This window comes from Vibrio sp. 10N.222.49.A3 (assembly GCF_041475145.1).
GTDB classification, from domain to species: domain Bacteria; phylum Pseudomonadota; class Gammaproteobacteria; order Enterobacterales; family Vibrionaceae; genus Vibrio; species Vibrio tasmaniensis_A.
Map to the genome: position 1 here is coordinate 1 of NZ_JBFRVM010000055.1, position 94085 is coordinate 94085.

At 44.2% G+C, this 94085-nt stretch carries 88 protein-coding genes and 3 pseudogenes; 43 read left to right on the forward strand and 48 right to left on the reverse strand.

Translation table 11 applies throughout. From position 1 onward, the window contains the following. From AB4589_RS11180 to AB4589_RS11195, 4 genes are all read right to left on the reverse strand, one after another. On the reverse strand, positions 1 to 344 hold a 344-nt coding region (locus AB4589_RS11180; protein ID WP_372100461.1), incomplete at its 3' end, for a BlaI/MecI/CopY family transcriptional regulator. Between the two features lie 2 nt (positions 345 to 346). Continuing rightward, on the reverse strand, positions 347 to 1279 hold the full coding sequence (locus AB4589_RS11185) for an AAA family ATPase (protein ID WP_132784989.1): 933 nt from the start codon (positions 1277 to 1279) through the stop codon (positions 347 to 349). Continuing rightward, positions 1276 to 3321 (reverse strand): transposase domain-containing protein, encoded by a 2046-nt coding sequence (locus AB4589_RS11190; protein WP_048615411.1) that lies wholly within the window; start codon positions 3319 to 3321, stop codon positions 1276 to 1278. The genes AB4589_RS11185 and AB4589_RS11190 overlap by 4 nt, the downstream gene beginning before the upstream one ends. 1 nt (position 3322) lies before the next feature. Then, on the reverse strand, positions 3323 to 3550 hold the full coding sequence (locus AB4589_RS11195) for a helix-turn-helix transcriptional regulator (protein ID WP_048615410.1): 228 nt from the start codon (positions 3548 to 3550) through the stop codon (positions 3323 to 3325). Between the two features lie 212 nt (positions 3551 to 3762). Between AB4589_RS11195 and AB4589_RS11200 the strand changes: the two genes are divergently transcribed. Further along, the gene (locus AB4589_RS11200; RefSeq protein ID WP_132715481.1) at positions 3763 to 4467 is read left to right on the forward strand and encodes a S24 family peptidase; all 705 of its coding nucleotides are present in this window, start codon (positions 3763 to 3765) and stop codon (positions 4465 to 4467) included. Between the two features lie 336 nt (positions 4468 to 4803). Here AB4589_RS11200 and ycfP read toward each other — a convergent pair whose 3' ends face one another. The 6 genes from ycfP to hinT all read right to left on the reverse strand — a co-directional run bounded on the left by ycfP (position 4804) and on the right by hinT (position 9647). Then, the gene (gene ycfP / locus AB4589_RS11205) at positions 4804 to 5343 is read right to left on the reverse strand and encodes an alpha/beta hydrolase YcfP (RefSeq protein ID WP_012604408.1); all 540 of its coding nucleotides are present in this window, start codon (positions 5341 to 5343) and stop codon (positions 4804 to 4806) included. A 96-nt stretch (positions 5344 to 5439) separates the two neighbouring features. Then, a complete protein-coding gene (locus AB4589_RS11210) occupies positions 5440 to 6306 on the reverse strand; it encodes a phosphotransferase (protein ID WP_017096884.1) in 867 nt (288 codons plus the stop codon). A 226-nt stretch (positions 6307 to 6532) separates the two neighbouring features. Then, on the reverse strand, positions 6533 to 7123 hold the full coding sequence (lpoB, locus tag AB4589_RS11215; RefSeq protein ID WP_009847157.1) for a penicillin-binding protein activator LpoB: 591 nt from the start codon (positions 7121 to 7123) through the stop codon (positions 6533 to 6535). Positions 7124 to 7262: 139 nt separating this feature from the next. Further along, positions 7263 to 7646, reverse strand: a complete 384-nt coding sequence (locus tag AB4589_RS11220) for a YcfL family protein (protein WP_009847158.1) — start codon at positions 7644 to 7646, stop codon at positions 7263 to 7265. After that, complete coding sequence (locus AB4589_RS11225) at positions 7646 to 9037, reverse strand: COG3014 family protein (protein WP_371709121.1); 1392 nt, start codon at positions 9035 to 9037, stop codon at positions 7646 to 7648. The genes AB4589_RS11220 and AB4589_RS11225 overlap by 1 nt, the downstream gene beginning before the upstream one ends. A gap of 259 nt (positions 9038 to 9296) precedes the next feature. Next, complete coding sequence (gene hinT, locus AB4589_RS11230) at positions 9297 to 9647, reverse strand: purine nucleoside phosphoramidase (protein ID WP_012604413.1); 351 nt, start codon at positions 9645 to 9647, stop codon at positions 9297 to 9299. A 275-nt stretch (positions 9648 to 9922) separates the two neighbouring features. On the opposite strand from hinT, the gene AB4589_RS11235 reads away from it, so the two are divergent. Both AB4589_RS11235 and AB4589_RS11240 read left to right on the forward strand, forming a co-directional pair. Beyond that, positions 9923 to 11914: a methyl-accepting chemotaxis protein gene (locus AB4589_RS11235; protein ID WP_017096887.1), complete on the forward strand. Its 1992-nt coding sequence runs from the start codon at positions 9923 to 9925 to the stop codon at positions 11912 to 11914. A 196-nt stretch (positions 11915 to 12110) separates the two neighbouring features. Beyond that, positions 12111 to 13277, forward strand: a complete 1167-nt coding sequence (locus tag AB4589_RS11240; RefSeq protein WP_009847162.1) for a DUF1887 family protein — start codon at positions 12111 to 12113, stop codon at positions 13275 to 13277. Between the two features lie 346 nt (positions 13278 to 13623). On the opposite strand, the gene udp is transcribed toward AB4589_RS11240, so the two are convergent. The 4 genes from udp to AB4589_RS11260 form a co-directional block, all read right to left on the reverse strand. Next, positions 13624 to 14382 carry a uridine phosphorylase gene (gene udp / locus AB4589_RS11245; protein WP_009847163.1) on the reverse strand — a complete coding sequence of 253 codons (759 nt, stop codon included), beginning with the start codon at positions 14380 to 14382 and terminating at the stop codon, positions 13624 to 13626. 313 nt (positions 14383 to 14695) lie between these two features. Then, on the reverse strand, positions 14696 to 17053 hold the full coding sequence (locus AB4589_RS11250) for a zinc/cadmium/mercury/lead-transporting ATPase (protein WP_371709120.1): 2358 nt from the start codon (positions 17051 to 17053) through the stop codon (positions 14696 to 14698). Between the two features lie 171 nt (positions 17054 to 17224). Continuing rightward, positions 17225 to 18688, reverse strand: coding sequence for an MATE family efflux transporter (locus tag AB4589_RS11255; protein ID WP_009847165.1), 1464 nt, complete (start codon positions 18686 to 18688; stop codon positions 17225 to 17227). A gap of 189 nt (positions 18689 to 18877) precedes the next feature. Next, complete coding sequence (locus AB4589_RS11260) at positions 18878 to 19294, reverse strand: CBS domain-containing protein (RefSeq protein WP_009847166.1); 417 nt, start codon at positions 19292 to 19294, stop codon at positions 18878 to 18880. 286 nt (positions 19295 to 19580) lie between these two features. Here AB4589_RS11260 and AB4589_RS11265 point away from each other — a divergent pair, with 286 nt between their 5' ends. Continuing rightward, positions 19581 to 19814 carry a hypothetical protein gene (locus AB4589_RS11265; RefSeq protein WP_012604416.1) on the forward strand — a complete coding sequence of 78 codons (234 nt, stop codon included), beginning with the start codon at positions 19581 to 19583 and terminating at the stop codon, positions 19812 to 19814. Positions 19815 to 20052: 238 nt separating this feature from the next. On the opposite strand, the gene AB4589_RS11270 is transcribed toward AB4589_RS11265, so the two are convergent. Continuing rightward, on the reverse strand, positions 20053 to 21039 hold the full coding sequence (locus tag AB4589_RS11270; RefSeq protein ID WP_371709119.1) for a glycosyl transferase family protein: 987 nt from the start codon (positions 21037 to 21039) through the stop codon (positions 20053 to 20055). Positions 21040 to 21206: 167 nt separating this feature from the next. Here AB4589_RS11270 and AB4589_RS11275 point away from each other — a divergent pair, with 167 nt between their 5' ends. From AB4589_RS11275 to AB4589_RS11300, 6 genes and pseudogenes are all read left to right on the forward strand, one after another. Next, on the forward strand, positions 21207 to 21815 hold the full coding sequence (locus tag AB4589_RS11275; protein ID WP_372100466.1) for a TetR/AcrR family transcriptional regulator: 609 nt from the start codon (positions 21207 to 21209) through the stop codon (positions 21813 to 21815). A gap of 149 nt (positions 21816 to 21964) precedes the next feature. Continuing rightward, on the forward strand, positions 21965 to 22324 hold the full coding sequence (locus AB4589_RS11280) for a hypothetical protein (protein WP_372100468.1): 360 nt from the start codon (positions 21965 to 21967) through the stop codon (positions 22322 to 22324). A 91-nt stretch (positions 22325 to 22415) separates the two neighbouring features. Continuing rightward, positions 22416 to 23015, forward strand: a complete 600-nt coding sequence (locus AB4589_RS11285; protein ID WP_009847171.1) for a thiol:disulfide interchange protein DsbA/DsbL — start codon at positions 22416 to 22418, stop codon at positions 23013 to 23015. A 238-nt stretch (positions 23016 to 23253) separates the two neighbouring features. Next, the gene (locus AB4589_RS11290) at positions 23254 to 23748 is read left to right on the forward strand and encodes a peptidylprolyl isomerase (protein WP_012604419.1); all 495 of its coding nucleotides are present in this window, start codon (positions 23254 to 23256) and stop codon (positions 23746 to 23748) included. Further along, positions 23749 to 23853, forward strand: a pseudogene (locus AB4589_RS11295) (hydrogenase); the annotation flags it as partial. A 17-nt stretch (positions 23854 to 23870) separates the two neighbouring features. After that, positions 23871 to 24299, forward strand: a complete 429-nt coding sequence (locus AB4589_RS11300; protein WP_017101603.1) for a MarR family winged helix-turn-helix transcriptional regulator — start codon at positions 23871 to 23873, stop codon at positions 24297 to 24299. Positions 24300 to 24393: 94 nt separating this feature from the next. On the opposite strand, the gene AB4589_RS11305 is transcribed toward AB4589_RS11300, so the two are convergent. The 4 genes from AB4589_RS11305 to AB4589_RS11320 form a co-directional block, all read right to left on the reverse strand. Then, the gene (locus tag AB4589_RS11305) at positions 24394 to 25254 is read right to left on the reverse strand and encodes a DMT family transporter (RefSeq protein ID WP_372100470.1); all 861 of its coding nucleotides are present in this window, start codon (positions 25252 to 25254) and stop codon (positions 24394 to 24396) included. A gap of 110 nt (positions 25255 to 25364) precedes the next feature. Continuing rightward, positions 25365 to 26462 carry an alkene reductase gene (locus AB4589_RS11310; protein WP_269336044.1) on the reverse strand — a complete coding sequence of 366 codons (1098 nt, stop codon included), beginning with the start codon at positions 26460 to 26462 and terminating at the stop codon, positions 25365 to 25367. Between the two features lie 14 nt (positions 26463 to 26476). Next, a complete protein-coding gene (gene gloA / locus AB4589_RS11315) occupies positions 26477 to 26854 on the reverse strand; it encodes a lactoylglutathione lyase (RefSeq protein ID WP_012604423.1) in 378 nt (125 codons plus the stop codon). A 217-nt stretch (positions 26855 to 27071) separates the two neighbouring features. Next, positions 27072 to 28007 carry a LysR family transcriptional regulator gene (locus AB4589_RS11320; RefSeq protein WP_012604424.1) on the reverse strand — a complete coding sequence of 312 codons (936 nt, stop codon included), beginning with the start codon at positions 28005 to 28007 and terminating at the stop codon, positions 27072 to 27074. A gap of 330 nt (positions 28008 to 28337) precedes the next feature. Here AB4589_RS11320 and AB4589_RS11325 point away from each other — a divergent pair, with 330 nt between their 5' ends. From AB4589_RS11325 to AB4589_RS11345, 5 genes are all read left to right on the forward strand, one after another. Further along, entirely contained in the window at positions 28338 to 29267 is a 930-nt protein-coding gene (locus AB4589_RS11325) for a hypothetical protein (RefSeq protein ID WP_065679598.1), read from the forward strand. Positions 29268 to 29900: 633 nt separating this feature from the next. Continuing rightward, a complete protein-coding gene (locus AB4589_RS11330) occupies positions 29901 to 30542 on the forward strand; it encodes a magnesium transporter (RefSeq protein WP_102249542.1) in 642 nt (213 codons plus the stop codon). After that, positions 30542 to 31531 carry an HlyD family secretion protein gene (locus tag AB4589_RS11335; protein ID WP_102249541.1) on the forward strand — a complete coding sequence of 330 codons (990 nt, stop codon included), beginning with the start codon at positions 30542 to 30544 and terminating at the stop codon, positions 31529 to 31531. Before AB4589_RS11330 ends, AB4589_RS11335 begins: the two co-directional genes overlap by 1 nt. Before the next feature lie 266 nt (positions 31532 to 31797). Further along, entirely contained in the window at positions 31798 to 33774 is a 1977-nt protein-coding gene (locus tag AB4589_RS11340; protein WP_372100473.1) for an alkyl sulfatase dimerization domain-containing protein, read from the forward strand. A 168-nt stretch (positions 33775 to 33942) separates the two neighbouring features. Beyond that, positions 33943 to 34431: a hypothetical protein gene (locus AB4589_RS11345; RefSeq protein WP_372100475.1), complete on the forward strand. Its 489-nt coding sequence runs from the start codon at positions 33943 to 33945 to the stop codon at positions 34429 to 34431. Positions 34432 to 34522: 91 nt separating this feature from the next. Here the strand turns inward: AB4589_RS11345 and AB4589_RS11350 are convergent, their stop codons facing one another. Both AB4589_RS11350 and AB4589_RS11355 read right to left on the reverse strand, forming a co-directional pair. Further along, positions 34523 to 37621, reverse strand: coding sequence for an efflux RND transporter permease subunit (locus AB4589_RS11350; protein WP_372100477.1), 3099 nt, complete (start codon positions 37619 to 37621; stop codon positions 34523 to 34525). 8 nt (positions 37622 to 37629) lie between these two features. Next, positions 37630 to 38745, reverse strand: coding sequence for an efflux RND transporter periplasmic adaptor subunit (locus tag AB4589_RS11355; RefSeq protein WP_371727332.1), 1116 nt, complete (start codon positions 38743 to 38745; stop codon positions 37630 to 37632). Between the two features lie 236 nt (positions 38746 to 38981). Between AB4589_RS11355 and AB4589_RS11360 the strand changes: the two genes are divergently transcribed. Further along, positions 38982 to 39596: a TetR/AcrR family transcriptional regulator gene (locus AB4589_RS11360; RefSeq protein ID WP_004736309.1), complete on the forward strand. Its 615-nt coding sequence runs from the start codon at positions 38982 to 38984 to the stop codon at positions 39594 to 39596. Between the two features lie 18 nt (positions 39597 to 39614). On the opposite strand, the gene AB4589_RS11365 is transcribed toward AB4589_RS11360, so the two are convergent. Further along, complete coding sequence (locus AB4589_RS11365) at positions 39615 to 40526, reverse strand: LysR family transcriptional regulator (protein WP_372100479.1); 912 nt, start codon at positions 40524 to 40526, stop codon at positions 39615 to 39617. A 156-nt stretch (positions 40527 to 40682) separates the two neighbouring features. Between AB4589_RS11365 and AB4589_RS11370 the strand changes: the two genes are divergently transcribed. Beyond that, positions 40683 to 40988 (forward strand): monooxygenase, encoded by a 306-nt coding sequence (locus AB4589_RS11370; protein WP_012604433.1) that lies wholly within the window; start codon positions 40683 to 40685, stop codon positions 40986 to 40988. 70 nt (positions 40989 to 41058) lie between these two features. Next, a complete protein-coding gene (locus AB4589_RS11375) occupies positions 41059 to 41433 on the forward strand; it encodes a hypothetical protein (RefSeq protein WP_372100481.1) in 375 nt (124 codons plus the stop codon). A 98-nt stretch (positions 41434 to 41531) separates the two neighbouring features. Here AB4589_RS11375 and AB4589_RS11380 read toward each other — a convergent pair whose 3' ends face one another. Further along, the gene (locus tag AB4589_RS11380) at positions 41532 to 42050 is read right to left on the reverse strand and encodes a lipocalin family protein (protein ID WP_017101593.1); all 519 of its coding nucleotides are present in this window, start codon (positions 42048 to 42050) and stop codon (positions 41532 to 41534) included. 322 nt (positions 42051 to 42372) lie between these two features. On the opposite strand from AB4589_RS11380, the gene AB4589_RS11385 reads away from it, so the two are divergent. Next, positions 42373 to 44088 (forward strand): amidohydrolase, encoded by a 1716-nt coding sequence (locus tag AB4589_RS11385; protein ID WP_372100483.1) that lies wholly within the window; start codon positions 42373 to 42375, stop codon positions 44086 to 44088. A 101-nt stretch (positions 44089 to 44189) separates the two neighbouring features. Here AB4589_RS11385 and AB4589_RS11390 read toward each other — a convergent pair whose 3' ends face one another. Further along, on the reverse strand, positions 44190 to 45395 hold the full coding sequence (locus tag AB4589_RS11390; RefSeq protein WP_372100485.1) for an MFS transporter: 1206 nt from the start codon (positions 45393 to 45395) through the stop codon (positions 44190 to 44192). Between the two features lie 152 nt (positions 45396 to 45547). Between AB4589_RS11390 and AB4589_RS11395 the strand changes: the two genes are divergently transcribed. The 5 genes from AB4589_RS11395 (at position 45548) to AB4589_RS11415 (ending at position 53237) form a co-directional block, all read left to right on the forward strand. Further along, positions 45548 to 46315 carry an ABC transporter ATP-binding protein gene (locus AB4589_RS11395; RefSeq protein ID WP_372100487.1) on the forward strand — a complete coding sequence of 256 codons (768 nt, stop codon included), beginning with the start codon at positions 45548 to 45550 and terminating at the stop codon, positions 46313 to 46315. A gap of 17 nt (positions 46316 to 46332) precedes the next feature. Continuing rightward, positions 46333 to 47244, forward strand: coding sequence for an iron-siderophore ABC transporter substrate-binding protein (locus AB4589_RS11400; protein WP_372100489.1), 912 nt, complete (start codon positions 46333 to 46335; stop codon positions 47242 to 47244). Next, entirely contained in the window at positions 47244 to 49241 is a 1998-nt protein-coding gene (gene fhuB / locus AB4589_RS11405) for a Fe(3+)-hydroxamate ABC transporter permease FhuB (RefSeq protein WP_372100491.1), read from the forward strand. The genes AB4589_RS11400 and fhuB overlap by 1 nt, the downstream gene beginning before the upstream one ends. A 281-nt stretch (positions 49242 to 49522) precedes the next feature. Continuing rightward, positions 49523 to 50479, forward strand: coding sequence for a GntR family transcriptional regulator (locus tag AB4589_RS11410; protein WP_372100493.1), 957 nt, complete (start codon positions 49523 to 49525; stop codon positions 50477 to 50479). A gap of 604 nt (positions 50480 to 51083) precedes the next feature. Then, positions 51084 to 53237, forward strand: coding sequence for a TonB-dependent receptor (locus tag AB4589_RS11415; RefSeq protein ID WP_372087839.1), 2154 nt, complete (start codon positions 51084 to 51086; stop codon positions 53235 to 53237). Between the two features lie 140 nt (positions 53238 to 53377). Here the strand turns inward: AB4589_RS11415 and AB4589_RS11420 are convergent, their stop codons facing one another. Beyond that, positions 53378 to 53857, reverse strand: coding sequence for a hypothetical protein (locus AB4589_RS11420; protein ID WP_372100495.1), 480 nt, complete (start codon positions 53855 to 53857; stop codon positions 53378 to 53380). Between the two features lie 261 nt (positions 53858 to 54118). On the opposite strand from AB4589_RS11420, the gene AB4589_RS11425 reads away from it, so the two are divergent. After that, complete coding sequence (locus tag AB4589_RS11425) at positions 54119 to 54250, forward strand: hypothetical protein (protein ID WP_372100535.1); 132 nt, start codon at positions 54119 to 54121, stop codon at positions 54248 to 54250. Positions 54251 to 54755: 505 nt separating this feature from the next. On the opposite strand, the gene AB4589_RS11430 is transcribed toward AB4589_RS11425, so the two are convergent. From AB4589_RS11430 to AB4589_RS11440, 3 genes are read right to left on the reverse strand one after another with little or no spacing between them, the layout of a single operon-like run. Beyond that, on the reverse strand, positions 54756 to 55481 hold the full coding sequence (locus AB4589_RS11430) for a DsbA family protein (RefSeq protein ID WP_372100497.1): 726 nt from the start codon (positions 55479 to 55481) through the stop codon (positions 54756 to 54758). 10 nt (positions 55482 to 55491) lie between these two features. Then, positions 55492 to 56019 (reverse strand): protein disulfide oxidoreductase, encoded by a 528-nt coding sequence (locus tag AB4589_RS11435; RefSeq protein ID WP_009847199.1) that lies wholly within the window; start codon positions 56017 to 56019, stop codon positions 55492 to 55494. Further along, entirely contained in the window at positions 56016 to 58112 is a 2097-nt protein-coding gene (locus tag AB4589_RS11440) for a protein-disulfide reductase DsbD family protein (RefSeq protein WP_372100499.1), read from the reverse strand. Before AB4589_RS11440 ends, AB4589_RS11435 begins: the two co-directional genes overlap by 4 nt. A gap of 840 nt (positions 58113 to 58952) precedes the next feature. On the opposite strand from AB4589_RS11440, the pseudogene AB4589_RS11445 reads away from it, so the two are divergent. Then, positions 58953 to 60200, forward strand: a pseudogene (locus tag AB4589_RS11445) (lipase family alpha/beta hydrolase). 203 nt (positions 60201 to 60403) lie between these two features. On the opposite strand, the gene AB4589_RS11450 reads toward AB4589_RS11445, so the two are convergent. Together AB4589_RS11450 and AB4589_RS11455 are read right to left on the reverse strand one after the other, a co-directional pair. Further along, on the reverse strand, positions 60404 to 60856 hold the full coding sequence (locus tag AB4589_RS11450; protein ID WP_371709096.1) for a septal ring lytic transglycosylase RlpA family protein: 453 nt from the start codon (positions 60854 to 60856) through the stop codon (positions 60404 to 60406). A gap of 367 nt (positions 60857 to 61223) precedes the next feature. Beyond that, positions 61224 to 61715, reverse strand: coding sequence for a VOC family protein (locus AB4589_RS11455; RefSeq protein WP_029223140.1), 492 nt, complete (start codon positions 61713 to 61715; stop codon positions 61224 to 61226). A 491-nt stretch (positions 61716 to 62206) separates the two neighbouring features. Here AB4589_RS11455 and ahpC point away from each other — a divergent pair, with 491 nt between their 5' ends. Then, positions 62207 to 62764 carry an alkyl hydroperoxide reductase subunit C gene (gene ahpC / locus AB4589_RS11460; protein WP_372100501.1) on the forward strand — a complete coding sequence of 186 codons (558 nt, stop codon included), beginning with the start codon at positions 62207 to 62209 and terminating at the stop codon, positions 62762 to 62764. 197 nt (positions 62765 to 62961) lie between these two features. After that, a complete protein-coding gene (gene ahpF / locus AB4589_RS11465) occupies positions 62962 to 64554 on the forward strand; it encodes an alkyl hydroperoxide reductase subunit F (protein ID WP_372048029.1) in 1593 nt (530 codons plus the stop codon). A 167-nt stretch (positions 64555 to 64721) separates the two neighbouring features. Here ahpF and AB4589_RS11470 read toward each other — a convergent pair whose 3' ends face one another. Further along, a complete protein-coding gene (locus tag AB4589_RS11470) occupies positions 64722 to 65321 on the reverse strand; it encodes a LysE family translocator (protein WP_012604451.1) in 600 nt (199 codons plus the stop codon). A gap of 122 nt (positions 65322 to 65443) precedes the next feature. Between AB4589_RS11470 and AB4589_RS11475 the strand changes: the two genes are divergently transcribed. Then, entirely contained in the window at positions 65444 to 65929 is a 486-nt protein-coding gene (locus AB4589_RS11475; protein WP_017110015.1) for an Lrp/AsnC family transcriptional regulator, read from the forward strand. Positions 65930 to 66056: 127 nt separating this feature from the next. Here AB4589_RS11475 and AB4589_RS11480 read toward each other — a convergent pair whose 3' ends face one another. Both AB4589_RS11480 and AB4589_RS11485 read right to left on the reverse strand, forming a co-directional pair. After that, entirely contained in the window at positions 66057 to 67427 is a 1371-nt protein-coding gene (locus AB4589_RS11480; protein WP_372100503.1) for an L-serine ammonia-lyase, read from the reverse strand. A 26-nt stretch (positions 67428 to 67453) separates the two neighbouring features. After that, a complete protein-coding gene (locus AB4589_RS11485; RefSeq protein WP_372100505.1) occupies positions 67454 to 68995 on the reverse strand; it encodes a sodium:solute symporter family transporter in 1542 nt (513 codons plus the stop codon). A 348-nt stretch (positions 68996 to 69343) separates the two neighbouring features. Here AB4589_RS11485 and AB4589_RS11490 point away from each other — a divergent pair, with 348 nt between their 5' ends. The 4 genes from AB4589_RS11490 (at position 69344) to AB4589_RS11505 (ending at position 74467) form a co-directional block, all read left to right on the forward strand. After that, positions 69344 to 70639, forward strand: a complete 1296-nt coding sequence (locus tag AB4589_RS11490) for an MFS transporter (protein WP_371707930.1) — start codon at positions 69344 to 69346, stop codon at positions 70637 to 70639. A gap of 126 nt (positions 70640 to 70765) precedes the next feature. Next, entirely contained in the window at positions 70766 to 71782 is a 1017-nt protein-coding gene (locus AB4589_RS11495) for a nuclear transport factor 2 family protein (RefSeq protein ID WP_371707931.1), read from the forward strand. 295 nt (positions 71783 to 72077) lie between these two features. Then, positions 72078 to 73172 (forward strand): porin, encoded by a 1095-nt coding sequence (locus AB4589_RS11500; protein WP_372100508.1) that lies wholly within the window; start codon positions 72078 to 72080, stop codon positions 73170 to 73172. A 263-nt stretch (positions 73173 to 73435) separates the two neighbouring features. Further along, a complete protein-coding gene (locus AB4589_RS11505; protein WP_102446096.1) occupies positions 73436 to 74467 on the forward strand; it encodes a LacI family DNA-binding transcriptional regulator in 1032 nt (343 codons plus the stop codon). Between the two features lie 149 nt (positions 74468 to 74616). Here the strand turns inward: AB4589_RS11505 and AB4589_RS11510 are convergent, their stop codons facing one another. Together AB4589_RS11510 and AB4589_RS11515 are read right to left on the reverse strand one after the other, a co-directional pair. Beyond that, entirely contained in the window at positions 74617 to 76119 is a 1503-nt protein-coding gene (locus AB4589_RS11510; protein ID WP_108093737.1) for an arylsulfatase, read from the reverse strand. A 9-nt stretch (positions 76120 to 76128) separates the two neighbouring features. Beyond that, positions 76129 to 76518: a DUF4345 domain-containing protein gene (locus tag AB4589_RS11515; protein ID WP_372100511.1), complete on the reverse strand. Its 390-nt coding sequence runs from the start codon at positions 76516 to 76518 to the stop codon at positions 76129 to 76131. Positions 76519 to 76657: 139 nt separating this feature from the next. Here AB4589_RS11515 and AB4589_RS11520 point away from each other — a divergent pair, with 139 nt between their 5' ends. After that, complete coding sequence (locus AB4589_RS11520) at positions 76658 to 77425, forward strand: hypothetical protein (RefSeq protein ID WP_372100512.1); 768 nt, start codon at positions 76658 to 76660, stop codon at positions 77423 to 77425. Between the two features lie 377 nt (positions 77426 to 77802). Continuing rightward, positions 77803 to 78387 (forward strand): outer membrane protein, encoded by a 585-nt coding sequence (locus AB4589_RS11525; RefSeq protein ID WP_135384755.1) that lies wholly within the window; start codon positions 77803 to 77805, stop codon positions 78385 to 78387. A gap of 66 nt (positions 78388 to 78453) precedes the next feature. Here the strand turns inward: AB4589_RS11525 and AB4589_RS11530 are convergent, their stop codons facing one another. The 4 genes and pseudogenes from AB4589_RS11530 to AB4589_RS11545 form a co-directional block, all read right to left on the reverse strand. Next, on the reverse strand, positions 78454 to 78855 hold the full coding sequence (locus tag AB4589_RS11530; RefSeq protein WP_102249544.1) for a globin: 402 nt from the start codon (positions 78853 to 78855) through the stop codon (positions 78454 to 78456). Positions 78856 to 78991: 136 nt separating this feature from the next. Continuing rightward, positions 78992 to 79432: a redox-sensitive transcriptional activator SoxR gene (gene soxR, locus AB4589_RS11535; protein ID WP_009847217.1), complete on the reverse strand. Its 441-nt coding sequence runs from the start codon at positions 79430 to 79432 to the stop codon at positions 78992 to 78994. A 164-nt stretch (positions 79433 to 79596) separates the two neighbouring features. After that, positions 79597 to 79761 (reverse strand): annotated as a pseudogene (locus AB4589_RS11540) (NADPH-dependent FMN reductase); the annotation flags it as partial. A 129-nt stretch (positions 79762 to 79890) separates the two neighbouring features. Next, positions 79891 to 80448: a DUF1439 domain-containing protein gene (locus AB4589_RS11545; RefSeq protein ID WP_135384747.1), complete on the reverse strand. Its 558-nt coding sequence runs from the start codon at positions 80446 to 80448 to the stop codon at positions 79891 to 79893. Positions 80449 to 80608: 160 nt separating this feature from the next. Here AB4589_RS11545 and AB4589_RS11550 point away from each other — a divergent pair, with 160 nt between their 5' ends. From AB4589_RS11550 to AB4589_RS11565, 4 genes are all read left to right on the forward strand, one after another. Next, complete coding sequence (locus AB4589_RS11550; RefSeq protein ID WP_029235293.1) at positions 80609 to 80995, forward strand: thiol-disulfide oxidoreductase DCC family protein; 387 nt, start codon at positions 80609 to 80611, stop codon at positions 80993 to 80995. Between the two features lie 385 nt (positions 80996 to 81380). After that, positions 81381 to 82700 (forward strand): ABC1 kinase family protein, encoded by a 1320-nt coding sequence (locus AB4589_RS11555; RefSeq protein ID WP_372100515.1) that lies wholly within the window; start codon positions 81381 to 81383, stop codon positions 82698 to 82700. A gap of 104 nt (positions 82701 to 82804) precedes the next feature. After that, positions 82805 to 83350, forward strand: a complete 546-nt coding sequence (locus AB4589_RS11560) for a glutathione peroxidase (RefSeq protein ID WP_372100517.1) — start codon at positions 82805 to 82807, stop codon at positions 83348 to 83350. Further along, a complete protein-coding gene (locus tag AB4589_RS11565) occupies positions 83347 to 83814 on the forward strand; it encodes a DUF3429 domain-containing protein (RefSeq protein ID WP_372100519.1) in 468 nt (155 codons plus the stop codon). The genes AB4589_RS11560 and AB4589_RS11565 overlap by 4 nt, the downstream gene beginning before the upstream one ends. 113 nt (positions 83815 to 83927) lie before the next feature. On the opposite strand, the gene AB4589_RS11570 is transcribed toward AB4589_RS11565, so the two are convergent. From AB4589_RS11570 to AB4589_RS11585, 4 genes are all read right to left on the reverse strand, one after another. Then, positions 83928 to 84542 carry a LysE family translocator gene (locus AB4589_RS11570; RefSeq protein ID WP_012604468.1) on the reverse strand — a complete coding sequence of 205 codons (615 nt, stop codon included), beginning with the start codon at positions 84540 to 84542 and terminating at the stop codon, positions 83928 to 83930. Positions 84543 to 84639: 97 nt separating this feature from the next. Continuing rightward, complete coding sequence (locus AB4589_RS11575; RefSeq protein WP_102257805.1) at positions 84640 to 84993, reverse strand: hypothetical protein; 354 nt, start codon at positions 84991 to 84993, stop codon at positions 84640 to 84642. A gap of 115 nt (positions 84994 to 85108) precedes the next feature. Next, entirely contained in the window at positions 85109 to 86545 is a 1437-nt protein-coding gene (locus AB4589_RS11580; RefSeq protein ID WP_372100521.1) for a lipopolysaccharide biosynthesis protein, read from the reverse strand. Positions 86546 to 86562: 17 nt separating this feature from the next. Next, positions 86563 to 87489 carry a glycosyltransferase family 2 protein gene (locus tag AB4589_RS11585; RefSeq protein WP_372100522.1) on the reverse strand — a complete coding sequence of 309 codons (927 nt, stop codon included), beginning with the start codon at positions 87487 to 87489 and terminating at the stop codon, positions 86563 to 86565. A 315-nt stretch (positions 87490 to 87804) separates the two neighbouring features. On the opposite strand from AB4589_RS11585, the gene AB4589_RS11590 reads away from it, so the two are divergent. Then, a complete protein-coding gene (locus tag AB4589_RS11590) occupies positions 87805 to 88953 on the forward strand; it encodes a glycosyltransferase family 4 protein (protein ID WP_372100524.1) in 1149 nt (382 codons plus the stop codon). A 159-nt stretch (positions 88954 to 89112) separates the two neighbouring features. Here AB4589_RS11590 and AB4589_RS11595 read toward each other — a convergent pair whose 3' ends face one another. From AB4589_RS11595 to AB4589_RS11615, 5 genes are all read right to left on the reverse strand, one after another. Next, positions 89113 to 89886, reverse strand: coding sequence for a viroplasmin family protein (locus tag AB4589_RS11595; RefSeq protein WP_372100526.1), 774 nt, complete (start codon positions 89884 to 89886; stop codon positions 89113 to 89115). 81 nt (positions 89887 to 89967) lie between these two features. Continuing rightward, the gene (locus AB4589_RS11600; RefSeq protein WP_102249511.1) at positions 89968 to 90273 is read right to left on the reverse strand and encodes an NIPSNAP family protein; all 306 of its coding nucleotides are present in this window, start codon (positions 90271 to 90273) and stop codon (positions 89968 to 89970) included. A gap of 56 nt (positions 90274 to 90329) precedes the next feature. Continuing rightward, a complete protein-coding gene (locus tag AB4589_RS11605; protein WP_372100528.1) occupies positions 90330 to 90659 on the reverse strand; it encodes an AzlD domain-containing protein in 330 nt (109 codons plus the stop codon). A gap of 2 nt (positions 90660 to 90661) precedes the next feature. Beyond that, positions 90662 to 91390, reverse strand: coding sequence for an AzlC family ABC transporter permease (locus tag AB4589_RS11610; protein ID WP_372100529.1), 729 nt, complete (start codon positions 91388 to 91390; stop codon positions 90662 to 90664). A 147-nt stretch (positions 91391 to 91537) separates the two neighbouring features. Further along, positions 91538 to 92371, reverse strand: coding sequence for an AraC family transcriptional regulator (locus AB4589_RS11615; RefSeq protein ID WP_029222252.1), 834 nt, complete (start codon positions 92369 to 92371; stop codon positions 91538 to 91540). A gap of 237 nt (positions 92372 to 92608) precedes the next feature. Here AB4589_RS11615 and AB4589_RS11620 point away from each other — a divergent pair, with 237 nt between their 5' ends. The 3 genes from AB4589_RS11620 to AB4589_RS11630 all read left to right on the forward strand — a co-directional run bounded on the left by AB4589_RS11620 (position 92609) and on the right by AB4589_RS11630 (position 93905). Continuing rightward, positions 92609 to 92947, forward strand: a complete 339-nt coding sequence (locus AB4589_RS11620; protein WP_372066942.1) for a hypothetical protein — start codon at positions 92609 to 92611, stop codon at positions 92945 to 92947. Positions 92948 to 93186: 239 nt separating this feature from the next. Beyond that, entirely contained in the window at positions 93187 to 93441 is a 255-nt protein-coding gene (locus AB4589_RS11625; RefSeq protein ID WP_372100531.1) for a hypothetical protein, read from the forward strand. Then, complete coding sequence (locus AB4589_RS11630; protein WP_372100533.1) at positions 93405 to 93905, forward strand: hypothetical protein; 501 nt, start codon at positions 93405 to 93407, stop codon at positions 93903 to 93905. Before AB4589_RS11625 ends, AB4589_RS11630 begins: the two co-directional genes overlap by 37 nt. Positions 93906 to 94085 lie beyond the last annotated feature (180 nt).

Here is a 94085-nt window from a genome sequence, read left to right on the forward strand (position 1 = left end):
AATTGAAACTCTGCATCCAGCTGGGGGTTGTTGCCTTTACCTCTTTTGGGCCTGCAATGCTTACAATGACCATTGTGTAAGTGCCATTTCAGAGTCTTCCCTCGGCAAGTAAGACATGGGGAGTAAGGTGAGGTCCCTGTCAGTTGATAGAGGTATGCATTCCCTTCTTGCCCACCAACCGTAACTGCGCCATGTGCTTTTAAACGCATCAACAGGTTCTTAATGGTGGTGAGCGCAAGGCGGTCACGTCCAACTTGTTGTTGCCAAAGAACCTTACACGTGCAGGGCTGGTGCTTAGTCAACAAGGCCATTACGGTCTCGGTGGTGTTGGGGAACAGTGTCATGGTTACACTCCTATGCTTTCTTTTAAGTAGTGGTGAGCAGCGGCCAAGTGCTTCGGTGTCAGCGGCTCATGGTTTCGGGATGCTGACGAACTGGCTAACATAATCATGTCTGCGAGTGTTCTGAGTTGCCCTGTGGTTTTCGGCACAATGGCGTAGGCCGCTTTAAACAACTCTTGGTCTTGAATACCCCAAGCCTGCATGTAGCTTTTGATGTCACCGTTTGACGTCACTTTGATGCAGGTTGGACGTATCATTCGGCTCCAAATTGGGTTCATGTTGACTTGAGAGCGGGCTGCGCTCATACGAGTACGCACGACATCATTACCAAGAAGAAACACGCCACACTTACGTTCAGCTAAGATACGCAAGCCATTCAATACATCATCTGAAAGGTATTGCGCTTCATCGATGATGATGAGTCCGTTTGAGCCATCTAACTCTTGCGCTATTGCTTTTTGCATGCGGTAGACTGTCATGTTGGACGCTTTGATATTCATGCGCTCACAAAGCTCTGAGAGAATGGCTCGCGCTGATTTACACAGGTTCGAAGCGGTCACAATCCAGACATTATTATGTTTGCGTTGATACTCTTCTGCTGTGACTGTTTTGCCAATACCTGAGCCTTCATACACCATCGACCAGCGGCGCATCGTGCGAGCCAAGTCCATCAACTTCCAAATGGTTTCCGACGTTGGCAACATCAAAAACTCAGGCTCTTGAAGTGACGTATCGGCGAACTCTTCAACTTGGGTACACCGTGTATTCAACCAGGTTTCAAGTTTATGAAGTTGGGTTTCGGTGTCGCCTGTATAAGGTTTGTTATTAAGTAACTTACTTAAAATGCCTTCGCCAATATCAGACTCTTTGGCAATCTTACGATTACTGAGATTTTCACTGACTTTCACGGCAAGGACTTGTTGAATAATGTGGTTCATTTTGCTTTCCCGTACTGCTGCATTAATGCGTCTAAATCCATAGTGGGTTCAAAATCCGCACCCACCGCTTTCTTCTCAAGTAAGCCTTCAAACTCACTCGGGTTCATTTGATGCTGCTCTGGCGCTCTTGCTAACTCGGGTGTCATTTCAGTAAGGCTCGGCACCATACCGCCCAATGGCTCGGGCTTCTCATTGCTGCGCGTTAACTGGGCAAGGTCGTCGTTAGTTAATCCGACCATTTGCTCCTTTAACCACGCGGCTCGATTAATATCTTCACTTTGGTGTAGACTCTGACGGCGTGCCGCGCCTAAATCGTCATAAGCCGCATCAGCAAACAATGGAACCTCACCGATGAACTCCCCACGCTCACTGTAGGCATACACACAGCCTGTTAAGTCATAAGGGTTGAAGCGAAGATGAACACTTTGACCGATGTATTCGAACAACAGTGGGCTGCGGTAACGATTCGATAAATGCTTGCTGTAACGCCCTGCGTTTAATTCAACGAGGCCGCCACCATGAACCTTCACACTTTTTCGTGTCCGGTGCAGACACAGGCGCAACTGTGTTGCGGTGGGTTTACGTACTTGTATTTGGGTGTAACTTTGCTCAAACACTTGCTTATAGCTGTGAATGCCGCGTGCCATTTCACTACGACGGCCTTCCAGGCTATTCCAATCGGTCACCCACTCGGCAAATAGCTCAACCACTAACTCAACAGGTACTGTGGCTTCACCGTAGTTCGCGGGTTTGCTGGTGGCTGATTCACCTGCGTAGGCTCCTGCAAAAGCTGGATGGCGCTCAAACTGACCGATACCACCTTTAGAATGGAACAAACGCTCAACAGGTTTAGCTCGCGCGTTACCTTTACGGCCTACGTTGTCATCTTCAACGCGAGTCCAGTTTACTTTTGAGCCTAGAGCCGTAATCGCGCCTTCAATCTCAGCGTTATCAAACTTCTTATGCTCTAACTTGCCTTTGCCCGTTGCTTTAGGGCGTGAGGTTCGCCCTGTCATTGCTTCACTTAACGCCACGGAGCCTCGGTCAAGGTCGAACATTTCAGGGATACCAAACTTTGAAACCATGTTGAAAAGAGCAATGCCTAACATCTCAGTGTTCTCTGTAATATCGATGGCGTAGCCCACAATCATGGAGCTATAGACATCTTGGAACACCCAAACGGTAGGACGAAGCACCGTGCCATCTTCCAGGTGACAGCGAAGACGAAACTCATGACCATCACCCGATACGCGCTGCATAGCATGCATACCGACCCGTGTGCGACGCTGCGCAGGGACTAATGTTTGCTTGGCTGCAAATAAACCACCTCGGCAATACACTTGAAGCTCATAAGGAATATCGGTATTCACGCGCTCTCGGATTGTGGAGAGGCAGGGCACACTCCAATCTTTACGCTTAGCGGCTATACCCATGCGGTTATAACATTCGGTTATGGTGGGCTGTTCAGGTCGCAAATAATCGGCCTGAAACATGGACCAAGCTTCCTGTGATAAGGGGGCGGTACGTTTACCGTGAGAGCCAATTCTATCAAGAAGTGCCGGCAACCAATCTTCCACAGGGATCTTGTTGGTTTGCAATCCTGGGATGTTGTAAAACCAGCTCACAATTTTGGAATAGGTTCTTCCAGACTCTTCCGCCACGCGCTTCATTGATTTACGCATGCTAATACCTGATTCAACATACGCTTTAACTCGCATACACAATTCATAGCGCTGCTTGGTTGAAGCTTTCTTGCTTTCGGTAGCTTCTTCGTACTCAAGCCATAGTTCATCGGAATCAGGAGTTACAACTTGACGAACATGGCGGCTGTCTTCAGCTTGTAGAGTTTGCTGCTTAGCTACGTCACGCAAGAGGTGCAAACGAGTTTCTTCTGGTAAGCAATCGAGATGGTACTCAAAGGCTTTAGAGCCTTGGCGTTTACGCTTTCGAACAACACCTAGTTGGTTTAGCTTGTATCTCACACCTTGAGGTGTGCCTGCCATGCCTGGTCTATTCAATAATTGCGATACATCAACCCACATCTCACACCGCCTTGTTTTGTCTGTATCGACTAGGCCAAATCTCTTTAGGGTGTTTGTTTAAGGCGTCAGCAATAATTCGTTCACCTTTAGGCCATGGACGAGATAAGGTGTTAGACAACGTTGTAGCAGCAAGACCTGCCTTTATAGACAAGCCTTTTAGCGTTAGTCCTTTCTTATGTAATGCTGCAACTATATCGATTCTGTGCATGTCTTTTCTTTCAATAGACATAATGATCCCCTAACTAAAAACTGATATGCTAATTAGTCGCTAAACTAACTATCGCTAATTAGTTTGCAAACTTAATCAAGTTAGTTAAGTTTTGATCACATTATTGAACAAATCAAGCGCAAAGTTGAACTTTCTTTTCGTATTTTGTTCGCACTTTGGTTTGGCTAGTTATTATTCCATATAAATCAATAAGTTGAGTTAAAAGAAAGACTATGCGTAATAATGAAAAATTACTTTCTTTAGATGACAGTACATTAGAAAGTGTACATAACCGTATTGAAAGCCTGATGAATGGTAGGGTTGGTCGAGAATGCGCACAGGATTGGGATGTGCCGCATAGCACTTTAGTGACGCTATTACATCGAAGAAGCGATCCGAAACTATCTATGCTATTAAAAATAGCTAACGCAGAAGACGTGACCATTGATTGGCTTGCTACTGGTAAAGACTCATCAGCACAATTTGTAGAAGTTCCCGTTAGAAAAGACAACGTTGTTGAGGTAGTTCAATATAACTTTCAAGCTAGTGCTGGGGCTGGCTGTCTAGTTGTTTCAGAAAACCCTGTAGCCAGATTTGAGTTTTCAAAGGAATGGCTTATCCGCCAAGGACTGAACGGGAAGGAATTAACTATTGTTCCTGTACGTGGGGACTCCATGGAGCCAACATTGATGGATGAAGATCTAATGCTGGTAGAAGTGGTAAAAGATCCTAAACAGGCCCGTGATGGCGTGTGTGTGTTTAGAATCGATGATGAAGTGTTGGTAAAGCGTGTTCAGTATGATTTTGCTAGCGGTGGCTACCATGTAACAAGTGACAATACTGCATATAAGCCATTTTTTATTGGAGAAGAGTTTGAAGGCCGGTTCCAATTACTTGGTCGTATGGTAAGAGTGTTACAGAGAGCAAAGAAAGCATAACGAAAAGATCATTTTACGCACAATATCATCTGTTTTAACTCTTAACCATGAGCTCTTCATTAAAGTCCTAAAATCTTCAATAATTCACTTTAGAGCTAAAACTCATCTTTTCTTTCTTATTTTCAATGCGTTACCAGCGTATAACTCACTTTCTCTTTTGTATTAACTTTTAATTCTCTCTCTCAGTAGCCTAGTCATTCTAAGCAAATCTCCCTCAACAAAAAGTAAAACGCTTTTTACGGGAGCGCTCAGCTCGAACCCTTCGGGCATCGCTTGCTAATTTGGATAAAAAAGCAGCACTCAATTGAGTGCTGTTTTATAAAATGACGGTAATCCTTAAGCGTTTTTAAACGCCTTCATTGCCTGTAAGTGTTGAGAGATCTTTTTGAACTTATGACTCTCTTTTTCGTCCCAGACAACTTCGTAGTAATCTTCTAGAGCAGAAGCTGTTTTCGTATTGTCGTGAATTTCATCTTCACGAGAAAGCACCACTAAACAGCGTCCTTTGTTCTTCATACGATACTGAGCGACACACTTAGTCGCGATGTCTTCGTACTCTTCTGGGCGATCAATTCGACCTACCATGTTGTTCTCAGGGTGCAGATTAGGGTTGAACACCACCTGCTTAATCCCACATAAGAAACCAATACGCTCAGACCAAAAACCACCCAAACCTACACCACAAATGATTGGATGTGGATCATCGGATTGCTCTATCACTTTATGCACTTCTTTTAGCAAATGCTGCATATCGTGTTTTGGATGCAAAGTACTGTAGTTGATGAAACGAACGTCATCATCAATGAATTGCAACTGCAGTATTTTTTCGTGATTGCCCGGGCTTGTTGAGTCGAAGCCGTGTAGATAGATAATCATTGTACCTCCCCCATTGAATATTGGTACGTTTTGATCAATCTAACACGAAAAACAAGGTTTTAAAGGGAAGACCTCTGAAATTATATTTTTCACTTCCTAAACGTGATCATAGCTACATAAAGTGTGACTAAGAGCCTCTGCTTCACGCAGATAACTGTCATCGCCCCATAGCTGATGAGCAAGTAAATACCACAGCATTGCCATCATTTGGCTTCTTGGTAACCAGGCTTCTACTCCGTCAAGCCAAGATTGGGGATCATGGATACCTCTTAGCTGACAGTACTTATTAACAGCTTCTGTAACTGGTAATCGGGCAACAGCAATAGTCAGCGTAAGATCAAGCCTTGGGTCTGCTAGCGCTGCGTATTCCCAGTCAATGATCTTAATCCCATCTTGATTCTTCACAAGGTTATAGCCACCGAGATCAAAATGACACAAAGACAGGCCTACACTTGGGATACTTGGAGCCACGCGCCACTCTTGATAAATCTTGGTGCAGGTTTCAGTCTTATGAACCGCATCAAGCTGAAGCCAGTAGTGGTCAACTCGAGCCGTATAGCTGAACGGTTGGAGCGGCAGTCGCGCAGTATTAACCAAATGCACTGAGATCAGCGTCTTCAGTAAATCATCCTGCTCGAGTCCTTCGTACAACGTCTCACCCGCGATCCATTCAACCAGTAAGCCTTGCTCATTGACCACTATCGGACTTGGTCCGATATCTAGACGCTCAATAGCAGACAGTACTTGATACTCTTCATGGCGAGAGATGAAGAACGCTTTGGTGATGGGGGTAATTGGACGCCAAACATACGCGGTGCCATCGGCTAAAACCAATTTCCAACATCGATTAGTCAACCCACCTGTCAGTGTCTGTGCTCTGATTGGAGGCTCAGAAAAGTAGCCATCAAGAGAACTCAAACTGGTATCAAGAAGCTTTGCTTCAGACCAAGAAAAAATCGCCATATTTACTCCCTATAAACGTCTTAACTGCCCTATAAACGTCTTAATTTCCCTACAAAAAAGGCACTGACCAAAAGCCAGTGCCTCTTCATTAATACCAATCACAGCAAATAACATGTACTGCGTTGAGGCATGACTAAGCCAAGTTAATAGCACACTAAACCATTTAAGAAGCTCAATAAGCTAAATTAAAAACTCAGTAAGCTAATTAGAAGCCAAGTAAACTTAATTAAAAGCCCAGCAAGCTCTTAGATTGTTGCTTACGGATTTCAGTCTCGTCAGCCCATTCAATCAAGCCAGACTCAAGATCCATTAGGCGCATGGTCATTTTGTAGTATACGTCTTCGTCACTGCCCGCTTTCTTAACGATGCTTGATAGGTTGCCGTACAACATGTACTGAGCACCAACCATTTTACCAAATTGGATTGCTGAGCTTTGATTTACAAGCTCATCGTTATTTTGGAAATTCAACTGTTCACGAACAGACTCTACACGGTCCATATCAACGAAACGGAACTTACCAGAGTTCAGCATTTTAGTACTGATGGTATCAGTGATTGACTCAGTATCGATGTGCTCACTTGTTTTGTTCTTGATTCGCTCTACGAACACGATTGGACGTTGCTCACGAGTAATATAAGACACAGAACCAGACGCCATCATGCTATCGACCATTTCGCCCGCAATCGTTTGAAGGTCAGTTGAACCGAAATCGATTGTCGTGGTTTCTACTGATTGTGCATCACCGTAGCTTACCTTGTTTGAACAACCGCCTAAAATAACCGCTAAACCTAGTAGCGCAATGACACTCTTTTTCATTTTGTTTCCTTAACTAATCACTAAGCGGGGTTACCCACTCTCTTAAATTTTTGTATTTTCGAATCCTTAGACCCGTTCTATCTCGTCTTTGCTATAAAGCTTGGAACCACTCTAAATATGAGCGGTTCCAAACGAAAGTTTACTGCTCTCTGAACTGAACTCTGAACTGAGTCGCTTTCGGATTTACCGACACTTCCGACAACGAAATACTTTCAAAGCCACGAACAATTGCTTGCTTCCAAGGGCCTTGCTTTAGGTTGACCTCAAGACCAGCATCGTCGTACCAGTAAAAGCGATAAAGGATATGTTGATCGCCTTTATAGTTACTGTTTAAACGCACGATTCCTCGCGTATGACCGTCGACGAGGTCAGTTCGGATATCTTCAACCTGTAAGCGGCTACCCAATACCTTATCACCAAAGAAAACGTTCTGAGTTTGACTATCTACCCTTACGCCAGCTGTATTATCAGCACAACCAGCCAGAGCCATAACCGCTGCTAAGCTCACTAACCACTTTTTCATTACAGCCTCCCTAGCTGTTTATGCCACATTGTTGCATTGTTTCCTTGTCGAGAAATCCACACCAAAGTGGTCTGCCCTTCTCGAATATCAAAGTCATACGTTTTAGCGCCCGCTTCTAACGTATATTGACCACTGTTTGCTACAAACGTGCTGGTCTTTATTTCCGCAGGCAAAGATTGCCAGCTTCGAGTGTCTGGTTGTTCCGTGAATGCATTCCAGACATTGAACAAAATGTTACCGACATCGTTACCTTGAGTTGCTTCTTTACGGATGCGATCTTTCGCGACCACACGTAACGCTTGGCGAATAACAATGCTCGTCATACGTTCAGATAAATCATTCTGCGCCATCGCATTCACATCCGTAATCAAATGCTCAGACAACGGTTGCCCACTGATTCGTAGCGCAGAAAAACGTTCTACGTTTTGGCGCGGGTAATATGGCAGCGCCAGAGAATATATTGCGCCCTGATCGCGACTGTCATAAATAGGCAAATCTAATCGCCAACTGTCCATCGCTTGAACTGCACTTTGTTCTTGAAGCACAATTAATCGCCCTTCGCTTGCCCCTAACTTAGATGACTGTTTGTAGCGCTTTTTCAGTGTTGCTAAATCTTGTCGCATGCCTAAGCGAGCAGCTGTTGCCATGGTTCTATCGATGATTTCTTGGTTCTCAGGCATGATGGCCAAAGCACGTCGATAGTCCACATAAGCGCTGTTCAGATCGTTAGATGCTTCGTAAAGCAGGCCAGACAAAAACATCAGATACGCATTTTGCACAGATTGCAGCTTTTTACCCGCATCAGGATAATTCGCAAGAATACTACCCACGTTGGCAGACAACCCTTGAGATTTTGCGTCGCTAGCAGCACTTTCTAATTCAGCTTCACGTTGTTTCTTGGCTTGTTCCTGAACTTGGTTAGCGCGACGCATTTCGATCACCGCACCTTCTAAGTCATTTTTCTTTAAATAATTCAAACCAAGATATAAATGCAGAAAGCCCAACTCATAATCGGCTGGCACATACTCGGTAATATTGTCATTCACAGCCAACGCGCCGACACTGGTTGCACTGTCTGATACAGAGATCACCGCTTTACTTTGCTGATCTTTTACTGCCTGATCGGCCAGTTCGAGCGACGACTTACTCTCAGGATATTTTTGATCAAGTAGATTAATTCTACCTTTTTCAAAGTTATCAAGAATGTCACCTGCTACGTAATCTGGTAACTCTTGTTGAGCCGTTGAATAATCCCCAGACTTGACTGCTTGGTAAATTTCTTTGTTTTGCGCGCTGTAATGACTGAACAGGCTCCCTGCCGACATATTCGCACAACCCGCTGTCAACGCCGATAACAGGGCAATGGAAGCGAATCTAAACTGGTGCTTCACTTATCGTCTCCGTGCATGTTTAAAATGCCAACTTTGTTAGGTCTCATTATCAAAACGAAACACGTTGTAAAAAGGATCTTAAGCAAGGTAATCCCTTGCTTAATTAGCTCTGCCTGAGCGAAGCCGATATTCAGACAACAGATAAAACTAAAAGTTGGCATACAAACAACAAATTTTCCAACTCGCTGTTTATGTTAATTAACCATTAACTTGTATTAACGAGACCATTAACTGTTTCGTTAGCTTATTAGCCTTTTAATTAACTCATTAAAAGCGGGCCAAGCGGGCGGCCACCAACCAAATGCATGTGAATATGGTAAACCTCTTGGCCACCGTGAGAATTGCAGTTCACAATAAGACGATAGCCATCTTCTGCAATGCCTTCTTCTTTTGCTAACTTACGAGCAACAGTAAACATACGTCCCATCATTGCTTCATCTTCCGTTTCAACATCATTCGTTGTTGGAATCAGCTTGTTAGGAATAATTAGAATATGACTAGGAGCACGAGGGTTAATATCGCGAAATGCGGTTACTAAATCGTCTTGGTATAGTAGATCTGCTGGGATTTCTTTATTGATGATCTTACTAAAAATGGTTTCTTCAGCCATGTGTCTCTCCGATAAAACATTTATTTTTTAATGCTTTGAGTATGCGCTATGCCGCATCAAACCACAATAAACCTGCTTTAAAGCATAATAAAAAACACCGTTCAAATCAAAAAAAACACGCCTTACCTCTCAAGAACAGCATATTGGCTAGGACAAAGGGCTATTTTTGACGTGTGCGTCATAAAATGCGTAAGCCGAGCTCAATAGAATCCTGATAATTTTGTTAGTTTTGTTTTGACCTGGTATTAGGTCCACATTTATTTAGGGAGAAAGTCATGAAGGGATCTGTGATCAAGCGTATGTACGCTGGTTTCGCACTGATCATCATCATGTTCGCAGTCACGATAACCATCATGATGAGCAGCATGAATCAGATACATAGCAATTTTGAGAGCGTCTCAAAAGTCTCATTGCCGCTGGTTGCGCTTTCAAACCAAACAAGTGTCCAATTACTTTCCGCTGACAAGTCATTTAAAGACTTCTTAACCACACAAAATTCTGAGCGTATGTCTGCAATGCGTACAGAGTTTGCTGCATCACAAAACGCTTTTTCTGAAGTTCTAGGTAGCCTAGAAACAGCAAGCCAAGACAATACCTCGCTCACTGAGCGCATCACGCAATTAAGAGCGATGGAAGAACGTTACTTCACCGAAGCAGATGAAGCGATGAACAATTATATCGCTATGTTTGAGGCGCAAGAGCAAGTACAAAAAGCATCACGTGATTTCCAACGCTTACATTCAGAATTGACCGTTGGCATGAAAGAGTACGTTGCCGACCAAAAAAGCATCTCTGTAAAAGTGATGGCAAAGAGCTACTTTATTAAACTACAAGACGCCGAGGTGATTACCTCTGATGCACTAGCAAGTTCTGATGTTGCCTTCGTACAAAAAGCCGTCAACCAAAACAAAAAGGCCGTTACCCACCTAAACTACGCGTACCGTGGTTTAGCGACACAATTGCCTGCGATAAAAAATGTTTTCGATGAATCGGTTAAAAACTTCACCAAAGACGTGGGACAAAAAGGCGGTGTTTTAGATAAACATAATAACTATCTGAAAGCGAAAGAAGCCTTGTACATCAACATTGCTAATCTAGCCGTTGAAGTCGACCAAGCAATGGCGGTACTGGATTCTTTCAACGTCACAGCGGAAGAGCAACTCAACTCATCATTAGCAGATGCGAGCAGCATCTACGACAACGGTCTATTCAAAGCGATTGCAATTGGCATTGTTGTCACCGTATTCGCTGCAGCAATTGGTTACCACATTGCACATAGTGTAAGAGAGCCACTAACGCGTATCCTAGGTACATTAGAAGGCCTGACTGAAGGAGATATGACTCAGCGTATCGATATTCGATACGACAACGAATTCAGCCGAGTAAGCCGTCACATCAATACCTTAGCCGACAACCTGCACAATATTCTGGTGAAACTGAATGACGCTTCAGATGACCTAACCAATACTGCAAGCGTAAACCAAAAAACCTCTTCTGAGACACAGGCTCAATTGAACAGCCAGCGTGAACAAACAGCAACCGTCGCAACGGCAATGACACAAATGTCTCACTCTGTACAAGAAGTAGCAAACAGCGCGCAAAGCTCGTTAACTATGGTTCAACAAGTAGAATCGGCTTCTGAATCAGGTCGTCAGGTCATGAACACCAACATCAGTACCATTAATCAACTTGAGGTGCGCCTGACTGAATCCGTGGGTGCTGTAGGCGAGCTACAACAAATGAGTAGCCAGATTGGCTCTATCCTCGATGTTATTCGTGGTATTGCAGATCAAACCAACCTACTTGCACTCAACGCAGCAATCGAAGCCGCGCGCGCAGGTGAACAAGGCCGTGGATTTGCTGTAGTTGCAGATGAAGTCCGAGTACTGGCACAAAAGACAACTCAATCGACGTCTGAAATTGAGACCATGATCAGTAACCTACAATCAAGTTCTAAAACAGCAAGCAATGTGATTGAAAGCTGCATGAGCGATATGGATATGTCGGTTGAACAAGCTTCAAGTGCTAATAGTGCTATGGAAGAAATTCAGGCATTGATTCTAGAAATCAGTCGAATGAGTACGCACATTTCTCAAGCCGCGGCTGAGCAGAGTGAAACTTCGGGTGATATCGCGCGTAACATTGAAGACATCAACCAGATTGCTGATAAGAGTTATCAAGCGATGTCATCAATTGCAGAGGCAAGCCAAAACCTAACAATTCTGGCAAACCAGCAAGGTGATTTAGTTCATCAATTCAAGCTATAAATAAACGAAGAACCAATAGATATTCACCTGAAATGTTGGGATATCTCACCCAATAGTGATAACTAATTGAACAAGGGCAACTTTTATCAAGGGTTGCCCTTGTTTTTTATGAGCTTTGTCATTATATGATTATAAAGGCTTGCTGCTTCCCGTTTTTCTTTCACCTTTATGAGCGAGCCGCTATTAAGGAATTTATATGGCTGTTCATGTTGGCATTATCGATCAAGACCCCATTCGGTTGATCACCCCACTACTCGACAACCGAACGATCAGCACTCACATCGTGTTCATCGGTGACAAAAATCAAATCAGTATCTATCAACGCTTAGACAGCGTTTTGCAGAAGCGTGATATTACGAGTGAATTTTTCGAGATTCCAACTATCGTAAACACCTCTGCAATTAAAGAATCGATCCAAAACCTTGCTGAAGACTTAAAAGCTCGGGGACAAGAAGTGAAGCTCAACGCAAGTTGTGGCCTTCGTCACCGCCTACTGTCTGTCTACGAAGTATTTCGTACTTACCACTGGCCAATCTTTGTTGTTGAACCAAACAGTGACAAGCTGTGCTGGCTTTACCCGAATGGGAAAGAAGACGCACAAGTTCAAGACCGCATCACTATCGATGACTACTTAACGGTATTCGGTGCTCGTGGTGAATTCAGCGATGTACAACTGTCTCCGCAACTTGACCAAAAACTGTATGAACTGGGTGAGCGTTGGGCAAGTAACGCATTAGAATTAGGCCCAGGTCTTGCTACATTGAACTACCTTGCAACAACCTGCCGTAAAGAACAGAGGCTTGATGTGGGCTTGTCTGAGAAGCAACAAGGTTATCGCGAGCTGAACATGCTGTTGAGCGATTTGGTTGAAGCTAAGATTGCCACTTATGACAATGGTATTTTGACGTTTGCCAATGAAGACGCGCGACGCTTCTCAAACGGCGAATGGCTTGAAACATTGGTTCATAGCACCGTTAAGCAGATCCAAGATGACATGCCGACCATTCAAGATCGCTCTTTGAATGTTCAGGTTTATCGTCAACTCGGTGAGCGCGAAGTTCGTAATGAGCTTGATGTTGCTTCTGTAGTGAACAATAAGCTGCACATCATCGAGTGTAAGACCAAAGGTATGCGAGATGATGGCGATGATACCTTGTACAAGCTGGAATCGCTCAGAGACCTGCTAGGTGGCCTACAGGCCCGTGCAATGTTGGTGAGCTTCCGCCCTCTTCGTCATAATGACATCACACGAGCAGAAGATCTTGGCCTAGCATTGATTGGCCCTGACGAATTAAAAGATCTTAAAACACATCTCGCGGCATGGTTTACCGCTGCCGGTGGTGATGAAGATTTAGAGTGCTAATTTAAGAAACTCGAACATATCGAATTCTCAAAAAACAAAAAGGCGAATGACCACTTAAGTCACTCGCCTTTTTTGTACCCGTAACTATTATGCCAATCGTAGTAAATGACTTATATCCACTACCCCGCCCGTATTGACAAGGTCTAAACTTTACAGCATCTAGATGTTCACAAGGTTTAGAGCTCACAAGGTCTACGTTTACAAAGTCTAAAGCTCGCAAGGTAAAAAGCTCAAAGGACTTGTAAACACCCAAAAAAATGGCCACATCATTCGATGTGGCCATTTTCAAAATTTGAAGTCATTTTAAGACTTAAAGCACTTGAAAACTAAAAGTACTGTTACCGACTTAAAGCATTTTACGAGCAGCTTCTACAACCACTTTGATTGAGCGCGCTTCCGTTACTTTTAGTGTCTCGTGATCAGGTATCTCTTTTTGAGTACGGTTGATGATCACACCAGCAACACAACCTGCTTTCAAACCAGAACTTGCACACATTGTTAGTAGCGTTGCAGATTCCATTTCGAAGTTAAGAACACCCATGTCTTGCCATTCTTGCATAGAACCTTGGAAACGCTTAACCACGCGACCAGAGAACGTGTCGTAACGCTCTTGACCTGGGTAGAAAGTATCACTTGAAGCGGTTACGCCCATGTGAACTGCTGCGCCTGATTCTTCAACTGCTGCTTTCATTGCTGTAGCAACTTCGAAGTCAGCAACTGCTGGAAACTCCATAGGAGCGAAGTGTAGGCTAGCGCCGTCTAGACGAACAGAACCCGTAGAAACAATCATGTCACCCACGTTTACGTGAGGTTGGATCGCACCAGTCGTCCCAACACGTAGGAAAGTACGAACGCCAAGCTGAGCAAGCTCTTCAACTGCGATAGAAGTAGATGGGCCGCCGATACCTGTTGAACATACAACAACTGGCTTACCGTCTAGCTCTGCGCGGTAAAGCGTGTATTCACGGTGACTCGCAAGAAATACGGGATTCTCCATCTCTTCTGCAATTTTTTGCACACGAGCAGGATCACCAGGAATGATCGCAAGAGTAGCACCGTTAAGATCTGCTTCAGTAACACCTAAGTGGAAAACAGCTTGAGACATAGTTCGCTCCTTTTGGCTTATTGGGCTTTTTACCCTTATTTAAGCTCATAGTAAATTCGTGGGGTACGAACACACTCTAACCAAGCTCATAATGAAATGAAGTGACGAACATCACACCAATGATCGCAACAACATTTCAGGTTTCACGAAAAACCGATTGGCATCACAAAAATAAGCAATCAGAACGGCTGCGTTGCATACTAATGAGACAAAAAGCGCCTTTAACGTATGACCGCTAAAGGCGCTTTTATGCGAGATGCTTCTTATATAAGACGCTTTTAAAATTAAGAGCGTCTATGTCTGAGAGCTGAACTTAATCCGCTTTAGACTTGAATCGAAGCAGGCGCAGTGCGTTGAGTGTCACCAGAGCTGTCGCGCCACTATCTGCAAGAACGGCAACCCAAAGCCCGGTAATACCAAGCAAACTGGTCACCAAGAACACACCTTTCAAACCGAGCGCTAGTGCTACGTTTTGACGAATGTTATTCATGGTCGCTTGCGACAATTCAATCATCGCGGGCAGCTCAGTTAAACGGTTGTGAGTCAGTGCTGAATCTGCCGTTTCAAGCGCAACATCAGTACCACCACCCATAGCAATACCTACATTCGCCGTTTTCATTGCTGGCGCATCGTTGATGCCATCACCGACCATAGCAACGTGTGACTGTTGAGATAACTCTTCAACATAAGACACTTTGTCACTTGGAAGCAGGCTCGCTTTATATTGCATACCAATTTTGCTGCTGATCGCTGCTGCACTTCGTGGGTTGTCCCCTGTGAGCATGATAGATTGAATACCCAAGTCATTAAGTCGTTCAATCGCAAGCTTAGCGTCACTACGTAACGTATCTTGCCACGCAATCAAACCAATCACAGTCGTAGCTTGTTCTGTTGACTCTTCTAGATCTTTAAGCTCAAGAGCAACCACAACCGTCTTGCCCTCGCCTTCTAATGCTTCTACCTGAGAAACCACATCGGGTCCAAGAGCGAACGTGACTTTAGACGGTGATAAAACCTGATACTTAACACCATCGACATCGCCTTCAACACCGCTACCAATGAGCGCTTTCTTGTTGTGTGACTCAGGGATCTCAACATTCAGCTCTTTAACTTTAGCGACAAGCGATTGCGCCAAAGGATGAGTCGAACCAACTTCAATCGCCCCAACTACACGAAGCATAGCGTCTTGTTTCCAACCTGATAGAGGTTGAATATCCGTAACCTGAGGCTTGCCTTCAGTCAGCGTACCTGTCTTATCAAAGGCAATCGTTTGAATTTTTCCTAGCTGCTCTAGTGCCGCGCCGCCTTTAATTAATGCGCCACGTTTCGCCGCTGCTGCTAAACCAGAAGTAATTGCAGCAGGTGTCGAGATTACCAACGCACACGGACAAGCAATCAACAATAGAGCTAGACCTCGGTAAACCCAAGTTTCCCAAGGCTGCGCGAACAGCAATGGTGGGGTGATGATGACCAACAGAGCCACCAACATCATTAGTGGTGTGTACCAGCGGCTAAACTTATCGAGGAAACGTTCAAGCGGTGCTTTACGAGATTCTGCTTCTTCAATCAAGTGAAGAATACGGTCGATCGCATTCTCACCCTGTTTTGACGTGATGGTGATACGAACGACTTTATCGACCACCACAGCACCAGCCATGATGCTGTTGCCTGCTATATGTTCGACAGGAACAGACTCACCCGTTAGCGCACTTTCATCAAAGCTCGCAGCGTCGGTAATAAGTTGACCATCAGCAGGTAAACGAGAACCCGCTGCCACTTCAATCACGTCACCAGGAGCAAGTTCACTTACTGCAACGTCAACACGGTCGCCGTTGATAATCTTGGTGGCATTTTCTGGCACCAATGCCATTAAGGCTTGAACACCACTTCTTGCTCTTGATGAAGCAAATGCCTCTAGACGCTCACCAATCAAAAACAGTAACAGAACCATCGCAGCTTCAGCGGTTTCGCCAAGGTATAAAGCACCGAGCGCGGCAACACTCATTAAGGTTTCGATTGCAAACGGCGTACCTGAACGTGCCAACTGAACTGCTTTCTTGGCCACTGGATACAAACCAAGCAAACAGGTTACGGTAAACAAACCTTCACTCAGTTGAGGAGAAATACTTTTCAACAGTGCTGCGAAGAGCATTGCGGCTGCAATCGCTATAATTTGTAAATTAGGTTGGATATGAGCTTGCCAAAAAGTCTCGGGGTGCTGTTTTTCTTTTTTAGAACCAACTTCCGAAAGAGGGAAGCCCGTTTTGATAGAGACCTGTTCAATGGTGTCGGCAAGACTTTCATTGTCGAATTTCACAACTAGCTTTTCGGTGGCAAAGAGAACTTTGGCTTGAATAACACCTTCAATGTTACTAACGGCTTTCTCTATTTTTTTAGCACAAGCTGGGCAGTCCATTCCTGAGACCAACCAACTTTTAGAAAATTGGGCATTTAAAGTTTGAGTAGAGGACTGACTGTCTTCTTCTCCACTGTCTGAACCACAACAATCATCTCCTGACGATGAAGACGCAGTAGCAGAAGAGCTGCAGCATGAAGATGAAGTACCGGCTGCGGTAATGCTTGAAATTTTAGGGCTAGAGCAACTTGCTCCAGTCGCTTGTGGTTGAACGTCCACTTTTGTTGAGCGGCACGCTGCGTGTTTTGCGCACATAATGTATCTCCTTAATACTCAAAAGCCTTGAGGTTGTTGCTCACTCATGAGCAACAGAACCTTAAGTACAACAAAAGTATAAACCTTGGAGACTACTCCAAGGTCAAGAACAAATTGTCCAAGACCAAGAAGAAATTTACAAACCAACTAATCTATATTGGAGTGTCGCTGTTATTGCGACTTGAGCTCTTTACACTCTTCTCTGTTCGCCGATACATCATCAATAAGAACGGCATCATGTGAACAGAATGGTTGTGTATTCAAGCTGACTATCGACACATCGTCTTCTACAGGATCAACTTGGGAACCTTGCATAAGCTCGGCAATATGATAGCGAAGCACTAGGGTGCCGAGTATTCCGAACAAAACATTGCCCAAGGCTTGCCCATACAGCACACCCAATGCGCCATACCATTGCGAGCCTAAGTAAACGAACGGCAATGTACCGAGAGTGGCTTTACCCAGATTCAGTGCTGTCGAGTAAAGCGGTTTACCTAGATTATTAAAAGACGTGTTGGCAACAAACAGTGCGCCGTTGAAGGTGAAGGTCAACGCTACATAGGTACAGAATGCGGCAACAATAATTGCTGCATCACCTTGTAGGCTAAAGCCTTGGATCACATAGTCTTGGACAAAGTATAAGAGAATACAAACGGCGATGGTGTACGCCGTAGTAACCAACAATGAGTTGTTGAGTGTTTCTTTTACTCTGTCCATTCGTTCTGCACCAAAGTTTTGCCCAATGATAGGGCCCACAGCGCCAGACAAAGCAAAGATAACCGCAAAACAAACCGGCGTCAGACGACCTATCACAGCAAAGCCCGCGACAAAATCCTCTCCGTATTGTGCAATCCCCGTCGTTACAATCGCATTACCGATAGGCGTTGCGGTATTGGTGATAATAGCAGGCAGCGCAATAGCCAATATTGGTCGAATATTAATGCGCCATTGTACAAGAGAAGGGGGAGCCACCAGCTGGTGACTGCGAATCAAAGGGTAAAGCGAGAAAAAGAGCACCGAAAAACGAGCAAAGACAGAAGCGATAGCCGCCCCTTCGATGTTCCAACCAAAACCAAAAATAAACAAAGGGTCGAGAATCGCGTTAACAATGCCGCCCGACAAGGTCGCCCACATCGAACGTTTGGCATCCCCCGCGGCTCTCAAGCCTGCACCCGCAGCCATCGCTAGCGCTAGAAATGGCCCGCTTGGCAATAAGATCTGCAGGTAAGCTTGCGCCCGCTCTGCGGCCACCCCCTTTGCACCAATCGCAGCAAGCAGCTCTGGGATATAGGCGAACATCACCGCAGTAATCGTCAAACTGATGACAAAAGCGGTCAGCATAATACTCGTGGCGAGGTTTCGAGCGTGTTCTTGATTCTTTGAACCAATAGCTTTGGAAACCAACGCACCCATAGCAATAGAAGTACCGATCGAAACGGAGGTAGAGAAAAATGTCAGTGTGCCTGCAAAACCAACAGCCGCGGCCAATTCGACTTGTCCCAACATACTGATGAACAACATATCGAGTAAATCGACCACGAATAACGCCATCAAACCAACAGAGCCAGCCCCCGACATCACCAATATGTGGCGCATCGTTGAACCTTCTACAAACTTCGCAGTTTGATTTGACATGAAACCTCCAAAAGTTGGAACACCACAAAATAAAGCTCTATAAGCTAGTCAGCCACAAACTAGGGGATCGACAAAAAAGATCCACCAAGAAAAGCTCTACAAAGAAAAAAGGCGCTAGTGCGCCTTTTCAATTGAGGGTATTGAGAAAAATAATCGTTCTTAACACACCACTATACATGATGTTTAAAACTATACCTGATGTTTAAAGCATTCATCTAAGTTCTTGCCGATTGCTCTCAAAACATCGGTTCGAGTAATCATACCCACTAGCTTTTTGTTATCGAGTACCGGATAAGCTTTGGGTTTTCCAACTTGCATCATATCTGCCAATTCAATAATGGATAACTCAGGTGATACCGAGAGAACTTCTTGGTACATACAATCACCTACAATATGCGTGTCTTGGCAGAAATAGCTCACCTTCACTAACTTCTCGAGTAAATCTTGTTCAGAAAGGAAACCAATCACTTGTTCATTATCATCAATGACTGGACCACCCATATGATGGCTGCGCATTACTCTGTCTAACGCGAGACTTAACGGCATGTCAGGAGTGAATGTCACAACCTGCGGCGTCATGTAATCTTTCACTTTAATAGAATGCATTGCGTTCTCCCTAAAATACGTTTTGTTATCGATTTTTCTATCGTGTTACCTTAATTGTTGTCTAAAATCTTGATTTTACTAAATGGATTTCAACAATTTTATTGATAGGCAAAACCTACCAAAGCAAAAAACGAGGTAACAAAAGGCTTGCACGCATGCCTATGAAGCAAAAATTTAAACACCGCTTACAAACTCTTACCTTTGATTCCTCCCATAAGCTAGCCTGAATACATAAATACTGTAACCTTCATCACACTAATAATAAAAAGCTCAGCTTAGGTAATTTATGCAACACGACAACAACATGTACGCGTATGTTTATGCAGACAACGAAGGTACAGAGAACACACTTATCGCTACTGTCGACAACCAAGAAAAGCCCCTAATCTCAAGCTGTTTTAATGAGATAAAGCGCATGTCTAACTTAGCTATTGATCTTGCAGCAGAACACAACTTGAAAGTGAAACTGGTTAAATACGGAAGAGAACAAGAGATCGACTTCGGCCTATTCCTAAAATAGCGCAGTCATAACGCATGTCTTGTTCGGCAAGCTTAAGCAGCATGGTCAACAGCACAGAACACCGTTGAATAACATGTTATGAGTAGGCAATCACCTTGACAATGATTGCCTACTTAATTCAACAGCGAATACCTACCACGGTAAATATACGAAAAAGGCCAGCATTCGCTGACCTTCTCATTCACGATTTCAATCGCTATACGTTATTTGCTAGCTCTTAACGACTGGCTAGTAGCTACTAACGAGTGCAATAGGCTTCCCACAAACGCGCTGCCTTTGAGTAAGCTTCAGCCTTATCATGCGTTTCTGCAAATAAAATCGCCGTCATACTATCCACAACACTATTCGCCATCAGCTCCATCTCATCTTCCGGTGTACCCAGTACACATTCAGAAGGTAGAGGCAGTTGGGTGTTCATGGTGCCTTCCCAGTAGAAAGATTCTACCTTTTCAGGAGAACTCATCCAGACCGTTTGACTTACCTTGGGGTTGTATTCTGATTCGCCATTCATGCCTTTAAATGAAATCACCGAGTGGGATTTATTGCCAATCACATGCTCAACTTCTGCATGAAGCTGTGGGAATCCAGGGTGAAAGCTGCCACGCAAGCCTAAACGTCCACCACCAGGGTTCAATGCACGAACAACGGTATTAATCGGAGTTCTCAGTCCATAACGATGTTTCCAACCAATCATGGTTTGAGCTTGTGGGGCGAAGTTCGCCAAAGGCAAGTAAGCAATACCATCGGCTTCTAGAATCTGCTTTGCGTCTTGCGGATCTTGCGCGCTGCGAACGCCGACACATTCTAAATGCGTTTCGGCATGCGTACGACCACTGGGTTTGTCCATGTAGCCATGCATTAATACTTTATAGCCGTTGTCAGCTAGAATTTTTGCTGCCAACAGGTTCCAAGGCTTTCCACTGGCGTTATCGTTACGCTTACCTGCATAACACGGCCAATCGATATCAGCACCTAAGTCTGGCACTCGAGATTGAAACGCTTTTACAAAGCCTGCGATCTCTTCATTGGTTTCATTCTGCACACGAATCAACATCAGTAGCATAGCCATTTGGTCGTCACCGACCTCTCCGCTTAAATACTCATCCATGATGCGGTAGGCTTGTTCGAACGACAAAGGCTTACGACCTCTTTCCCCTCGTCCAACTGTACGAATACACTCTAAAATACTACTCATTGATTGTTTATTCTCTTCCGTTGATATCAATAAAATTCGAATACGTTTTCGATTCTATGACACCCGCAGTTCATTGCAAAGCGATTCAGGTGCTAGCGTGCTAATTACCAATACACTGATTGGTATTCTAAAAGTAAACTTACTGGTGTAAAATTAGAGTATGCAATGCTAACCGCGACATATTGAGTAATATCCAGATGACGGTAAAAAAAACACTAAGCCAAAGAAAACGCGAATCTATCGTGGCCGCTGCCATCGCAGAGTTTACCGAGCATGGCTATAAAGCCACCAGCATGGATAAAATATCGAGCCGCGCGGAAGTATCAAAGCGCACGGTTTACAATCACTTTGCGAGTAAAGAACTGCTACTGGATGAGATTTTAGACAGCATTTGGAGCAAAACACTCGCAGCGACTCAGTTCCCCTATCAAGCCGAACAACCGCTAGATGAACAACTTACCTCTATAGCCAACCAAGAACTTGAGCTTCTCGAGTCTGAAGGTTTCATCGACTTATCTCGCGTACTGTTCTCTGAATATTTTCATAACGCAGAACTCGCGCATCAAGCGATGGAAAAATATTCTCAAGCAGAAAGCGGCCTGACGACTTGGATCAAAGCGGCATTGGCTGATGGGCGTTTGGTTGAACTCGACCCATTGTTTGCATCCACTCAGTTTATCGCCCTGCTGAAATCTTTTGCATTTTGGCCACAGATCATTGGTCATGCGCCGTCACCGGATGCTGCGCACAAACAAGTGATCATTACTTCAAGTGTCGAGATGTTCCTTAAACAGTACCAAGCGTAATAAAAGTTGAGCTCTGCTAAGTTTTGTTGGGTTTAATTAGAGATGCGTAAACGAGTGATGTATCATGCGCTCGTTCTACGCTTTCCTGTTTAGCGGTTGCAGAATGTGATTCATACCAACCTTAATTCGGACACAAAGACCAATATTCCATGCCAAAGTTGATAAGCAAAATTTGGGTACATGCTTTTATGCTATTCGCTATGTTAGTGGCCACCGTCAGTGTGGACAGTATCGCGAACGCCAATGCTATGCAGGTAACTCAAAATCTATCAACCTTATCGCTGAACACCGATTCCTCATTCGACACCAGTGACTCACTCCCATATTCCAGCGCGCAACCCAATGTAGAACACCACTGCTGTGGCTCTGTATGCTTGCTTAAAATGCCACCGTTGATTGTGTCAGAGTCTTTTGATACCCAAATTGGTTCATTGGCTTTGATCGAGAAAGAGCCTTCACACAAGGCAATCATGTCGCCACAAGCTCCTTATCGCCCTCCTATTTCTTAATTGTTTGTCCCTGTTTGGCAACGCTTGCCAACGTATTACTAATACAGCTCTATCGCTGTAAACAATGACATCCAAATTTAGGAAATAACACATGAAAAAGCTATTTAGCCTATTCGCAGCTCTGATCATGAGCGCTTCAATTAATGCCGCTCAGTTTGAAGAAGGTACTCACTACAAGATCCTCGACGTAGCGAAAGCAGATAAGCCTGTCGTTACCGAGTTCTTCTCGTTTTACTGCCCTCATTGCTACAAATTTGAAGGCGTCATTGAGTTCCTTAAACAAGATCTACCAGAGTCAGCAAGCTTTCAAAAAGTGCATGTAGCGTTTATGGGAAACGACATGGCTGTGCCTATGGCAAAAGCTTACGCGACCATGATTGCACTCGACGCTGAAGACAATATGGTTCCAGCAATGTTCGCCAAAATTCACGAGAAGCAACAGACTCCAAGAAACGAAGCGGAACTGCGCCAGATCTTCATTGATAACGGTATCGATGCGAAGAAGTTTGATGCGGCCTACAACGGTTTCGCAGTTAACTCAATGCAGAAGCGTTTTGATAAGCAGTTTGATGCGAGCACATTAACTGGCGTTCCAGGCGTATTAGTTAACAACAAATACATCGTAAAACCGGATCAAATCAAGAGCTACGAAGAGTACAACCAACTGGTGAATTACCTTCTAACGCTTTAATCAAAAGCAATAATCTTTAAAACCTCCAAAGCCAGCGACCTGTTCGCTGGCTTTCTTGTCTATACGAATGAAGTGAACGCGCGATGGCACGCTCGAAGATCATTCAGATCGCCCTTGAATACACGTCAGAATCACTGTTCACTGGCATCCGTCGTTATTTCTCATATACTGCACCCTATTACGTCATCCACTACTCTGTAGTACTCAAAATATTAGTACTCGAACATTGGGCACCTTTATGATTATTCTGACCACTAACTTTGGCGACATCGAAATTGAACTTAACCTTGAGAAAGCGCCAGTAAGTTCAAAAAACTTCCTTAAATACTGCCAAGAAGGCTTCTATGAAGGCACCACATTTCACCGTGTGATTGAGGGTTTCATGATTCAAGGTGGTGGACACACTATCGACATGACAGAGAAGCCAACACACGCACCTATCGTCAATGAAGCAAATCGTGGACTAAAGAACGTGATTGGCTCAGTGGCAATGGCTCGTACAGACGCACCACACTCAGCAACGGCGCAGTTCTTTATCAACCTTGACGACAATGATTTCCTTGACCATACCGCGACCAGCAACGCAGGTTGGGGTTACGCAGTGTTTGGCAAAGTATCGGCAGGCATGGACGTGGTCAACAAGATTGCGCTTGCACCAACCACTACTCGCTGGGGACACGAAGATGTACCTTGCGAAGATATTGTGATTACCAAGGTCACGATTCGCGATTAATTCAAAATTAGCAGTCAATTCGCTTTTTTATCAAATAACGAAGCAATGTTGGTGCTAATTGCATCGGTATTAGTTACGATGACAATAGTTGTAATGTCATCATAAGAATTAGGTATTGACGGATGTCACAAGAATTTGATAGGCAAAATAGCTTTGGTTGGATGATCAACGTGATCGCCAATAAAGCGAGCAAAGATTTCGACACAGAATTGAAAGAACATGGCTTAACCATTGCGCTCTGGCCAACCTTGATGTGCCTATGGGAAGAGGAAGGTATTACTCAGCGTGATATCGCGGCAAAGTCCAAAGTCGAGAATTCAACGACGACTCGCACACTAGACAAGCTAGAAAAGCTTGAGCTGGTTGAACGCAGAGCCGATCCAAACAGTCGTCGTTCTTTCAGAATCTACTTAACGGAAAAAGGGAAAGCACTCGAAGAACAGTTGATTCCAATCCCTACTCGTTTAAACAAAGAACTGATGAATGAGTTGGACGCTGAAGAACAACAGCAGATGATCAAGCTACTTCAAAAGATGGTCGCAGCAATCTGATCTTACTGTGACCGGAGCTTACTGCTAGTACATGCTTAATGAGCTATAAACATGCGCTAACAACCAACGAGCACTCGGCCTTGCGCCGAGTGTTTTATTTTCGTCTCGACCATTTGATATAACAAAATAGCGAGCCAATAATCACCGCTCCGCCAAGTAGCTTTTGCATCTCAACCGTTTCACCCAACACGCTGACACTCAATAACAATGTCCACACTGGCTCAAGAATCATGATCAATGCCGCCACTTCCATGTTCACGGAGTGCTGACCAACAGTTTGCAATAAGTAACGGATCGATGTCGCCACAACCGCTGATACGATAAACCAGAATATTAAGGTTTGAGTTATTTCAAACTCTGGTTGAGTAGTCATCGAAGCAAACGCTAACCCACTAACACCCACCACAAAAAGCTGCACGCAAATTGAAGCTATAGGTTTGATATTAGTAATCACTCGCTTATTCATCACAAAGTGAACCGAAAGCAACATCGATGCTAATAGGAAATAGAGCTGACTCTGCTCAACGTGCCAACCGTTAGTTAGGGTCAGTAGCAACATACCGATAATCGCAATTGGAAATGACATCCAGAAGGCACGATTAGGCTTAACTCGAAATATAATCCAAGAGACAAACGGCGCGATGATCATGGCTAAGCTCATGATAAACGCTCCTTCCGACAAACTTTCCGTCATTGATACCGCAAATACCCATACTTGCAATGAAGCAGACAGCAACAAGCCAACGCCGCAAAGAGAAAATATCTGCTTAAGCGAAAGCTTACGAATGTGATGAATACAAAATGGCAAAAGAATCAAACTCGCGACGAAGAATCGCACACCAATGAACACTGGCCCAGGCATTTCTAACACCACCAGCTTAGATGCAATCCATCCAATCCCAGCTAACAAGGTAGCAAATAGGAGATAAAGCTCTCCGCGCATCGCTTTCATCATCTTACTTGGTCCAATAACAAAAAAAGCAACCCGACTCTGCAAGGTTGCTTTTTATAAACATTCAACAGGATCGAGATATTATCTCAATACTCTGCTTCAGGCAGCTATTTTTAGCCTGCGTATTTTGGGTAATCCGTTAAACCTTTTTCAGCACCACCAAACAATGTGTTTGGATCGTGCGCTGCTAATGGGTAACCATTTTGAATACGAGCGGGTAGATCTGGGTTTGCGACGAATGGACGACCGAAACCAACCATATCAGTTACGCCTTCAGCAACCGCTTTTTCGCCGCGCTCGCTGTCGTATTTACCTGCGTAAATCAGCACGCCATTGTAAGCTTTACGAACCGCTGCTTTAAACGCTTTTGGCGTTTCAGGTGCGTCGTCCCAATCGACTTCTGCAACGTGCAGATAAACAATGTTGTATAAGTTAAGTAGCACCGCCGCCGCTGTGTAAGTCTCTACTGGCGTAGCGTCAACCGTACCATTCAACGATGTGAACGGAGCAAGGCGAACACCTACACGGTCAGCACCAATCGCTTCGACCATAGCTTCAACCACTTCACCTAGGAAACGTAAACGGTTTTCAATTGAGCCACCGTATTCGTCAGTGCGGTTGTTTGCTTCAGAGTCGATGAATTGGTTAATCAAGTAACCATTCGCGGCGTGAAGTTCGATACCATCAAAGCCCGCTTCAATCGCGTTCAAAGCCGCTTGGCGGTATTGACCAACCACGTTTTTGATGTCTTCTTTCGTCATCTCACGAGGTTCAACCACATCCACAAAACCCGGCTCATCAGTGCCATTATCGATGAATACTTTTACGTTTTCTGCTTTAAGTGCAGAAGACGAAATTGGTTGTTCACCACCAATGTTGTCTGGGTGTGTTACACGGCCTACATGCCAAAGTTGAGCGAAGATAACGCCCTCTTTTTCATGTACTGCATCGGTGACTTTTTTCCAACCCGCAATCTGCTCATCAGAGTAGATACCCGGAGTCCAAGCGTAACCTTGACCCATAGGTGAAATTTGTGTGCCTTCAGCGATAATCAAACCTGCAGAAGCGCGTTGAGCGTAGTAAGACGCCATCATATCGTTTGCTGAATTGCCAGGTTGCGTTGCGCGAGAACGCGTCATCGGTGGCATAACAATACGGTTTTTAAGTTCGATACTACCAAGTTGAATTGGTTGAAATAGTGCGTTTGTCATTGTTATATCCTCGATTAACCTAGTTGAATCAGTTCGATTTGGTAGCCATCTGGGTCTGTGATAAATGCGATGTGCGTTGAGCCACCTTTTACTGGCCCCGCTTCACGAGTGACGTTGCCACCCAGTGATTTGATCTTGTCGCATGCGGCGTAAATATCTTCCACACCCAATGCCAAATGACCAAACGCGCTGCCCATCTCGTACTCATTCGTGTCCCAGTTGTACGTGAGCTCGATAGTCGTGCCGCCTTGTTCGTATCCAACGAAAACCAATGTGTAGCGGTAGTCGTTGTTTTCGTGGCGTTCAAGTTCCTTCATTCCCAATACCTTGGTGTAGAACTCGATAGACTTATCTAAATCAGCAACTCGGATCATTGTGTGTAGGAATTTCATATTTCACCCTTATTGGCACCACAAGCATGGCGCCGTTATGATTTTGAGTGGAGGTTATCCACTAATCTCTGAGTGAAATAATACGATTCACCGAGGAATTAAGGAAATTATCAAAAATTCTCAATGTGATAATTTTTTGTTATGAAATTTATGACTAGCACGAACTCAATGACACAAAAAAGGGAAGCCAATGCTTCCCTTCGAGTTAGACTCTCAATTAAAACCGCAAACGCCTATCTTTCAGCGTCTTCGACATCGCATCTGATGTACTGATGACTTGTTCTCGGAACCATTTATGAGCAGGGTCATTATTCTGCTTCTTTAACCAAATCAAATAGTGAGATATAGGCTGATATTCAAAAGGTGGCTTAAACAACTGCAAACCTAGCCTTTCTTGAAACTGCACAGCCATAGATAAAGGCACTACGGTGATGTAATCCGATTGGCTACATAGCAAGATATTACTGAACAGTGATCGGCCGTGAAACACGATTTTACGCTTAGATAAATCCAATGATGTGTAGTGATTTAAACTGCGAACTTTCCGCCGTGTTCTATCTAATACGGCATGCTTTTCATTCATGAATTGCGCTTCGCTGATTTCACCTTGAATTCTCGGGTGATCCTCTCTACACACAATAACAAACTCGCCTTCATATAGAGTTTCACTAACAATGCTTGGGTGTTCAGGTACCACAATATCGATCATTGCATCGAACTCTTGAGTCAAAAGGTCTTCGTAAATACGCTCATCACTGTCTGGTTGGTCAAAGACTTCTAGCGATAGATTTTGATTAGGAAGCGCAGCAAAACTATTGAGTAAAATCCACTGTAAGTGCTCAGGTGAAGAAATCACAAACTTACGTTCAGAGGATTGCTCATCAAAATTAGCCATCGACTGAAATACATCATTCAATTCATGAATCGGCGTTTTGATTTGTTCATACAAACTTTGAGCATAAGAAGTAGGCGTAACACCTCGTCCTTTACGAACAAAAAGCTCTTGGCCTATCTCTTTTTTCAGTCGTGCCAATGCGGTACTAATGGTCGATTGATTGGTGCTGAGTTGATCCGCGGCTTTACTCAAACTGCCCTGCTCCATCACCGCAGAAAACACAGCAAGTAGGTTGAAATTGGGGATTTCGTTGCTCATATATCATTACTCGTTAGGCGACCATAAACACCATGCTATCGTAAAAACGATTAAATATCGTCAATAAAAACATTTGTTAAAGGTATAACGCATCGATTATTTTGCTAATAAATAGCATATTAACCAGACTTTACTCACACTCATCAACCCTCAATAAATCTTCATATATTGAGACAATAAAGCCCTCCCTTCTCCGTAAGCCCTTTAATAATGGGGCGTACTTCATGCGACGCGCTTTGAAATCACAACATTGTCTCAAATTACATGACACTGAGTTTCCGTTCGGTACATATACATTCCTTTTGTGAATACTACAATGGCACCAAAATAATGACCCTCGGTATCAATATGAAAAACACTAAAATAATTTCCCTACTCTTAAGCGGTGCGGCTATCGCTTACTCTGGTTCTGCGCTGGCTGAAAAGGAACAACTCTCAGTTCAAGAAGCGGCAAAAAAATCAGCAAACCCAGTATCAGATGTATGGATGCTAATTACTCAAAATGATTATACTTTTCTAGAAAAAGAAGATGGTCACCATGAGATGCAAAACCGCTTCAGCTTTCAACCAGTAATGCCGGTTCCTATAATGGATGGTGAATGGAACTTGGTGAACCGTTTGGTTGCCAACCACTACAGTTCACCAGGCGATCGTGAAAACGGTGATTTCTTTGAAGGACGTACAAACGGTATGGGAGACACTGTCTTTCTATCAATGGCAGCGCCTAACCGTGATGACGGCTGGATTTGGGGTGTTGGTCCAACGGTGATCATGCCAACTGGTACTGATGGTTTAACCCAAGATAAATGGCAAGTAGGCCCTGCGGCAATGGTCGCTCGCCTTGGTAAAGAAACCGGTAACCCAGCAAGTATTGAAAGCTGGAACGTTGGTTTCTTAGCTCAGCAATGGTGGGATGTAGGCGGTAGCGACAGCGTTACTGAATCAACCAATCAAGCGGACATCCAGTACTTCTTAAACTATCGTGTCAGCAACACCGCGTTAATTGGTATGACGCCTAATATTCAAATTGATTGGACAAAAGATGGTTCCGACCAATTTACTGTACCTGTCGGGTTAGGCTATATCGATATGTTTAAGATTGGACCGATGCCTGTTCGTTGGGGTGTAGAACTTCAATATTACGTAATGAAACCAGACGCAAATGTTAATACGACCAATCCAGCTGAGTATGTGCCATATGCACCAGATTGGAACCTAAAATTCTTTATTGCTCCTGTTACATTAAACCCGTTCAAATAATCGATTAAAATCCTCCCTAGAGCTGGTCTAATTTATTCAATATTTTAGGCCAGTCTTTTTAGTACTTTTCATCGACTTCTATGATCCAAACCAAGTTAATGAACAATGTTTTCTATCTGTATATGAGCCTTTTCAAATAAATCGACCTACCGATTTAGAGTTATAACTACTAATCGTAATTACGATATTATCAAATCGTAATTCTGGGTAGATACTGCTCAAAACTCTTCCTATTATCCTGCTAACAAATCAATCACCAGCCCAAATAGAAAACTGACAAATGTTTTACTTTGGTATGTCAATTGTCATGGAAGAGCCCCTCGATTGTCGAGGTAATACACGTAATAAAAACAGTCGCTAGAAAGCCGCGCGAATATTAATTCGAACGCTTCATAGCCATTTCATTTACGTCTGCTGACAAATAATAAAGATTGATTTGTAGAGAAGCATATTCGCTTCTTGATACCGAGAATCGGTTGTCTGGACTGTGCAATATCATTTTAAATATCATCTATTACTTTTGTTTATTATGGGCACTAATCTACCCACATAATAGACATCTACTTTTTAAGATGTCATTAAAGGTGACTTCTAGGCTGCAAATTCTCTCTTCTTATTGATGTAGGTTGAGATATGAACTTTATAAAAATCATTTTCCAGAAAATCTGGGCCGTTGTGATGGTCTTGATTAAATTCTGCCTGTTTATGGCGGTAATGTTTGCTGGTGCATGGGCTCTTGCACCGTTAGGCACTATCCATTCTAAAGACATCGACATGTCTCAATTCAACAATCATCCTAATGAAATGATGATGAACTTCTTCCAGATGGAGTACTTCTCTGGTTACTTGTTCTCGGTGACCATTGCTGTGGTATTAGCCGGTGTTTACGGCATGTGGCAGTTGCATGAACTGGGTGTGCATAAAGCAAAAGAACACAAAAGCGCTCACGTACAGATCGTGTTTGCACTGTCACTTTGCGGGCTCTTCATCAGCAAAACATTCTGGGTTATCGCCTTGGTTATCGCGCTAGCGAACTGGAAACATATTGGTCAATCACTGAGTGATGTCATTCGCCGTGGTGTGCAGCCTAAACAAGACGCGACCAATTCAGAGGCAGCCGCAGTCCACGTATCACCTGAAAAATCGGCAACAGAGCCGTCTCAAACACAACAGTCTCCAGTAGAACCGTCTTCAGAAGCTCAGCCTTCAAAAGAACAGGCTTCAGAAGAAAAGACTCCAAAAAAACCATCCTCTACAGAAAAAGAGGTCGCATAATGAAAGAGATGATGATTCCATACATCCTAATTGTATGGTCACTGTTTGCGACAGGCGCACTGAAGAAGAACTTCAAAAACTACACTTGGGCTGCCATTGGCGGCGTAACGATTCTTGCGGTATTGGCGGTTATCTCTCGCTTGTGGGCACCCGTTGATTTAACCAACTCAACCACAGTGAAAGCACCACACGCGGTGATGTCACCAATCTTTGGCCAGCAGATCGACCAAGTGCTTGTTGAGCACAACCAAATGGTTAAAGAAGGCGACGTAATTTACACACTCGTCGACATTGACTCAGCCGCAGACAAAGCAAAGATCGAATCTTCAATTGTTCAGAAAGAAGAAGAAATCAAGCAAATGACTCGCGACTTAGAGCGTGCTGAAACGTCACCAGAAATCTTCAATATGCGTGACGTAGAAAAATACGACTCTGATCTTCGAGTGCTGCACGCTGAACTTGTGTCGTTAAAAGCTGATCTACAAAAAGTGAACTGGGCGCAAGAGAAGAAAACCATTAGGGCTGAATTTGATGGTCAGGTTTCGATAGTGAATATTGCTGAAGGTTCTGTAATGGGTAACATGCACCTCTACAACACCAACAAAAAGTTCCTTGAGATGCGCATTTCAGACCAAACTTACGGCTATGTTCAAGTAGGAGACTTCGCTGAGTTCTTCGTTGATGCATACCCAGGCCACGTGTTCCGAGCAAAAGTACACAGCTTTAACGCAGGTACCGGTGAGTCGAGTATTTCTCCACTTCAGGGGCCACAAAGTGTCGGTCAACACGTAGTAAGAAACGGTAATGCTTTAGGTCGTACTATCGTACTTGAGATCATCGAACCAGAAGGTTACAACATCCCTATTGGTTCAACTGGCGCGGCTTGGATCTCGGCTGAGAAGCCGCATCCGTTCTGGGGCTTCATCGATGTAATCGGCGCAGCAACGGTTCGCCTACAATCTTACAAGTCTTACTTAGGTGCTTGGTAAGTACTCAGATTCTCGGTAAACACTTATATAACAGCCATTAGTTCCAAATTAGATGCCCTGAATTTCAGGGCATTCTTGTGTCTATCACAAGCCCCACTTACTAATTGATTTAGATCAAGATAAATCGCCAATACAATCATTAAATAAATAAATCATCGAAAAAACGATATATCGATATCCTATTAGCGCGTAGATAGCGATCTCTCCCACCTCTATTATTTGACTCAAGAAATCCAATTCCTGTATCCAAACATAAGGTCACGACCATGACTAATACATTCAAAAAAATGGCGCTTCCTGTTGCTATCGCGAGCGCTCTATTTGCTTCTGGTTTTGCATCTGCAACGCCAACTGTAGAAGCGACATCGAAAGTAGGCCAAGAACTTCAGACAGCAAATGCTGCGCAATACCAAAACATTGACCTTGATGCTCGCTACAAGAGCGAGGTTCTATTCGAACACAAGTCAAACATGTTCTGGGGCAAAGGCGAGCGCATCCAAGTTGTTTCGAAAACGGGCGACTCACTGGCTTACACTGAAGAATCTGATCACGTTCATCCAATCCTCACCAAGCATGGTCGTAAAATGGACCAAGCAATCATTAAAGTGGATGACAACGTTTACCTTGGTTACGGTTTCGGCCTAGATACACCAGTAATGATCGAAGGTACGGACGGCATCATCATTGTTGATCCAGGCGAGTCGGTAGAAATGGCTCAATCGGTTAAAGAACAGTTCCGTCAAATCACAGACAAGCCGGTTAAAGCCATCATCTATTCTCACAACCACATCGACCACATCTCTGGTGTGCGTGCATGGGTGACTGATGAAGAAGTAGCATCAGGCGAAGTAAAAATCATCGCTGAAGAAGGCCTAACCGCAGCAGTGGCTAACTGGTCTTCAAACCTAGGTACTCTATTTGGTCACCGTACTTCTTACACAGGTGCTAAGCACGTAGAAGAAGGTGAGCACGGCACAGTAAACGACGGCCTTGGTCCACGTTTCATGCAAGGTGCTATCTCGTTCATTGAACCAAACCTGCTTGTACCAAGCCAAAGCCACATTGAAATTGAAATTGCTGGCGTTAAGATGCACATTGAGAACGTGCCATCTGAAACTAAAGATGAGTTAGTGGTTTACTTCCCAGAGCAGAAAATCCTGCACGCGGCTGAAGTACTTCAAGGTGAGAACTTCCCTAACCTTCACACCATCCGCGGTACTAAATTCCGTGACCCATCAATGTGGTTCAAGGGCATCGACGTAATGCGTAAGTTCGACACTGAGATCATGATTAACTCTCACGGTCGTCCTGTTGAAGGTAAAGAAGCTGTATCTGACGTATTAACGGCTTATCGTGATGCGATTCAATACACGCATGACCAAACTATCCGTTACATGAACAAAGGTATGACGCCGGACGAGCTAGTTGAAGTCGTTAAACTTCCTAAGCACCTTGCTGAGCACCCTTGGTTAGGAGAGCACTACGGTACCGTTGCACATGCTGTTCGTCAGATCTACGTTGGTTACAACGGTTTCTTCGAAGCAGATCCATGGCAATTAGAGCCAATGGCTTACGAGCAACGTGCTAAAGCGTTCGTAGAGATCATGGGCGGCCGTGAGAACATCCTTACGACTGCACAAGCAGCAATTAAGGCTGAAAACTACACATTTGCAGCAGAAATTCTTTCTTACCCAATCACGGTAAACAAGCAAGATATGGAAGCTCGCGAGATGAAAGCACAAGCTTACAAAGCATGGGCTGCAGACCAAGTGAACATCAACTGGCGTAACTGGGCGCTTAACGCGGCGGCTGAACTAGAGAACAAACGTGACTTCTCTAACATGATCAGCTTCGCTTCTGTTGACGTGCTTACTGCGCTACCAAGTAAGCAGATCTTCGACATGATGACTTCAACGCTTATCGCAGAAAACTCGTTAGACGTGAACATGATGCTAACGTACAACTTCTCTGATACGAACGAAGCATTCACTATCGAAATCCGTAACGGTATTGCTCAGTTACACGAAGAAGCAGTAAAAGGCGCAGACGTTCAAATCGACACCACTCGTGCAGTACTGAACCAAATCTTGATTGCGGGTCCAAACGCTCAACAAGTGATTGGTAGCAACCTACAGTCTGGTACATTCAAGTTCTCGAACGGCGACATCAAAGGCTTCGGTCAATTCATGAGCTACTTCGATAAGCCAATGACTCCAGAAGAGATCATGCTAATCGTTCGTTAATTAGATATACACCAAGCAAAGGCATGCTAAGGATGGCGAGCCGATAACTTAGGGACCTATTATGGTCCCTTTATCGTTTATTTATTGGTACAGTTCGCAACCTTCACTCAACAATCTCGATCTATTGTTGAAGTAAGAAAACTGCCCTAGTTCGTTTAAGGTTCACACATGCTAAAACGATTTGCTCTCATTCTTTCACTCACATCTTCCCTAACTTTCGCTTGTGGTCTTCACCAAGATACAGGATTTAGTTTAGTGACAGAGCCCGGTTCACTAGAAGTCTTTGGCAACGTCATCACAGCCAGACAAGACGATGAATTCAACAACCTCAATCAACCGGATCATTTTCGACTCTTTGCCATCAAGGCTGCGCTTGCGAAACCCCACCCAAGCAAAATTGAGTTCAACTTATTCGAAGCAATTAAAGGTCATTACAGCCAAGTTAAACTTGAGAAAGGTGTCGATGTGTCAGGTCGAGATACTTTGCCTACAGAGGAAGATCTATTACTGATTACGGAACTCGATGTGTTCGATGCGCTAGCTACTGGCACCATCTCTTGGGATCACGCGACACTAAACGGTTTGGTGATCATCAATGGCCCACAAGATAAACGAGAGCAACTTGAAGATTGGCTTAGTGATATTTTTGAAGGGTAGTTGGAATGAATTTAGTGAGAGAACAACGCCATAATCGAACCAGATACGGCTCGATTATGGGTAATTGAAGAGCAGTTAAATTGAAAAACAGTTACGCAGCTTGAGTCACTATGTTTTTACGCTGATTTTTAGTCATCAAATGATAAACCACAGGCACAAAGTAGAACGAGATAAGCGTGGTTAATACTGTACCGCCGACAATCGCGACTGCAAATGGAGGCCAAAAACCGCCACCAGCAATAATCAATGGCATAAAGCCACCAACGGTTGTAATCGTTGTCGAGCTGATATGGCGAGTACACGACATCACTGCCTCAACGACCGCGTCCACATTGCCTGATGAGGCTTGCTTATCGAGTTTCAATTCCGTCAGAATCACAATGGCCGCGTTAATCGCTAAGCCTGCAATCCCAAGCATGGCGATAATCACCGTAAAGCCGAACGGATAACCGAAGATCCACACCGATAACAGCCCTAGCCCACCAGCCAATCCTGCTACCATGAAGATAATGCTACTCATTCGGAACGAGTTGAACGACATCACCACCACCAACACCATCAATACCACCACAACGGCGACATTCGAGATAAGGCTGTTGACTGAATTATCTCGTTCAGCGGATTCACCACCAAAACCAATCGTGTAACCCGATGGCATCTGATAGCTTTCTAGGCGTTTTTGGAATTCATTAAGTACGGTTTGAGGCAAAACACCCGCTTCAATGTAACCTTCGATGGTATTGACACGCTGCCCGTTACGACGAGTAATCGCACCACGACTAGTCGTCAATTCAAGCTCAGCCAGAGTCGACACATTGATGCCTGTTGAGTACACCTCAGAGCTTATCGGCAAACGAATATTGCTTAAATGCGCTAAGTTTTCACGCGCGTCATCCGCGACACGAACACGAATTGGCACCGATTCACTGCCTTCAATCACAGAGCCACTTTCACGACCTGTCAGCGTAGTTTGCAGCATACCTGCGAACTGGTTCAATGAAATACCATTCAGCTTTGCGGTGTCTTCATCAACCTTCAACCACACCTTCGGCGTACCTGGTTGCAGCGTTTCCCTTGTGTGCGTCACATGAGGAACACCCGCCAAAATCAATCGCACATCCTCACCAATCGCTTTCAACGTATCGAGGTTTTCACCATACACTCGCAGTTCAACGGGTGCGGTAAATGGAGGCCCTTGGTTAAGCTTACGTACCAAGATTTGTGCTTCCGGCACCTCTTCATCCAACACCTTTTGCAACTGTGGAATTAGCGCATTGGCTTGGTCAAAGTTCTCTGTTTTCACCATGGCTTGCGAGAAGTACGGCGCGTTATTTTGCCTTGCTTGCAGGTTGTAATAGAAGGATGGGAAGTTTGCGCCCACTAGCCAATCAATGCGTTCCACTTCAGGGTAACGATGAATGATGTCGTCTATTTTTTCAGAGGTGTTTTTGGTGGCGTAAATGCTCGCTTGAGGTGGCATATACACCTGAATCTCAAACATATCTCGGTCTGATGGCGGGAAGAATTGCTCTGTCAGCTGAGACATACTCCAGTAACCGGTAAACGGTACCAATAACACAAGAGCTATAGTGATGATTGGATGCGTCACACCAAAACGGACAGAAGATGAGAACCAGCGCGTCAAAGCCGGGATTCTCAAACCCGTCATGTACCAATGGTGCTGCCCTTTCTTGTCGACATCACTGAGTTGTTTCGGCAGTAGCTTGGTCGCTAAGCCCGCAATTAAGGTGTGCGAGATGATGTAAGAGCCGATCAATGAGAAAGAAACGGTAATCGCAATACCACCGACAAATTCACCCGATGCTCCCGGCATCAAGATAATCGGGGCAAACGCCAACACGGTAGTTAAGGTTGAGCCTAATAACGGCACCCATAAATGCTTCAATGCATTCATGGTCGCTTCAGCGCGCTGTTGCCCTTTCAAGCGATAAGCTTGAATGGTATCGACCATCACCACCGCGTTATCAACCATGATTCCGAGCGCCACAATTAGGCCTGTCACCGACATTTGGTTAATCGGTACACCGGTCATTTTCATGATCGACAGGGTCAATAATGAGGTTAACGGCAGAGAAATGGCCACTAAGATCGCGGCACGCACGCCTAAAGTGACAAACAGAACAATCAAGATCAGACCAAAACCGATCATCAAGCTTTTGCCTAAATCGTCTAAGCGAGTCTCGGTATAACCTTGCTGATTAAACAGCACCGTCACCTTAACGTTACTTGGTAACTCTTGCTCAAATTTACCAATCAGAGCATTAGCTCGCGACGTCCAGTTGTCGACTCGCAGATCAGGATGCATTCTTGCCGCGACAATCACACCCGGCTCACCATCAATAATGGCAATCTGGTCTTGTGGGGTTTTCTCACCACGTTTCACAGAAGCAATGTCTTCCATACGGATGATGTGACCTTTGCTATCAGTGGCTATTGGCACTTGCTTAATCCGTTCAATAGAATCGAGTTCAGATTTAATTTCTAAGCCAAAGCGAGAATAAGCACTCACTAACTCGCCGGCGGAGTTCTTGGCGTCTGCCCCTTCGAGCGACTCAGCAATATTGGCACTTGAACGCCCCAACGCGGCGGCATCGGCCGTACGTAAACTGATTTGAATCTCTTCTTGTGGCATCCCGTATTCATCAACGAATTCAGTACCCGACAAAGTTCTTAGTCGCTTAGCGAGTTCTTTGGCATAGCGCCCGAGTGTTAATCGGTCAGGTTCACCTGCACCAGACCAGGTTAGAGATGCGATAGTTGTGAAAGCATAGGTATGATCACTGTCGAGATCGGGAGAATGAGAGCCCGCAGGCAAAATGGATTCGATGTCAGATAGCTTGTCGCGAGCTTGAGACCAAACTGGCTCAGGCTCGGTGATGGTGTCATTCAATTCTAAGGTGACAATAGACACGCCCGGCCTTGAGGTTGAGCTCACGAGTTTAACTTCACTCAGCTCACGCAGCTTGTTCTCGATAACTTCTGTTACCAAGGTTTCAACACGCTCGGCACTGGCTCCGGGGAAACTGGTTGTGATGTTCGCGTAACGGTTGATGATTACTGGGTCTTCTGCACGTGGCAACGTCATGAACGCAGAAATACCACTCACCATCAGCAGTGCTGTCATTAAGATAAGCAGTCGAGTGTTGGAAATAGTCTCTATGATTTTCATGCTATTTCCTATTCAGCAGTAACGCTTGCTGGCTTCACGGTTTGTCCAGGAACTAAACGATGTAAGCCACTGGCAATCACTTGTTCACCGTCTTCAATCGCCCCACTCACGTACGCTTGTTGATTGTTGGCAAACAACACCTGAACACTTCGGCGCTCAACTTTGTTGTCTTCACCAATCACAAAGATGTTCCACACACCGCGCAATCCATCAATCAAACCCGTTAATGGCACCCAGTAGCCTTGGTCATCAATCTGCTCATCAAATTTCAAATAGGCAAGTTGCCCTTCTAACACCGACGATTGTTCAGGAAACAAGTAACGCAAACCGACACTGCGAGACTGTGTGTCGACCATTGCGCCCGGATTCAACAGTCTCACAGCGAATTCATCTCGCCCGACGCGAATACTTGGGGCGGAAAGTGAAGTAACCTTTTTCATTTGATGGGCAGGAATACCGATAAAGGCTTCTTTCCCTTCAGAGGCAAGCAGTGTAAGAGTTGGATTCCCTACATTCACTACATCTCCAAGCGAGACAAAGCGTGTTGCGATGGTCCCTGAATATGGCGCACGAATTGTCGATTTCACCAGCTTCAATTGATTGCCTTTTACCGAGGCATCAATACGCAGCAAGTTCGCCTGCAATACGCGTTGCTCACTGGTTAACGAATCAATCTCAGCTTCGGCACTGAAGCCTTTCGCTTTCAATGAACGTTGACGTTTAAGGTTCGCAGCCACCAAACTCAATTGAGCTTTGACTTCTTCAGCCTGCGCTTTCAGTTGGCTAGACTCGGTTTCCAAAAGTTGGGTATCCAGTCTAATCAACGGCTGACCCGTTGTGACTGTGTCACCGACATCCACCAGAATCTCGTTTACTTTGCCCGCCAGTTCGAAACCTAAATTAGCCTGTTGACCCGCCTTAACCACACCGACATATTCGCGTTGTACTGCATAAGAGGAAGACAGCGCCAAGGCCATCGTTTCCACCGTTAAAATGGTTTGGACGCTCGATGCCGTTTCAGCGGTTGAATCAACCGACTCTTGGGCTTGTTCCTTTTCGCCACATCCAACAAGAAAAGCCGACAACGCCACTGCCACTGCGCTTCCCTTCATCAATTTATACATACGTACTGTTCCTATGCGGTACTAAATTATGTTCTTTTTTTAGACTAACCAAATCAAACTAGACTGTCTAGTTTGATTATGTTAAAAATAAGTTTCATCGTTAATGATTGATAAAACCATCACAAAAAGCATAATGCTTAGCGTAAAACGAGACACATAGAACTGAGCACCAACAGGCACCAAGCTACGAGACAAACTAGGTAACGAGACAACACTAAGTAACGAGAAGCAAGCACGTGACTAAAATCATCAAGAGTGAACAGAAGAGATCGCAGATCTTAACCGCAGCCAGCCAACTTTTCTCTGAACATGGCTTCAAGATCAATATGGATCAGATAGCCAAAGCAGCGAACGTTTCTAAGCAAACGGTCTACTCTCACTTTAAAAACAAAGACGAACTTTTCGAAACCTGCATGCAAACCAAGTGTGCGGAGCGAGAACTCAGTCCTGCTGCCTTTGATATGGATGCTGCGGTGGGTGATGAGTTGGTGAAATTTGGTGTGAAGTTTCAGGATTTATTACTTGATGAACAATCTAGACAAACCTTTCAAAATGCCATTAGCCAAGCGAATACGCATCCAGAGATCGCCTCTATCTATTTAGAAACTGGCCCTCAGAAAACCACCAAGTTACTTGCTGATTATTTGCAGTCGAAAATAGACTCTGGTGATCTCACACTGTCGACATCAAGCTCGCCAGTCATTGCAGCACGCCAACTGTTGTTGATGTTTCACGGCAAATCGGCGTATTGGGGATTCTTCGGACACGATAGCGGAGAATCTGAAGAAGAAAGACTTCACTACACTCGCGAATGTGTCGCGCTATTCTTAAACGGCAATCAGCCTCGTTAATCTTAGAATATTTAACCGTTAGCTCGCATTTGAAGCTGACTCAAGAAGTAACTCATAGAAACGTTTAGCAGCAGGGCCTGTCTTGGCTCCTTTTGGTAAAGTCAGGTGCAGCGGAACGTGATACCCACTGCCATTTTCGACATTCAACACAGTGAGCTTGTCGCTACCTCGACTTTCAACAATGTGCTTTGGTAGTCGACAATAACCGACTCCCTGCTCTACCGCGCCAAACGCATGATCGAAATTATCCACCGTAATGCGCTGACTCGACTTCAACCAACCCACATCCTGTTTGTTCCCTTGGCTTTTAGTGCCTTGATTAGATCGTGTACCTAAATCTCGCACCACAATTTGCGGCAAAGACGACAGTTGATTCAACGACACTGAAACGGCACTTGCTAACGGATGTGAGCTAGCAACTACTGGCTCCATCATCGTAAAACCAAAGGCTTCGGCTGAGTAATTAGTAATAGGCAAGTTGATGATAGCCACATCAGCCAGTTCTTGAGTCACCAGTTCGGTTGTTTTAGACAGAGACGTTTCAATCACTTGTATCGATGTGGTGTTGTTCTCCGTCAAAAATGCAGCCATCGGTTGATAAAGGCGTTCAAGGCAGCACAAGTGATCAACAGCAACCACAATTTCAGACTCAACACCTTTCGCTAGCTGTTCACTGATCAACTCTAGCTCGCGAGCTTGTTCCAACATACTGCTTGCACGGCGCAACAGTGATTTCCCATCCTCCGACAATACCGCCCTACGACCTTCAACCTGAACTAAAGTCACGCCTAATTGGTCCTCCAATTTTCTCAGCGCATAAATCAGCGTGGTATGGCTCTTATTCAATTGCAATGCAGCCGCTTGAATGCTGCCTGCGCGGTCAATCTCGTAAAGCGTTTGCCATTGGTCGAGGGTGGTTTTCAATCTCATCGGTCTAAAATCCTGACGGTTAATAACTATATTATGAACTTTTCTGTCTGTTTTTTACAGGTAATATCTATTTCAACAGGCAATCAAGCCTCCTATGTTTTGCGAAATGACCATGAGTCTCAGCGCAATACCAAGTAACTGTTTGGAGAAATAACCATGAAATTATTACAAGTTGATTTTGAATTTAGCGGCCCATTTGGTGAAGAGATGTCAAACGCACTCGTTGACCTAGCAAAGTCTATTAACAACGAACCGGGTATGATCTGGAAAATCTGGACAGAAAACGAAGCTGAAAGACTGGGCGGTGGTGTCTATCTTTTTGAAGACCAACTCAGTGCAGAGGCTTACCTAGCGATGCATAGCGCTCGCTTAAAAGAGATGGGTGTTGAAGAAGTGCGTGGTGTGATTTTTGACGTCAATCAGCCATTAACTACCATTAATAAAGGCCCAATCAACGGTTAATCAAACTTGTTCATTCGCTGAATGACAACAAAGATACTGAATAGCTAAGTAATAAATAGAGAGATACGTAATGAACAACAAAACTTTTCTTAGCCTACACGGCATTATTTACGCAGGGTTTGCCATCGCACTGTTTTTTATCCCAACGGTAATGTGGCCCATGTACGGCGTAGAGATCAATGATAAGTACGCGTACTTTCTCTCTCAACACACCAGTATATTTTTGGGTGGTATCGCTGCAATAAGCTGGCTGCTTAGAGACATTGAACCTGGCTTGTCAGCTAAAAAGCTCATCCAAGGTTTGGTGGTTACGAATATGCTCGGCGCTATCATCACATTGTATGCGGCGTTTACAGGAATCTTTGTTGGCTTTGGCTGGAGCGACCCAGCATTCTTCATTTCACTATCGGTACTCAGTGTTTTGCAGGCTCGTCGACAAGGCTAGTTCATACAAAACCAAACCAAACCAATAAAAAAGGAACAGATGCACTCATCATCTGTTCCTTTTTCTCAATCAACTGTCGTTAACCTAGCGCGCTCAGCTTATTTACCGTGCTCAACGTAAATCAATTCATCAGTATTGAAGCCACGCTCTTTAGACATCGCTTTGAACTTCTCCATCACTCCTGGTGCAACCTCTGGTGTTCTTGAAAGTAACCACAAGTAGTCGGTATCTGGGCCCGAAACAAACGCATATTGGTATCCCTCTTTGTCCAATTCAAACACCACATAAGCGCCGTAGAAAGGGCCAAAGAAAGACACTTTCAAATAGCCTTGTTCGCTGCCTTCAACAAAGTACGCCTTGCCTTCCGCCTCATTCCATTCGCCATCTTCCGCCGAATAGCCGCGGTTAATCACCTTAACGCCACCATCATCACGCAAGCTATATTCGGCACTGATGTTATCTAAGCCACGCTCAAACGAGTGGTCTAAACGAGCCACTTCGTACCATTTGCCCAAGTATCTATCCAATTCAAACTGTTGAACGGGCTTTACTGTTTCAGGCATGCCCACGCAACCACCCAATAGAATCACACTAAGCAGCAATAATATTTTTTTCATCCTAACCTCGGCTTGTTTTTATTAGTAATGCGAGTAAGCCTTGTGAAAACATAAACTTACATCCTTGGTAATACGTTAAATCCATTTTTAAAGTTCACCTAACTGTAATTTATTCAGAATCTTATGTGAATTGTTTAGTCTGCGAATGAATCAATGGTGTTTCATTGATGTTCGATATTGAGTCGGAGTCACCGCAAAATATACGGCAAGTTAACTTAATCAGGAGAGCAACTATGGACACTTTATTATTAAAAATCCGCGATATGATTCTTACCACTCGCTTTCTATACTTACTAAACAGTGGAACATGGAATAAATAACAATGAACAATAAGCTCACTTTGCCACGCACTGCATGGATTGCATTATTCGCTAGCCTAGTCTCTGTGCCATCGGCTTTTTCTCAAAGCCTAACCGCAGACCAGATCTTTACCAATGCCGACATATATGGGCATCGCGAGTCAGACTCGATCGTTACCCATAACGGCAAGATCATCTTCATCGGTGACCACGCTCAGGCGCAATCTTTTCAAGGTCAGAGTACCGATGTCATCGACTTGGAGAATGCCTTTGTTTTGCCGGGGTTCATTGATAATCATAACCATGTGTTTGAAGCCGCCTCAGAGCTGGGTGGCAATTGCGAACTAGACTCTGAAGCCACATTAGAAGAGCAAATCCATTACTTAGAAGCGTGTAAAATCAATGTCGAAACCAATGGTCGAGGCTGGCTGATGGGTTATGGCTTTTCTCTTGAGTCGACACTCGACAGCGACTCTGAATACACACCACTTGAGATCATCGACAATATCTTCCCTGATCGCCCCGTGGTGCTTATGGAGCAAACCTCTCACTCTATGTGGGTCAACTCAAAAGCCTTAAAAATAGCCAGAATAAGCCAACAATCTCCTAATCCACAAGGTGGCGCTTATTTAAAAGACCAAGACAGCGGCAAGCTCAATGGCATCTTATTAGATAACGCTGGCGACCAAATTATGGAGATGGCGTGGAACAGCCAAAGCGAGCTCTTTGAACAAAGCTACCAAGGGTTAATGTTCGGTCTTGAAGAAGCCGCTGCGCACGGCATTACCACCATTGGTGACGGCCGGATGTATTGGAAACGAGGTTGGTACGACGTTTGGCTAGAAGCGGAGCAAAACCAAGATTTGACGGCTCGCGTGTCATTACGCCCTTGGGTTTACCCATCAATGGCGATACCCTCTCAATTAGAAGTCTTCGAGAAGATGTATTCCGATGATAAAAGCCGTCTGTTGCTCGTCGATCAGGTAAAAATGTACAGCGATGGCATCTTCATTAACGGTACAGCAAAAACACTCGCGCCCTATTTAGATACCTATCTGCCACAGTCTCCCAATGGCCTAAACTACATTCCACCAGCACAGATGAAAGAGTGGCTAACCGCGCTCGATAGAATCGGTTTTAGCGCTCATATTCATGCGATTGGTGATGGTGCCGTTCGTGAATCACTAGATGCGATTGAAAGCGTGCGTAAACAAGGTTCGCAAAAGCCTTATACCCTAACTCATATAGAGTTAATCAATGATGAAGACGTTCCCCGCTTCAAGCAACTCAATGTCTCGGCGGACTTCCAAGTTGGTTCCGATTACGTAGCCAAACATCAACACCAATGGGCAGAAGCCTTCCTTGGTGCTCGCCGCGCCAAAGCCATGATGAACTTAGACGCGATACTTAAAACCGACGCCAATATCACCTTGAGCAGTGACTGGAACGTACACGACATCAACCCTCTAGTTGGCATTGCAAATAGCTTAATCATGGGCAAAACAGGCCTAACTGATATCTACACAGCTATCGACGCTTACACGCTCAATGCAGCAAAGAGCCTTGGTATCGAAGACATCACGGGGTCTATTGAGGTTGGGAAATCAGCGGACTTCGCGATTCTCAACAAAGACATCACTACAGTATCGGCAAGACAAATAGCCAAGACTCAGGTGTTGATGACAGTGTTAAGAGGGGATGTGGTTTTCGAAGACGCTGCTTTCAAAGACATAAATTAGCAAACCAACGTTCGACACAAAGCCGTTTGCTACCAGTTAATTTGCTATCCGTTAGCTCACTTCCAATTGATTCACTAAAAAGTATCAGGGGAAATATAAGATTAAGCTTGCTCAGCGAGCTTGGTATTTCCCTTTATTTTTGCAACATAAGTCGTCGCGAAAATCAGTAGAGAAAATAGCCCACATAAGTAGATGGGATACTGAGGGTTCAAGGTTGAAGTAAACGCAAGTAATGAAGCGACGCCATAGCCTAGAGTATGAGACATAGCGATGTACCCTGCGGCTGCGCCCGGTGTACCACTTTGCTTTTCAGTGGCAAACAACGTGTAAGCAGGAACAAGCAACGCTGCGCCAATCGCTGTCAGTACCATCGCCACAGCTAACGCCCACATACTGGGAATCAAGAACACTCCAAAGCCGACAAGCAAACCCAATGCCCCCCAACGGTACATAACAAACGGTGTCAGCTTTTCTTTTTTGATAACCAAGAGTTGAGTAGCAAAAGTACAGGCAGCACTGATAGTCAAAAGAATCCCGATCGTGTCACTTATTTGATCGGTAGGCCAACGGGTGATCGAATAGATAAGTGGAGAAAAACTGTATTGCAACAACGCGACTGCGGCACACAACAACAACCCGCAAGATAAAAAAGGCAGTAATGTTTTATTCGGTAACCAAGGTGCTTGCCCTATTCCTTCAGCCTTCCGAGTTTCTTCTTTAGGGGTCGGTAACAACATCGTGACAAGTAAAGCAACACACGGCAAAAAGATCATCACGATCAGGGGAGCAAAAGGCGATAACTTTAACGCTAAAATGGAGACCAAAGGCCCAATTAATCGACCAACACTTAGGCCAAGACTCACTGATGTAATAGCCTGTAAACGGTTCTTCTCACCACACAATAATATCGCCCAATGCTGACTCGCAGGCACCATTCCAGACACCGTACAACCATAAATAATTCGCGCGACCACCAGCCCAATCAAACAAAACACGAATGCCTGCCCCTGTTTGCTAAACATGGCGAAAAAACACAACAAAGCAAAGCTGATAGCCATGCCTATCAGTGCTTGAATGACTACTTTTTTAGGGCCATATTTGTCGCTCTGCCTTCCCCAAAACGGCGCAGATGGCAGAAATAATATGCTTCCTATTGCGATAAGAATCGACCACGTAGGCAAGCTAAATGAAGACTGTTCCACAAGAAAAGGCAGGGAAACGAGTAAGCCGTTTTGCCCAATTCCCATAAGAGCCGAAGCAAGACCAATAGCCAATAGTTGAAATTTTTTATTTTGTATCACAGACATAAACTCGAAGGCGCTAGATAAGGTTGGTAGGTTCGTAGTGGGCACGAGCACATTACAATGATAAATAGATTGATTTAGCGAATAATTATCATTTTGATTTCACTGTGTTACATTAGCGGCTAGCAGCCCATAACTCAACTTCATATTGCATTATGTTCACACTTACCAATGCCTCGTTCGAAATCGACGGTAAGAAAATCCTTTCGCCAACGACTTTGACCTTTGAACCAAAGAAGATCACCACCTTGCTTGGCCATAATGGATGTGGCAAATCGACACTCATTAAACTGTTAAGTCGACAAAACACGCCAACAGAAGGTGACGTTTTCTTCAATGAGCAACCACTCGCCTCATACAGTAACCTTGAATTTGCACACCAAGTCGCCTACCTGCCGCAGCACCCACCGATTACTGATGGCGTGACCGTTCGTGAACTGGTTTGCTTTGGCCGTTATCCATGGAAAGGCGCATTTGGACGTTACAGCAAAGATGATTATGCCATCGTAGACGAAGCGATTGAGAAAGTTGGCCTTAACGCCTTTTCTGACCGATTTGTCGCGACACTTTCCGGCGGAGAAAGACAAAGAGCTTGGGTCGCCATGCTGCTTGCTCAGCAAAGCCAATGTATTTTGCTTGATGAACCAACCTCAGCACTCGATGTCGCGCACCAGCATGAATTGCTCGCTTTAATCAGAGAGCTTAATCAGTCACTCGGCTTAACCGTGATCATGGTGCTTCATGATGTGAACATGGCCGCCAAATTCAGTGATCATTTGATTGCGCTTCATTCTGGGAAAGTGATTGCTTCCGGTTCGCCTAAAGATTTGATGACGCCAGAAACACTAATGCAAATCTACGGAATGGAGCTTGCGCTCTTTAAACACCCTGAGACAGGGCAACCTATCAGCTACATCCCTTAAATCAAAAGGAACCTGTTGTGAAAAAGTTCATCACCATGCTGTTCACAGTATTAGCTTTCAACGCCCTTGCTCTAGAGAGCGTTCACGCACTAGAAGTCAAACATGAAATGGGCAGTGTCTCTTTCGATGCTACACCTAAAAAAGTGGTGGCTTTAGATTGGGCACTCACCGAAACCGTATTAAGCCTAGGCGTTGAGTTGCAAGGTGTGGCAGACGCACAAGGTTATCAGCAATGGGTGGTAAAACCTGCGTTAAATGCAGACGTGACAGATGTGGGATCTCGAAGAGAACCAAACCTAGAGCTACTAACAGAACTCAAACCTGACGTCATTTTAATCAGTGAGCATATGGCGGCGGCCTACCACCAGCTCAATAAAATCGCACCTGTCTTGGTTTACAGTGTCTACAGCAAAAAGAAACAACCTCTTGAATCCGCAACTTCGGTTATCCTCTCTTTAGGCAAGCTATTTAACAAAGCACAACGCGCCCAACAAGTGATTGATGAGACAAACAAGAGATTAAGCGATAATGGTGAAAAAATACGTGCCGCAGGCAACTCAGACAAACCACTGATTTTTGCACGCTTTATCAACGACAAAACCTTACGCATTCATAGCCAAGGTTCATTAGCGCAAGCCACCATAAGCAGCATGGGTCTTAAAAACGACTGGCAAGAGCAGACAAACCTCTGGGGTTTTACCACTACAGGTACTGAAAGGCTCGCTGAACACCAACAGACGAATGTGATGATCTTTGGCCCGCTAACGGAAGAAGAGCATAAGAAACTGACTCAATCTCCTCTTTGGCAAGCGATGGCGTTTACGCGTACAGACTCCGTTTACGAACTTCCTACCATCTGGACCTTCGGTGGGCTAATCGCCGCTCAAAGGTTTAGTGACCACATTACCGAACTGCTTATCCAAAAATAATGGCTACCGCAAAGATCGAAAAAACCGTCACCGGGCGATTCAGTATCAAGGCAGCGGCACTACCTGTCGCTGCTGTTTTGTTGATCAGCTCGCTACTGCAAATTACCGCTCCTTACTCGCAAGGGGTTGGCTTGATTTGGGATACGCTGTTTCACTTTGATTCTTCAAATTATCAGCATCTGATTACTCACCTCACCTATTTACCTAGGCTTACCGTCGCTCTCATTTGTGGTTTTGCACTGGCAGTCGCTGGGTGTGTGATGCAATTTGTACTGCGTAACCCCATTGCCTCACCTACCACATTGGGTGTTGCTGCGGGCGCAGAACTCGGCATGGTATTAGGGATCCTTTTAATTCCTGCTAACCTAGCTATCCCAGGGTTTATTCCCGCTTTCATTGGGGGCTGCCTTGCAACAGGCTTAGTTTTTACCTTAAGTTCTGCACGAGGCTTTTCACCATTACACATGGTGTTAGCCGGTATGGTGGTCAGCCTATTTTTAGGCTCACTCAACACCATGTTGCTCATGCTGCATGAACAACGGCTTACCAGTATTTTTGTTTGGGGTGCAGGTGTACTGAATCAGAATGATTGGTCGAGCGTGCAGGTTCTCATACCTTTAGTCTCGATCCCGACGCTGTTATTACTGGTTTTACAGCGTCCATTATCAGCGCTGCAATTTGGCGATAATGTCGCCACTTCGCTTGGTGTAAACATCAAACAAATCAAATTGCTTTGCTTATCGTTGGCGATCTTTATTACTGCAGCCGTAGTCAGTGAAGTAGGCTTAATCGGATTCGTTGGCATTGTGGCTCCTGCTATCGCTAGGCTTATCGGTGTAAGAGCACTCGCGAAACAGATTCTGGTCAGCGGGTTGGTAGGCAGCTTCATTCTATTGATTGTGGATTTAGTGATTCAGCCCTTCTCTGGCTTCGGTGGCGAACTGCTCCCTACCGGCGCAATGACGGCGCTACTGGGTGCTCCTTTCTTATTGTGGTTACTGCAACGTACCAAGCTGCAGTCCGATCTCAAAAACCGCAGTGAAACCATTGAGCACTACAAATTCGTCAGTACGCGTAAAGTACTTGCCGCGATGTCAGTACTATTGATGGCAATGTGTGTTCTTGCCCTTACAGTAGGTAAAAACCAGTTCGGCTGGAATCTTGAACTCAACCCATCGCTATTCGATCTACGTCTACCGCGTGTATTAGTCGCGCTATTGGCAGGGATCGGGCTTGCGTTTGCAGGCACGATTATTCAACGCATCTCAAACAACCCAATGGCGAGCCCCGAAGTATTGGGGATCAGCTCAGGGGCTGCTCTGGCGTTAGTGCTCGGCACACTATTTGGCACTGCAGTCGGCCGAGAAGAGCAAATGCTGCTTGGTACACTCGGCGCAACTTCAGTGACTGCCGTGGTTTGGTTGATGGGAAGAAAACACAATTTCGCCCCAACGCAAACCTTGTTAACGGGCATCGCGCTAAGTGCAGGGCTCGACGCTCTATTGCGCATCACAATGAGCTCGGGTAATGAGAATGCAACCGCGCTCCTCACTTGGCTTTCAGGATCGACTTATTTAGTCGCGAATCAAGATGTCATTTTGCTCGCCGTTGGGGTTACCATCATCAGTGCAGTGGCGCTGTCGTTGAATCGCTGGATAGAGCTGATTAACTTAGGCGACGTCACCACAAGCAGCCTAGGTATGAATACAACCGCTGTTCGATTGGCTTTGCTTTTGCTTGTCGCGGCACTAACAACTCTGTGCACCATCGTCATTGGGCCATTAAGTTTCATTGGATTATTGGCGCCGCACATGGCGCGTTCGCTTCACCAATATCGCGCGATTCCTCAAATGCTCACTGCAGCATTATTAGGCGCTATCATCATGGTTGCTGCCGACTGGATTGGTCGTACGCTATGGTTCCCTTGGCAGTTCCCTGCAGGTCTATTAGCCTCTCTGATTGGTGGCGGCTACTTCCTCTATCTAATGAGAAAATAAGCACACACGAGAAGTCACTTTCTCCGCTTAAAGCCCCGTTTGAAGCCTCTATTTGAAGTCGAGGCTTTAAGCGGGCTCTCTTCTTACCCACTCATCAACACACTTGCCAACAAAGCTATCACTAACCGATCAATTCCCAACGAACCGCTAAATTACCAACCAACCTATCCATTGCAATAGGTTGATTAACATTGTCTTTTGGTTACAAAAACACAATTTATGGTATTTAAGCCTTTTTGTGTTTACCATGGAATCAAGATTAAACACATACTCTGAGCGTCATGGACACAACGACAATTACAAAGCTCCAACAAAATTTGTTATTCAAGGTCATCGCGAGGCTAAAAGCCGACAACGCGAAAGCGGGAAGCAGCCTAAATGAATCATCTTTGGCGCAGCAATTCGAAGTATCAAGAAGCCCTATTCGAGCGGTGCTAAAACACTTGTCAGCGCAAGGCATCACTAAAGTCGTCCCTTATAAAGGGTCTGTATTACAAACCGATGCGGCAGATATCGAAATTTCAGGCCAAGACAACGACCAACAACCTCGCCAAGAACAATTATACCTGCGCGTACTCATGGATTTATTTTTTAGTGAGTTAGGTCAGTCGTTTTCCGAGAAAGACCTGCAACAACGTTATGATGCCAACCGTGGTGAGATGCAAAGCGTACTGCGCCTGTTAGAAAGCGATGGTATTTTTCGTCGCAGTCCAGGATACAAATGGCAGCTTGATGGTGTGTTGAACACCTTAGAAAGACACACCGAAAGTTATCGCTGTCGACTCATTTTCGAGCCTGCAGGCCTACTCGAACCAACATGGACACTTGATAACAGTGCAATTGAAAGCTGCCGAGATCGCCATGCTCAAGCGATTAACGCCCCAGAATCTGTCAACGCCAGTCAACTCTTTAGCCTCAGTGCCGAGTTTCACGAGCAACTTGCCGCATGTTCAGGAAATCGCTTCTTATTGAGCACCATGCAACAACATAATCGCCTACGTAAAGCGACCGATCTCGTCTCGATGCACATTCAATCTTCGGTCACTAAATCGTGCCAGCGTCGCCTAGAGATCATCGAATTGGTGCTAGAAGGTGACAACCAAACGGCCTCGACAAAATTAGCTCAGCTACTGGAAAATGACATTCGAGTCATGAAACGCACCTACAACGACGTAATGACGGTCTCTATGGATCAGCGAGAAAGCTTAATCAACAGCATCATGGCAAAAAACAGTTAACTACGTGAGCAGTCAAATCATGGCTGCCCTTATCGTGTCCTTCTACCATCGAAAATACCATTCTGACTTCACGAACACACGAGGGCCTGTTTACCTTTCGTTGTTAAATTTTGTTCAAAAGATCAACAGGCCCTAATACCTGCACTTTCACACCTTCTGAATTATATGGTTCACACCCGCTTAAACACTTGCGGAACAAGGCACTGGCTCTGTTCCGCCCGAGTGACTAACCCCCTCGGCAAACAAGTGTTTCCAAATCTATAAAATAAAATTGCATTTTCATATTGTATTTTCGCAACAAAAACACAATAATAATGATTCTTATTTAGAATTGATAAACTTAACGATAATACTTCGTACTTTAACTATAGAAGTAGTAACCGCTTAGGTGGCGTGAATGCGAACGTATACAAGCTTGAAAGATATCGAGATGAGTATGTTTGGGGCCATAAGTAAGTGACCACTGTTAACCTCTTTTCTAATTTAGGAGGCTTCATTTATTACTAACCAGTAAAGATGAACGCTTGTTTACTTATAAAAAACAAAGTCATCGCACAAATATGAGTCTTTGTGCAGCCTTTTATTGATCAAGATTGAGAACAAAATGAAAACCGAAAAAGGAAGTTTCAAGCTTTCCACCGTTACGCTAGCGATTGTCGCAGCAAGCACAGTGTTTACAGCCCAAGCACAAGAATACACAACCGAAGAAAACATGGTGGTTGTCGCAAGCCGAACGCCTAAAGCGATCAGCGATATTCCGGGAACAGTTTGGTACATCGACGCAGATAAAATCGAACAGGAATACCGTGGCGGTAAATCATTAGGTGAAATTCTATCGGCGAGCATTCCCTCTTTAGATGTAAGCAGCGGCGCTCGTACTAACTATGGTCAGAATCTACGTGGCCGTAAGATGCTCGTTATGATCGATGGCGTATCACTGCAATCCTCTCGCCAAATCAGCCGCCACTTAGATTCAATCGACCCATTTAACATTGATCGCATCGAAGTGTTATCGGGTGCAACGTCTATCTACGGTGCCGGTGCTTCTGGTGGTGTCATCAACATCATCACCAAAAAAGCACAAGGTGAAGAGTTAGAATTCGAATCTTATGTCGGTGGTTCATCGGGCTTTAATTCAGGTGAAGATTTCGATTACAAAGTCGGTCAATCTATCTCTGGCGGTAACGACAAAGTTCAAGCTCGCTCTTCTGTGGTTTACACCGAGACACAAGGTGTATTCGATGCAGATGGCGATATTGTTACTCCTGACATTTCACAAGGCTCACTGCAGTTCAACAAGACGGTAGATTTCCTGACAACTGTCGGCGTGAACCTGTCTGAGACCAAAAAGCTCAACTTCCTAGCACAATATTACGATAGCCAGCAAAACTCTCCTTACGGTCTATACATCACCGGGCGCGATTTTGTTGACGTACGTAAAGGGTTTTACTCGGATCGCGAACACGGAACTGAGCGCATCATGCTGAGTGCCTCTTACGTCGATGATCAATTCCTTGGGCATCAGTTTATTGCTGAAGCTTCATACCGTAAAGAAGACCAAACTTACACGCCTTACTTCCAATCTTCTGGTCAACAAATTACCGATGTTATTTCATTAAAAACAGCACTGGCTAAGAGCTTCAATAAGTTCAATATTGTTTATGGTATCGATGCGTATCAAGATCAGCTTGATAGCAATCAAGCGCTTTACGATCGCACCATTGCGAACAATTCAGGCAACTTAGTCAACAAGACCTATGCACAAGTGGGTCGCTATGCCGGTGTTAAAGTCAGCTCTATCGCGGGCTTTGTGCAATCTGACTATGCGATCACCGATGATTGGACGGTGGAAGGTGGATTCCGCTACCAATACATCTCTAACAAGATTGATGATTTTGTCGGCTACAGCCAGCAGAAGAAAATTGCTGCTGGTAAAGGCAAAACAGCAGACGCAGTACCAGGTGGTGAAACTGATTACGGTGTTGGCTTATTTAACCTAGGTACGATCTACCACCTTAATAACGAGTCTCAAGTTTGGGCAAACTTCTCGCAAGGTTTCGACCTTGCAGACCCAGCTAAATACTACGGACAAGGCAGCTACAAGCTCGTTGGTGATCACTGGAAACTCAACGACAGCATCAATGTTAATGACTCAAAAATGTCTGGTATCAAAACCAACAGTTTCGAGTTAGGTTACCGCCTTGATACTGGCGAGCTAAGCTTGCAAACCGCGGCTTATTACTCACAATCTGACAAATCAGTGAAGTACAACAGAAAGACATTGCTGATTGAAAACATCAATGACAAAAAGCGAGTGTACGGGCTAGAGGCGATGGCTTCTTACTGGGTACATGACAACATTCAACTGGGCGCTTCTGGTCACTACGTCACCTCTGAAGTGAAAGGTAACGACGGTTGGAAAGATGTATCTGCAGGAAGTGCAAGTACTTCTAAAGCAAGTGCTTGGGCAGGTTGGTATGACACAGACCTATCTGTAAAAGTACAAAGCCAAACTATGTTTGATTACGAAGACGACAAAAACAAACTTGATGGCTACACCGTGTTTGATCTAGTGAGTACGTATCAGCTTCCTGTCGGTAGTCTAGGTTTTGGTATTCAAAACTTACTGAACAAAGACTACACCACTGTTTGGGGTCAACGTGCTCAAATCCTTTACTCGTCTCATTACGACTCAGCAGCGTATGACTACAAAGGCCGCGGCCGTACTTACACTCTGAACTACCAAGTTAAGTACTAATTAATCGGTCTGCATAGGCTGAATTAGTCGCTTACTCTAAAGTGTGGGATAGCTAAAAGACAAAAAGGGTTGGCAAACATGCCAACCCTTTTCAATTGAGGGTTCATTCCGAACTCCCCTATGTTTAACTCTACTTATGCTTAAGCTGTCTTTTCTTTCAAGTTTGATTCTTGTTTATCATCAAGCGCAAAGTAGATCTTCGATACAATTACTTCAGCAATCAGAATCGTAAATACCACGGCGAAGAACGCCACTACACCGCCCCAAGGGCCTGTAAAACTCACCGTATCTCCGAACAGAAGGTTAATCGCTTCTAGCATCACGAACTTTGAACCCACCAAGATGATGTAAGTCGTGATGGCGCGATAAACCTTAGGCGCGGTACCCGGTTTACTTTTGAAGTGCTCAGCAATCTTGTGCTCTAAGCCAATAGAGAGCTTCAACAATAACTGCAGTAATAACGCTGCTATCAAAGAAATAGTGAAAGACTCAATGTTGACGAAGTCCCAGTACTCATCGAAAAAGTTAAGTACCACTAAGTCCACCAGCACAGCTAACGTGTAACCTACAAATAGACGTTGTGGTGTGTTGAACCCGTAAACTTTGTCTGATTTAGTCATTCTGTCTCTCTCTAATTTGATAAGTCGCCTTGATTTGAAATACATCTTAGCGCTCGAAAAGGAGCAAAACTTACCATTTTGTGACACCACCAATAATCATTATTCAAATTAATGATTCGACAGAAATCCCCCTTCCTTCTCTTATAGCAATAGCAAAAACACACCCAATTCATCACTGTCACCAAATGGCCATTCTTCAAATGCTGCCCCCATATGATGACTCCATCAGCGACACACACTCATTTCCAAAAGGTGCAGACTATGAAAAAGCTAATCACTAACGTGAACGTATTTAACGGTGTTGATAACAACTTAATCGAGAGCGTATCAGTCCTCATCGAGGATAACTTGATCACCCAGATTAAAGAAATTAACTTCCATTCTACGAGTTAGTTTCCATTTTTCGAGTTAATTCCCACTCTATGAATCAATTTACATTCACGTATTACCCACCCAAATAACAACCACACAAGAAACAAAATGGAATATAAACCTGTAAAAATTAAAAATAAACAACCTCTAATTACTTCTTAAAAAACAAAGAGTAAAGGGAATTATTTCAGCATGGGAAACTCTAACTAAATGTTAAGTGATAATTTATCTGGAGGTGCTATTTTAATATAACCTTGTCAACCCCACGCCCTTAAATTGCACATAAGACAATTTATAAAAGTAAATACTATTAATCATTTTTTGTAATCAGGAATTAACAATGAGACTGTTGTTGTACTCGACATGTGGTGTTCTGAGTTTTCTAGGCATATTTGGACTAGCTGCGTTGTATATTGTTTATTAATTTGTAATCTACTTTTACAATTAATATTTAAATGATAGAAAGCCCTAATCAATAGGGCTTTTTATCCATCAAAGATAATAATTAAGTTATCGTAAATTTATTCTATTTACTTTTCTCTTCTAGCTTAGCCTTTACTATTGGATATAGTTTTTCGTATGGCAAGTAGCCGGGGAGCAATGTTCCATCAATTAGCATCGCTGGTGTACCCCGAAAACCCAGCCTCGTAAATAAGTTATAGTTTTCAGCAACTTCAATCGCTATTTCACTGTCTGAAGAAACATAATCGGTGGCTTTGTTCTTCTTCGCTACTTTCATTATCGAACGAACGTTGTGAATACCAGGCTTACTGATCAACATCTCTTCAACTGCTTTGTATTTTTCTTTGTCATTGTTCCAGACATTGAGTCCAAAAGTTGCTGAGTTCAATGGCGAATCTCTCTCCTTTAGAGGGATATAAATATTTATCACCTTGATGTCATTAGGGAACTCATCCGCTATTTTTCGAAGAACAGGGTCTAATTTTTTACACCACGGGCAACTAAAATCAGTCATATTTACGATCGTCAGTTTTGGATGTTCGGAACCATACCAAGGGTGATGTGGGTTGTTATAAATAAAGTCATGACTCTCAACTAACGTTTTATCAAAGCTACTTTGTTGATCTATGTAAGCAGCTAGACTGTCGTGAACTGAATCGATAATACCTTCGTTCGTTTCTAGCATTTGCGTTATCTCGGCAATTTTTTCTTGTTTTGTCATTGCGAAAGTGACGGGTGAGAAAGCCAGAGTAACCAATAGTGTGATGATGCTTTTTGTTATGAATTTCATATTTTTCCCATTAATACTTAGCTAACCAAAGTCGGGCTGCGATACCTATTGGCGTAGTAATTCCTGAAGTAACACTTGTTACTTTTCCATCATTAATAACAATGAGTGTTGGCGTTAAGGAGATTCCCCAATCGCGTGCAATTTTACCTTGAGTGTCATTAATGTTGTCGTAGCTATACCCTTTAGCATTCATATAGCGTTGAACTCTTTCATCTTTACCCGAAGTCAGTGATACACCAACGACGGGATAGCTCGATGAAAACCAATCAACCACTGGCGTCACAAATTTGCAGGCGACGCACCATGTCGTCCAAAAATAAACTAATACCGGCTCTTTCTTACTCATCTCTATTACATCTATCGGTTTACCGGATAACGACATCCCAACCATTGGCGGAACGTTCTGCATTGGAACGTCTTTTGTACGCCAATAATCAACACCAAAGACCACGACCAATGCGAACAAGGTATACAGTAATGCCGATCTCAACTTCTGCTTTTTGGACTGAGGTTTTGCCTTAGCTTTTTTTCTCATCATTCGTCACCACCTTTTGCTTTCTCAATGGCTTCCATCACCGCATCACTGGTTAAGATGACAGGAAGCTCAATACCTTCCGGAGCGTTAGGGCCATAAACCATGTTGAACGGAACACCGAAACGGTTGTGATCTTGTAGGTATGACGTGACACTATCACTTGGGACTGTCCAATCGCCCTCCATCGGCACTACATCACCTTCAGTCAATACGCTGTAAACAGGATCTTGTAAGAGAACCCCGATCTTGTTTGCTTTACAAGTCACGCACCAATCAGCGGTAACATCAACGAAAACTACTTTGTCGTTAGCAACATGATCATCAATGGCTACGGTCGACAAAGCTTCCCACTCAGGTTCTGGTGGCAGAATTTTGGATGTTGCCTTCTCGACAAATAACGAGGCAGAGATAACACTCAACAGCAGCAAGGCAACAGCACCCGCAGTCTTGATTCCATGCACTTGAACCAACCTGACAAGCAATAGGCAAACACTGACCGCCAGTATTGCGTATAGCCACAATTGAGGGACATGAGGTCGAAGCAAGCTAAAGAGCCAAACGCTAGTGATTAGCATCATTCCGCCGAACAGGTATTTAACACGGTTCATCCATGCTCCTGGTTTAGGCAGAGCCAAAGCTATCGATGGGAATGCAGCAACGATGATCCATGGAAGTGCCATACCAACGGCAAGTGCGGTGAAAATACCAAACATCGTCGGGATAGTCGTGGCAAGAGCAAATGCAACGGCTGTCCCAAGAAATGGAGCAGAACATGGCGTAGCCAATAGCGTTGCGAACATGCCTTGTGTAAAGTGTCCGACGTAACTACTGTCTCCCTTGGTTGCCATCCACGTATTGGTATTCGATGAAAGACGGATCTCGAAAAGCCCTAACATGTTGGCGCTGAAAAGGGCTGTGACGATAAACATCCCACCGATAAACCAACCGTTTTGGAACTGAATTCCCCAACCGATAACGCTGCCTGATATTTTTAACACAGCCAAGAAAGTGGCGATTAACCAGAAGGATGCGAGGATGCCACTCGCAGATGCAAGGAATTGGAACCTAACCTGTTTTCTTGCCATGCCTTGAGCAGAAATAACCCCACTCAGTTTCATTCCAAGTACAGGGAATACACAGGGCATGATATTGAGAATCAACCCTCCTAATAGCGCCAAAAGCACCATACTTATCATAGAGCTATTACCCACTATGCCGTTGGTAACGGTGGCTGGGTATTCTGTGATGAAGTCTTTGTCTTTGATGCTTACACGAATGTGTTGGTTGTTGAGATCGGGTGTGCCCATCCAGCTGCTTACGTCATAAGTCGCAATGGCTTGGTTACCTTCAATTTCAATGTGAGGAATACCAAATTCAGCATCTTGCATTTCATCTGAATCACCATCCACGATTATATCGGGTGCAGTCCAACCAATTTGATGTGTAGCAATAACTTGAAGTTGCGACTTGTGAGCATCCCAAATCGTAGATGTGCCCTCTACAAGCGGTGAGTCTTTCGGCACTTCGCTCATTGCTTTTGCGTAGACAAGCATCGCGTCGTTATTCACGGTCATCTCACTTGGGTTAAACACCAAGTTGATGTCAAAATCCGTGAGAATACATATGGTGGTGCATGAAGACATCGTCAGCACTGCATGGAGCTCAACAGGTTTGTTCATATCATCAATATGAAGATTCATCGGAAAGATGATGTTGTGCTTGTAGCCTAGCGTATCTATGCCGAGCAAGTTGAAGCGTTGAGGAAACTTCCAAAACCATTGCAGTTGCGAAACGTTCTTAGAGTCAGCCCATTTAATTTTGGGCGCAATGCCTCCTTCGCCAGGACTTCTCCAGTAAGTTTTCCATTCATCAGAAAGGTTCACTTCCAGATAACCCGCCGCGGTTTTATCTTCTTTATTAATTTGTCCTGTCATGACAAAACGCGTTTCTACATACGGATGTAACTTGTCTTGCATCCAACCCGTTGTAACAGGAGTCATCGATTCGCTCGCACTTGCGTTCACAGTGAATGTTGAACACAACGCAACGAATAGCCAAAGCACAACAAAGCGCAATGACATTTTGCTTTTAGGCATGTCTAATTTTTCCTTAAAAAATGAATAATATGAGTGTTAGTTAAACGCTCTTATTTTCATTCTTTAAAGACACAGATCTTGAGATGGATGCGCCTACCTTTGTGGAGGATTGGCTCAGTGAAGGGAGGGAAATACGGGACAGTACTTAGCAACCACAATACGACGACAACGAGTATGAAGTACGTGAATATAGCTTGATCATTGACTTGGTGGTGATCAAAGTTTATCAGGTGTTCTGATAACTCACATTTTTGGACGGATTGGCCGTCTTGGGATTGAGATGCCCCATCAATAAAAACGCCACTATCGCTAATCTTGTTTGCCTGCACGGCAGTAGAAATAGCAGAATCACTGTTGTCATAATTTACTTTGCAGCCTTGGATAAAACTCATATTACTGGCGAGACAGAAACAGATAACCCAACCCACTAATAATAGTGCGCTACGAGTTAGCTGATGTGTGTTTCGACTTGAGATCATATCTAAACTGCAGATGTCTTGTTATGGTAAACGTAGCAATACGACTTAACTAAAATAATAAAGTTCAATTTTTTTCTTAATGTCGATAATTTTCATGAATCAAAGCGATTGAGAATCGTAAAAATCATATACCAACAATCAGGGTCGGAAAGACAATCAGTATCGAAAAGACAATCGACATCAGCCATACCGCGGTCGAGCAGCGTGAACTAAGTAAACTCGGACCAAGACAATACATGCTCAAGAACAACGTATGACCTAACTCTCTGTTTTCTTGCTAGTATTAAACTCATGCTGTTTGTTTATGTATAAAAATTATTGATTGAATGACGAAGCTTGTTGATATGGGGATGAAATTGGAATGAGGCGATTACTTACTGCAATATTTTTCAGTTCAGCATTGTTACTCAGTTCAGTGCTATCAGGGTGCAGTAATTTTAGAAATCTATCTAATGAGATAGACGCAATTGATGCCTATACCGACCAGTACCAAATCATTTTGACCGAACCAGCGTCGGGCTCAGCCGTCGTTATTCAACAGATAAAAGATATCAATAAAAGCGAAGTTGATGGCTACGACGGCATAATAGATAGCGACAGTATTCAATTGCAGCTATCTAGAAAAATACACTACCTACTTGTCTTTGATGATAAAAACCAAGATTTAACCCTACAAGCTGACGAACCATTCAGTGTCGTTAATCTGCATGATCACCAAGACAATTCTACAGTAAGAATTTCACTCGCCATTGACGAAAACAAAGCGCCCAGAGCCTTTGTTAATCACTCACTGTCCTCTTTACTGAAAGTGGAATTGGATCTTGTCGATATAGGCACTGTTGTGAGTTTAACGGATCCGCCCTTTAAGCGAGAAAACGCTAAGCTTGGCATGTGGCAGCCAGTAACATTCTTTTTTGAAGGGAATGCTGGACTCTACTTTTTGTCGGAATACGACCCAACTAAAATCCCTATCCTATTTGTACATGGTATCAACGCAACCGCTTTAGATTTTGCTCCATTAATCGAAAAAATCGATCAATCTAAATACCAAATATGGGTATTCAACTACCCTTCTGGCTTATCTCTGGTTTTAAGTTCGAAAGGCTTAAATAACCTGCTGCATACCATAGTGACGGAATACAAGATCCAACAATTACACGTGGTGGCACACAGCATGGGTGGGCTTATCGTGACAAACAGTGTTCGTCAGTGCCAAATCGGGCAGTTGTGCAATTTTGTCAGTAGCATCACCACCATATCTTCCCCGTTTGGGGGTGTGGCATCTGCCAAGCAAGGAGTTGAATACTCCCCTATCGTGATGCCAGCCTGAGTAGATTTAAATCCAGACGGAAAATTTATCGCCGAGTTATTTGGTAGTAAAACTAAAAACCATACCCCGCACTTTTTAGCGTTTGGATACAATTCAGGGGAGTTATTTAATACCAACAGTAATGATGGCGTAATTGACCTATCAAGCCAGCTTTCGCGTCCAGCTCAATTAAACGCCGACCAAATTTTCGGGTACGACGAAAATCATTTAAGTATCTTAGACAACGACGACTTGTTTGAAGATCTTTCTGAGTTTTGGTTGAGAACCGAACAGGAGTAAATACTGGGCGTATTGGATATGGGTGAATCAACCTCAAGTATTACTGATAGCAGATGCTGATTAAGGAGAGGTTAGGACGGGACTTGTTGTTTGAGCTTACACGGATTTGTCCAAACCCACTTTAGTATCCCCCAGTAATGCCCACACAAAAAAAAGGATTGGTATCTCTACCAATCCTTTTAGTTCCACATACAAGCGGGGTTTTAGTGCTTATACCTAAAGGTATTACTGTCATCAACAATCTCAATTTTGACAGGTACGGTGCCTTGCTTAACGTTACCTATTTGTGCAAATGCCTTGTGAGAAAGGTCGATAACTCGGCCTTTTACGTAAGGGCCTCGATCGTTAATTTTAACTTCGACAGACTTATTATTGGCAGTGTTAGTCACTCTCACGATCGTCCCAAAGGGCAAGGTTTTATGAGCCGCTGTGTAGGCATTCATGTTGTATGTCTCACCACTTGCTGTGAGTTTTCCATGGAATTTATCGCCATACCAAGAAGCTCTACCCACAAGAGCATGTGACTTGGCATAGTCCTTTATTTTAGAACTGCCGACAGCCGACGTTGAGGTGCATCCAGCTAATATCATAAGAATAAGAGCGGTAACGATGATATGTAGTTTTTGCATGTGGTTTTGGGGCGCTAATCTGTGCATGTTTCTCTATTTTCGTTGTTGTAGGTTAGCAATATAGTGCTGAGTATAGTCACTGCTCAGCCAAGGCTACCATTCGGTATGATGGCGCAATATTTTCATGAACAACGCTTTATTCCGTCATATTCATGAAAGGTTTTATCTTCAAAACGTCAACTTTAACAACACCTTAAATCTTTTTCTTTATTAGTCATTCAACACAAACAAACTGCGGTTCAAAGAACACCCGAAGATAGGTTGATTTATGCCCGAGTCTAATATTAAGTGCCCCTTCTCTCATCAAAGAAACGCAAAAAAGGATTGGTATCTCTACCAATCCTCTTTAGGGGGTGTTTCGGTTTTTCTACCTTATGGCTGGTAGATAACTCTATTACTCGTAATCAGTCGCGTACGTGTCTTCGTATGTGTGCGAGTAGAATTCGAATAGGTTGCCAAACGGGTCTTCTAGATAAACCATTTGCGCTTGTTTTAGTTCGTCTTCTGGGTGGTAACGCATGATGTCCATACGAACCTTACCGCCATACTCTTCAACACGCTTAATCGCTGAATGAAACTGCTCTTTTGGAAGTTGCAGACAGAAGTGGAAGATACCTAGGCGAGAGAAATCAACTTCGTGACGCTCTTGGCGATCTTTCATTTCGAACAGCTCAACACCAATACCATCAGAAGTTACTAGGTGTGCAATGTTGAAGCCTTTAAAGCCTTCACCGAACACAGCGATACACATACGGCCGATTGCTGATTCGCGCTCTTCCATCACTTTAGTGTTGTTCATTACGATTCTTAGACCCAGCGCTTTCGTGTAAAACTCGACTGCTTGATCCATGTCACCCACCATGATGCCTACGTGATTCATTTTCATAACTTACTCCAAATTCGTTTTTAATTCTGTGCGTTTCGAAGACTGGCTTCGATGTTTCGTTTCGATGGAGAGAGTATATGGAGATGTAACGATTAACTGAAATTATCATTAATTATATTAATGATAATTTTTTGTTATTTACAGATTTAGCATCAAATCCCAGCTCGCTTAAAGAAGCCACGCCTGCCCTTGCCTACTTGCCTACTTAGATACTTAGATACTTAGATACATAGATACATAGAGGCTTACGTGAATAGAGATAAGCCGAAATAGAGAACAGCCTAAAGAGCATAGCTAGCCAAATAGAACGTAGCCCTAGTTTGATAACTTTTATCGATAGTTTTTGTCGATAGCGATCTTCTTACGAAGATAGGATTTGCCTATTGAATCTATAGAAATGTCCGATTTCACTAATTTTCGGTGCGAATGCAATATAGCTCCATCGACGCGAGATAGCGTTAAACACTACAAATTAGAAAGAGAGTCGAATCATGATCAACACAGAAATCAAACCATTCAACGCAACAGCATTCAAAAACGGCGAATTCGTAGAAATCGCTGAGCAAGACGTTAAAGGCAAGTGGGCTGTATTCTTCTTCTACCCAGCAGACTTCACATTTGTATGTCCAACTGAGCTAGTTGACCTACAAGACAAATACGCAGAGCTTCAATCTCGCGGCGTAGAAGTTTACTCAGTATCAACTGACACTCACTTCTCTCACAAAGCATGGCACGATACTTCTGACAAAATCGGCACTATCGAATACTTCATGGTAGGCGACCAAACGGGCAACATCACAAATAACTTCAACGTTATGCGTGAAGGTCAAGGCCTTGCAGACCGTGCAACGTTCCTAATCGACCCTGAAGGCGTTATCCAAGCAATGGAAATCACAGCTGAAGGCATCGGCCGTGACGCAGAAGACCTACTACGCAAGGTTAAAGCAGCACAATACGTAGCCGCTAACCCAGGTGAAGTTTGCCCAGCTAAATGGAAAGAAGGCGAAGAGACTCTAGCGCCATCTCTAGACCTAGTAGGCAAGATTTAATCTAAGCCTAGCTAACAAGAATAGCTAAACGGTTCTACAGGCGCGCTTCGGCCCCCTCCTAAAGGGCAGTCGCGCGCCACCCTTTCAAAACATCAACACCACAATATTTGCCGACTTGCGCCCCCTTTTTATTTTCCTTTTTCAGCAAGAAGGTATTGGTCAATACCAAGACACAGAATTTAAGAGCAGGCACGATTATGTTAGATCAAGCAATGAAGCAGCAGCTAAAAGCATACCTAGAAAACCTAAAAACCAATGTTCAGTTAGTGCTGAGCCTTGATAGCAGCGATACCGCGAACAAACTTCAAGATCTGGCGAATGATATCGCCTCTCTCACCGACAAAATTGAAGTAATTCGAGATGATAACGCAAGCTCTCGCCGCCCTATCATGCAGGTCGTAAACCAAGAGAAAGGCACTGCGATCGGTTTCGCGGGTTTACCAATGGGTCACGAGTTCACATCACTGGTACTTGCACTGCTTCATAGTGGTGGTCACCCTATCAAGCTTGAAGCTGACGTAATCGAACAAATTAAAGAACTCGATCAAGAGCTTAATGTAGAGATTTTCATCTCACTCTCATGCCAAAACTGTCCAGAAGTGGTTCAAGCATTCAACATGATGTCGGCGATTAACCCTCTAATTAAGACAACCATGATTGATGGCGCAGCATTCCAAGACGAAGTGAAGTCTCGCGACATCATGGCAGTACCAAGCGTGTTTATTAACGGTGAGCTATTTGGTCAAGGCCGTATGTCACTGGCTGAAATCCTTAACAAAGTCGATTCAGGCGCAGCAGAAAAGAAAGCAGCAAACCTAAACCAACAAGCACCGTTTGATGTATTGGTTGTCGGCGGTGGCCCTGCAGGTTCTTCAGCGGCAATTTATGCAGCACGTAAAGGCATTCGAACTGGTGTGGTTGCTGACCGATTTGGTGGCCAAGTCATGGATACCATGGCGATTGAAAACTTTATCTCTGTGAAAGCGACAACTGGCCCTAAGTTAGTGGCAAGCCTTGAAGAGCACGTAAAAGAGTACGGTGTTGAAGTAATGACTGAGCAGCGCGCGGCTAACATCATTGCGGCAGAAGACACAGAAGACGGCTACATCCACGTTGAGCTTGAGAGCGGCGCAACACTACGAGCTCGCACGGTTATCACAAGTACCGGTGCTCGCTGGCGTGAAATGAACGTTCCGGGTGAGCAAGAGTACCGCAATAAAGGTGTAGCTTACTGCCCACACTGTGACGGTCCTTTATTCAAAGGTAAGAAAACAGCGGTTATCGGTGGTGGTAACTCAGGCATCGAAGCGGCAATTGATTTAGCGGGTATCGTTGAACACGTAACCGTACTTGAATTTGCAGACACACTGCGTGCCGACCAAGTGCTTATCGACAAAGCGAACGCAACACCAAACATCGAAATCATCAAGATGGCGCAAACAACGCAAGTGATTGGTGATGGCAACCGCGTAACCGGTCTGGAATACAAAGACCGCAACACCGATGAACTTAAACAGATTGAACTAGCAGGTATCTTTGTTCAAATCGGCCTGATGCCAAACAGCGAATGGTTGAAGGGTTCGAAGGTAGAGCTTTCACCACGCGGTGAAATTGAAATTAACGCTCATGGCGCAACATCAATGAAAGGTGTATTCGCAGCGGGTGACGTAACAACCGTACCTTACAAACAGATCATCATTGCAATGGGTGAAGGTGCAAAAGCAAGCTTAGGTGCATTTGACCACCTAATCCGTAACTCAGCTCCAGTTAAAGAGGCTGAAACGGCTTAATCTTTAAACTTAAAACTTAAAACTTAAAACTTAAAAGCTTCTAGGCATAAAAGCTTTTAGCTCAAGTTCCTTAAATATTTGTTAACTTATTTCTTTACTGTTAACGACTTAGTCGACATTTAGACACCACTCCTATGGATTTAGGAGTGGTTTTTTTTCTTTGTGATTTATGCCGGTTGATAAAGCATAAAGGCAACCACCATCGCTAAGCTTCCACCCAAGCAACGGTTCACAAACATCATCTGTTTTGGTGATTGCAGTAATTTTTTCAGCATGGTGCCGCAATACGCCCACACCAACATGCACGGCACACCGGTAATAACCATACCCGCGATAATAGTCACTACTTGGATCAAGTAATCTGCATTCGGGGTGATGAACTGCGAAAACACGGTTAATGAAGCAATCCAACCTTTAGGGTTCAACACCTGCACTAACACGCCTGACATAAAGCCCGAGCGATTATCAGTCGTGCTTTCTTCGATTTGCATGTTCGCAATCGACCACGCCATAAACAGCAAGTAAGCCGCACCCGCGTATTTCAAAATGTTATAAAGATCTGGGTAAAGGGTAAATAGACTCACCAATCCGACACTGGATCCTGCCAGTACGATGATGATGCCAACAGCGTTCCCAGAGATAAAAGGTAAAGTCGCAGCAAATCCATAACGACTTGAAATCCCAAGTAATGCGATATTGCCTGCCCCAGGTGTAATTGCAATTGATGTTGAAAATAGCAAGAACGCCAGCATTAATTGAGAGCTCATTTCCTCTCACTCCTAATAAGTAAAGTATTTATACGGAGAGAGTTTACAGATTCGACTAGGAATTAAATTGCTATATAGGCTAATATTAATGCAAATTTGAGCAAGACTTTCCTAAAAACACCATGAAACAGAAAGAATCCACCAAAGAAGTGTTAGATGACACAGATATCGCCATCTTAGAACATATCCAACAAGACGGACGCATGAGCAACAGCAAGCTCGCGGAGAAAGTTAACCTCAGCGAAACCCCATGCTGGCGTCGTTGGAAACGCATGGAAGAAACTGGCTATATCGATGGTTATGCCGCGAAGCTGAATCGTAAGAAATTAGGCTTTCATGTAGCTGGTTTTACTCTTGTGACTTTAGGCAACCATGAAGTAGAAAACACAGAACCGTTTGAAGAGTTTGTCGAAGTAACCGATTGGATTCCTATGTGTCACTGTATTGCAGGCGGCGCCGACTATATGATTCAAGTGCTAGCGAAAGATTTAGAAGAGTACTTTGAGCGTATTAGCTCGATCAGGCGAGTAAAAGGCGTGAGTGCGATTCAGTCCAATATCTCGGTTAAAGAGTTGAAAAACAGCTATAAGCTCCCTCTTGGAGAATAATCTTGCTCCCAGTTGATAAGCAGTCGTCTTTCAACAAAAATTGATACTTAAAAGCCCAGCCACCTTAGAGTCTTAAAATCTAACGATGCTGGGCTTTGATATTGAGCCTAATTAATCTGTTTGATGGCTACTCACATGGCGCTGCAAGGTGAATTAGGGCAAGGCCACCGAGTGAGGTTTCTCGGTATTTCTTGTTCATGTCTTTGCCCGTTTGATACATGGTCGCGATAACCTTATCCAATGAGATCAGGCTTTTGCTGTTACGTTTGAGTGCCATTCGTGAAGCATTAATCGCTTTCATCGAGCCCATCGCATTTCGTTCAATACATGGCACTTGTACCAATCCGCCAATCGGGTCACATGTCATACCCAATGAGTGTTCCATCGCAATTTCTGCCGCAATGCAAATCTGCTCATTACTGCCACCACGTAAAGCGGTTAAACCCGCCGCCGCCATAGAAGACGAAACGCCCACTTCACCTTGGCAGGCCACTTCGGCACCAGAAATAGAAGCGTTGGTTTTATACAAAATACCAATCGCGCCCGATACGGCTAAGAAGTCTTTTAACTGCTTAGTATCCAACTCTTTAATGAAGCGATGGTAATACATCAATACGGCTGGAATAACGCCCGCGGCACCATTAGTTGGTGATGTCACTACTTGGCCACCAGCCGCATTTTCTTCACTGACAGCAAAGGCAAACAAGTTAATCCAATCCATGATTTCCATTGGATCGTTTTCAACGGCCGCATTCGCTTCAAGCTTCTTCAACAAGTTTGGAGCACGACGAGTGACGTTCAAGCCACCATCAAGAATGCCTTCAGTTTCAAAGCCGCGTTCCATACAACGAGTCATTACTCGCCAGATTTGATCGGCCTTTTCTGAAATAGCATCATCGCCTTGGAAAGCCGCTTCGTTTTTCAGAATCATGCCACCCAAGCTCATGCCGCTGTCTTCTGCTTTTCTCAGCATTTCATCGGCATTTTTGAATGGAAACGGGACTTCTACTGCTTGGGTTTGAGTGCCATTTTGCAGCTCGTCAGCGGTTGCGATAAAACCGCCGCCAATCGAATAATAAGTTTCCTCGACAATCACGTTTCCACTTTGGTCGAACGCAGTAATCATCATGCCGTTTTCATGCAGAGGCAGATTATCTTCGTGAAATAGCATGTCGGTTTGATAATTGAAGCCAATGGTGTGATAGCCACTCAGCTGCATTTCACCACTGTCGATAGCAAGACGCATCGCTTCATTAGCGCTGGTGATTTTAATGGTGTCTGGCTTATTGCCGAGCAAACCCAAGATGGTTGCTCTGTCGGTGTGATGACCTATGCCAGTCAATGACAAAGAACCGTATAAATCCACCTGAACACGCGTCACTTCTGCGATTTTATCCGCGATTAATTGTGTGAAATGAAAACCCGCTATCATTGGGCCGTTGGTGTGAGAGCTCGATGGTCCCACACCAATTTTGTAGATATCAAAGATCGATAACATAGATATACCAGTAAAAAATCGGTCAATTAAGAAAGAGCGGCATAAAGCCAATCAGGGATAACAGTACAAGCAGCAATCGTCACAACAGCGAACACCAACAAGCCGTAATGACTCGCGGTAGGCTTTGCAAACAAATGCTTTTGCTTGGCTATAAATTCGTTTTGTTGCTCCGTCACTTCTCCCCAGAAGCGGCTCACAACAACACCTAACAGTAAGAAAACCACAGTGCCAATCAAGGCAAACCAAGGCCAAGAGATGCCACTGTATTTAGCAATGAACACCACAGCTACACTGCCAATACTGCCTGCAATCACCCCTTTCTCATTTGCCTTTTTAAAGAACAAACCCAGGATAAAAGAGCCAAGGCGAATACCAACAAAAATGGAGGTCAGGCTAGCAATAGTTTTAAGCACTGATTCATTAGAAACCGCCAGTAATGCAGGAACAACAACCGACGCTGCAGCAACAAGGCTCATTTTTCTTGCCACCGATTCATAATGTGCATCAGAGGCTTTCTTACGGAAAAAGCGCTTGTAGAAATCGAATGTTGCGACTGTCGCCATTGAGTTATAAGTCGAATCCAAGGTCGACATCGCTGCTGCTGAGAGTGCGGAAATCACCAAACCAACAATGATTGGGTTGGTATGGTTAAACACAAAATCGAGAATCACTTCGTTGCTGTTTTCAAAGCTTTGGTCTTGATAAAAGACACTCAGAAGAACGCCCATTACAGAGAAAAACAGGTAAATAAAGAACGCGCCGTAACCACAAAGCAACATCGATTTTTGTGCAGTTTTAACGTTCTTAGTCGCCAATGTTCTTTGAATAATCAGTTGGTTAGTGCCATAGACACTTAGATGTAAGAAGCTCACAGCCACTACACCTGCCCACAATGTGGTATCAACACCCAAGTCGAAATCGAGGTTGATGATATTCAGATGTTCAGGAGACAACACCTCCCCAGCATCAATCTTCATCAGCAATAAAACAAAGATCGCAATGCTGCCTATGATCAGCACCGCCGACTGCAACATGTCTGTCCATATGACGGTTGAGATACCCCCCGCATAAGTATACAAAGCGGTAAACAAACTGATGTAGATGATCGCCTCGGAGATACTCACCGGCAACACTTGCACCAAGATCAGTGCAACTGCATACAAAATTACCCCAGCCGAAATACACTGAACCACAATAAACACGATAGAGTTGATCGTGCGAGCAACAACGCCAAAGCGGTGCTCTAGGTATTCATAAATCGAAGTCAGGCCGAGTTTGTAAAACACCGGGACAAAGAAAACCACAGCAAAAAAGATCACTATTGGGTAATTCAAATGGACGCTCATCGCTTCCATGCCTGAGCTATAAACCCAACCCGGCATACCCACGAACGTCATCGCACTGATGTAGGTTGCAAGAATCGACACACCTGCCGTAAACCAACCAAATTGCTTTCCGCCCGTTGAGAAATCGCCACCAACGCTATAACGCTTATTCACTAAGTAACTGATAAATAGAGTAGTTAGTACATACAAAGCAATAACCACAAAACTTGAGTACGTAACCATTTTTAGATTCCGTTTATTATATTTCGCAATTCATTCGCCGCCAATAGTACTCAAAAATGGATATTTTCCCTCAAAAACCCACAATAAGTGTGAGTATTGTCACTAAGATAGATGATTAAACACTCTAAATGCCCAAAAAGTCGCAAAACGACGATCTAATGAGATCAAGATCACTAAAATACACAAAATGGGTACGCACTCATTTTAAAATTGACTTTGATCACGGATCTAATAACCACAAAAATTCTATTATCTCTCCCGAAATGAAGATGGTGTGGTGATATTCAATAACCGCCACACAATAATCGAAACTAAAAACACCCTATAAAAAATAAAGGTTTATCGGTCATGACTACTAAAAAACACATGAGCGAAGTTCCTATGATTCAAAGGGTAGCTGCTTATCTTGCAATTCTAGTTGGCTACTTTTTCTATTGTTATAACTTTGTAATTATTGACTACGTACGCCCATACATCGTTGATGCGTATGATGGTATTAACTTGGCGGATACCGCTCAGTTCTATACATGGCAGTCGGTTGGTGCACTTATTGGTGCTCTGAGCTGTGCATGGGTGGCATCAAACTTTGGTAAGAAATCGACTCTTATTGTCATCACTGCACTGAACGGTGGCGCAACCATCATCAACATGATGTTTACTGACTACGCGATGTGGGCAGCAATGCGTTTCATCATCGGTATTTCTTTAGGTGGCTACTTCACCGTAGCAGTAAGCCTGATGATCGGCCTGTTCACACCAAGCGTTCGCGGTAAGTTAACGGCATTCGCTTCTTCGATGTTCTCGGTTGCCCTAATGGCAATGGGTGCATACGCGGCGTTCATTTCTAGCATCGATGCACCTTGGCAGAGCCTAATGTGGGTGGGTGGTATTCCTCCTCTAGTTGCAGCTGCACTGATGATCTTCATCCTGCCTAGCGACAAGAAAGTGATCGCTTACGGTGAAGAAGATCAAGCCGCGGCTGAAGCATCGAATAAACCAGCGAAGAAAGGTTCTTGGGGTGAAATGCTAAGCGCGCCTTACCGCAAGCTAACCATCACTTGTCTACTACTGGCTGGCCTTAACTTCTATGGCTACCAATTCTTCTCAGGCTTCGTGACAACGTACCTGAAAGAAGTTCGCCAATTTGACGGTTCAACTATCGGCATCATCTTCTCTATCTCAGCATTCGGTTCTCTATTCGGTGCTTGGGTATGGGGTGCAATCGCCGACAAATACGGCCGTAAAGTGAACGCGTTTGGTTTCATTCTTGCGGGTGTCATGGCGTCAGTATTCTTCGTTGCGCCAAGCGACGTGATGATCGGCAGCCTAAACATGCTGGCTATCCTAGGCCTTATCTACAACTTCGGTCTGTCTGCTTCTGCGGTATGGGGTGGCTACTTCTCTGAGTTGTTCCCAGCTCACCTACGTAGCTTCGGTGCAGCGCTGTTCCACGGTGGTCGTATCATCGGCATGTGGGCACCAATGGTGTTGGTATTCATCCAAGAGCGCAGCGACCTTGCGACAGCAATGTGGGGCTCGCCAATCGTATGGATTCTGGCTGGTCTACTGTGGCTATCTCTACCAGAAACATTGAAAGGCGGCATTTTCGACAAGAGCAAGAAAGCGGAACCAGCAAAAGCTTAATCCCCTTTAGTCGAAACCTCTAAAGACACGAAATAAACATCAATCCGGCTGATAAATCAGCCGGTAACAAAATCCAAATCGAGTCCTGTTCCGAATGTTGACTCGACAACAAAACGAGAATTAATTATGTCTAAATATCAAGAAGCTAAACGCATTGTTCGTGACTACTTTGACGCAATGGAAAACGCTACTCACGAAAACGTTGCTGAAGTTTTAAAAGCACACACGTCTGAAGATTACTTATGGCGCGGTGTTTACCCATTCCGCGAACAAGAAGGCGCTCAAGCTGCGGCTGACGTATTCTGGGCTCCAATGATGAAATCAATGACACGCATGCAGCGTCGTCAAGATATCTTCATCGGCGGTAACAACGAAGTTAACCCAGAGGAGATTTGGGTAATGAGCATGGGTCACTTCATGGGTCTATTCGACGCTGAATACCTAGGCATGCGCCCTACTGGCAAAATCATGAACGTTCGCTACGCAGAGTTTAACTGTGTTGTTGACGGCAAGATCACAAAGACAGGCCTGTTCCTAGATCTTCTAGGCATGATGGACCAAGCGGGTTGTTACCCACTTCCACCATCAACAGGTAAGCACTTCGTTTACCCTGGCCCACGTAATCACGATGGTCTGCTATTCGAAGATGCAGCTCCAGAAGAAGGCGTTGCGACTCTTGCTCTTGTAAACAAGATGGTTGATGACCTTTCTGCACTAAACGACAGCGGCGCAATGGGTTGTCCACCAGAAGTACTAGCGAAGAGCTGGTCAAAAGACATGATTTGGTACGGCCCATGTGGTATCGGCGCGTCTTACACGATTCCTCGCTACCAACAACAGCATCAACTTCCTTTCCGTAACAACCTGAAAGATAAGAAGTTCAACGGTCACGTTTGTCGTTTCGCTGAAGGTAACTTCTCTTGTTTCTTCGGTTGGCCAAACCTATCAAACACACCAACAGGTGGCTTCCTTGGTATGACTGGTGGTGAAGTACGCGCAAACATGCAAGTGGTTGACGTTTACTACCGTGACGGCGACAAACTGTCTGAGAACTGGGTGCTTATCGACCTTCCCTACTGGCTACAACAACAAGGTCTAGACGTGTTCGAGCGCACTTCAACCATCATGAACCCAACGCTGTAATCGAAACGCTTTAATCCTAGCGATAATAGCCAAAAGATAGAAACCAAACAGTAGCAACCTAAGTCGACATCTAATTTGGGTTGCTATGACTTGCTAGGCGTTCCTTCTCGCGCCTAGCAAGTGCTTCACCAACTAATCAATGTTCCATCAATCAATTGCTTCACCAGTCAATAATTGCTCCACCAATAATTGAATCAAATAGTGCCTCATGGATGGGGTACATCCTGCCAAACCAATACTAATAACGGGCTTGAAAGCACGGTGGCTTTCTGCGACCTGAATAAAGAGAACAACAATGAACAAGTCGATACTTTCTGCAGTGATCCTGACGGCACTTACATCAGGTTCAGCTTTTGCTGCACACACTTTTACCAATGACGCGGGCGATAGCCTTACTTTAGACGGTCGTTTCGACGTTCGTTACCAAGATAAGGGCGGCGATCATAATGGCGAATGGAACAGTGGTAGTTCTCGTTTCGGCCTTAAAGGTCAAATGGGACTAGACAACGATTGGACTGGCTTTGGCCATGCCGAATGGGGTTATAACTCGGGCGCTAACGGCGATAACATTTACGACCGACTTCTATACGCAGGCGTCGAGCACGAGAAATACGGCAAGATCGCAGCAGGTACTAAGCAGTGGTCTACCTTCTACGATGTGGCTTGGTTTACCGATATGGGTCGTGTGTTTGGTTCACGTGGTTCTGGTTACTACAACCTATCTGACTGGGGTATTTCATCAGGCACAGGCCGTGCTGAAAACTCGATAACTTACCGCAACAACATTAACGACAACTGGAAATACGGCTTCACTTACCAAACAACTCGTGAAGATGTCGCTGTATCAACAAGATTCAACCAAACGAATTCAGATACTGTTACGCTGAAAAACGGTATCGGTGCTTCAACGCTGTACACCGTTATGGATGGCCTAACGATTGGCTTAGCGCACCATCAGAATGAGTTTGATGATGTGGATAGCACAGTTCAAAACATCAAAGATGGCGACACACAACGCATCGGTTTATTAGGTGTGAACTACACTAATGATGGACTATTTGTTGGTTTCACCTACAGCCAAGGTTCAAACTGGGAGACCACCAGCCAATCTGAATTCTACGACCACCGTGGTGCTGAATTCTTCACCTACTACCACTTTGAAAATGGTCTACGTCCAACCTTTAACGTTAACTACTTAACGGACACAGACGACAACGCGAATGGCTACGAACGTCAGCTTATTATCCCTGGCCTTGAGTACCACTTTAAGAAGAACAAGTTCTTAGTATGGACGGAGTACCAATTCGACAACGGTAAAGATTCATACAATGGTGTGAAATACGAAAACAACGATGATCAGTTCGCTGCCGGTATTCGTTACTACTTCTAACAATGTAGCGGTATGTGGTTCATTTTTGAGTAAATTCGTAATCTAAAGCTCTGCTTCTAAGCAGAGCTTTTTAGTCACTATTTATTTAAAGCTACATTTTTGTAACGACATTTGTAGCGACACAGTTAATGGGTTATACCCAACATAGAATTCAAAATAACCATTATTCCTTATTTTTCATATCATTCGTTGGCATTACTTTATGAGTACGTACCTAATCATGTTACTCTGTACGCAGTCAATTTGGTTCAAAAGTATGGTCTATGAACTCTCCAAAACACTCCACGGCGTCAAAGCCAACCGTCACCTCTAAAGATGTCGCTAAGCTTGCTGGCGTTTCTCAATCAACTGTATCTCGCGTATTTGTACCGGGCAGCTCAGTGTCTGAAAAGACCAAACAAAAAGTGTTCGATGCAGCAAAATCGTTGAATTATCGTCCCAATGCCTTTGCCCGCAGTCTGACGACAAATGAATCCAAATTGATTGGCTTAGTTTTCCCAGATGCCGACTACCCTATTCACATGAAAACACTGCAGCTTATCTCTACTGAGCTACAAAAACAGGGGTACTCTGCGGTATTGATTCCTTGGCAAGTTGATGGAAACGATAACCACTCTATTCCTAACATCTTCCAGTACCGTGTTGATGGCGTGATTGCCGCTTCTGCGACCTTTAATAAGTCGCTTTATGAAGAGTGTGAAGAGTTCGACATCCCTATCGTTCAGTTCGCGCGTGTTGTTGAAGGGACTAAGAGTAGCCATGTGGTAAGCGACAACTACGCTGCAGGTCAATTTGCTGCTCAGCACTTTCATAAACTTGGTATCAAGTCAGCCACTTACCTCACAGGTAACGTCCCGACATTTACCAATGGCGAGCGCCAAGTGGGTTTCTGCACAGAATTTGAAGACTTAACTGGCAAACAGGCTCGCGTGATTGAAGCTGACTACGATTACCTTGATTCACTCGAGATCATCAGAGCCATGTTCAAAGAAGCTTCTCATCCTGAAGCCATATTTTGTGCGACGGACAATCTCGCTATGGCAGTGATGGACGTGGCTCGTTTAGAGTTCGCACTCCGTATCCCAGAAGACCTACAAGTGATTGGGTTTGATGACATCCCACAAACTCAGTGGCTGAACTACCAATTGACCACTTTCAAGCAGGATTTCCGACGCCTTGCACGTGAGTCCGTGAAAATTGTCGTTAGCCAGATTCAAGAGCAAGACACCAGCTTAGTGAAATTAATGGTCCCAGTTCAATTTGTAGAACGTAACACTACGTTGAAAGCAAAATAGCGTTTTCTTCAGCCTTTGTTTGCATGATTAAAACACGCTTTTAAACAACCAAAATACAAAAAATCCCGTTGGCGACGATTAGAGTCTCCAACGGGATTTTGTATTTCTACTCAGCCTTTTCTGCCCCAACTACTTGAGACAAGTGCGAATTAATTACCCACACCACCTGTTTTCTCAGCTGGTAAATCTGGTGTCACTGGGGGCCACTCTTGGAAGGTTGCTAGATGTTGTTGCACAGCAGCTTGAGCAGGACCAAATGCCCACATTTTCTGCCCCATCCATTTCAAGTACATGCCCGACTCTTCTGCCGCTCGCTCATACGGGTCACGACGTAAGTTAAAGAGTAACGGTGCGTTTAGCTCCTCTTTCGGACCACTCCAGCCATGGTTTTGGACCACAAAGTGCGCCTTCCAATCACCAATACGAACCGCTTGTAGCTTGTCTCGTTCGTAGTAGTAGATCTCTTTACGATTAGACTCGCCTTTCTCAGTCAGCATATCCACTTGGTTGTAACCATCAAGGTGCGCTTTAAAGCCATCGTGACCTTTCAGCATTTTCTCTTTTAGATCCGTTGGACCACCAGCCGCAGCAACCAGAGTAGGTAACCAGTCCATACCATCAAAGATGCCATTGCCTACAGTACCTGCAGGAATTTTACCCGGCCAGCTCACAAGTGCAGGAGCGCGAACGCCGCCTTCCCAAGTTGTGCCTTTTTCGCCATGGAATGGTGTCATACCACCATCTGGCCATGTCATGATCTCAGGACCATTATCCGCAGTGAAAATGATGATGGTGTTATCGGCAATACCGAGTTCTTCCATTTTGGCCATCATCTCACCAACATGGTCATCAAGATCTTTCATGACCACTTCTTGAAGTCCCCAACCGTTTTGGCCAAGCATGGCTTCGTATTCAGGTGACAGGTGCGTCCAAACGTGACCACGTGATGGACAGTACCAAGTGAAGAATGGCTTATCCGCTTCAACCGCCCTTTCGATGAAGTTGATCGCATGTTTATTTACTTCATCGTCGAGTGTACGCATACGCTCGATCGACAATGCACCATCGTCTTCAATCGTTTGACCACCTTTACCGTCTGATCTTGCATAAATAACATTACGAGGTGCAAACGCATCCAAAGATCCATCTTTTGGCCAATCTGGATCTTCTGTGTATTCCATTGCATTCAAGTGATACAACCAACCCCAATACTCATCAAAACCGTGCATTGTCGGTAAGAATTCATCTCTATCACCAAGGTGGTTTTTGCCAAACTGCCCCGTGACATAACCCATGGTTTTAAGGATTTCAGGAAGCGTTGGCGTGTCGGCACTTAAACCAACTGGGCCACCCGGTAACCCAACTGAGTGCATGCCTGTTCGAACAGGGAGTTGACCCGTTAAGAATGCAGAACGACCCGCCGTACAAGAAGGTTGAGCATAGTAATCCGTTAATAGCATGCCCTTTTCAGCAATACTATCGATGTTCGGTGTTTCGCTGCTCATCACACCATTGTGATAAGCACTCAGGTTTGATATTCCAATATCATCCGTGAAGATAACAAAAATATTCGGTTGCTCTTGTGCTGACCATGCTGATAGCGAAAAGCTACTCAACACACTCATCACAACAAGGTGGAAAATCCTTTTCATAGAATGTCCTTATACTGTTTCAGATTGCTCTTTGTGAACCATTTTTATTCCTACCAAACCAAAGCCAAGCTCCAATAGTAGATAGACGACAAGTAGCCAGTGAGGCATGCCATCTATCAACAAGCTAATGACTCGGCCGGCAGCCAAACCCAACATGAAGACCACCAAACTGTAGAGTGCTGCCAGTCGGTATTTCTTTAGTAACGCCCCTGCTATCCAAAACAGAGCCAACGCTAAGTACAACCCCATCACGGCACGAAAGATATGAGTGACATTGATAGGGCTAGCATCAATTCCGAAAAGATAATCAAGGGAGACAACCGGGGCATAACCATACGACAAAGCTATCGGTGTTAAACCCATAACTGCGACGAACAAAAAAACGCTTTGTTGCTTCATATCCTTACTCTTTTAATTTGGCTCTTTTCAAAAAACATAGTCTACAATCAGAGTTATACAAGTTGCATATGTAAAAACCAAATGGTTAAAGCAAACATTCACAACCTTGCTATTTCACACCGAAGATAGGGATATCAATATGGCTAAAGGGCGTTACGTTCTCACATTTGCATTGGTCGCTAGCTCAACCGTAAATGCGCAACAGGCCGACTCACAAACAGACACCAAAAAATGGCAACACAGCATTGAAATTTACGCACTGGCGCTGAATATTCGTGGCGATACCACCATTGGTAATTTGTCCAGCGATGTTGATGTTGACCCAGCGTTCATCATGGATCATTTGGATATGGGGGCGATGCTTCGACTAGAGGGGGTCTATAACAATCAGTGGGGTTATTACGTTGACTACAGCTACATGAAACTGAGCGGACAGTCAGATTCAATCATTGGCAACACAGGCATTCTTAATGGCAAGCTTGAGATCAGACAAGGCGTTTTAGAAGCAAAAGGCTTTAAACGCTACCAATACGACATTGGTGCCATTGATTATATGGTTGGATTACGCTGGTGGGATAACGATATTGATTCCAAACTCTACACAAACAGCGGGACAACCCTGAATTCAAGATCTTTAGAAGAAGATTGGATTGATTATCTGATAGGCGTTCGTTGGACCAAGGAACTCAACAAAAATTGGACTGTGCACACGAGCTTAGATATGGGCCTTGGAAGCGATACCGACTTTACCTCATCTCTGTTAACCGGCGCTCGCTATCAAATTAACGACTGGTCGGATTTAAATCTGGCGTATAAATCCACTTGGGTTGATTACGAAAATAAAGGTACCTTTGAATACGATACCGCATTGCAAGGGTTCCTGATTGGTTGGGCTGCTCACTTTTAATCCGATTATCGTAACGTGTTAGAACCTCGGCCAATCCAATGCCAACCCAACATTGGTCATTTGGATTTAATTTCGATTAAAACGTAAGCCTCGAATGATTCTTATCTCTGGTGATGACCTCCGTCGCCAGAGGTTTTTCTTCGTGAAACATGCACCGCCCTCCCTCATAGAAAACTCATTAAATCATAGAGTAACTCTCGCACACCGCGCATTTAATCCATCTAAAAAATTCTAATTTTAGGTCATGGAAATACAGGCTTATGTTTTGAGATATTTAATCTTCATTTAATCTTACCACCGCCCATTCGAACGGTGTTTTTTATTTTAAAAATGCCGCTAAAATCCTCTCCCGAAATTTACAAATCAGAGTAAAAACAATGAAAAAATTAGTCTTAGCGGCTCTTACGATTGCCTCAGTTACGGGGATCGCATCAACTTCAGCTTTCGCATCAAACGAAATGTACACATTAGGTGGTGTAGGTATGGATAGCGGTGACGTTGGCGCTCAATTCACGTTAGGTAGCCAGATCGTTCAAAGCAATTGGTATATTGAATCGACGTTACTTGTTATCAGCACTGACGATAAGTCTACTAGCTATAATGGTGACAAGGTGCTTCAAACAGAGCAAGAGTTCGATTCTTTAATGCTTTCATTAACACCTATGTATAAGCACAGCTTCAGCGAAAACTTCGCTGTTTATGGTAAGGCGGGCGCGTTTTACGCACACTCAGATACCAAATTGGTGTTCCTATCTAACGATAATAATGAAGTCCACAAAGGGTCCCATGGTGATTTTGGCTTAACTTACGGCATCGGCGCAGAATACAAGTCACTAAAACCAGTTTTCGGCCACTCCAAGTTTGTGACTCGAGCTGGATTTGATTGGTATGAGTTCGGTGGTTCAAGTAGTTGGTATACTCCTGAGTCGGTACTAAGTATCCAAGCAGGCTTTACCTTCTAATCTAGTCACGGATAACACTAAAGTAAGCCACATATGATTCGTGGCTTACTTTGTAGACATTTTGGTTCAGACTACACACTCTTTCTTCATGATAGCAAGTCCTGTTTCCAAGGTATGTGCCCAAGCTTGTTCGACATTTTCATCATAAAGTGGATCGTATTTTTTAACCGTATTGAGCAAGGAATTAAACCACTCGTTGAGCTCTTGCTCAGAAATATCCATGCCTAAATCTTTATGTCGCTTCCCAAGCTTTCTCACCGAGTTTCGTACGCTCGGCAGACCTGCAGAGTTATAGATAAGGATGATTGAAGCTTTAAGCATCTTGGTTTGTTGCTCTAACCCTATGTTTTCAAATCGCTCTGAAAACCTAGGGTTGTGTTCGCAGAAGTCCGCCAAAAATGTTTCTAGAAATTCTTCATCGATCCTGCAACGCTCAAAGCTTTCATAAAACAGTTCATTAGGTGTCATTTTGTTGGCTCTTCGCATTCGCCAGCGATCCTTAACAGTCCATGTCATCTAAGTATAAGCCATTATGGTATAAGTATACGCCACTATGGCATAAAGTGAGTTGCACAGATCTTGTTTCCATCAGGGACTCAGTTAGCTAATCAACAATGCGTTGTGCGCCCTGTCCTTGGTCATGCAGAATATCTTCAGGGTTCAACAATTGGCATTTCTGCATACTCAAACACCCGCAACCGATACAACCAGTTAGGTTTTCTTGTAGCGATTTAATCTGCGCCATCTTACTGTCCAGTTGCCCCTGCCATTTCTTCGCAACGCGTTCCCAATCTCGCTTAGTCGCGGTATGGTTCATTGGCAGTGTTGATAACTCTTCGGTGATCTCTTCGAGCGTGAAGCCTATTGACTGCGCGACTTGGATCAACGCAATTCGTCTCAACATCGCCGACTGATAACGACGCTGATTTCCGTTAGTACGAATCGAAGCAATCAACCCCTTGGTTTCGTAAAAACGTAAGGCCGAAGGAGCCACGCCACTGCGCTCAGCCAACTGGCCTATGGTGAGGTATACGATGTTTCTCATTACGACACTATCCTTGAGATCATAAATATTTAAAGCTTACTTTAACTTTATAATAACGACCAATTCTCATCTTAACTAATTAATGTCCTTAAACTTTGACAGCCGGCTCAACAAAAAACAGTCATGAACACGGCTGCTTTGTCTAATTGAAGGTCATTCGATTTCTAAATCTGACTCATGATCGATTTCAAGTTCTCTACTATTTCGGCATTGATGATCTCTCCCGTTTCTACATTAAAGTTGTCGTAGAAACTTGGCACCGACATCGCCCCCTTCACATCAGCATCAAAGTAAGGTGCAGAATTTACCGCAGACGACAAGGTGATAGATTGTGTTTTCAGATTGTGTTTTCAGATTGTGTATGATGATAGAACCTCAAGTTAACTTGAGGTAAAGCGATATTTTCAAAAAAGAGGAAATAATTAAAAAATACTTATAAAGCAGTTAATTATGAATGGTTAGTCGAATAACTCGATGACCAGCTTATTGTCTTTAATCACAAGATTCGGTTCCGATGACTTGATCAATGACTCTTGAACCTTGTTGCTGTCCAATTTGTAAACCGGTGACTGGGACAAAGCAAAACCAATCATAGAAACGGCAGGCTTAAGTAGTTTGGCAATCTCTGGCGAAAGCTGTTTATCTTTTTCTTCAAAGCGCTCTAAACGCAGTGATTTCAAATAAATCTCGCCGCTCTCTTTGTCGTATTCAGGAATCGCACTGAACTCGATATCCAAGTCCAACCCCATATTCGGCATATTGAACACCTGAACTTTTGCATTGGTGTTCGCTAAAACAGACACACGCTCGGTATCAGCTCTACCAATCTGCACCGCTAAATCATCAACAGCGACTTGCGCATACATAACGTTTTGCACACCGACTTCTTGTTCTAACATCACCGAATCTTGCAGGTAGTTCGTCATTTCTTGCTCAGTCACGCTGTAGCTAACACAACCACTTAGCACCAGCACAGAAGCTGCCAAAATAAACTTTTTTGCTACGTTAATTATCATCAATACCAACTCTTTATCGTTAGTTATTAGCGCGGAATTTACCTTGTAATGGTACTGTAAAATAGTCGTCACAATTACAGTGTCGGATAACTGAGTAAAATGATCCACCTAGTTGGTGATTGCGTACAATTTAAAATTAGCAAAAATAGTTAGGGAAACAATGACTGCATTAACGATATTTTACGATGGCACCTGTCCACTTTGTGCAAAGGAGATGGCGGCACTTGCAAAGCATGATGTCGAGAATAAGATTCAAACCATCGATATCTACAGTGAAGCCTTTTCAGACTACCCTCAGATTGATGCCGACGCAGCCAACACCGTTTTGCATGCACTGGATGAGAATGGAAAACTGCTGCTAGGTTTAGACGTGACCTACCAAGCGTGGCGCTTAGTAGGAAAAGGTTGGCTATACGCCCCTTTACGTTGGGCGATATTCAAGCCAGTGGCCGACTGGTGTTATCTTCGGTTTGCCAAGAACCGATACAAAGTCTCTTTCTGGTTAACCGGAAAGTCGCGCTGCGATGGTAACAGCTGCACAAAATAGCGCTTGGTTAAGACATACCACTCGAGACTTTGTAATACACCACACCAAACAGCGCAGCAAAAACTAAAACGGTAACCGCGACTTTTAACCAAATAAACTTCATGTTTTGTCCTTTAAATTCTGTTTACTGTTTCGCGAAACAAGTTACCACAATAAAACATTCGGTTGGGTAATGATTTATAGAACTTTGTAGTCATACCAATCACAGTAAGTAAGTGGTCAAAAATAGCGCAGGGAAAAAGCTGGAGAACAAGGCGGATTTTTTCGATAAGTAGTTATTCTACAATCAAAAAATCTAACGACGTTATCTAGATTTTTAACAAGCTAGGGTGAACAGTTATTTACTACGATTGGTATCAATCTTGATAACTAAGTGAGAACCTTTATGTCGGCAAAAGAGAGAAATCTACCTACCCATCGTATTTCAAGATTCAGTAAGTTCGCGTCTCTCGCTACTCGAGTAGCCGGAAGTGTCATCACTGAAGGTACAAAACAGCTCGCGCAGGGAAACAGACCCAAAGCAAAAGACTTGGTATTAACACCTCAAAACATTGCTCGCCTGACTGACCAACTCGCACACTTGCGCGGTGCAGCGATGAAGTTAGGACAAATGCTGTCAATGGACGCTGGCGATGTCCTCGAACCTGAACTCGCCGACATTCTTTCTCGCCTGCGCTCAGACGCTGACCCGCTGCCAACAAAGCAGCTCAACCAAGTGTTAGAAAACTCACTCGGCATCAACTGGAAAGTAGAATTTATTTCCTTCAACTTTAAACCTATCGCTAGTGCGTCCATAGGACAAGTTCACCAAGCTTACAGTGATGCGGGAGACAAACTTGCCATCAAAGTCCAATATCCAGGTATTCGAAAAAGCATCGACAGTGATGTGGACAACGTAGGCACATTGCTTAACATCGTTGGGTTGATACCCAAGTCCGTCGATTATAAAGGCTTACTAGAAGAAGCGAAGAAACAGCTCCATGATGAAGCGGACTATGCTCGCGAGGCTGACTACGCAACTCGTTACCATAACGCATTAAAAGATCACTCTCACTTCGTCGTGCCTAAGATTCACCCTCAAATGTCTTCAGAATCAGTGCTCGCGATGGACTTCATTGAAGGTGTCTCGATAGAGCAAATAGAAGGTTATGATCAAAGTACTCGCGATTTTGTCATGCGCAGCTTGCTCGAACTCATGTTCAGGGAATTGTTCGATTTTAAAATGGTGCAGACCGACCCTAACTTCGCCAACTATCTTTACGTTGAAAACACGCGACAGATTGGGCTTTTAGATTTTGGGGCAACCCGAGAATACAGCGGCCGCTTCAGTGATGGCTATCGTTTGGCTTTTACCTCTGTGATTACTCACGATGAACAAGGACTCAACAAGGCGTTAGAGCAGATTGGATTTTTTAGCGAGACCATCCTCCCAGACCAGCGCCAAGCGATTCTCAACTTAGTGAAAATGGCCTGTGAACCCATGCTTGTCGATGAAGATTACGACTTCAAAGCCAGTGGTTTAGCCCAAAGGCTTCGTGAAGCAGGAACCATACTCAGCATGGAGCAAGAGTATTGGCACACGCCACCAGCAGACGCTCTATTCCTCCACCGAAAGATTGGAGGCATGTACCTGCTGGCATCTCGCCTTGGAGCCAAGGTGAATATCAGGCGCTTGGTGGCGCCCTATTTGCTAAGCAACAATTGACACTTAAGCGATAGCTGATATTTAAGCGATTCTGGCCTTTAAAGTGATCATTTCAAGTCGCTGAACAGTAATAACAGTTACGCCAATTAAAATGAGTCAGACTTATGAAACATTCACTGCTGTGGTCCACCGCCCTAATCGCGAGCCTAACGAGTTCATTCGCTTTTTCAGCAAGCTGCCCTGAGATACTCAACGGCAAACAAAGGCTGCTAAACTCAAACGAAGAAATTGAGCTGTGTGAAGAGTTCCAAGGTAAGACTTTATTAATCGTGAATACGGCAAGCCAATGCGGTTTCACGCCTCAGTTCGAGCAACTAGAGCAGCTTCACCAAACGTATAAAGATAAAGGGTTCACGGTTGTTGGTTTCCCAAGTAATGATTTTCGCCAAGACAGAGGAAGCGAGAAGCAATCCGCAAAAATCTGCTACCTAGATTATGGCGTCACCTTTCCAATGATGGCGCGCGCGTCACTCTCTGGGCCAAACGCAAATCCAGTCTTTGCCGAAATCCAACAACAAGCCGGTATCAAACCGAAATGGAATTTCTACAAGTTCTTGGTCAGCAAAGAAGGCAAAGTGATAGCAACCTTCCCGAGTTCTACATCGCCAACCAGTAGTACCCTCAAAAATGCAATAGAGCAGCAGTTATGAGGTCAGATTACTTGGAGACAACTCAAACACGCAACACCATGGCCAAGCTCGGTTATATGGGTTTAATCCCCTTTTTATTCGGTCTACTATTATCACTCACCGACAGCCAAGTCTTTAGCTTGAGCGGAGAAACACTCTTCATCACCTACAGCGTGGTTATCTTGAGCTTTTTGTCGGGCATCTTGTGGGGCAATGGGATAGAGAACTTCGAAAGCCAATCCAGCAACAAGGCTCTGTTTCTTAGCAATGTTATTGTGTTGGCAGCGTGGCTAGCGGTGCTACTCGGTGAGCAACAAGAGTTCCTCACCACTCTGATTCTGATCTTAGGCTACATTGCGGTTTGGCGAGCGGAAAGGTCAATGAGAGAAGAGAATCAAAGTGAAGGCCCCGACGGCTACTTTGATATGCGAACCCGACTGACCTCTAGTGTCGTATTAATGCACGGTATCGTGATGTTGACCTAGGCGTGCGTACGCCCATATTTAAACCGGCATCAAGATGCGGGCTCTAGATAGGCACTCTCTTCTTTAATGGCACCAAAACCATCGACAAATACAACTCACAAACCAGTCAATTCCTACTGACGACTCACCAATAAATTCGCACCAGACAAGGCAAGAAACACAGAACATGCTTTATTGAAACGCTTGGCCATCTGAGGTTTTGAAAACCAATGTCGTAGATATAAGCCAAAGGCTGCATAGATAGAAATTGCGAGCATTTCTAATACAAGAAACGTACTTCCCAAAACAAAGAATTGAGTATTTACGTTCGCAGAAACATCGACAAATTGAGGAAGGAATGCAGTGAAAATGAGTATCGCTTTTGGATTGCCCGCAGCGAGTGCGAACTCTTGTTTAACAAGACCAAACCAGTTCTTATTTCGCTCGATATCCGCGACCGGGCTGGCTTGAGATCGCCATAGGTTAAACGCGATCCACAACAGATACATTGCACCAAATAATTTGATCAGGAAAAACAGCGTTTCAGAAGTATAAAGCACAACCGCTAAACCAGATGCAGCCAAAGCAATCATGCCGGAAAAAGCAAGGATTCTTCCTAGACCAGCGACAAAGGCGGCCTGAAATCCGTAACAACGGGCGTTGTTCATTGATAACAAATTGTTTGGGCCCGGTGTCATGTTGAGCGCGAAACAAGCGGGGATGAATAGCATTAACTTCCAGATTTCCATTTTTCGTCCTTGTTAAAAACTTCGTAAATATTTAATCAATGAACGAATGCAGAAAGCTCTGTATTTCCGCTTCACATGCCGCCATTTTAATTAATCCTTACTCGACAATATAATGCTCTTCGTCTGGTTCAATCAAATTGTCTGCAATACCAATTTCGCCAGCGATGAAAATCGCACTCGCTATCGTTTCTAATGTTTTATTCGGCTCTCGATCCGGTACTTCGCCCACTTCAGGAACGGGCTGCGATCGCGAGATTGAATTACAAACGACACTTTCACAAACGATATTGTTTTGTTCCTGTCGAGAAACCTCAGGCGGCTTGAAACCCGATGAATTGAAGTCGGGAGTATCAACACTCTCGGTTGTAAAATGAGAATCACTGTATGAGGCAGCTGAAAACAGAGAGAGGAGCAGCATCCACTTATTCATATATCTTTCCATAGTTAGCATTCACTAGATTTATAAATACTATCTAATTAAAATAATTATGAACAGCGTTTTATTATCATTAATTCATATTTCCCTAGATGCTTATCAGAATACCCGCGCTCTGGGTGAAATCGGTTCAACTTACGTGGGAATGTTTGCCTAACGTAAGCTTATCGAGCAACACTTGTGGAACAGGAATAACAGAGTATCGAACAAAGACGACTAACGTCACTATTGCCACAAAACTGCCTAAAACAAAGTCATGAACATCAACCAGCGCCCAACCAAGAAGCCTGTCACTGGTAATCGCAAGTATGGCGATACTCACCGCAGCCATCCATTTACGATGATCGTAAGGCAAGTACTCCATCTTTTGGCTCACAATATAAAGCAGTGACAGCCTCACGGCATAAGTACCACAAAGCACCACCACCACGCCCCACACGCCATAAATCGGTGTCACAACAAGATAGCCAATGGTTGCTACAATCGCACACCCGCCTTGTATCCACATTTGCGATTGGCTTGAGTCACCGCTGAAACAACCAAGGTTGAGGTAATCCCCTGCATTCTTAATCACACCAATCGCCAAGAGTGCGACAACAATAGTACCTGCATACTGATAACTGCTGGGCAGAATCAAAGCAATAAAACCAGGCACCGTAAGGATCATCAAACAACCCAACACTATGGCCAGATTCACGCCGACTAGCGCTCTATCCGCACAGACTTTTTTACCGCCAGGCTGTTGTAGCATGGCCACCCGATTTGGAAACCACCACAGAGCATAAGGCTGCAGTAACAAGCCAAGCAGCAACGCAAACTTGCCACTGACCGCATAGATTGCAAGTTCTTCAACACCCACAAAGCTTGCCATCACCCAACGGTCTAGGCCTGTAATCATGTAAATAGAAGCACCACCGACTAACGTGGGCAATCCAAACTTTAGGATCTTAGCGGAGTATTTTAGGCTGCCAAATGAGCCCATCTCCTGCCATTGATAACGCAGTAAACACAGCATCAACAACACACTCGAAACAGCGGAAGAGATCAGAACACCATCAATGCCATAACCCGCTTCAAGCAACACAAAGGTCATTGCAGCTTGCACCGTTGCCTTCAATACATTGAGCATGCAAAAGCGCTTAGCTAACGCATTCATTCGCATCAGTGTTAACGGGATAGAAATCGCACCATCTAACATGGTCGGTATCAGAAGAAGTAATATTTGATAGGGCTGAAACTCGACGGGCAGCATCAATAACAACAACGGCATACTAAGAGCAATTAAAGAACCGCCTAACACACAGACCAAGACACTCAACGTGAAACAGTTCGAGACAAGCTTTCTCTTTTCTTCACCCTCAGCGACGCCCACATAACGGTACATTGCCTCAACAATCCCAAAGCTAAATAGGATTGTCCCGATGTCAGCCAACAAGACGATGGCTTCTAAAGAACCGTATTCAACCAACGTCATCTTATGAGTGATATAGGGGATCATCACGAGCGAGATCCCTTTCATCATCACGATACCAATGGCGTAGTAGGCAGACTGTTTTAGTGACCCCATAGCAGACACCTATTCCTTTACAATGCAGGCATTAGGAAACTCTTACAGTCTCCAAGAAGGTGTCGTAACGTTCGTTTTTGCGGAGCCAAAACTAACGAGCGGATACTGTATGAGATAGCCAATCGGTTTTTTTGTAAGCCTCGATAATAGTCAGCGTAGCCTTCCAGTATTCTCGCCTTTGCGATTTTGAAGCTGGAAGTGGGTAGATTCCATCGTTGACTGTCATTTTGGTAATGTTGAAGAATAGTCTCTACAGACTGCAAATTTCTCAATTTAAGACTTTCAGTTTGGGTAACAGAGCTCGCTCTCATCAAGTAACCAACCTGCACGGAGTTCAACACACCGATCTGATGGCTTTCACTCATTCGAAGCCACAGCTCCCAATCTTCCCCATACTTAATGTCAGCATTGAAACTGTCTGTTTGAGAAAACACATCCGCTTTCACCATCACCGTTGATGTTCCAATAACATTGTTTTCAATGATGAACTCTAATGGGTTTTCTATATTGATAAACGCTTCATCTTGGTCTTGAAACTGCGACCAATAACTAAAGCAATCAACTATCACTTGATAGTCTTCATTAAGGTGTTCGTAGTTAGTAAAGCTCATCGCAAGATCTGGGTATCGTTGATGAAATTCGAGTTGGCGCTCAATTTTTTCTGGAAACCAGAAGTCGTCCGCGTCTAAAAAAGCGATGTATTCTCCGGTCGCCTTTTCAATCCCTAGGTTTCTCGCTTGAGGCGCACCCACGCCCAAAGTAGATAAGGTAATAATGCGTTCATCTTCTATCGAAGCGAGATACGTCGACGTTCCATCGTTGCTGTTATCGTCAATGACAATGAGCTCAACATCTTGATGAGTCTGCTTCAGTACGCTGCCAATTGCCTTCGGCAGGTAATCCAAACAATTGTAGGTAGGAATAACAACACTTACTTTAGCCATAATGACGCCCTCAGATTTATACGTGATATGGCTGACGTTGCATGTTCTATGCCGAGAGTGCCTTGCTATGAAATCACTTTTAGATCAGTCGCCTACGCAGACACTCTCAAAATGACGAACAGGGTGATCAGACATGAGCGTCAAAACTCCAATTTGATTATCAATTTGAGAAAACGAGCGACGTCTTAAGGGGTAACCTTCGGAAAGCAATCGAAAAGCCCTCCAAAGCTACGATTTGATCTTGGTTCGTATCTTGCTTTGTTGGTTATTACCTTGGCTTGATAGCTTTAGTCATATGGATTTGAGGAGTAAGGAATGAAGAAAGTAGCATTTGTGGCGCCAACCTACCCTGTACTCAGTGAGACCTTCATTCAAACAGAAGTCGACTCAGTGAAAGCTTGTGGACACGATGTTTGCGTGATGGCATTTGAGATAGAAGAGAGTGAAAAGTCATTTGACTATGACATCATAAAAATTGGTAAGGATGTTCGGGCGGGTAAGATAGCCAGCATCAATTGGTTTGGCTTTCTCCGGGCGGTATCCTTTGTTTCCAAGCAAACCAGTATGCCAAAAAAATCACTGTTCGCTTATGGATTCAAACTGGCGCTGCAACTCGCCGAGAACGACGTCGAACACGTTCATGCGCATTTCTGTCAGCACACTACAGCTCACGCCATCGTCGCGGCAAAGCTTCTGAACATAACCTGCTCGTTCGTTGCTCATGGTCATGATGTTTACGAGTTCGCTTATGATATTGAACATAAAATCTCATCGAGTGATTTTGTGGTTGCAGTGTGTAAAGACATGCTTGCTGACTTCAATACCATGGCGAAAGGAAACATTAAGCTCCTGCACTGCGGAGTGAATACTAAACAATTCCAACTCAACCCAAAAACCGAAACGAATCAACTTCGCTTTGTTTTCCTTGGCCGATTAGTGGAGCAAAAAGGTATCCACCATCTTATTGATGCATTGGCGCCGATTGCCGAACCTCTCGACATTCATCTCGATATCATCGGTACTGGCGATTTAGAGCAGCAGTTAAAATTGCAGGTCAAAGAAAATGGGCTCACTCGAAACGTGACCTTTCTTGGCGCTAAACCTCACGAGTGGGTCAAAGAAAAACTATCGAACTATGACAGCCTAATCGCGCCCTTCTGTTTTTCCGAAACTGGGTGTGTGGATACAGGGCCACTGGTTTTAAAAGAAGCGATGGCCGTGGGCACACCCGTCATTACGACCAACATCATGGGATGCAAAGAGATCGTCTCACCAGAGACAGGTTTTGTGGTTAGCGAAAAGAACGTGGAAGAATTAAGAGAAGCGATTGAGCGTTTCGCGCAGCTAAGCAGTAACGATAAAGCATCGATGGGGTTAAAGGCACGTGAGAGAGTGAAAGACAGTTTTAATTCGATCAAACAAGCTCAGCAATTATCTCGTTGGATAGAGAACCCAGCTCAATAAGGATTAACTCAGACAGCTATGCCTCACAAAAACGACTGAGCACCACAAGATCAAAAGAGCGCTACATCCATTTGAAATGTAGCGCTCAACTTAGCACTGCTTAATGATGGCAACTTATGCTTTCAGTAACTTTCATTAGCTTTTCATTAAGAAGCCTAGCTAGCCTGCTCGCAGCGCCAAAATAGACTCAAGATCTTCGATGTCACGATATTGAGCTAGCTCCTGCTCTTTCGATGAAATAGCCACAATCGACATTCGATCGGCCAATTCGTTACCTTCAATACCAACGTGACCGTTCACATGGTAGATGGTGATTTTTGAAGCCAATTCTTGGTAGAGAGCATACGCAGGCTTAATAATATCGAGGTTTTTGATCTCGCCGCCCGACTTAGTCCAGCCCTTTTTCTCCCAACCCGTTGCCCACTTAGTAATACAATCAATTGAGTACTTAGAGTCACAATAAATCGCTACAGAGAGACCCGCGTTTAGCTTCTCTTTTACGAGCAAAAACGCCTGTTTAAGGCCATGTAACTCAGCGGTATTATTGGTTCCAACAGGTTGATACAAGCCATACCACAATTCGGTTAATTGGTTGTTTTGGTATACCGCTAAACCCGTCCCCGCTTCACCAGGGTTTGGTTCACACGCACCATCGGTAAAGATCTTGATATCAAAATGCATATCTGTGATTTGCTGCTCCGAAAGAGGCGGCACCTTAGCTTTCGTCGACTTACCCGCAGAGCTTGGCTTTGTCGCAGTAGAACCTGACGCAGACGACGTTTTACCACCGAAAGCAGACTCGGCCTCGCCTAGTGTTGGAAACGATTTATATCTCGCACCAGCAAAACCATCAACTTGCGACTTACACTCATTCCAAGTAGTAAAAATACCCGGTGTACGACCTTTCCAAACCACATAATACTTCTTAGCCAAACTAACTCCTTACCAAAACCTAAACACACAAATAGTGAATCAGTACATTAGATGCCACCAAGCTATACGTTGCAAGGTCTATCACTCTAAAACAGGTCTAAAAAAGCTGCGTTCATAACTCACGATGCAATCAACTTCGTCTGCAAATTCAAACGCTTTAATGCACTCAGCATCGCTCAGCGACTTAACCCGATATTCTTCGTAGGCAGTCAAACTTTCAAAGGTAAACAACGCCAATGCAATATTGTTCGCCCCTTCCGACGGTAAGAAATAACCGTTGTGTTGACCTCCGAATTTAGCGACCAGAGGAATCCACATTTTTGCGTATGCCTCAAACTCACTTACCTTTTTAGGATCAATTACATATCGAACATAACAAGTAATCATAGTTATTCAGCCCTTAAATAATAGGAGAAACACAAAGCCGAAGTTGACGTTGAAGCTCAAGAAAAAAGGTAATCAACCGCAACGAGGTTATAGAACAAAAACACGCCCATACTGACGCCAATCGTTAGCAGCACATTGCCTGTTTTCCAAATCAACAGACCTGTGACCACCGCGCCTATCAAGTATGGGTTTTCAAGGCTTGGCCAAAATGTTTGTTCTGGTGCAAATACAATTGGCCCCCAAATTGCGGTAAGCACAGCGGGACTTGAATAGCGTAACAGGCGACGCGTGGTTTGATTTAATCGAAGCGGGATTGCTGGCTCTAGAAACAGATACCGACTAAAAAAAACAATCGCTGTCATGAGGAATATCGTTAACCAAATCATCTCTATTTCCCCTCCACAATTGTCTTGTTGCCGTTGTTTCGCTCTTGGAACGATTCGCTGATAAAGCCCGCTAACATACCGGCAATCGCTGCAATCATTAGCCCGCCCTCAATATTGTTAACCGACATGGCAACCGATGTGACCAATGAAACCACCACACATACGACAACAGGCAATGTTCTGATTAATGGAAAAACTAACGCAATAAAGGTTGCTGCGACCGCGAAATCGAGCCCAATCTCGTTAAGTGATGGGATTTGACTACCTGCGACAATGCCAACAAAACTCGCAATATTCCAAACAAGATAAAAACCACCGCCGACCCCTGCTGCATACCAGTGGTTAAACTCTTGCTGAGATTGGCCACTACAAATCGCGAACAGTTCATCCGTCAGCCAAAAGCCAAGCAATAAACGCCAACGAGCAGGAAGGTGGCTGATTTTGTCACGCATCGATACGCTGTATAAGAAGTGTCTAGACGTGATGAATAAGGTAGTCAACAACATGGTGCCTAGACCAATACCCGCTTTGAACATACCCGCGGCGACAAGTTGTGCTGAGCCAGCAAATAGAATAGCCGACATCGCTTGCGCTTGAAGCTGACTCAATCCTGCATCTATCGCATATGAGCCCGCTAGAATTCCCCAAGGGATTACCGCAATGCTCAAGGGCATTCCCGCTAAAACGCCCTTCCATAACTGTGTTCGTCTATCCATTGTTTCACTATCCATATAGTTCTTTTCTCTCTTCACATTGGCTATTCAATGTAAGAGGAGTTGAGTCGGTTCGATTGTACAAATTTGCTCGATTTCATGTCCCTCTGTTTGCCACACTTAACCGAACTTAACACGAGTTGGCCATGCCTTAGCCACGCAAGTTTAGAGCATTTTGATGTATTGCCCCGGCGTGTAACCATTGGCCTTTTTGAAATGTCGATGAAAATGGCTTTGATCATGAAAACCGCATTCTTGAGCCGTATCTGAAATCGTATGTCCTTGCTTCAATAACTTACGCGATAACCTCAATCTAGACTGAATCTGATACGCATGTGGTGGAAGGCCGAACTCTTTTTGAAAAGAACGCACTAAGTGAAACGGGCTCAAAGCCGCTAGCTTAGACAGCTCCTCTAAGGACACATCGGCTTGTGGAAAATCATCTAAAAACTCTTTCACCAACACAAGCTGGCGCTGAGTTTTCCCGTCGAGTTGAGGGTTAAGCGGCGATTTTCCGTGTCGGCTAATCAGCTTAACCAACATCCCGTACATCAAGGTTTCTCTTAACAAACGATTGTCGGATTCATCAATCGTGTTAAATACCAATCTCAATTGATTGGCGAGTTCAGGGTCTTCAACCACCGCTCTTGGGAAGTAAGGCGCACCGTAATTCGGTAGGTTAAGCTCTTGAGTGATCTTGGCAAGTTGCTCTGGGAGTGGATACATGGCTCGATACGCCCACCCCCCTTCAGTGGCAGAGTGACCGCTATGAACTTCGTCGGCATTGACCAAAATAATCGCATTTTGTGGTGCAATATGATGCCCGCCCGTTCGATAGAAACGCTGAGCGCCTTGTTCGATGACTCCAAGCGTGTAGCCCTCGTGGCTGTGGCGTGAGAAGTTCTGCTTTTCGTATTCAGCATTAAGGGTTTCAAGGCCACCGAGCTCTTCTGTGATCTTATATTCGGCCTTTTCTTTAGAGCGTTTCTTGTTCTCCATAACAATCCCCAAGCCTGTTAATTATCGAGCGACTTATCAGTCTACTCTATAGGCTCTTTCAGCTTTTGTACAAAATTGCGCTTTTGTTTGTTAATTCTGTTTTTATCGTTGGCTTAATAACGCTTTCTAACTGGGAGGAAAGTCTTGGTCTATAACTAGTTGGCGAGAAATTGACAAATTAGTGTGGCAATCATGGCAATACTCTCTTCAAATCATCGGCAATAGACCTGATACACCATGAAAAATACGCTAATCCTTTTCTTTTTCCTGAGCCTAACTGGGTGCACTCATAACCAATCAAAAGCACTGAGCATGAACTCCTCGCCAGTCAATACGTATCCTCAATCGATGTCGAACCTGCAACTGTGCGACACCTTGTATTACGGGCGATCAAGCAACCAGACACTCGCAGCAATTGGCAGTGAATTTAATCGAAGAGGTTTATCCAAGAGTTGGTGCGATACCGAAACCAACAAGCTTTATTTAACAAAGACGATTGATTGGGTAGCTGAACAAGTCGAAGACAAAGAAGATTCAGAGGAAGAAGCGTCTGCGGTTGTTTTGCCTGCGAATTAAATGAGGGTAAAAGTTGCGCACTCATTATTGGTCAAAACAAGCGAATCTTAAGGGTAAAAACATGAACAAAATAGACTCTGTATACCCTACTTTATCGTTCCTCTTCCGTTAGTCGCATTTTGACTTTCAAATTGAATCAAACACTTCACTCCAATCTTGGCAGTAAGAAAAACCTTATATTTCAATCATAACGTCGTGGCTCGAAAAATGCTTCGTATCTAATTGAATAAGGAGCATCTATGGAAAATAGCGTTCGTAAACTTCATTCAGAGCAAACAACATCTTTTGACACTGAATACATTGATCAGAAAATGTTTGAAATATTAGTCAAACAGTTAGATATGCTTTACCCAACACGCCAATCATTCCACTTGTTGGACATAGGCGGAGGAAATGGGGTCTATGCTGACAAGATATTGTCTCATTACACTACTTGGTCGAACCCGAAGAAACACTATTGGAGAAAAATCGCGGTCACCCTAACAAAGAGCTGAAATGCTCATTGTTTCAAGATCTTGATTTAGTTATTCCCTACGACATCATTCAATTTAACTGGGTACTGCACCACTTCATAAGTGACTCATATGAGGCCACCAAGAATATTCAGCAACAAGCTTTAATAAAAGCGTTCAATCACTTGTCATCAGATGGACTTGTAGTGATATTCGAAAACTTTTATGAAGGGATCTTAGTCCGTAACTTGCCGAGCAAATTGATTTACCACACGACCGCTTCAAAAGCACTAGCTCCAATAACCAGTAAGCTGGGTGCCAATACGGCTGGTGTTGGGGTTTGCTTTAATAGTCGAGAGACTTGGCATGATATGCTTTTGGAAGCGGGCTTTAAGGTAATTGTTCATATACCTTTCTATTCTTTCGGAAATCTAAGTCAAGTAAAGACAAGGCTATTGCACCTTAAAGATCAGAATGTGGGTTTATTGATAGCAAAAAAAGAGTGACCCCTATACTAATCAGATCACCACAAAAGGGAAGTCCTTGAACCTGAGATTGGAGGAGCTAACAAGATGAAAGAGAATGATATGTCGCGAACACATTAATAGTAGGTAAGTGTTCCTGCATTGTACAAACTGCAGATAGCAAAAAGCCGCTCATTAAGAGCTAATGCCGATCGTTTAAGA

Coding starts and splice junctions, on each gene's coding strand:
- AB4589_RS11185 (WP_132784989.1), bottom strand. CDS start 1,279: ATGAACCACATTATTCAACAAGTCCTTGCCGTGAAAGTCAGTGAAAAT.
- AB4589_RS11190 (WP_048615411.1), bottom strand. CDS start 3,321: ATGTGGGTTGATGTATCGCAATTATTGAATAGACCAGGCATGGCAGGC.
- AB4589_RS11195 (WP_048615410.1), bottom strand. CDS start 3,550: ATGTCTATTGAAAGAAAAGACATGCACAGAATCGATATAGTTGCAGCA.
- AB4589_RS11200 (WP_132715481.1), top strand. CDS start 3,763: ATGCGTAATAATGAAAAATTACTTTCTTTAGATGACAGTACATTAGAA.
- ycfP (WP_012604408.1), bottom strand. CDS start 5,343: ATGATTATCTATCTACACGGCTTCGACTCAACAAGCCCGGGCAATCAC.
- AB4589_RS11210 (WP_017096884.1), bottom strand. CDS start 6,306: ATGGCGATTTTTTCTTGGTCTGAAGCAAAGCTTCTTGATACCAGTTTG.
- lpoB (WP_009847157.1), bottom strand. CDS start 7,123: ATGAAAAAGAGTGTCATTGCGCTACTAGGTTTAGCGGTTATTTTAGGC.
- AB4589_RS11220 (WP_009847158.1), bottom strand. CDS start 7,646: ATGAAAAAGTGGTTAGTGAGCTTAGCAGCGGTTATGGCTCTGGCTGGT.
- hinT (WP_012604413.1), bottom strand. CDS start 9,647: ATGGCTGAAGAAACCATTTTTAGTAAGATCATCAATAAAGAAATCCCA.
- AB4589_RS11235 (WP_017096887.1), top strand. CDS start 9,923: ATGAAGGGATCTGTGATCAAGCGTATGTACGCTGGTTTCGCACTGATC.
- AB4589_RS11240 (WP_009847162.1), top strand. CDS start 12,111: ATGGCTGTTCATGTTGGCATTATCGATCAAGACCCCATTCGGTTGATC.
- udp (WP_009847163.1), bottom strand. CDS start 14,382: ATGTCTCAAGCTGTTTTCCACTTAGGTGTTACTGAAGCAGATCTTAAC.
- AB4589_RS11250 (WP_371709120.1), bottom strand. CDS start 17,053: ATGTGCGCAAAACACGCAGCGTGCCGCTCAACAAAAGTGGACGTTCAA.
- AB4589_RS11255 (WP_009847165.1), bottom strand. CDS start 18,688: ATGTCAAATCAAACTGCGAAGTTTGTAGAAGGTTCAACGATGCGCCAC.
- AB4589_RS11260 (WP_009847166.1), bottom strand. CDS start 19,294: ATGCATTCTATTAAAGTGAAAGATTACATGACGCCGCAGGTTGTGACA.
- AB4589_RS11265 (WP_012604416.1), top strand. CDS start 19,581: ATGCAACACGACAACAACATGTACGCGTATGTTTATGCAGACAACGAA.
- AB4589_RS11275 (WP_372100466.1), top strand. CDS start 21,207: ATGACGGTAAAAAAAACACTAAGCCAAAGAAAACGCGAATCTATCGTG.
- AB4589_RS11280 (WP_372100468.1), top strand. CDS start 21,965: ATGCCAAAGTTGATAAGCAAAATTTGGGTACATGCTTTTATGCTATTC.
- AB4589_RS11285 (WP_009847171.1), top strand. CDS start 22,416: ATGAAAAAGCTATTTAGCCTATTCGCAGCTCTGATCATGAGCGCTTCA.
- AB4589_RS11290 (WP_012604419.1), top strand. CDS start 23,254: ATGATTATTCTGACCACTAACTTTGGCGACATCGAAATTGAACTTAAC.
- AB4589_RS11300 (WP_017101603.1), top strand. CDS start 23,871: ATGTCACAAGAATTTGATAGGCAAAATAGCTTTGGTTGGATGATCAAC.
- AB4589_RS11305 (WP_372100470.1), bottom strand. CDS start 25,254: ATGATGAAAGCGATGCGCGGAGAGCTTTATCTCCTATTTGCTACCTTG.
- AB4589_RS11310 (WP_269336044.1), bottom strand. CDS start 26,462: ATGACAAACGCACTATTTCAACCAATTCAACTTGGTAGTATCGAACTT.
- gloA (WP_012604423.1), bottom strand. CDS start 26,854: ATGAAATTCCTACACACAATGATCCGAGTTGCTGATTTAGATAAGTCT.
- AB4589_RS11320 (WP_012604424.1), bottom strand. CDS start 28,007: ATGAGCAACGAAATCCCCAATTTCAACCTACTTGCTGTGTTTTCTGCG.
- AB4589_RS11325 (WP_065679598.1), top strand. CDS start 28,338: ATGACCCTCGGTATCAATATGAAAAACACTAAAATAATTTCCCTACTC.
- AB4589_RS11330 (WP_102249542.1), top strand. CDS start 29,901: ATGAACTTTATAAAAATCATTTTCCAGAAAATCTGGGCCGTTGTGATG.
- AB4589_RS11335 (WP_102249541.1), top strand. CDS start 30,542: ATGAAAGAGATGATGATTCCATACATCCTAATTGTATGGTCACTGTTT.
- AB4589_RS11340 (WP_372100473.1), top strand. CDS start 31,798: ATGACTAATACATTCAAAAAAATGGCGCTTCCTGTTGCTATCGCGAGC.
- AB4589_RS11345 (WP_372100475.1), top strand. CDS start 33,943: ATGCTAAAACGATTTGCTCTCATTCTTTCACTCACATCTTCCCTAACT.
- AB4589_RS11350 (WP_372100477.1), bottom strand. CDS start 37,621: ATGAAAATCATAGAGACTATTTCCAACACTCGACTGCTTATCTTAATG.
- AB4589_RS11355 (WP_371727332.1), bottom strand. CDS start 38,745: ATGTATAAATTGATGAAGGGAAGCGCAGTGGCAGTGGCGTTGTCGGCT.
- AB4589_RS11365 (WP_372100479.1), bottom strand. CDS start 40,526: ATGAGATTGAAAACCACCCTCGACCAATGGCAAACGCTTTACGAGATT.
- AB4589_RS11370 (WP_012604433.1), top strand. CDS start 40,683: ATGAAATTATTACAAGTTGATTTTGAATTTAGCGGCCCATTTGGTGAA.
- AB4589_RS11375 (WP_372100481.1), top strand. CDS start 41,059: ATGAACAACAAAACTTTTCTTAGCCTACACGGCATTATTTACGCAGGG.
- AB4589_RS11380 (WP_017101593.1), bottom strand. CDS start 42,050: ATGAAAAAAATATTATTGCTGCTTAGTGTGATTCTATTGGGTGGTTGC.
- AB4589_RS11385 (WP_372100483.1), top strand. CDS start 42,373: ATGAACAATAAGCTCACTTTGCCACGCACTGCATGGATTGCATTATTC.
- AB4589_RS11390 (WP_372100485.1), bottom strand. CDS start 45,395: ATGTCTGTGATACAAAATAAAAAATTTCAACTATTGGCTATTGGTCTT.
- AB4589_RS11395 (WP_372100487.1), top strand. CDS start 45,548: ATGTTCACACTTACCAATGCCTCGTTCGAAATCGACGGTAAGAAAATC.
- fhuB (WP_372100491.1), top strand. CDS start 47,244: ATGGCTACCGCAAAGATCGAAAAAACCGTCACCGGGCGATTCAGTATC.
- AB4589_RS11410 (WP_372100493.1), top strand. CDS start 49,523: ATGGACACAACGACAATTACAAAGCTCCAACAAAATTTGTTATTCAAG.
- AB4589_RS11415 (WP_372087839.1), top strand. CDS start 51,084: ATGAAAACCGAAAAAGGAAGTTTCAAGCTTTCCACCGTTACGCTAGCG.
- AB4589_RS11420 (WP_372100495.1), bottom strand. CDS start 53,857: ATGACTAAATCAGACAAAGTTTACGGGTTCAACACACCACAACGTCTA.
- AB4589_RS11425 (WP_372100535.1), top strand. CDS start 54,119: ATGAAAAAGCTAATCACTAACGTGAACGTATTTAACGGTGTTGATAAC.
- AB4589_RS11430 (WP_372100497.1), bottom strand. CDS start 55,481: ATGAAATTCATAACAAAAAGCATCATCACACTATTGGTTACTCTGGCT.
- AB4589_RS11435 (WP_009847199.1), bottom strand. CDS start 56,019: ATGATGAGAAAAAAAGCTAAGGCAAAACCTCAGTCCAAAAAGCAGAAG.
- AB4589_RS11440 (WP_372100499.1), bottom strand. CDS start 58,112: ATGCCTAAAAGCAAAATGTCATTGCGCTTTGTTGTGCTTTGGCTATTC.
- AB4589_RS11450 (WP_371709096.1), bottom strand. CDS start 60,856: ATGCACAGATTAGCGCCCCAAAACCACATGCAAAAACTACATATCATC.
- AB4589_RS11455 (WP_029223140.1), bottom strand. CDS start 61,715: ATGAAAATGAATCACGTAGGCATCATGGTGGGTGACATGGATCAAGCA.
- ahpC (WP_372100501.1), top strand. CDS start 62,207: ATGATCAACACAGAAATCAAACCATTCAACGCAACAGCATTCAAAAAC.
- ahpF (WP_372048029.1), top strand. CDS start 62,962: ATGTTAGATCAAGCAATGAAGCAGCAGCTAAAAGCATACCTAGAAAAC.
- AB4589_RS11470 (WP_012604451.1), bottom strand. CDS start 65,321: ATGAGCTCTCAATTAATGCTGGCGTTCTTGCTATTTTCAACATCAATT.
- AB4589_RS11475 (WP_017110015.1), top strand. CDS start 65,444: ATGAAACAGAAAGAATCCACCAAAGAAGTGTTAGATGACACAGATATC.
- AB4589_RS11480 (WP_372100503.1), bottom strand. CDS start 67,427: ATGTTATCGATCTTTGATATCTACAAAATTGGTGTGGGACCATCGAGC.
- AB4589_RS11485 (WP_372100505.1), bottom strand. CDS start 68,995: ATGGTTACGTACTCAAGTTTTGTGGTTATTGCTTTGTATGTACTAACT.
- AB4589_RS11490 (WP_371707930.1), top strand. CDS start 69,344: ATGACTACTAAAAAACACATGAGCGAAGTTCCTATGATTCAAAGGGTA.
- AB4589_RS11495 (WP_371707931.1), top strand. CDS start 70,766: ATGTCTAAATATCAAGAAGCTAAACGCATTGTTCGTGACTACTTTGAC.
- AB4589_RS11500 (WP_372100508.1), top strand. CDS start 72,078: ATGAACAAGTCGATACTTTCTGCAGTGATCCTGACGGCACTTACATCA.
- AB4589_RS11505 (WP_102446096.1), top strand. CDS start 73,436: ATGAACTCTCCAAAACACTCCACGGCGTCAAAGCCAACCGTCACCTCT.
- AB4589_RS11510 (WP_108093737.1), bottom strand. CDS start 76,119: ATGAAAAGGATTTTCCACCTTGTTGTGATGAGTGTGTTGAGTAGCTTT.
- AB4589_RS11515 (WP_372100511.1), bottom strand. CDS start 76,518: ATGAAGCAACAAAGCGTTTTTTTGTTCGTCGCAGTTATGGGTTTAACA.
- AB4589_RS11520 (WP_372100512.1), top strand. CDS start 76,658: ATGGCTAAAGGGCGTTACGTTCTCACATTTGCATTGGTCGCTAGCTCA.
- AB4589_RS11525 (WP_135384755.1), top strand. CDS start 77,803: ATGAAAAAATTAGTCTTAGCGGCTCTTACGATTGCCTCAGTTACGGGG.
- AB4589_RS11530 (WP_102249544.1), bottom strand. CDS start 78,855: ATGACACCTAATGAACTGTTTTATGAAAGCTTTGAGCGTTGCAGGATC.
- soxR (WP_009847217.1), bottom strand. CDS start 79,432: ATGAGAAACATCGTATACCTCACCATAGGCCAGTTGGCTGAGCGCAGT.
- AB4589_RS11545 (WP_135384747.1), bottom strand. CDS start 80,448: ATGATAATTAACGTAGCAAAAAAGTTTATTTTGGCAGCTTCTGTGCTG.
- AB4589_RS11550 (WP_029235293.1), top strand. CDS start 80,609: ATGACTGCATTAACGATATTTTACGATGGCACCTGTCCACTTTGTGCA.
- AB4589_RS11555 (WP_372100515.1), top strand. CDS start 81,381: ATGTCGGCAAAAGAGAGAAATCTACCTACCCATCGTATTTCAAGATTC.
- AB4589_RS11560 (WP_372100517.1), top strand. CDS start 82,805: ATGAAACATTCACTGCTGTGGTCCACCGCCCTAATCGCGAGCCTAACG.
- AB4589_RS11565 (WP_372100519.1), top strand. CDS start 83,347: ATGAGGTCAGATTACTTGGAGACAACTCAAACACGCAACACCATGGCC.
- AB4589_RS11570 (WP_012604468.1), bottom strand. CDS start 84,542: ATGGAAATCTGGAAGTTAATGCTATTCATCCCCGCTTGTTTCGCGCTC.
- AB4589_RS11575 (WP_102257805.1), bottom strand. CDS start 84,993: ATGCTAACTATGGAAAGATATATGAATAAGTGGATGCTGCTCCTCTCT.
- AB4589_RS11580 (WP_372100521.1), bottom strand. CDS start 86,545: ATGGGGTCACTAAAACAGTCTGCCTACTACGCCATTGGTATCGTGATG.
- AB4589_RS11585 (WP_372100522.1), bottom strand. CDS start 87,489: ATGGCTAAAGTAAGTGTTGTTATTCCTACCTACAATTGTTTGGATTAC.
- AB4589_RS11590 (WP_372100524.1), top strand. CDS start 87,805: ATGAAGAAAGTAGCATTTGTGGCGCCAACCTACCCTGTACTCAGTGAG.
- AB4589_RS11600 (WP_102249511.1), bottom strand. CDS start 90,273: ATGATTACTTGTTATGTTCGATATGTAATTGATCCTAAAAAGGTAAGT.
- AB4589_RS11605 (WP_372100528.1), bottom strand. CDS start 90,659: ATGATTTGGTTAACGATATTCCTCATGACAGCGATTGTTTTTTTTAGT.
- AB4589_RS11610 (WP_372100529.1), bottom strand. CDS start 91,390: ATGGATAGTGAAACAATGGATAGACGAACACAGTTATGGAAGGGCGTT.
- AB4589_RS11615 (WP_029222252.1), bottom strand. CDS start 92,371: ATGGAGAACAAGAAACGCTCTAAAGAAAAGGCCGAATATAAGATCACA.
- AB4589_RS11620 (WP_372066942.1), top strand. CDS start 92,609: ATGAAAAATACGCTAATCCTTTTCTTTTTCCTGAGCCTAACTGGGTGC.
- AB4589_RS11625 (WP_372100531.1), top strand. CDS start 93,187: ATGGAAAATAGCGTTCGTAAACTTCATTCAGAGCAAACAACATCTTTT.